Here is a 115343-nt window from a genome sequence, read left to right on the forward strand (position 1 = left end):
ACGCTATGTCGCAATTCTTCCAGATCCATCCGGAAAATCCCCAGTCACGACTCATCAAGCAGGCCGCCCAGATTATCGACAAGGGCGGTATTGTGGCGTTGCCGACCGATTCGAGCTACGCGATTGCGTGTCACATCGACGACAAGCTGGCCGTCGATCGTCTGCGCCGCATCCGCGGCCTCGACGAGAAGCAGATGCTGTCGCTGCTGGTGCGCGATTTGTCGGAACTGGCGGAGTTCGCCATCGTCGACAACCGGCAGTACCGGTTGATCAAAGCGACCACGCCGGGGCCATACGTATTCATTCTCGAAGCGACGAAGGAAGTGCCTCGCCGTCTCTCGCATCCCTCGCGAAAGACCATCGGCCTGCGGGTGCCGGAGCATGCCATCACGCTCGCGCTGCTCGAGGAGCTGGGCCAGCCGCTGCTCGCCACCACGCTGATTCTGCCGGGCGAAACCGAGCCGCTGAACGACCCTGAAGAGATTCGCGAGCGGCTGGAAAAGCAACTGGATCTGGTGATCGACGGCGGCGCTTGTCCGAAAGAGCCGTCGACGGTGATCGATCTGACGGTGACGCCGCCCGAGGTGTTGCGTCGCGGGCGCGGCTCGCTGACGCCGTTCGGGCTGTCGTGACGGGGCATGTCCCGCGAGCTTCGCCATGCACCGTAATACTGGCGCGCGGGTCTGCTTGTTACAATAGCCGGCTATGAATGCAGACCTGATCCAGACCGTTGCCGTCTACGCGCTCCCCGTCCTCTTTGCGATTACGTTGCACGAGGCCGCCCACGGCTACGTCGCGAAATATTTCGGCGACCCCACGGCCTATCTGATGGGGCGTGTGACGCTCAATCCTCTCAAGCACATCGACCCGATCGGTACGGTGCTCGTGCCGCTCGCGCTCTACTTCATGACGAACGGGGCATTCCTGTTCGGTTACGCGAAGCCGGTGCCGGTCGCGTTCGGCAGTCTGCGCAATCCGCGCGTCGATACGATCTGGGTGGCGCTGGCCGGTCCGCTCTGCAACTTCGTTCAGGCGATGCTTTGGGCAGTGTTCGGCCTGGGCCTGCAAGTGGCCGGCGTTCACGAGCCGTTCTTCATGATGATGGCGCAGGCCGGTCTGCTGGTGAATCTCGTGATGTGCATGTTCAACCTGTTTCCGGTGCCGCCGCTCGATGGCGGACGCGTGCTCGTGTCGCTGCTGCCGGCGCGCGCCGCCTACACGCTCTCGCGCTTGGAACCCTACGGCTTTTTCATCGTGATGGCCCTGGTGGTCAGCGGTGTGCTCGGCCGGGTGTGGTTATGGCCGCTCATCCAGTGGGGGCGCGACTTTATCGTCTGGATGCTCACGCCGCTGCTGTCGCTGATTTCCTGAAGTTTTTGCAGAGCAAAACAAGACCATGTACCCCGAACGCGTTTTTTCCGGCATGCGACCGACCGGTCGTCTGCACCTCGGCCACTATCACGGCGTGCTCAAGAACTGGATTCAGCTTCAGTCGGAGTACCCGTGCTATTTCTGCGTGGTCGACTGGCATGCGCTCACCACGCACTACGAAACGCCGGAAGTCATCGAACAGAACGTCTGGGACGTGCTGACCGATTGGCTGGCCGCAGGGATCGATCCGAATCAGGCCACGCTCTTCATTCAGAGCAAGGTGCCTGAGCACGCCGAACTGGCGCTGCTCATCGGCATGAGCACGCCGCTGGGCTGGCTCGAGCGCGTGCCGACGTACAAGGAGCAGATCGAGAAGCTCAAGGAAAAGGACCTCTCGACGTACGGCTTCCTGGGGTACCCGGTACTGATGGCGGCCGACATTCTGCTCTATCGTGCGCTGCACGTGCCGGTGGGTGAGGACCAGGTGCCGCACGTGGAAATGACGCGCGAGATTGCCCGCCGGTTCAACTATCTGTACGGTCGCGAGGCCGGCTTCGAGGAGAAGGCGCTGGCTGCCGCACGAAAGCTTGGCGGCAAGCGCTCGAAGTTGTATCTGGAGCTGCGTACGGCGTATCAGGAGCAGGGGGACGACGAGGCGCTGGAGCAGGCACGCGCGATGCTTTCCGAATCGCAGTCGCTGTCGCTGGGGGACCGCGAGCGGCTCTTCGGTTATCTCGAAGGCACACGCAAGCTGATTCTGGTCGAACCGCAGGCATTGCTCACGCCGGCGTCGCGCATGCCGGGACTCGACGGGCAGAAGATGTCGAAGTCCTATAACAACACCATCGGTCTGCGTGAAGACGCGGAATCGATCACCAAGAAGGTGCGCACCATGCCGACCGATCCGGCACGTGTGCGTCGCACCGATGCGGGCGATCCCGAGAAGTGCCCGGTATGGCAACTGCATCAGGTCTATAGCGACGACGATACCCGCGACTGGGTGCAGAAGGGCTGCCGCAGCGCCGGTATCGGCTGCCTCGAGTGCAAGCAGCCGGTCATTGAGGGCATTCTGCGTGAGCAGCAGCCGATGCTCGAGCGCGCGCAAAAGTACATGGACGATCCGTCGCTGCTGCGCGCCATCGCGGCGGACGGCTGTGAGAAGGCTCGAAAATCCGCGCAGGAGATCATGCGCGATGTGCGCGAAGCCATGGGGCTGCAATATTCATGACGGATGCTGCCGTTCCGGGCACGACGCACGGCGTCGGCGCTCCGTCGCCGTGGCTGGTGCGTTGGGCGCATCTGATTGCGCCGGGCGCGCGTGTGCTCGATCTGGCGTGCGGCCATGGGCGTCACACCCGCTGGCTGGCGGCTCGCGGCGCGCACGTCACCGCTGTCGATCGCGACGAGGCAGCGCTTGCCACGATGTCAATGCTGGAGAACGTCACGACACTGGCCGCCGATCTTGAAGGCGCGCCGTGGCCGTTGGCCGAAGGCGCGACGTTCGATGCGGTCATCGTCACGAACTATCTGCACCGGCCGCTGTTCCCGCACATCGCCGCCAGCGTTGCACCGGGCGGCGTGTTGATTTATGAAACCTTCGCGCGGGGAAACGAAAGGTACGGAAAGCCGTCCAATCCGCTGTTTCTGCTGGCACCCGGTGAATTGCTTGACGCGGCGCGCACGGCGGATCTGCGCGTGACGGCCTTCGAGGATGTCACGTTGCCAGCGCCGCGTGCGGCGTGCGTGCAGCGCTTGTGCGCTATGCGTGCTGCCCCCGGGGAAAACCCCGGCATTGCCGCGCTGTACGAGCCGGCCGCGTAATCCGCTACAATCCACCCTTATCGCTGAATTGTTCGATCAACCATGACTACCCAAACTCCGATTCAAGGCAGTATCGTCGCGATTGTCACGCCGATGGCAGAAGACGGCAGCCTTGACCGAGAAGCACTGCGTAACCTGATCAACTGGCATGTCGACGAAGGCACCGACGGTATCGTGATCGTCGGTACGTCGGGCGAATCGCCGACCGTCAACGTCGAAGAGCATTGCGAACTCATTGAGATCGCCGTGCAGCAAACGGCGGAAGCCGGCAAGTCGCGAGGTCGCAAGGTCCCGGTCATCGCCGGCACGGGCGGCAACTCGACGGCGGAAGCCATCGAACTGACAAAGCATGCGAAGCAGGTCGGCGCCGATGCGTCGCTGCAGGTCGTGCCGTACTACAACAAGCCCACGCAGGAGGGTCAGTACCAGCACTTCCGCGCCATTGCGGAAGCCGTTGAGCTGCCGGTCATCCTCTATAATGTGCCCGGCCGTACCGTGGCAGACGCGAGCAACGATACGCTGCTGCGTCTGGCGCAAGTGCCTGGCATCGTGGGCGTGAAAGACGCCACGGGCAATCTGGATCGCGGCATCGACCTGATCCGGCGTGCCCCGAAGAGCTTCGCCGTGTACAGCGGTGACGACCTGACGGCTGTTGCGCTTATGCTCATGGGCGGTCAGGGTAATATCTCGGTCACTGCCAACGTGGCACCGCGTGCGATGCACGAGCTGTGCGTCGCTGCGCTGGCCGGCAATGTGGCCAAGGCACGGGAACTGCAATTCCAGTTGTTTGAACTGCACCGTGCCATGTTCGTCGAAGCCAATCCGATCCCCGTGAAGTGGGCGCTGCAACAGATGGGCATGATCGCGTCGGGCATCCGCCTGCCGCTCACGCCGCTTGCGCAGGCGTATCAAGACACGGTGCTGGGTGCTCTCAAGTCGGCCAACATCGCCGTTGTCTAAGCTGTCGTTCAAGCACCCGGGTTCGATTGCCCACCCTTTTTTTGCGACTCATGAAACGAATCGTCAGTAATTCCGTAGCTCGTCCCGTGCTGGCATGGGCCGCTATTGCCTCGTTGGCCCTCGTCGCCGGATGCAGTTCCCTCTCGAGTGCCTTGTCCTCCGATAAGGTGGACTACAAAAGCTCGAAGACCGGCCCCTCGCTCGACGTTCCGCCGGATCTGACGAACGTTCAGGCCACCGATCGCAAGTACGTGTCGCCGGCCGGCACCGCAACGCTGTCGACCTACGAGACGCAGCAGAAGGTCGTTGCAGCAAATCCGACGGACACCGTTTTGCCGGCCGTGCCGGGCATGAAGGTCGTGCGCGACGGCAACGAGCGCTGGCTGGTGATTCAGAAGGCGCCGGGCGATCTGTGGCCGACGCTGCGTGAATTCTGGCAAGAGAACGGCTTCGTGCTGACGATCGATTCGCCTGACACGGGTGTGATGGAAACCGACTGGGCGGAGAATCGCGCCAAGCTGAATCAGGACATCATCCGCGATCTGCTTGGCAAGGTTATGGACGGTCTGTACTCGACCGGCGAACGCGACCGCTTCCGTACCCGTGTGGAACGCGACCCGAACGGCGGCACGGACGTGTACATTACGCACCGCCGCATGGTGGAAGTGTTCACGAACGCGCAGAAGGACACGACCAAGTGGGAGCCGGCACCGAACGATCCGGGTCTCGAGGCGATCTTCCTGACCAAGCTCATGCAACGCTTCGGCGCACAGACGGAGCAAGCTCAGGCGCAGGTCGAGGGTGCCAAGTCCGGCGTGCCGACGAGCCAGGTCGTGAAGACGGCGGATGCGGCCTATCTTGACATCAACGAGCCGTTCGATCGCGCATGGCGTCGTGTCGGTGTGGCGCTCGATCGCGGTAACTTCACTGTGGACGATCGCGACCGCGCCAAGGGGTTGTACTTCGTGAGCTACGTCGATCCGGCATCGCTCGCCAAGGACAATGGCTTCTTCTACAGCCTGTTCCATGCGAAGGAAGTGCAGGACGCCAAGAAGGCCAAGAAGTACAGCGTGAACGTACAGGGTCGCGGCGACAGCCAGACGCGTGTGCAAGTGCTCGACGACAAGGGTAACGTCGACAACTCGCAGATCGCACAGACGATCATCGGCGTGATCAGCAACCAGCTCCGTTAAGGCGGGGCGTGCGGTTCGCCAGTTTAGGCAGCGGCAGCGAAGGTAATGCCCTGCTGGTGGAGGCGTCGGAAGGCGTCTCCACGACACGCATTCTCCTCGATTGCGGTTTCTCGATGCGTGAGGTCGAGCGGCGTCTGACGGCGCGCTCGATCGACGTGGCGTCGCTCGACGCCATCGTCATCACGCATGAGCACGCCGACCACATTGGCAGTGCCCTTTCCCTCACGCGCAAGTACCGGATCCCGCTCATCATGAGTTGGGGAACGGGGCAGGCCGTCAAAGTCCACGCGACGCTCAAGCCGGGTGACGACGCGCTCGTGCGCTGGTGCCGCTCTGACGAGCGGCTGGCAGTGGGGGATATCGAGCTTCATCCGTACACCGTGCCTCACGACGCGCGCGAGCCGCTTCAGTTTGTGTTTTCCGACGGCGCACGCCGCTTGGGGGTGCTCACGGATGCCGGATGTCCGACCGCGCATTTGATCGCCACGCTCGGTGGCTGCGATGCCTTGGTGCTCGAATGCAATCACGACCGCGAGATGCTGGCCAACAGCAAGTATCCCCCGTCACTCAAAGCGCGGATTGGCGGCATCTATGGCCATCTGGCGAACGAGGCGGCCGCGGAGATTCTGGGGGCGATCGACAGGGCGAAGTTGCAGCGTGTGATTTGTGCGCATTTGAGCGAGCAAAACAACACGCCCGAGCTGGCCATGGCGGCGATGTCGGCTGTTATCGGTGCCGAGGCGACGGAGATCCTGGTGGCAACGCAGGCCGGCGGTTTTGATTGGCTGACGTGCTAGCTAGTGGCTTCGGCGCCGCATGACGGCGGTCTGAGGGCGGTCTGAGGGGGTAGGGTGCCCGAGGCGGGGAGGCGGGCGCGAAAGATGCGAAACCCAGGAACAACAAAAAAGCCGGTCGAAAGACCGGCTTTTTTTGCTCAACTGCCTTGCGGCAGCGAGAGCTTACTTGCTGGCAGCAGCGTCAGCAGCCGAAGCAACGGCGTCAGCAGCAGCACCAGCAGCCGAAGCGACCGTGTCAGCAGCAGCGCCGGCAGCCGAAGCAGCCGAATCAGCAGCAGCGCCAGCAGCCGAAGCAGCGTCCGAAGCAGCAGCAGCGGCCGAAGCAGCAACGTCAGCAGCCGGAGCAGCGGCTTCTTCCTTCTTGCCGCAGGCGGTCAGGGCGATAGCCAACAACGAAGCGACGAGGAGAGACTTCTTCATGATCACGTCCTTTTATGGTAGAAGACAAGCGAATGAATATTAGTTACGGTAATACGCTCTTGCCAGCGCAAAGCCGATTGCGAGCCTGTGGCAATTGAGGATTACCCTTGGTCATGCAAGCTGCTTGGCGAGAAATTATATTGGGTTTTCCCCAACGCGTCACGTCAATCTCGCGCATTTACCCCGCTTTTTTCCTTACAGCGCGCAACTTTCGCACGGTCTTCGAGTCGGGTTCGAGTTGCAGCCATCCCGAAGCATACCAATCGTACAGAATTTCAACGATTTCTTGGCCATTTTGCTCGAAATTCGCACATTCTTCCGCATTCAGCCTGCGCTGATCGGCAATGCGCCGTAACGTCGATCGCGCACTGACGGGGACTTCGAGCGGCTCGCCATTGACGTAGTATCGGTTGCGTCGATACAACAATTGCGTCTTGGGCGAGAGCGCAATACCCCGCAATGACGCCTCCCGAACGAAACGAGCTTGCGAAAGCGGGGCTTCCGGCGGGTCGAAAAACACATGCGACTTCGGTTCGCTCAACCAGCGCCCAAGGAAGTCTGCGACCTCTTTTTGCCCCCATCGCACTTTCTCGAGTTGCGACGCGAGGGTGTCGATCATGGCATCGGGCAACGCGGCAGGATGCTTGACGGCAGATTGCGACGGATCGGCGTATCGGCCAGCGAAATGGCGCGCGAAAGGCAATTCCGCGGCGTTCTCTGCAAGGTAGTACAGGAAGTTCTGAAGCATCTCCTGCTCGAGCGGCGCGCGAAAACCAATCGAGTACGTCATGCACTCGCCGTCGGCGACACCGTCATGCGCATAGCCCGGCGGCAGATACAGCATGTCGCCCGGTTCCAGCACCCATTCCTCTTCGGCTTCGAAGTGCTTCAGGATGCGCAATGGCACGCCCTCTAGCCAGGTGGTGTCGCGTTGCGGCCCGATGCGCCAGCGTCGCTTGCCATGCGCTTGCAGCAGAAAGACGTCGTAGGAGTCGAGGTGCGGGCCGACGCCGCCGCCGTCGGTGGCGTAGCTGATCATCACGTCGTCAAGACGAGCGTCGGGAATGAAGCGAAACTGTTGCATGAGCGCGTCAACCGCCGGCGCGTGCAGGTTCACGCCTTGCACGAGAAGTGTCCACTGCTTGCGCGTCAGCGGTGGCAGATCGTCGGCATCGAATGGGCCATGCTCGAGTTGCCACCGCTTGCGTGCATGGCTGATGAGTCGCGACTCGACGTCGTCCTGCGCGGCGAGCGCGAACAGCGCCTCGCGCGAGAGCGGCGCGGTGAAACCGGGAATCGCTTGCCGGATGAGTAGCGGGCGCTTGTGCCAGTAGCGCTTCATGAAGGCGTCGGGCGCGAGGCCGCCGAGCAGCGGTGATGTGGGGCGGAGTGTCGTCATGCGTTGATCGAAGCGTTAAAAGTGTCGGCAGCAAGTGACGGCAGCGAGTGATGGCGTCTCCGGTCATCCGATGGCCGCCTGCGCGCAGGCGCGAGGTGCGGGACCGGTGCGATGCCAACGCGCTGTGCGTTCATTGGCGTGCCTCGGTGAGGCCTCGGGTCGTTGCCGGATCGCTGTCATACGCCTGCGCGTATAATGCGGGCTGTTTTCCGGAGAGTTTGATGAAGATCGAAAAGAATACCGTCGTCTCGGTGACTTACAAGTTGTCGGACGCTCAGGGCAACCTGATCGAAGAAAGCGGCGCCGAGCCGATGGTCTATCTGCACGGCGGCTATGATGGCACGTTCCCCAAGATCGAGGAAGCGCTCGATGGCCAGGACGTCGGCTATGAGACCCAACTGCAACTGGAACCGGCTGACGCGTTCGGCGACTACGATTCCGAGCTGGTCAAGATCGAAGAGCGTAGCCGTTTCCCGGAGCCGCTCGAAGCTGGCATGCAGTTCGAAGGCACGCCGGAAGATGGCGACGAAGAGTCCGATACGCTGATCTACACGGTGACGGACGTTGCCGATGACAAGGTCGTGCTCGACGGCAATCATCCGCTTGCCGGCATGGCATTGCGTTTCGAGCTGAAGGTGACTGACGTGCGTCAGGCGACGGAAGAAGAAATCGAGCACCAGCACGCGCATGGCGCGTCGGGTCTCGAGGTCGTCGACGAAGACGAAGACGACGCGCCCACGCTGCACTAAGCTATCGGCAGTCGCACTGCCGCCTGACGGCAAGGCAGGCGGCGCACGACATGTGAGCGGTATGGTGACATTCGCCGGGTACGGCGCATTGCATAATGCGATGCGCCGTACCCGGCGTTTGCATTTGAGGGGCGTGCTTAGTGACTGTGTGCCGCAGGGTGTGCGGTTGCGCCTGGCTGGCGCGCGGGGCCGATGGGCGTGACCCCCTGATTGGGGTCCGGGCTCACCGAGCTGGCGCCGGAGGCAAGACCGGACGCCGGGTAGAGGGCGGAGTAGGGCGCAGCGTGAGGCATGGCACCCGGAGCGGGTGCGGTGGTGCCAGATGTTCGGCCCGGCTCAGGATTCGGCGGGACGACCGCCGCCGGCGTCACGCCGCCGCTGCGCTGAGTTCTTGGCGCCGCCGCGCTATTGGCAGGGAGCGCCACACTCTCGAAACGGAACAGTTGCGCAGTACGCGGATCGATGCGCACGCGTACCCAACGATTTGCTGTCGGGGAGCCGTAACTGCTCAACTGCGTGAACGACTTGACCGGCGTGCCGTGAGCGTCACGCAGCGGTTGCGTGTGACGCATCGTCTTGCCGCTGTCGATCAGCAGGATCGGCCCCTTGAAGCGGCTGGCGAGTCTCTGCAGTTGCGTGCGGAAATCCTTGTAGCCATCAACGCCGCGCCGTCCGGACCGTTCCGAGAAAATGCCGCTCAGACCGCCGCTGCGCACCGGTTCGAACTCCGGGTCGGCCTGCGCAACGATGACCATGCCGATCGCATCCTTCTGCTGTGCGTAGACGGCCGCATGCTGCAACCAGACACGCGTCGCAATGACCCGGTCTTCGTATTCGCCGTTGCGTCCCCCGGCTGTGCGGTAGTTATTGTTGTTGCCGGGAAGATTCAGGCCGACGAACACTACGCCGCGATAGAACCATCGCACGTTCTCGTGGTACTGGCGAAAGCGCGCCATTTCGCTTTGACGGGTCAGATCGAACTGCGCATAACCCACAGGCCCCGGGCCTAGCAGCGCATCGTCGTCGAACGCGTGATCTCGGAGAAAGTCGAGACGCTCCACGGGGTTGTAGCCCCCGTCGGTTGCGCGCTGGCAATCGGCCCAATCGTTCGCACCGGGTACGTAAATGAGCGGCTTGGGAGCGCTGGCGAGAAGGCTCAGGCGTTGCGTGATGAGTTCGTCGCGACACGACTCGGTGACGCCTTTGAGATTGCCCGCATGCACGATGAATGCGGCCTGCGTGTCGCCGATGTTGGCCAGCACGCTGCGCACCGCCGGCACCTCGGTATTGCCGAACGGGATATTGCCGAGCACGGCAAATTCGAACGGCGGCGGTTTCGGCGGGCTTTGTGCGGCTGCCTTCGCCGCGGGTTTCGCGTTACCTGGCGCCGCCGCCGTCGATGTCGAACCCGTCGCCAACGCAAGTGCCACGAGGCACGCGGCCAGCAAGCCGGTGCCGGTGTGGCGAGGCGCGCGCAAGCGGCGCAGCGTCGGCATGAGTGCTCAGCCGTTCGCGCGGCCTTGCATCAGGCCTCGCAGTTCATACAGCAGGTCGAGGGCTTCGCGAGGGCGAAGATCGTCCGGATCGATTTGCGCCAGACGCGCCAGCGCGGCCTCGGCCGCTGGATCGAGTGCGGCGGCGCCATGTGTCGCCTGAAGTGCAACTGCGCTATCTGACGCGTCATCGAGATCGTCCTCGAGGTCATCTTCGATCGGCGCTCGCGCCGCGAACAGGTCGAGCTGCGGTGCGGCCGGATCGAGCGCCTGCTGTTCGAGCAACGCAAGATGCTTGCGCGCCGCGCGTATGACCGGCATCGGCACCCCGGCGAGTTGGGCGACCTGCAAGCCGTAGCTCTGGCTCGCGGGGCCGTCCTGAACCGCGTGCAGGAACACGATGCCTTCGCCATGCTCCACGGCCGACAGGTGCACGTTCGCGCATTGCGGGAACTCTTCGGGAAGCTGGGTCAGCTCGAAATAGTGTGTCGCGAACAAGGTGTAGCAGCGGTTGTGACCGAGCAGATGCCGCGCAATCGCCCAGGCGAGCGCGAGGCCGTCGAACGTCGATGTGCCGCGTCCGATCTCGTCCATCAGCACGAGACTCTGGTCGGTCGCCGTATGCAGAATGGCCGCCGATTCGGTCATCTCGACCATGAACGTCGAACGCCCGCCCGCAAGGTCATCCGACGCGCCGATACGCGTGAAGATGGCGTCGAGCGGCCCGAGGCGCACGGCCTCGGCGGGCACGTAGCAGCCTACGTAAGCGAGCAGGGCGATCAGCGCGGTCTGACGCATGAACGTCGACTTACCGCCCATGTTCGGGCCGGTGATGAGCAGCAGGCGGCGGGCATCGCCCAGCGAACAATCGTTGGCGATGAAGCGCTCCACCTGTTGCTCGACGACCGGGTGGCGGCCCTGACGAATGTCGACCACGCGATCTTCCACCAACTCGGGCTTCACCCAGCCCAGCGTCTCGGCACGCTCGGCCAGTGCGGCGAGAACATCCAACTGCGCGAGCGCCTGCGCAATGCGCTTGAACTCGGTGATGTGCGGCAACAGTGTTTGCAGCAGCGCGTCGTAAAGTAGCTTTTCCCGAGCGAGCGAACGCTCCTGCGCGGACAGCGCCTTGTCTTCGAACGTTTTCAGCTCGGGCGTGATGTAGCGCTCGGCATTCTTGAGGGTCTGGCGGCGGCGATAGTCGTCGGGCACCTTGTCGGTCTGGCCGCGCGTGACTTCGATATAGAAGCCGTGAACCTTGTTGAACTCGACGCGCAAATTGTTGATGCCGGTGCGTGCCCGCTCACGTGTTTCCAGATCGACGAGGAACTGCCCGCAGTTCTCCGAGATGTCGCGCAATTCGTCGAGGTCGGCGTCGTACCCCCGTGCAATGACGCCACCGTCTCGCACCATTGCCGCCGGTTCTTCGGCAATGGCGCTCGTGAGCAGCGCGAGGGCGGCATCGGGAATCGCGAGGTCTTCGTGCAGGATCGCGAGCAGCGGCGAGCCCGCTTCGACGGCGCGCAGCGTCGTGTGCAGTTCAGGCAGGCGGCGCAGCGCATCGCGCAGGCTCGACAGATCGCGCGGACGCGCCGTGAGTAGTGCCAGACGTGCCGTAATCCGTTCGACATCCGCGACATGCCGCAATTCGCTGTTCAGCGCGCGCCATGCGCCGGGGCCTTCGAGCAGCGTAGCGATAGCCAGTTGGCGCGACTGCGGCACTTGCTGATCACGCATCGGGTGATGGAGCCAGTGGCGCATCAGGCGGCTGCCCATGGTGGTGCCGCAAGTGTCGAGCAGCGAGAGCAGCGTCGGCGATTCGGTGCCGCGCAGCGTTTCGGTGAGCTCGAGATTACGCCGGGTGGCGGCGTCCAGGCCAATATAGGCGGCTTCCCGCTCCACGTTCAGACTTTGCACATGACGCAGCGACTGGCCCTGCGTGGCGGCTGCGTACTGCAGCAGCGCGCCGGCCGCGCCTAGCGCCGGGTTCAGACCGTCGCAGCCGAAGGCCGTCAGGCTGGCAACACCCAGTTGATCGCGCAGACGCTGCGTGCCGGCGGCCGTGTCGAAATGCCAGTCGGGCACGCGGGTGGTGGTGCCGAGGGAAAAGCCCTCGAACGCTTCGAGTGCGCTGTCCGGCACGAGCGTCTCGGCCGGGCGGATGCGCTCCAGTTCGCGCGGCAGCTTGTCGGCGGCCACTTCCATGAGGCGCAGTTCGCCGCTGGCGAGCGACAGCCAGGCGAGGCCGGCCATGCGCTCACTCGCGCGCCTCGCCGGGGGCATCTGCACGGCAAGCAAATACTGATCGACCTTGTCGCTGAGGAGGGCGGCGTCGGTGAGTGTGCCGGGGGTGACGATGCGCACGACCTTGCGCTCGACCGGACCCTTGGACGTGGCCGGGTCGCCGATCTGCTCGCAGATGGCGACCGATTCGCCGAGCTTGACCAGTTTGCCGAGATATTGCTCCACGGCGTGATGCGGAACACCGGCCATGCGGATCGGCTGTCCGCCGGACTGGCCACGCGCGGTGAGCGTGAGGTCGAGCAGGCGTGCCGCCTTGGCCGCGTCGTCATGGAACAGCTCGTAGAAGTCGCCCATGCGATAGAAGACAAGCATGTTCGGATGCTCGGCCTTGATGCGCGTGTACTGCTGCATCATCGGCGTCATCGGTGCGGCGGAGACAGGGGCGGGAGTCGCTTGGGTGCTCGTCATGAATGAATTCGGGTCGGGCGAGTCGGGTCACGATGCCCCCGGCGGGCTAGGCCTGACGGGAGGATCTCACGGAGAGCCGGCATGCGGCATGCCGGTTTGCACCATCGTGGCGCGTTGGATGCGCAATTTTACGACGGGTTTGACACGCGCCGTCATGCGATGTGCTGCGATGTCGCCTTCGGGTGCCGGTGCGCATGTCACATGAAGGCAGCGAATTTTGCTCAAGTTTCCCGAAAATGTGCCGTTTCGGGTGGTAAGCTCTCGCAAAAATTACCAAAAAAGCAGCACAAGCTACTCTCGTACGGGCCAGCATGGTGAAGTCGTTGAAGGGACGAGTCGCGTTGGCGACAGCGCTCGTCTCGATGATATTGATCGTCGGTGTGGCCGTCGGTATCGAGTTTTTCGTCTATGGGGAATTGCGAAGCTCGATGCAGGCGCAGCTCGACACGCAGGTCAACCTCGTTGCCGATCAGCTCGACGACAAATTGCGTACGAAGTTTGTCGCATTGCATCGGATGTCCCGCAATATCGGCGATCCCTATGCCATGACGCCCGCGCAGTTCGATGCTTTTTCCAGCATGTCGGTGTCGATGCCGGAAACGTTCAACACGATTTTCGTGGCCGCGTCTGACGGCCGTATTCTCTACGACTCGACGTTCGCCGCCACGCCCTTCAATATTGCCGACCGCGATTACTTCCGGCAGTTGCTGGCAGGCGCCCCGCAGGCGGTTTCCAACGTGATCGCGGGCAAGATCACGAGTTCGCCGGGCATCGTACTCGCCGTGCCCATCACCGATGCAAAGGGCAAGGTGACGGCCGTGATCGGCGGGGCGGTCAATCTGCTTCGCCAGAATTTCATCGTCGATCTGGCGAGCAATACCGTTGGCGAGACCGGACGTTACTGCCTGATTACCAACGAGAACCCGGCACGCTATGTGATTCAGGCGGACGTGACCAAGATTCTCACGCCCGTGGGGCCGGTGCAGACGCTATGTGGCATACGCGACCCCGACTCGCACGACATCGTTCACATGCATCCGCTTGTCGCGCGCGCTCCCATGGCGACGACCGGTTGGTCGGTCGTGGCGGTCGTGCCCGGCGCCGAGGCCTTCGATCCGCTCGCCCGGGTGCGGCGCCGCATGATCATGCTCGCGATTGCCGCCATTGGCATTGCGGCATTTGCGATGTGGTGGATGGCGCGGCGCATGCTGCGTCCGCTCGACACCCTGCGAGACCTCGTGGAGCGCAGCGCCGGCGATATGCGTGCGGTGCAATCGTTGCCGGTGCAGCGTGCCGACGAGATCGGGGCGCTCGCGAACTCGTTTCGCGGCATGATGGAGCGCCTGGGCGATCGCACGGAAGCGCTGGAGATGTCGCGCGAAGCGGCACGCGCGAATGTGCGCCGCATGCAGGAGATCGCAGACCGTGTACCGTATCTGGTGGCGTTTCTCGACGGCGACCAGCGCTTTGCGTTCGTGAACCGGGCATGCGAATTGCGACTGCGCCACTCGCGTGATCGCATTCTCGGCGCGACGGCGCGCGAGTTGCTCGGCCCGTCGCTTTATCGTGAATTTTCCCCCTACCTGTCGCGGGCATTCGCGGGCGAGGCTGCCACCTTTGTCTGGGATTTTGGTGAAGACGCCGCGTATCGATGCTTCGAGGTGAATTATCAGCCGGAATGGGCAACGCCAAACGTGCTCGCTGGCGTTCATCTTTTCGTGCGCGATATCACGATCGAGCGCACGAACGAGCGGCGCCTGCGGCGTGAATCGCACACTGATCATCTGACCGGGTTGCTCAATCGCAAAGGTTTCGATCAGGCGCTGGCCGGCGCGGTGCGGCGTGCGCGCGAAGGGGCCGGCGCGCAGGCGCTGTTGTTCGTCGATCTGGATCGCTTCAAGGCGGTCAATGACACCTGGGGCCATGCGCTGGGTGACGAACTGTTGCGGCGACTGGCCAAACGGCTTGTGGCGAGCGTGCGCGAGAGCGATGCCATCGCCCGTTTCGGCGGCGACGAATTTGCCGTCATCATGGCGGACGTTCAGGATGTCGTCGATGTCGAGCGCACGGCGATGTCGATTCTCGATCTGGCGTCGCGGCCAATGGTGCTCTCTGCCGGCGAGGTCGTCGTGGGCGCTTGTGTCGGCGTGGCGATGGTCGCGCGCGGAGAGGACAAAACGCCAGGCATGTTGTTCGAAGCCGCCGACCGTGCGTTGTACAACGCGAAACACGGCGGGCGCGGGCGCTTCGTGCTCAGCGACGGCGACTCCGGCAGCTCAGGGTAAGCGGGCGCTCACCGTAGCAGCGCGATGCCCGGCGGATGTGGGGCGGATGTCGGGCGGATGTCGGGCGGCAGGTGTCGGCGTTTGTCATGAGCGCGGCACTTGTGTGGGGCGCTGCGCATTAGGCAACGGCAATCGGACGCGCCGTTGCGATGAGCTTCTGTGAAGTTACGAGCGTGAGTTGTCTGACGCACAATGAGCGACGCCGTTCGTCGGTGGCTCAGTGCGGTCGACGGATACGGCGCGGGGCAGTCTTCACACAGGAGGCGGGCATGAAACTTGAGGGCGGACGAAGCCGGACAACAGCGCGGGCGGCTTCCGACGCAGGGTGGCGCGAAGCAGGCGCGCGCCGTGAGCCACCGCGGGCATCGCATCGGGAGCCGCGTCTGCGGCAGGGTACCGGTGAGCGCGAAGACAGGCCGAGGCATCTGAGTTTGTCGGTTCGCGAAAACGAAGTGTTTCACATGCTGGTCGACGGCCTGGCCGTCAATGAAATCGCTCATGCCTTGCATTCGAGCGAGCGAACGATTGCAGCACACGTCACACACATTCTGCACAAACTCGCGCTTGACGATAGTGCAGAGCTGATCGGCTACGCGATTCGTCACGGGCTGATCGACGAAGGGGGGGAGGGCATCGCCTGACTGTTCTCCCGGGGCGGGCGTCGCAGGCTTGCCCCGAACAGCCGGCTCCCTCCTTTTGGGGCTAATCCGGCGCGTCGCGCAAGGTTGTCACGATTGCCCGCGACGCGCCTGTCAACTGGCCGGCGGGAAATTGAATCCTGTCGCGCGAACGACCTGCGGTCACTTTGCCAGCGCACCGCGAACGTCCCGAATAATCCTGATTGATCCCGAAAGCGGACCGGGGCCGCGTCGACGGCCAACACGATTGCGCTGGCGATGATAAGGTACCGGCTCGACACAATTTTCACTGAGGGTGCGTGTCCATTGCGCGTGTGCATCGGTGCGCGGCGCAGGCATCACTCTCGCGACCCTAACGAGACGGGCGGCCCGCACTGATGCGAAGGCGTCGCCCCGAGACCCGAGGACAGACACGATGAAGGCAATCGAGATCACCCAGTATGGCGCACCGGAAGTGCTCAAGCCCACCGAGCGGCCGCGCCCCGAGCTCAAGCCGGGCGAGGTGCTTATCAAGGTGACGGCGTCGGGCGTGAACCGCCCGGACGTGCTTCAGCGCATCGGGCAGTACCCCGTGCCGCCGGGTGCGTCCGATTTGCCCGGACTCGAAGTGGCCGGCGAAATCGTCGAGGGCGCGCTCGATGGTGCCGACAATCGCTGGGGGCTGAAGGTCGGCTCGCGGGTGTGCGCACTGGTGCAGGGCGGTGGCTATGCCGAGTACTGCGCCGCACCGCTCGGGCAGGTGCTTCCGGTGCCGCAAGGATTGTCGGACGTGGAGGCGGCATCGCTGCCGGAAACGTTCTTCACGGTGTGGAGCAACGTGTTCGATCGGGCGCGTCTTGGCGAGACCGAGGCGGGCGAGAAGGAGACGCTGCTGGTGCAAGGTGGTACGAGCGGCATCGGCGTGACGGCGATCCAGCTTGGCGTGGCGCTCGGCCATCGCGTGTTCGCGACCGCCGGCTCTGACGAGAAGGCCCGTGCGTGCGAAGCGCTCGGCGCGGAGCGGGGTATCAATTACAAGACGGAAGATTTCGTGGCGATCGCCAAGGAACTCACCAAGGATCGCGGCGTGGATGTCGTGCTCGATATGGTGGGCGGCGATTATCTGCCGCGTGAAGTGCAGGCGCTGGCCTTCGATGGCCGCATCGCCATCATCGCGCTGCTCGGCGGAAGCAAGGCAACGCTCGATATGGGGGCGCTCCTGCGCCGCCGTCTGACGGTGACTGGCTCGACGCTGCGCCCGCGCTCGGTTGCCTTCAAGGCGGCGATCGCCCAGAACCTGTACGAAAAGGTTTGGCCGTTGTTTGCAGCAGGCAAAATTCGTCCGGTGATTTATCAGACGTTCCCGGCCGAACAAGCGGACAAAGCCCATGCCTTGATGGAAACCAGCACGCACGTCGGCAAGATCGTGCTGACCTGGTAAGCACGCCTGCGTCGAATGGCGGTGTGAATCCGCGTGAAATGCGCATTTCATGCGGATTTGCACGTTAGAAGACCGTCGAAATTGACCCCCATGCCCCGGACGCACTAGAATGAGAGGTTTTTCGTCCATACGCATTGGGGGATAAGGCGTGACAACTGGTACCGCAGCTTCGGCTCGCACCATCAGCCGTAAGGCTGGCAAGCTCGTCGTGGGCAATTGGAAACTGCATGGCAGTCTGGCCGGCAACGAGGCGCTTCTGGGCGACCTGCTGGCATCGCCGGTGCTGAGTGCGCCGGGCGTGATCGCCGCCGTATGTGTGCCGTTCCCCTATCTCGCGCAATGCCAGAGCCGCCTCTCGGGGCAGGTGTTGGGCTTTGGTGCGCAGGATGTTTCCGCGCAGGTCGCGGGCGCCTTTACGGGCGAAGTCGCCGCACCGATGATCGCTGAGTTTGGCGCGCAGTTCGTGATCGTCGGGCACTCGGAGCGTCGCACGTACCATGCCGAGACCGATGCGAATGTCGCCGCCAAGACGTTGCGCGTGCTCGATGCGGGCATGACGCCGATCGTGTGCGTGGGCGAGACGCTTGCAGAGCGTGAAGCCGGTGAGACGAAGGCTGTGGTGACGCGTCAGCTCGAAGCGGTGCTCGCGGCGCTGACGGCGGAGCAGGCTGCGCAGATCGTCGTCGCTTACGAGCCGGTCTGGGCGATCGGCACGGGCAAGACGGCGACATCAGCCGAGGCGCAGGAAGTGCATGCCCATCTGCGTTCGCTGTTGCGGGCGAAGGGTGAGGCGGTAGCGGATGTGGCGGTGTTGTACGGCGGCAGTGTGAAGCCGGACAACGCGGCCGAGTTGTTCTCGATGACGGACGTCGATGGTGGTCTGATCGGCGGCGCGGCATTGAAGGCAGCCGATTTTCTGGCGATTTGCGAGGCAGGTTTGTCGCGCTGAAGCCAATGCCATTCTTTTTAATGGCATGAAATAGTCATGATGCGGTGCACCAAAATGCACTGCAAATCGGATTCTTCTATACGGGTGATGAGATGGGGTTGTTGAAAACGTTGTTGATCGTGGTGCAGGTGCTTTCCGCGCTGGGCATCATCGGTCTGGTGTTGCTTCAGCATGGCAAGGGCGCCGACATGGGCGCTGCATTCGGTAGTGGTTCGTCGGGCAGTCTCTTCGGTGCATCGGGTTCCGCGAACTTCCTGTCGCGTACCACGGCAGCCCTGGCGGCCGTATTCTTTGTGACCACGCTGGGTCTCACGTATCTCGGTTCGTATAAGCCGGCGGCAAACATCGGTGTCCTTGGTAATTTGCCTGCCGCGACTTCGCCGGTCACGGCGTCGGCGCCTGCTGCGGCAAGTGTTCCGGCAGCGGCTTCGGCGGCTAATCCGCAGGACGTGCCCAAGTAATTGGCAAGGCGTTTGTGACAAGTAATAAGCTGTAAAGAAAATCGAAAAAAAATCGATTTGTGCATTGAACAAAATGCTGAAGAGCGCTACTATAGCGGTCTTGAAGCGATTCGTAAGTGACAGCGGATTGCAGACTATGAATGCCGACGTGGTGAAATTGGTAGACACGCTATCTTGAGGGGGTAGTGGCGAAAGCTGTGCGAGTTCGAGTCTCGCCGTCGGCACCACAGTTCTACGATGCCAGCCTTGCGTTTATGCTTTGGCTGGCATTTTATTTTGTGCTCACCGTTCATCCGCTTTCCGGTCCCCACGCCATCGACGAGAGCGGTTCTTTGAACTAACCGAAAGAGGGTAGAGTTGAACCTCGGAACCTATTATCCCGTCCTGCTGTTTCTTCTGGTAGGTGGCGGTCTTGGGGCGGTACTGATTGGGGTTGGTAAATTCCTCGGCCCCAACAAACCCGACAGCGAAAAACTCTCTCCGTACGAGTGCGGCTTCGAGGCTTTCGAAGACGCGCGCATGAAGTTCGATGTGCGCTACTATCTCGTCGCCATCCTTTTCATCCTGTTCGATCTCGAAACGGCATTCCTGTTTCCGTGGGGCGTGGCCCTGCGCGATATCGGCTGGGTGGGCTTTATCTCCATGATGGGTTTCCTGCTTGAACTGCTCGTCGGTTTCGTGTTCCTGTGGAAGCGCGGTGCGCTTGACTGGGAATAAGACCGTCAACGTATTTGGCAGCATTGCAGAAGGATTCAGGGTAAGCATATGAGCATCGAAGGGGTTTTGCGCGAAGGGTTCGTCACCACCACGGCTGACAAACTCATCAACTGGACGCGCACGGGTTCGCTTTGGCCGATGACGTTCGGCCTCGCGTGCTGTGCCGTTGAAATGATGCACGCTGGCGCGGCGCGTTACGATCTGGACCGGTTTGGCGTGGTGTTCCGCCCGAGCCCGCGTCAGTCGGACGTGATGATCGTGGCCGGCACGCTGTGCAACAAGATGGCGCCCGCGCTGCGCAAGGTGTACGACCAGATGGCCGAGCCGCGTTGGGTGATCTCGATGGGGTCGTGTGCCAACGGCGGCGGCTACTATCACTATTCCTACTCGGTGGTGCGCGGTTGCGATCGCATCGTGCCAGTCGACGTCTACGTGCCGGGCTGTCCGCCGACGGCCGAGGCGCTCGTCTACGGCATCATCCAGTTGCAGTCGAAGATTAAGCGGACTGCGACGATCGCGCGTAAATAACCGCTACCGCCCATGTCTAAATTAGAACAACTCAAGACCACCCTGCAAAACGTGCTCGGCACCCGTGCCGAGCAGTTGGTGGAAGCCCTCGACGAGCTGACGTTGACCGTCAAGGCAAGTGACTATCTCGAAGTGGCGCGCACGCTGCGCGACCATCCCGAGCTGAAGTTCGAGCAACTGATGGATGTTGCCGGCCTGGACTATTCGGCATATGGCGATGGTGCCTACGACGGCCCGCGCTACGCCGCCGTCTCGCATCTGCTCTCGCTCACCCACAACTGGCGTCTGCGTGTGCGCGTGTTCGCACCGGACGACGATCTGCCGGTCGTGGCGTCGCTGATCGATCTGTGGAGTTCGGCCAACTGGTTCGAGCGTGAAGCCTTCGATCTGGTCGGTGTCGTGTTCGAAGGGCACCCGGATCTGCGCCGTATTCTGACGGACTACGGTTTCATCGGTCACCCGTTCCGCAAGGACTTCCCGACGTCCGGTTACGTCGAGATGCGTTACGACCCGGAACAGAAGCGAGTGATCTACCAACCGGTGACGATCGAGCCGCGCGAAATTACGCCGCGCATCATCCGCGAAGAGCATTACGCCGGTCTGAAACATTAAGGTGGCCTTGTGGCAGACATCAAGAACTACACCCTGAACTTCGGTCCGCAGCACCCGGCAGCGCACGGCGTGCTGCGCCTGGTGCTCGAGCTGGACGGCGAAGTGATCCAGCGCGCCGATCCGCACATCGGCCTGCTGCACCGTGCGACCGAAAAGCTCGCCGAATCGAAGACGTTCCTGCAATCCGTGCCGTACATGGATCGTCTCGATTATGTGTCGATGATGTGCAACGAGCACGCATACGTCATGGCGATCGAAAAGCTGCTCGGCGTTGACGTGCCGATTCGCGCACAATACATCCGCGTGATGTTCGACGAAATCACGCGGGTTTTGAATCACCTGATGTGGATCGGTTCCCACGCACTCGATGTGGGCGCGATGGCGGTGTTCCTGTACGCCTTCCGTGAGCGCGAAGACCTGTTCGACGTGTACGAAGCCGTTTCGGGTGCGCGTATGCACGCGGCTTACTACCGTCCGGGCGGTGTATATCGCGATCTGCCGGACTCGATGCCGAAGTATCGTGCGTCGAAGTTCCACAACGAGCGGGCGATCAAGAAGATGAACGAAGCGCGCGAAGGCTCGCTGCTGGACTTCATCGAAGATTTTGCGATCCGCTTCCCGAAGTGTGTCGACGAGTACGAAACGCTGCTCACCGACAACCGTATCTGGAAGCAGCGTCTGGTGGGTATCGGCGTGGTGTCGCCCGAGCGTGCGATGCAGCTGGGCTTTTCCGGCGCGATGCTGCGCGGCTCGGGTATCGCCTGGGATCTGCGCAAGAAGCAGCCGTACGAAGTGTACGACCGCCTCGAGTTCGATATTCCGGTGGGTAAGGAAGGCGACTGTTACGACCGTTATCTGGTGCGCGTGGAAGAAATGCGCCAGTCGGCCAGCCTGATCCGCCAGTGCGTGAAGTGGCTGCGTGCCAACGAAGGTCCGGTGATTACGGACAATCACAAGGTAGCGCCTCCTTCGCGTGTCGAAATGAAGTCGAACATGGAAGAGCTGATTCACCACTTCAAGCTCTTCACCGAAGGCTTCCACGTGCCCGCCGGCGAGACATATGCCGCCGTCGAGCACCCGAAGGGCGAGTTCGGCATCTATCTGGTGTCGGACGGTGCCAACAAGCCGTACCGCCTGAAGATTCGCGCGCCGGGCTTCGCCCACCTTTCTGCGCTCGACGAGATGGCTAAGGGTCACATGATTGCAGATGCGGTCGCAATCATCGGTACCCAGGACATCGTGTTCGGCGAGATCGATCGCTAAATGCGCAGCGGGCGCCTCAGGCGCCCGCAAGTTTTAATGCGGCAGGGTTTCGCAGGTCGATGCCATTGCCGTTCCAGTTGCCGTGCCTGTGAGTTGCGGGCAGTCGAGATGATCGACTCGCCCGCGCTGGCACGAGCGGGGATAACGTTTTAGAGAACCGTCGGATCGGAAATGCTTTCTCCCGAAGCCCTGAAGAAAATCGACCGTGCCGTTGCCAAATACCCTGCCGAGCAGAAGCAGTCGGCGGTAATGCACGCACTTGCCGTAGCGCAGGTCGAGAAAGGCTGGTTGTCGCCCGAAGTGATGCAATTCGTGGCGGACTACCTCGAGATGCCCGCAGTCGCGGTGCAAGAGGTCGCAACCTTCTACACCATGTTCAACACGAGCCCCGTGGGCAAGTTCAAGTTGACCGTGTGCACGAACCTGCCTTGCCAGCTCACGCGCGGCGAAGAGATGGCCAAGTACCTGAAGGAGAAGCTGGGTGTCGAGTACAACGACATCACGCCGGATGGTCTCTTCACGGTCAAGGAAGGTGAGTGCATGGGCGCTTGTGGCGATGCTCCCGTCATGCTGGTGAATAACCATCGCATGTGCGGCTTCATGAATGAAGAAAAGGTCGACGCGCTCATCGAAGAGCTCAAGGCCAAGGGCGCTGCGGGAGAGAAAGCATGACGTCGCTGCACAACCGTCACATCAAACCGCTGATTCTCGCCGACCTCAATGGCGAGAACTGGCATCTGGAAGATTACGTCAAGCGCGGTGGTTACCAGCAGCTCGCACGCATTCTGAAAGAAGGCCTCACACCGGAGCAGGTGATTGCCGACGTCAAGGCGTCTGGCTTGCGCGGTCGCGGAGGCGCAGGCTTCCCGACCGGTCTGAAGTGGAGCTTCATGCCGCGCGCGTTCCCGGGGCAGAAGTACCTCGTCTGCAATTCGGACGAAGGCGAGCCCGGTACGTTCAAGGATCGCGACATTCTGCGCTACAACCCACACGCGCTGATCGAAGGCATGGCCATCGGCGGTTTCGCCATGGGCATCACCGTCGGTTACAACTACATCCACGGCGAAATCTACGAAGTGTACGAACGCTTCGAAGAGGCCCTCGAGGAAGCACGCGCTGCCGGCTATCTGGGCGACAACATTCTCGGCACGGACTTCTCGTTCCAGCTGCACGCTCACCATGGCTATGGCGCGTACATCTGCGGCGAAGAAACCGCATTGCTCGAGTCGCTCGAAGGCAAGAAGGGCCAGCCGCGTTTCAAGCCGCCGTTCCCGGCGAGCTTTGGTCTGTACGGCAAGCCCACGACCATCAACAACACCGAGACGTTTGCTGCTGTCCCGTTCCTGCTGGCCACCGGCCCGCAGCAGTATCTGGAGATGGGCAAGCCGAACAACGGCGGCACCAAGATTTTCTCGGTGTCGGGCGACGTCGAGCTGCCGGGTAACTACGAAGTGCCGCTGGGCACGCCGTTCCCCGAGCTGCTCGAACTTGCCGGCGGCATGCGCGGTGGCAAGAAGCTCAAGGCCGTGATTCCGGGCGGCTCGTCGGCACCGGTCGTGCCGGCCGGGCTGATGATGGAAACCACGATGGACTACGACAGCATCGCCAAGGCGGGATCGATGTTGGGGTCGGGCGCTGTGATCGTGATGGACGAGACGCGCTGCATGGTGCGCTCGCTGCTGCGTCTGTCGTACTTCTACTACGAAGAATCGTGCGGTCAGTGCACGCCGTGCCGCGAAGGCACTGGCTGGCTGTGGCGCGTGGTCAATCGTATCGAGCATGGTGAAGGCCGCAAGGAAGATCTGGACCTGCTCAATTCGGTGGCCGAGAACATCATGGGCCGTACCATTTGCGCGCTGGGCGACGCCGCAGCGATGCCGGTGCGCGGCATGCTCAAACACTTCTGGGACGAGTTCGCCTACCACGTCGAGCACAAGCATTGCTTGGTCGGCGCTCACTAATCCCTTTTGACGCTTGGCATTGAACCGCTATGGTTGAAATCGAAATTGACGGCCAAAAGGTCGAGGTGCCCGAAGGCAGCATGGTGATCCAGGCTGCCAAGAAGAACGGCACCTATATTCCCCACTTCTGCTATCACAAGAAGCTGTCCATCGCTGCGAACTGCCGCATGTGCCTGGTCGAGGTCGAAAAGGCCCCGAAGGCCGTGCCGGCCTGTGCAACGCCGGTGGCTAACGGCATGATCGTGCGGACCAACTCCGAGAAGGCTGTGAAGGCGCAGCAATCGGTGATGGAATTCCTGCTGATCAATCACCCGCTCGATTGCCCGATCTGCGATCAGGGCGGCGAGTGCCAACTGCAAGACTTGGCAGTCGGTTACGGCAAGTCGGCGTCGCGCTATCAGGAAGAGAAGCGCGTCGTGTTCCACAAGAATGTGGGCCCGCTCATCTCGATGGAAGAGATGTCGCGCTGCATCCACTGCACCCGCTGCGTGCGTTTCGGTCAGGAAGTGGCCGGCGTCATGGAGTTCGGCATGCTGGGGCGTGGCGAGCACTCGGAAATCACGTCGTTCGTCGGCAAGACGGTGGACTCCGAACTCTCGGGCAACATGATCGACCTGTGCCCGGTCGGTGCGCTCACCTCGAAGCCGTTCCGTTACAGCGCCCGTACCTGGGAACTGTCGCGCCGCAAGTCGGTGAGCCCTCACGATGGCGTGGGTGCGAACCTCGTGGTGCAAGTGAAGAACAACAAGGTCATGCGCGTTGTGCCGCTCGAGAACGAAGCGGTCAACGAATGCTGGATCTCGGACAAGGACCGTTTCTCGTACGAAGGTCTGAACAGCGACGAGCGCCTCACCAAGCCGATGCTCAAGCAGGGCGGTGAGTGGCACGAAGTCGACTGGCAGACGGCGCTCGAGTACGTCGGTCATGGTCTGACGGACATCATCCGCGACTTCGGCGCCGACGCCGTTGCCGCACTGGCCTCGCCGCATGCCACGATCGAAGAGCTGCACCTGCTGCAGAAGTTCGTGCGCGCACTGGGTAGCGATAACGTCGACTTCCGTCTGCGTCAGACGGATGTGTCGGGCGGCACCCAGGGTGCACCGTGGCTCGGCCTGCCGATCGCTGAACTCGACAAGCTGCAAAGCACGCTGGTCGTCGGCTCGTTCCTGCGCAAGGATCACCCGCTGTTCGCCTCGCGCCTGCGCGCTGCGGTGAAGGCCGGTGGCCAACTCAACGTGCTGCACGGCTCGGACGACGACCTGCTGGTCAAGCTCGCGAACAAGATCATCGCCGCACCGGGTGCCTGGGTGAGCGAGCTGGCCGGTATCGCTGTGGCCGCTGCCGCTGCCAAGGGCGTTGCCGCCCCGGCAGAGCTGGCCGGAGTGAGCGCTAGTGATACCGCCAAGGCCATCGCCGCGTCTCTTGCGAACGGCGAGCGTCGCGCGATCCTGCTGGGCAACGCCGCTGTGCAACATCCGCAGTTCGCGCAACTGCATGCCATCGCGCAAGTGATCGCTGACATCACCGGTGCAACGCTGGGCTTCCTGACGGAAGGCGCCAACACGGTTGGCGGCTACGCAGTGAAGGCTACGAACGCGAAGGGCGCAGCCGCCCTGTTTGCACAACCGCGTCAGGCTTACCTGCTGCTCAACGCCGAGCCGGAGTACGACTCGGCCGATGCGAAGCAAGCACTCACGGCTTTGAATGCCGCGAAGATGGTTGTCTCGCTCTCGCCGTTCAAGCACGGTCTCGAGTACGCCGACGTGCTGCTGCCGATCGCCCCGTTCACGGAAACCGCCGGTACGTTCGTCAACGCCGAAGGTCTGCCGCAACACTTCAACGGTGTGGTGCGTGCGCTGGGCGAAACGCGTCCGGGCTGGAAGGTACTGCGCGTGCTGGGCAACCTCCTCAAGCTGCAAGGCTTCGAGCAGGACACGGCCGAACAGGTTCGCGACGAAGCCCTCGCCGGTTTCTCGGCGGCTGCGCTCGACAACCGTGCCAAGGCAGCACTGGCGGTGCCGAAGGCTGCGGGCCAGGGTCTGGAGCGTCTGGCGGATGTGCCGATCTACGCTGCCGACGCACTGGTGCGCCGTGCGCCGTCGCTGCAACTGACCAACGACGCCAAGGCTGCGCTGCGTGCCACGCTGCCGGCTGCGCTGTTCGACAGCCTGGGCCTCGCTGCCGGCGACGCCGTGCGCGTGCGCCAGGGCGATGCCGTGGTTACGCTGCCGGCCGCTCGCTCGGAAACGCTGCCTGCCAACGTGGTGCGCGTTCCGGCAGCCACGCCGGCGTCCGCCGCGCTTGGCGCGATGTTCGGTGAAATTTCGGTGGAGAAGGCGTAAATGAGCCTGAACGAAGTCATCAATCAATACGGCACGCAACTGCTGGGCGTGGCCTGGCCGACGGTGTGGGCGCTGGTCCGCATTCTCGTCGTGGCCGTGATCCTGCTGCTGTGCGTGGCGTACCTGATTCTGTGGGAGCGTAAGCTCATCGGCTGGATGCACGTGCGTCTCGGTCCGAACCGCGTGGGGCCCGCCGGTCTGCTGCAGCCGATCGCCGACGTGTTGAAACTCCTGCTCAAGGAAGTCATCACGCCGTCGCAAGTGAGCAAGGGCATTTACGCCATCGCTCCGGTCATGGCGGTGCTGCCGGCCTTCGCGATCTGGGCGGTCATCCCGTTCCAGCCGGGGGCGGTGCTGGCCGACGTGAACGCCGGTCTGCTCTACGCCATCGCGATCTCGTCGATCGGTGTGTACGGCGTGATTCTTGCCGGCTGGGCATCGAACTCGAAATACGCTTTCCTCGGCGCCATGCGCGCGTCGGCCCAGATGATTTCGTACGAAATCGCCATGGGCTTCGCGCTGGTGACGGTGCTGATGACGGCCGGCTCGCTCAATCTGTCGGACATCGTGCGCTCGCAGGAGCACGGCATGTTCGCCGGCATGGGCCTGAACCTGTTGTCGTGGAACTGGCTGCCGCTGCTGCCGATGTTCGTCGTCTACTTCATCTCGGGTATTGCGGAAACGAACCGCCACCCGTTCGACGTGGTGGAAGGCGAATCGGAAATCGTGGCCGGTCACATGATCGAGTACTCGGGCATGGGCTTCGCGCTCTTCTTCCTGGCCGAGTACATCAACATGATCATCATCTCGGCGCTGGCTGCGGTGCTGTTCCTGGGTGGCTGGAGTGCGCCGTTCGGCTTCCTGTCGTTCATCCCGGGTGTGTTCTGGCTGGCGTTCAAGGTGTTCCTGCTGCTGTCGGTGTTCATCTGGGTGCGTGCGACGTTCCCGCGCTACCGCTACGACCAGATCATGCGTCTGGGCTGGAAGGTTTTCCTGCCGTTGACGATCGTTTGGGTGATCGTGGTGGGTGGCTGGATCATGTCGCCCTGGAACATCTGGGGCTGAGGCGAACGGAGTAGAGGAATCCCATGGTAAGGGCAATCAAGGACTTTTTTGGCAGTTTCCTGTTGTTGGAGCTGCTCAAGGGCATGGCGCTCACGGGGCGCTACACGTTCGCTCGCAAGGTGACGGTGCAGTTTCCGGAAGAGAAGACGCCGCTGTCGCCGCGTTTTCGCGGTCTGCATGCGCTGCGCCGTTATCCGAACGGTGAAGAGCGCTGTATCGCGTGCAAGTTGTGCGAAGCGGTGTGCCCGGCAATGGCCATCACGATCGAGTCGGATGTGCGTGACGACGGCACCCGCCGTACCACGCGTTACGACATCGATCTGACCAAATGCATTTTCTGCGGCTTCTGCGAAGAAAGCTGCCCGGTGGACTCGATCGTCGAGACACACATTCTCGAGTATCACGGCGAGAAGCGTGGCGATCTGTACTTCACCAAGGAAATGTTGCTCGCGGTGGGCGATCGTTACGAAAACGAAATCGCGGCGGCCAAGGCGGCCGATGCGCCGTACCGTTAAGCAGGGCAGGGCGCGGCGGATCGATGGCGCGCCCGGTACGGCAATTGACGTTGGCTAATTCTCGCGACACCCGGTGATTATGGAATTCACAACCTTTCTTTTCTACGTGTTTGCGCTGATCCTCGTGGTCTCCGGCCTGAAGGTCGTGACCTCGCGCAACCCCGTACAGTCGGCACTGTTCCTGGTGCTGGCCTTCTTCAACGCCGCGGCGATCTGGATGCTGCTCGAGGCCGAGTTCCTGGCCATCATGCTGGTGCTCGTCTACGTCGGCGCAGTGATGGTGCTGTTCCTGTTCGTCGTGATGATGATCGACATCAATCTCGACGAACTGCGACGCGGCTTCGGCAAGTTCATTCCGCTGGCGAGTACCGTCGGCGCGATCATGATCGTCGAAGCATCGCTGGTGCTGATGCGCGGCTACGGCGCCACGCGCGCACCGGTCAAGGCCGTGTCGGCCCCGGACGTGCCGAACACCAAGGCGCTCGGCATCGCGCTGTACACCGACTATATCTTTGCCTTCGAAGTGGCAGGTTTGATCCTGCTGGTGGCCGTCGTGGCAGCCGTTGCGCTCACGATGCGTACCCGTAAGGACCACAAACAGACCGACCCGAGCAAGCAGGTGCGCGTGAAGGCGCGCGACCGCGTGCGTCTGGTGTCGATGCCCGCCGAAGCCCGGCAGCAATCCACCGGCACTGACACGCCGGCGGCGGAATAAGGAGACAGCATGATGTCGTTGTCGCTAGCGCATTACCTGGTGTTGGGCGCGATTCTCTTCGCGATCAGCATTACCGGTATCTTCCTCAACCGCAGAAATGTGATTGTGCTGCTGATGGCCATCGAGCTGATGTTGCTCGCGGTCAATCTGAACTTCGTCGCGTTCTCGCATTACCTGGGCGACATTGCCGGCCAGGTATTCGTGTTCTTCATTCTTACGGTGGCCGCCGCGGAAGCCGCGATCGGTCTGGCCATTCTGGTCACGCTGTTCCGTAAGCTCGAAACGGTCAACGTCGAAGATCTCGACCGCCTTAAGGGTTAACAAAAGCGAACGCTGTTATGGCATCCACATTGAATCCCAACCTGCTGCTCGCGATCCCGCTGGCGCCGCTCGCCGGCTCCCTGATTGCCGGTCTGTTCGGCAAGCAAGTCGGACGCGCGGGCGCCCACACGGTCACGATCCTCGGCGTGCTGGTCGCGTTTGTCCTGTCGGTCATGACCTTCATCGACGTCATGAACGGCGCGAGCTTCAACGCGACCGTCTATGAATGGGCTCGCATCGGCGAACTCAAACTCGAGATCGGCTTCCTCGTCGACACGCTCACCGTCACGATGATGTGCGTGGTCACTTCCGTCTCGCTGATGGTGCACATCTACACCATCGGCTACATGGCGGAAGATCCTGGCTACCAGCGCTTCTTCTCGTACATCTCGCTGTTCACGTTCTCGATGTTGATGCTCGTGATGAGCAACAACTTCCTGCAACTGTTCTTCGGCTGGGAAGCGGTGGGTCTGGTCTCTTACCTGCTGATCGGTTTCTGGTACACGCGTCCGACCGCGATCTACGCCAACATGAAGGCGTTCCTGGTCAACCGTGTCGGTGACTTCGGCTTCCTGCTCGGTATCGGCCTGCTGCTGGCCTTCACCGGCACGCTGAACTACGGCGAAGTGTTCGCCAAGGCCAACGATGTCGCCGCCCTGTCGTTCCCGGGCACCGACTGGCGTCTGATCACCGTGGCCTGTATCTGCCTGTTCATCGGCGCGATGGGCAAGTCGGCGCAGTTCCCGCTGCACGTCTGGCTGCCGGACTCGATGGAAGGCCCGACCCCGATCTCGGCGCTGATTCACGCGGCCACGATGGTGACCGCGGGTATCTTCATGGTGAGCCGCATGTCGCCGCTGTTCGAACTGTCGGACACCGCGCTGTCGTTCATCACGATCATCGGTGCGATCACGGCGCTGTTCATGGGCTTCCTGGGCATGATCCAGAACGACATCAAGCGTGTCGTGGCCTACTCGACGCTCTCGCAGCTCGGTTACATGACGGTCGCGCTCGGCGTGTCGGCCTACCCGGTCGCCATCTTCCACCTGATGACGCACGCGTTCTTCAAGGCGCTGCTGTTCCTCGGTGCGGGCTCGGTCATCATCGGCATGCATCACGATCAGGACATGCGCAACATGGGCGGCCTGTGGAAGTACATGCCGATCACGTGGATCACGTCGCTGCTCGGTTCGCTGGCACTGATCGGCACGCCGTTCTTCTCGGGCTTCTACTCGAAGGACTCGATCATCGAAGCGGTGGCCGCCTCGCACCTGCCGGGTTCGGGCTTCGCCTACTTCGCTGTGGTCGCCAGCGTGTTCGTCACGGCGTTCTACTCGTTCCGTATGTACTTCCTGGTCTTCCACGGCAAGGAGCGTTTCGGTCAGGCACACCATGACCATCACGACGCCCATCACGAGGAAGAAGAGGATTCGCACGGCGAGCACCACGGTCTTGCCCCGGGTCAGAAGCCGCACGAGTCGCCTGCTGTCGTGACGATCCCGCTGATCCTGCTGGCGATTCCGTCGGTCATCATCGGTGCCATTGCGATTGCCCCGATGCTCTTCGGTAATTTCTTCAAGCAAGGTGTGGCGTTCAAGGACGTGATCTTCATCGGCGAGAACCACCCGGCGATGGAAGAACTGGGCCATGAGTTCCACGGCTGGGTGGCGATGGCGCTGCATTCGTTCGGCACACTGCCGATCGCACTGTCGGCGCTGGGCATCGTGCTCGCGGCCTTCTTCTACCTGAAGCGCCCGGACATTCCGGAAGCACTGAAGAACAAGTTCTCGGGTATCTACAAGTTGCTCGACAACAAGTACTACATGGACAAGATCAACGAAGTGGTCTTCGCCAAGGGCGCGCTCAAGATTGGCCGCGGCCTGTGGAAGGCGGGCGATCAGGGTCTCATCGACGGCGCCGTCGTGAATGGCAGTGCGCGTCTGGTGGGCTGGTTCGCCGGTGTCATCCGCTTCGTGCAATCCGGTTACATCTACCACTACGCGTTCGCCATGATCATCGGCATGCTCGGGCTCCTGACGCTGTTTGTGACGTTGAACGGCAAGTAATAGGGGGAGCCAACAATAATGCAATCGCTACCGCTTCTGAGTCTGGCCATTTGGCTGCCCATCCTGTCGGGGATCGTTGTCCTCGCAGTGGGAAATGACCGTAACCCGACGGGCGCACGCGTGCTGGCGCTCATCGGTTCGCTGGTGAGCTTCCTGGTCACGCTGCCGCTGATCTCGAACTTCGACGCCAACACGTCGGCGTTCCAGTACGTCGAAAAGACGAGCTGGATCGATCGTTTCCACATCAACTACTTCCTGGGCATCGGCGGCATCTCGCTGTGGCTGGTCGTGCTGACGGCGCTCATCACGGTGATCGTGGTGATCGCAGGCTGGGAAGTGATCACGGAGCGTGTCTCGCAGTACATGGCCGCGTTCCTGATCCTCTCGGGCCTGATGATCGGCGTGTTCTCGGCGCAAGACGGCCTGCTGTTCTACGTGTTCTTCGAAGCCACGCTGATCCCGATGTACCTGATCATCGGTGTGTGGGGCGGTCCGAACCGTGTGTACGCAGCGTTCAAGTTCTTCCTGTACACGCTGCTCGGCTCGCTGCTGATGCTGGTCGCGCTGATCTATCTGTACAACGCGACGGGTTCGTTCACGCTGACCGACTGGTACGCGGCGAAGCTGCCGATGAACGTGCAGATACTGCTGTTCGTGGCGTTCTTCATGGCCTTCGCCGTGAAGGTGCCGATGTGGCCGGTGCATACCTGGCTGCCGGACGCCCACGTGGAAGCGCCGACGGGGGGCTCGGTTGTGCTGGCCGCCATCATGCTCAAGCTCGGCGCGTACGGTTTCCTGCGCTTCTCGCTGCCGATCGCACCGGACGCCAGCCACTACCTGTCGGGCTTCATGATCGCGCTCGCGCTGATCGCCGTCGTCTACATCGGCCTCGTGGCGCTGGTGCAGACCGACATGAAGAAACTGGTGGCGTACTCGTCGATCGCTCACATGGGCTTCGCGATTCTCGGCTTCTTCATGTTCAGCGAAATCGGCATGCAGGGTGCACTGGTTCAGATGATCTCGCACGGCTTCGTGTCGGGCGCCATGTTCCTGTGTATCGGTGTGCTGTATGACCGCATGCACTCGCGCAACATCGCCGATTACGGCGGTGTGGTGAACACGATGCCGAAGTTTGCCGCGTTCTTCATGTTGTTCACGATGGCCAATAGCGGTCTGCCGGCGACGTCGGGCTTCGTGGGTGAGTTCCTGGTGATTCTGGGCGCCGTGAAGCTGAACTTCTGGGTGGGTCTGCTCGCTGCCACCTCGCTGATCACCGGTGCGGCTTACTCGCTGTGGATGTACAAGCGCGTGATCTTCGGTGCTATCGCCAACGATCACGTGCGTGAGCTGATCGATATCAACAAGCGCGAGTTTTTCATGCTGGCGGTGCTGGCGGCACTCACGCTGTTCATGGGTATCTATCCGAAGCCTTTCACGGACCTGATGCACACCTCCGTGGTTAACCTCCTCGCCCACGTGGCGCAGACCAAGCTGCCGTAATCGGGGAGGACATCTAGATCATGCAAAACATTAATCTGCTGCCTGCGTTGCCGGAGGCCATCCTGCTGCTCATGATCCTCGTGATCATGATGTGCGACGCGTTCCTCGGCCAGACGCGCAAGCTGAACTACGTTCTGGCGCTCATCACGTCTGCGGCCGTGTCAGTGCTGTGGGCGTGCAATGCCGCCGATCCGGCATCGCACTACCTGTTCGGCAACGTGTTCGTCGCCGATCCGATGTCGAACCTGCTCAAGGCCTTCGGTGGTCTGGCAACGTTCGTGACGTTTATTTACGGCCAGAAGTACCTGGAAGCGCGCGGCCTCGCCCGTGGCGACTTCTATGTGCTCAGCCTGTTCTCGCTGCTGGGCCTGTCGGTGATGATCTCGGGCAACAGCTTCCTGACCTTGTATCTGGGTCTGGAACTGATGTCCCTGTCGCTGTACGCCCTCGCTGCCGTGTGGCGCGATTCGACGAACGCGACCGAATCGGCCATGAAGTACTACGTGCTGGGTGCGCTCGCTTCGGGCTTCCTGCTGTACGGCATGTCGATGATGTACGGCGCGACGGGTTCGCTGGAACTGGCGAAGGTCTTCGAAGTCATCGCTTCGGGTGCCGTGAACAAGATCGTGCTGGTGTTCGGCGTGGTGTTCGTGGTCGCCGGTCTGGCGTTCAAGCTGGGCGCCGCTCCGTTCCACATGTGGGTGCCGGACGTTTATCAAGGCGCACCGACCCCGGTCACGCTGCTCATCGGTGGCGCACCGAAGCTGGGTGCCTTTGCACTGCTGCTGCGTTTGCTCGTCGAAGGCATGTTGCCGCTGGCGATCGACTGGCAACAGATGCTGATCATTCTGGCGGTGCTCTCGCTGGTGATCGGTAACCTGACGGCCATCGTGCAGACCAACGTCAAGCGTCTGCTGGCGTACTCGACGATCTCGCACATGGGCTTCGTGCTGCTTGGCATGCTCTCGGGCGTGGTGGGCGGCAAGATCGACGGTATCGCCGACGCCTACGGTTCTTCGCTGTTCTACAGCGTGATCTACCTGCTGACGACGCTGGGCACGTTCGGTATCGTGCTGCTGCTCTCGCGCAAGGGCTTCGAAGCCGAGAACCTTTCGGATCTGAAGGGCCTGAACCAGCGTAGCCCGTGGTTCGCCTTCGTCATGCTGATGCTGATGTTCTCGCTGGCAGGCATTCCGCCGCTGGCAGGCTTCTACGCCAAGCTGGCCGTGCTGCAAGCCGTGATCAACGCCGGTATGGTGTGGCTCGCCATCGTGGCGGTAATCGCCTCGCTGATCGGCGCGTTCTACTACCTGCGTGTCGTCAAGCTGATGTACTTCGACAAGCCGGAAGACACCAACGCGCTGGAAGGCAGCAGTACGATGCGCTTCGTGCTGTCGCTCAACGGTCTGGCACTGCTGTATCTGGGCCTGATGCCGGGCTCGCTGATGGACTGGTGCCTGCGCACCATCAAACTGACGCTGGCCAGCTAAGCGGTCAGGCGTTCAGAAGGACGAGGTCGACGAAGGTCACGACGTCGACGGGAAAAGCGGGCAGGGCGGGCCGACATGGATGGCCGGCCCGGCTCTCGAAAGATGAACCGGCGGAGGCAAGAACGATGGGCATGTCAGCAGGCGGTACGCTTGTGATTTTGCTGGCCGTGCTGGGCGCGAACCTGCCGTTCGTGAACCAGCGCCTGTTCGGTCTCATCGCGCTCAAGCGGGCGGTCAAGCCGCTGTGGCTGCGTCTGGTCGAGCTGGTGGTGGCCTACTTCGTGGTGGGTGCGCTCGGTTACCTGATCGAGTCGGGCATCGGCAACGTGTTTTCGCAGGGCTGGGAGTTCTACGCCGTGACTGCGAGTCTGTTTGTCGTGTTCGCGTTTCCGGGCTTCGTCTACCGGTATTTGTGGCGTCATCGACCGGCGGCTGCCGCTTGAGATGTCTGCTTTGCAAGACGCCGCCTTTGGGCGGCGTTTTGTTTTGGGTTCGCCAATTTTCAGCCGTGGAGGGCTTATGACCCAACGTCAAACCGACGATCAACATCTGATTGAGACATGTGTTACGAGTGAGACGGTCTACGACGGCGCGTTCCTGACCATCAAACGCGATCGCGTTCGTCTGCCCGATGGCAAGACGGCCGTGCGGGAATACACCACCCATCCGGGGGCAGTGATGGTGATTCCGCTTTTCGAAGATGGTCAGGTGCTCATGGAGCGTCAGTATCGTTACCCCCTCGAGCGCGTGATGACGGAACTGCCGGCGGGCAAGCTCGATGAGGCCGAGGGCGGTCTGGCATGCGGTCAGCGCGAACTGCTGGAAGAGACCGGATACCACGCCAAGCGCTGGGACTACCTCACGCGCATTCATCCGGTAATTTCGTACTCGACGGAATTCATCGACATCTGGCTTGCCCGGGACCTCACGCTTGGCGAGCGTCGTCTCGACGAAGGCGAGTTTCTCGATGTGTTCAAGATGCCGGCGACCGAGCTGCTGCAATGGGTGCGCGACGGGCGTGTCACGGACGTGAAATCCATCATCGGCGCGTTCTGGCTGGAAAAGATATTATCGGGAGTGTGGCAGCCGAACGAGCGTTCGCCGCTGCGCTGATCCACCGTCATTTTTTGAACCCGAACCCTGCCGCGGGCGGGGCCGGGATACATCCATAGCGTCATGAAGGTTTTTGATTTGCGTTGTGCACACGAGCACACCTTCGAGGGCTGGTTCGGCTCGGAGGACGATTACCTTTCGCAGCAGGCTCGGGGGCTGGTGACATGCCCTGTCTGCGGCGACACGGCGGTCGTTCGCATGCCGTCAGCGCCGCGCCTGAATCTGTCGGGGGCGACGTCGCGTGCCGATGCTGCGCCGGCGGCCATTCAGGGGCCAGCCGCTGCCTCGAGCGGTGTCATTGAAGCGAAACGCGAATTGCAGACGCTCTGGATGAAGGCCGTGCGCCACGTCATGGCGAATACCGAAGATGTCGGCAGCAACTTTGCCGAGGAAGCTCGTAAGATCCACTATCAGGAAGCCCCGGAACGTAATATCCGCGGGACGGTGTCACGGGAAGAGTCCGAAGCGCTGGCGGAGGAGGGGATCGACGTGATGCCGCTACCCATTCCCGACGGCTTCAAGGATACGTTACAGTAAGCCCATCGCCGGCCCGATCCGGCGCAGGGCGCCGTCAGCATCCAGTGCCATACTGGCCGGTGCTGGCGATCGCTACGCCATTTCCACGCATGTCCATTCTCGCGCGCCTGGCACAGGCTGCCGGTGCGCCGCACGGAGGAGTTCGCGATGGCAACGTTCGAGTATTACTTCGAAGACTTCGCAGTAGGCGACACCTTCGATCTGGGCGAATACACGTTCACGGCAGACGAGATCGTGCATTTTGCCCGGCAGTTCGATCCTCAGCCGTTTCACGTTGATGAACTGGCTGGCCGTGAGTCCCATTTCGGTGGACTGGTGGCCAGCGGCTGGCACACGTGCAGCGTCATGATGCGTATGAACGTCGACAAGCTGCTCTCCCGCTCGGCGAGCATGGGCTCGCCAGGCGTCGAGCAGATCGAGTGGCTCAAGCCGGTGCGTCCTGGGGACACGATTACGGTGACGAGCAGCACGCTGGAAGTGCGCGCTTCGAAGAGCCGTCCGGATCGCGGAATCGTACGACAGCTCTGGACAGCCACGAACCAGCATGGCGAGGAAGTGTGCCGGTTCCGGGGGACGGGGCTTTATCTGAAGCGCGTCACCTGAAGCAAACGGTAGTCCGCCTGACCGGCGGGCGGCAGCGCCCGCCGCGTCGCACTCAATGCGACAAATCACTCACCGCCGCCGCCGGGGCGTCGCGTTTGACCTGAGTGATGCCGTCTTCCATCTGCTCGGCGGTCGAGAACATCTGGCTCTGGCCGATGATCTCGCCATTGCGCGCCTTCAGCACGAAATAAGGGCGGCCCGACGTCGACGTCTTGCGCTCGAATCGATGATCTTCAACCGAGTTCTTGCGAACGGATTCGATGCCATTCTGCGCAGAGGCGCGCGCCTTGTAAGTCTCGGAGGAGAGGATGATGTGCCCGCTGTCGGCCAGCAGATGAAAGTGGAATTCACCGTTAGGGCTACGCTTGAGTTCGAACTTGCCTGACATATGTGGATCTCCCGGATCTTCCAAAAGCCAGCGGCGAGGGACTGCGAACTGCAAGAGACGACGGCGGCCAGCCGCGTCGGAGAAACCTTGAAAACATCGCGAAATACGTGCTCGATACGGCTTCCGCAATGAGCGGACTGCGCTTAGATTAGCACCGCCCGCGTCCCGGCGATACCGCAGTTTGTTTCGAAGTGTAAACCACTTCCCGCCATGCCCTGCCGAACCGGGGGCGCAAGGCGCGGCAAGGCAGGGCCGGGAGACGGCGGGGGTGGCCGGCCTGGGGCGCCGGCGTTCAACCTGCGGCTCAGCGGCGTGCGTACTGCGTGGCGCCGAACAGCATTTCGCGGGCCTTGTCGTCCTGCAACGGCTTGCGTGCGTCGGCCAGCACCTTGATGCCACGCTGCACCGCCGGACGCGCCTCGATGGCCTCGAACCATTTCTGCACGTTGGGGAAGTCCGACAGCTCTATGCCCTGGTTCTTCCACGAGCGCAGCCACGGCCAGATCGCAATGTCCGCGATGGTGTACATATCGCCGGCGACATACGGATGGCTGCCCAGCCGTTTGTCGAGCACGCCGTACAGACGGCGTGCCTCGTTCGTGTAGCGCTTGATCGCGTAGTCGATCTTCTCGGGCGCGTAGATGCGGAAATGGTGCGCCTGACCCAGCATTGGCCCCACGCTGCCCATTTGGAACATCAGCCACTCGAGCGTTTCGTATTTGCCACGCACGTCCTCCGGCAGGAAGCGCCCGGTTTTCCCCGCCAGATACAACAAGATCGCGCCCGACTCGAACAGCGAAATCGGTTTGCCGTCCGGCCCGTCTTCATCGACGATGGCCGGGATCTTGTTATTCGGCGAGATGGCGAGAAAGGCTTCCTTGAACTGATCGCCCGCGCCGATATCGACGGCATGTGCGTGGTAGGGTAACCCGCACTCTTCGAGCATGATGTGGACTTTGTGGCCGTTAGGCGTAGCCCAGGAATAGACCTGAATCAATTGCGGCTCCTCATTGGGGCGTCGGTCGACGCCATTCCCCGTCAAGCGCGGCGACGATCGCGTCAGGCGCCCGGCACGGTGATGTCACAGATGACGAAACGGGCCGGGGGCGCGGGCATCGCCCCCCCGGGAAAAACTGCCCGGAAATTACACCACAGAACGTTTTTCCCTGCCGGGCGCGGGGTCAGCGCGTGGTCAGCGCGTGGTACCGGTGTCAGACTCTGCACCCAGGTAGCGCGCCAGTTCCAGCTTGGCGATGGCATTGCGATGGACCTCGTCGGGGCCGTCGGCGAAGCGCAAGGTGCGGGCGCTGGCATAGGCATAGGCCAGAGGGAAGTCACCGGATAGCCCTGCCGCGCCGTGCGCCTGCATCGCCCAGTCGAGCACCTGACACGCCATGTTCGGGGCGACGACCTTGATCATGGCGATCTCCGCCCGCGCCGCCTTATTGCCCACGGTATCCATCATGTAAGCCGCCTTGAGCGTGAGCAGCCGCGCCTGTTCGATCAGGCAGCGCGCTTCGGCGATGCGCTCGCGCGTCACACCCTGCGCGGCAATCGGTTTGCCGAACGCCACTCGCGAGAGTGTGCGCTGGCACATCAGCGAAAGCGCGCGCTCGGCCAGACCGATGAGCCGCATGCAGTGATGGATGCGGCCCGGTCCGAGACGCCCTTGCGCGATCTCGAAACCACGTCCCTCGCCAAGCAGGATGCTGCTCGCGGGCACGCGAACCTCGTCGAGTTCGATCTCCATGTGGCCGTGCGGGGCGTCGTCGTAACCAAATACGGTGAGCGGGCGCACACGCGAGATACCTTTGGCATCGGACGGCACGAGAATCATCGACTGCTGCGCGTGCTTGGGGGCCTCCGGATCGGTCTTGCCCATCACGATATACAGCGCACAGCGCGGGTCGCCTGCGCCCGTCGACCACCATTTACGGCCGCTGACGACATAGTCGTCACCGTCGCGGCGAATCCGGCACTGCACGTTGGTGGCGTCGGACGAGGCGACGTCAGGCTCCGTCATCAGAAACGCGGAACGGATTTCGCCGCGCAGCAGCGGCTCGAGCCATTGCGCCTTTTGCGCGTCGGTCGCGTAGCGCTCGAGCGTTTCCATGTTGCCGGTGTCGGGCGCGTTGCAATTGAAGACTTCGGGCGCCCACGGCACCTGTCCCATGATCTCGCACAGCGGCGCGTACTCGAGGTTGCTCAGACCCGCGCCGCGGCCGGAATCGGGCAGGAAGAGATTCCACAGCCCCGCCTGCTGGGCAAGCGGCTTGAGGCGTTCGATGACGTGCGAGGGCTGCCAGGCATCGCCATGACGGCGTGCGATCTCGATCTCTTCGAGGTAGCGGCGTTCGTTCGGGAAGATGTGTTCGTCGAAGAAGGCGGTGAGGCGCGCACGCAGGGCTTCGACTTTCGGGCTGTAGCTGAAATCCATGAGGTCTCCGTTCAGTGACTGCCAGCGTGGCCGGTGGCCGCGCTGCGCTGTGCGTATGCCCAGGCGAGTTCGGCCATCGGACGCGCGCGTTTGCCCGCGTCGAGGGCCTGCTGGCTGGCCGCAGTGCCGTCGGCGACGCGTTTCATGATTCCTTGCAGAATCGCGGCGATACGGAACATGTTGTACGCGAGATAGAAATGCCACTGCGCAGGCGGGGCGATGCCCGTGCGCTCGCCGTATCGGGTGACGTAGGCACCTTCATCGGGAATGCCGAGGGCTTGCCAGTCGAGCCCGCCAATGCCGCGAAACACGCCGGGGCTCACGTGCCATGCCATGCAGTGGTAACTGAAGTCGGCGAGCGGGTCGCCCAGCGTCGACAACTCCCAGTCGAGCACGGCGAGCACGCGGGGTTCGGTCGGATGGAAGATCAGGTTGTCGAGGCGAAAGTCGCCATGCACGATGGTCGTGCGCTCGGGGGTGTCCGTGGGGAGGTGCGCGGGCAGCCATTCGATGAGCCGGTCCATCGCATCGATGGTTTCCGTCTCGGAAGCGCGGTACTGTTTGCTCCACCGGGCAATCTGCCGCGCGATGTAGTCACCGGGCTTGCCGTAGGATTCGAGCCCGATGGCGCGATAGTCGACCCGGTGCAATGCCGAGATGACGCGGTTCATTTCGTCGTAGATGGCGCTGCGCTCGGCCACAGTCATGCCGGGCAGCGATGGGTCCCACAACACGCGTCCCGGCACAAAATCCATGACATAGAACGCCAGCCCGATCACGCTTTCGTCTTCGCACAACCCTCGCATGCGAGCGACGGGGACGTCGGTGCCTGCGAGGGCATCCATCACGCGGTATTCGCGCTCGATAGCGTGGGCCGACGGGAGGAGTTTGGCCGCCGGTGCGGGCTTGGTGCGCAGCACGTAGGCGGCGCCGGCAGTCGTGACGCGATAAGTGGGATTGGACTGACCGCCGTTGAATTGGGAGAGGGTCAGCGGCCCGGCGAAGCCGTCAACGTGAGCGGTGAGCCAGCGCTCGAGCGCTGCGGTATCGAAGGGCGCGCGCTCGCCCAGCGCGCGTTCGCCTGCAAATGCGGAAAAGTCCTGTGGAAGCTCCTCGGCCATGCTGTCTCCTGCATTTCCGGTGCTACGTTGATCGTGACGATTCGACGGCGTGATGCCCTTGCTGAGCGGCCGCGCGTATCGTGCGGCCGCTGAAAACCCTGATCCTGCAACGAAGTTATTCTCGCTTTCGGGTGCGCAGGAACGACGCGAAGATCTTCTCCATGACGGTCAGCCGATTATCGCGATGCAGCGGCTGCGGCGGCGCGAAGTTCATCAGGCGCACCACCCAGTCCTCGGGCTTGTCGCCCACGTCGAGCGCGTTGATGCATGCGGGCGTCTGGGCGAGTTGGCCCAGAAAAAGGCGTCCGAGCGGATGCATGGCATGCGAGAGAATCGCGCGATTCACGCCGCCATGCAACACCAGCAGCACGGTATCCCAAGACCTATCGGCCCGCAGTTCCGCCAGCGGCGGCACCACGCGGTCGAGCAGTTCACGGACCGACTCGCCGTTCATGAACCGTGTCTCTTCAGGCACAAGACCGTCGAACGCACTGAGAAACGCCTGCGCGATTTCGGCCGGCGGCACGTCGGAAAGGCTGCCCGCGCGAATCTCCTCCCAGCACGACCATGTCTCGATATCGATCTGTTGCCCGGTCTCGGCCAGCACGCGCTGGGCCGTCTCGCGGGTCCGTGGCAGGCCGCTCACGATCACGCGGTCGAAGCGGATATTCTCGGCCGCGAAGGCGCGTCCGGCGGCACTGGCTTGCGAGCGGCCAAGCTCGTTGAGCGGGACGGCGTTGGCGTCGATGGGCTTGCCGCTGTCGTCGAAGTACGTAACGTCGCCATGGCGCATCAGATAGATGCGGCGGCGCTGCGGCGGCGTGAATGTCAAAGGACCGGCATCGGGGCCCGGATGGCCGAGTGAACTCATGCGGAAATTCTCCTGAACGGACCGGCAGACGATTGGCGACTGCGGCAAAGCGTTGACAGACGGCACACGTCGAAGGTTCGCGTGCGCCGTGCGTCTGTCAAACGGTCAGGCGTATTTTGCCGGACGTTTCTCAAGGAAGGCGCTGATACCTTCCAGACCGTCGGCGTGGTGGAGCGAGGCGACGAAGCTGTCGCGCTCCGCTCCCAACTGCGATGACAGCGTCTGGCTGGCCCCGCTCTCGATGAGCGTCTTGATGCGGCCGACGGCGTTCGGCGAGAGCTGGGCGAGATCGGTCGCCCAGTTCAGCGCTTCGGCGCGGGCCTGGCCGGGCGCGACCACGCGGTTGACAAGTCCGGCGGCGGCCAGGCGCGTCGCCGCCACCGGCTTGCCCTCGAGCAGAATTTCGGTGGCGAGCGGGCGGGGCAACGCTTGCGAGAGAAACCACGAACCACCGCCGTCGGGCGTGAGGCCAACCTTGACGTAGGCCATCACGAACTTGGCGTTATCGGCCGCGACGAGCAGATCGCACGCTAGTGCGAGCGAGAAGCCTGCGCCGGCGGCAGCCCCTTCGACAGCCGCGATGATCGGCTTCGGACAAGCACGCAGCGCTTCAATCCATTCGGCCAGTGCATCGATACTGGCGGCCTGCACCGACGGATCTTTCTGCCGATTCTCCAGCAGCCGGTTAAGGTTGCCGCCTGCGCAGAAGAAGTTATCGGCGCCGGTGAGCACCACGGCCCGCACGGACGCATCGCGCTCGGCGGTGGCCAGCGCTTCGACGCCGGCAGCATACATATCCGGATGCAGCGCATTGCGCGCCCCGGGGTTGGACAGCGTCAGGACCAGCGTCTGGTCGACGCGTTCGGCAAGCAGTTCGGCGCTCATGGGGCGAGTCTCCGGATCACTGTTCTTCGGTGAGCAGCGACACGCCGAGCTGCGCGCGGCGCGAGAGCCACGGCGACGGGCGATAACGCGGGTCGCCGTAGAACGATTGCAGATTGCGCAGGACGGTGAGCAACTGGCGTGCGCCGACAGCGTCGCCCAGTGCGAGCGGACCCTTGGCGTAGCCCAGACCCAACGTGACGGCGCGATCGATGTCGCCCGGCGTAGCAATGCGTTGCTGCGCGATGTCGGCGCCGATATTCACGATGGTGGCGATCACGCGTTGCGCGACGAAACCCGCCGAGTCGCGGATCACCGTCACTGGCGTGCCGCCGTGGGCAAACAGCGCATGCGCGGCGCGGCGCGCGTCGGGCGTCGTGACTGGCGTGGTCATCAGCGTGTGGCGCTTCGCCCCGGCGAGCGGCAGCAGCGTGTCGACGGCCACGGTGCGCGTTGCGTCGAGACCTTGTTCGACGGCGCAGGTCGTGGCATCGAGCCCCAGCGGCGTGACAACGATCAGTGCCGTCTCCGACGGCTTGTCGCCGCTTTCGATGCTCACGCCGGTCGCACCCAGCAGTTCGACCACGGCGGCGAAGCCGCGCGCATCGGCCCGGCTGACCCAGACGCTGGCCGGCAGGGTGTCGGGGGCGGGGGCTTCGGCGGGGACTTGTTGCTTGCCGTCGACGTAGCGATAGAAGCCTTCGCCCACTTTGCGGCCGAGCAGCCCGCCGGCGAAACGTACGGCGGTGATCGGCGACGGACGGAAGCGCGCCTCTTCGTAGAACTGGTGGTAGATCGACTCCATCACCGGGTGCGAGACGTCGAGTGCGGTGAGGTCGAGCAACTCGAACGTGCCGAGACGGAAGCCGGCTTGCTCGCGCAGGATGCGGTCGATGTCGGCGAAGCTCGCCACACCTTCGCTTGCCACGCGCAGGCCTTCGGTGTTCATGCCGCGTCCCGCGTGATTGACGATGAAGCCCGGCATGTCCTTGCAGCGCACGGCGGTATGTCCCATGCGCTGGCCCAGCGCGAGCAGCGCGTCGCCGACTTCGGGGGCGGTGCGCAGGCCGTCGATGACTTCGACCACCTTCATGAGCGGCACCGGGTTGAAGAAGTGGTACCCGGCCACGCGCGCCGGACGCTCGCACGCTGCCGCAATCGCCGTGATCGACAGCGACGAGGTGTTCGACGCGAGGATCGCATCGGCCGCGACAATGCCTTCGAGCGAGCGGAACAGGTCGCGCTTGATCTCGAGCTTCTCGATGATGGCTTCGACGACAAGCTGGCAATCGGCCAGGTCCTCAAGCGCATGACATGCCTGCAGGCGCCCCATCGTCGCCTCGACGCTGGACGCCTCGATCTTGCCCTTCGCGGCGAGCTTGTCCAGCGTGTCACGCAGGGCTTGCAGCGCGGCTTGCACGGCCTGGGCGTTGGTGTCATACAGCTTCACGCGCAGACCGGCTTGCGCGGCGATCTGGGCGATGCCACGGCCCATGGCGCCGGCACCGACGATGCCCAGCACATCGATAGCCTTGGCCGGGGTGTTCTCAGGGGCCGGGGAGGAGGATGCAGTCATTCGGAGTGTCTCGAGGTTGGTGTCGATGGTCGTCGATCGGTGTTGTTCTGTTGGCTTGCATGGGGCAGCACGGCGTGACTCGATATTCTATCGTCCGACCGGTCGGTCGGGAAATGAATTTCCTGCCAAGTTGCGCAGTGATGCAAACCGATGCCCTATCGCGTTGCCGCTATTGTCGCCGATCTCGCTGCGGCTGCCAGCGCTTGTTCCGCTGGGCGGTCGGCGGTTGACTGGCGTCGGGCGGGCGCATGCCGTCGGGTTCGGTGGCGGATTTCGGGACGCCTTCCGGGGCGTGAGTCGTGCGAACGGTCGTGCGATGCCGTTACACTGCGGGTGGCCGCCAGTCGCAATGGTACTCGCCGCACCCATCGCCATCCGTGGCGACGGGCAACACTACGCCGTGATGGCGTAGTCCGGCGACGATACCGCAAGCGCGAGCCGCGACCGGCTGCTAACGAGACGCCGCCACCGCATTGGGGCGGCGCGCCAGGGACGCATCATGAAACTGCGCACGGACTACGGCGCCTCAACGACAACAGAGGTGCTGGTCATGCCGCATGGGAGACATCATGTTGAAGCTGTACGGCTTTCCAATCAGTAACTACTACAACAAGGTCAAGGTTGTGCTGTACGAGAAGGGCTTGCCCTTCGAAGCGTTAGAGTCGGTCCCCTGTCAGGAAGAGTGGATGCTGCAATGCTCGCCACTCGGTAAGGTGCCGTATCTGGAGACGGAGAACGGTTTTCTGACCGAATCGCAAGTGATTTGCGATTTCCTTGAGGCGGCGCATCCGTCTCCCGCGCTCTTCTCGAAAGATCCGTGGCAGCAGGCCAAGGAGCGCGAACTGCTGACGATGACGGAGTTGCATCTGGAACTGGTGGTGCGCGAGGTGTACACGCAGGCATTCTTCGGCGGCACGGTGTCGGAAGGCACGCGCAATCGCACGGAGAAGCTGCTGCGCCGGAACATCGTGGCGTTCAAGCGGCTGGCGAAGTTCGCGCCGTACGTGGCGGGCGACACGTTCTCGATGGCGGACGTCGCGGCCGGTATACATCTGCCGATCCTCGGTATGGCCACGCAAGCGGTCTATGGCGAAGACTTCCTGCAAGCGGCCGGCATCGACTGGAAGGCGTATAGCAAGCGACTCGCCGAGCGCGAGTCGTTTCAGCGTATGCGCGCCGATCAGAAGGCCTATCAACAGGCACAGCAGGCGAAGAAGGCGGGGTAAGTCAGCCGTCCGCCATCGGTCAGGCGAGAAGGGGAGTCCCCCGTGCCTCGCATGATTCGCCGTCGTAAAACGAAAGGGCCGCAATGCTTTAGATTGCGGCCCTTTTTACCGTGCGCTGACGGTTGTCAGCGCTCAGATCTTCGCCAGTCGCGACAGCGCTTCACGCAGCGTGTCGTCCTGCTTGGCGAAGCAGAAGCGCACGACACCCGATTCGTGCGGCTCATGATAGAACGCCGAGACCGGAATGGCGGCCACACCGATCTCACCGGTCAGCCACAGCGCGAAGTCGCCTTCGCTCATGTCGCTGATCGCACTGTAATCCACGCACTGGAAGTACGTGCCCTCGCACGGCAACAGCTTGAAGCGGGTGCCCGCCAGACCTTCACGGAACAGGTCACGCTTCTTCTGGTAGAAGCCCGAGAGTTCGAGATAAGGGGCGGGGTCGCGCATGTAGTCCGCCAGCCCGACTTGCATCGGCGTGTTGACCGTGAACACGTTGAACTGATGCACCTTGCGGAATTCCGCCGAGAGAGCGGCCGGTGCCGCCACGAAGCCGACCTTCCAGCCCGTCACGTGATACGTTTTGCCAAAGCTCGACACAATGAAGCTGCGGCGTGCGAGTTCCGGATGGCGCGCCACACTTTCGTGCCGCTTGCCGTCGTACACCATGTGTTCGTAGACCTCATCCGAGATCAACAGAATGTCGGTGCCCGCCACGATCTCGGCGAGCTTCGCCAGATCCTGCTCATGCCACACGGTGCCGCTCGGGTTGTGCGGCGTGTTGAACAGGATGAGACGCGTGCGCGGCGTGATCGCGGCTGCCAGCTTGTCGAACGGAATGCGGAACTCGGGCGCTTCGAGCGTGATGAACACCGGCTTGCCCCCGGCCAGCTCGATCGACGGGACATAGCTGTCATACGTCGGCTCGAACACGATCACTTCGTCGCCCGGATGCACGCTCGCGAGAATCGCCGTGAGCAGCGCCTGCGTGGCGCCGGCCGTGACCGTGATTTCCGTGTTCCAGTCGTATTGCTGACCGTAGAGGTTGCCGATCTTGTCCGCAATGGCCTGACGCAACGCCGGTACGCCAGCCATCGGCGGGTACTGGTTGTGGCCTTCGCGCATGGCGCGCGAGACGGCGTCGACGATCTTCGGATCGCAAGCGAAGTCGGGGAAGCCCTGCCCCAGGTTCACCGCCTGCTTCTCGGCAGCCAGCGCCGACATCACGGTGAAGATGGTGGTGCCGACGTTCGGCAAACGCGAGGCGAGCGGCGGGGCAGTCAGCGCCTGAGGGGTTGACTCGGCGGATGCGGCGGATGCGGCGGATGCGGCGGGTGCGGTGGAAGCGGTGTGAGGCGCGTTCATTTATACGATGGACGATGCAGTGATCAGGCCGTCATTCTAACGCTGCTGCGCTTGGCATGCGGCCGATGCGCGGTAGCCGGGCCTTCGATTTCGGACATTCCTTAACCCGTTCTGCGGCCATTCCGATCGGGCCATTGGCGCCTACGCGCTCGGCATCAGCAACGACGTGAACGCGCTCGCCGTCACGATACGAAAACCGAACTGCCGGGCCACGCGGCTGCGCAGCTTCAATACGGCCTTGTCCTTGCTGACGAGCCAGTGTGCGTGCCCGTCACGTGCGGCTTCGAGGAACTTCTGATCGTCGCGGTCGCGGCATAACGGTAGCTGGGCGGCGGGTGGGGCGTCTTCCGGTACCACAATGCGGTGTGTGTGGGCATCGACCCAGGCGAGGGCGGCGGCGTTGTCGATCGCGCGTGACGAGAATTGCGGGTAGGTGAGCACTACGGCGAGTTCGTCGCGGCAGCGCGGCGCCATGAGCGCGGTGAGGCGGCGCTCGACGAGGGCGTCGCGCACGGGCCGCGCAACGGGATCGTCGAAGACCAGCAGATCGATCCAGACATTGGTATCGAGCACTACGCGCGGCGGTGTGGCAAGCGTATCGATGTGCTCGGCGAAGGCCCGTTCGGCGGGCGTGGCAACAGCGTTTTGAAGCATTGGATAGAATGTCGGTTTCTCGTTTTCGCAGGAACGCTGCACCCGATATGATAATTGTTCTCTCGCCGGCCAAATCGCTCGACTACGAAACGCCGCCGCACGTGAGCACGCACACCGTGCCGCAGTTCGTCGACGACGCTGCCGAACTGATCGAAGGCCTGCGTGAACTGAGCCCCGCTCAGGTCGGCTCGCTGATGAGCATTTCCGATCAGCTGGCGGCGCTGAACGCCACCCGTTATGCCGACTGGACACCCCGTTTCGATACGAGCAACGCCAAGCAGGCCGTGCTCGCCTTCAATGGCGACGTGTACGAAGGGCTTGCCGCCCGCTCCCTGAGCGCCACCCAGCTCGATTTCGCGCAGAAGCACCTGCGAATCCTGTCCGGCCTGTATGGCGTGCTGCGTCCGCTCGATCTGCTGCAGCCGTATCGACTGGAGATGGGCACGCGCTTCGTCAACAAGCGCGGGCGCGATCTGTATGCGTTCTGGGGGGAGCGCGTGACGCATACGATCAACGCGTCGCTCGCGGAGCATGCCGAGACGCGTCGCGTGCTTGTGAATCTGGCGTCCGAAGAGTACTTCAAGGTCATCAAGCGCCGTCTGGTGGCCGCGCCGGTGATTACGCCGGTGTTCGAAGACTGGAAAGGCGGCAAGTACAAGATCATCAGCTTCTACGCCAAACGGGCACGCGGTCTGATGGCGCGTTATGCGATCGAGCGCGGCGTGACCGATGTGCAGCAGCTCAAGGCGTTCGATAGCGAGGGCTATGCATTCGACGACAGCGTGTCGAACGATTCGCTCTGGGTGTTCCGCCGTCGCGTGGCCTGACGCCAGCCGACCTCCGGCCCCGTGGGAAGGTCCCCGGGGCTTTCCATTTCCGCCAGCGAGACAAGTCATGACCGTCCACATCAGCAGCAAGTTCGATAGCGGCGCCATCCATGTGGTGAGTGCCGAGCGTGCCGACGACATTCACGTTCGTGTTCCGCAGGACGGCGCCGCCGAGTTTGCGCAGTGGTTCCATTTTCGCGTGCAGGGCGTGGGCGGCACGCTGTGCCGGATCGTGTTTGATAACGCGGGGCAGACGTCCTATCCGCGTGGCTGGGAGAATTACCGCGCAGTCGCCTCTTACGATCGCGTGACCTGGTTCCGTGTGCCGACTTCGTACGATGGTGAGGTCATGACGGTGTCGTTCACGCCAGCGCACGATAGCGTCTATCTGGCGTATTTCGAGCCGTATCCGGAGGAGCGTCATCTGGCGCTGCTCGGCACGGCGCAGAACTCGCCGCGAGTGAGTTCGCGCTCACTGGGGCAGACCGTCGACGGGCGAGACATGACGCTGCTTACCGTGGGCGAGCCGCGTGCGGGCAAGCGCAACATCTGGGTGATCGCGCGTCAGCATCCCGGCGAGACGATGGCCGAGTGGTTCGTGGAAGGGTTGCTGCGCCGCCTGCTCGGCGCGGGGGATTGGGCGGGCGATCCGCTGGCCACGGCCGTGCTCGACGAGGCGGTGCTGCATATCGTGCCGAACATGAATCCCGATGGTTCGGCGCGTGGCAATCTGCGCACGAACGCAACGGGCGCGAACCTCAATCGCGAGTGGCTCGAACCGGACCCGCTGCGCAGCCCCGAGGTGTATCACGTGCGTGCGGCCATCGAGTCAGTGGGCTGCGACATGTTCTTCGACATTCACGGCGACGAAGCGCTGCCTTACGTGTTTCTCGCCGGGAACGATGGCGTCGAGTGGGCAACTGATGCCGTCCTCGCGCGTGAGAAAGCGTTCGGTGAACGCCTGAAAGCCGCGAGTCTCGACTTCCAGGACAAGTTTGGCTATCCGCCGGGCAAGCATGGTCCTGAGTCGCTCAAACTCGCGTCGAAGTGGATTGCCCATCGCTTCGGCTGCCTGTCGCTCACGCTGGAAATGCCTTTCAAGGACAACGCGAACCGTCCCGACGCACAAGTCGGCTGGAGTGGTGCGCGAAGCGCGGCGCTGGGTGCGTCGATGCTTGCCGCGATCTGGTCGCAGATGCAGGCGGATAACGCTTAGTCAACGCTTAGACAACGCATGAGACAGCTTAGGGACGCAACAAAGCACGACGCGCCATGCGTCGTGCTTCATCCAGCTACCCGATCGCGTTGAGGCGATCAGTTCGACTTCTTTTTCGTCGTGCTCTTCTTGGCGCTGCTGCTGTTCGACTTCGCTGAGGACGTTTTCGCCGACGACTTCCCTCCCGACGACTTGGCCGTGGTGCCGCGCTTACCCGACTTTGCGCTCGCGTGAGACGCCTTGCCGCGCGTATTGCCGCGTGCGGCCCGCTTCACGGGTTGTTCGACCTGCGGCAGCGGCGACGTGTAGTCGAAGCCCATCATGCGGCCGTCGACGTAACCGCAGCGGATGTGGATGTTGTCCGTCTGACCGCTGGTGCGTTTGCCGACGCCGTCGAGTTCGACCATCTGCGTGACGTCGACACGTTGCTTGCGATCGTCGAACGGACCGGACCAGGGCGCGACCTTGGCGTGCTCCGGATCGAGTGCGTTCTCGCCATACTCGACACTCTCGTAGCCGGGCAGCGTGGCGACGACGAAACTGGCGTGCGCAGCGCAATCGGCCACGAGCGGATCGGCGTGACGCGTGTTGATCAACTGCTCGACCAGCGCGCGATGCTGTTCGAGCGTGAAGGCCTGTACGGGGGGCAGTAAAGGCCGATAGGCAGAGCGGCGCGGCAACGGCGGCGATGCCGGCGACCTGGCGCACGGCTCGCAACACGACGCCTGCGGCGCGTTGGAAAAATCGATTCGACATTCTGTGATGTATTCTCGGGGGCGTAAGGGGCTGCTCACGATAATCTCGGGCGGATACCCTTGGGGTGGCCCGGAATTAACGCGAACAGACCCTGAGCATTGCAGAGCAATGCGGGGGTGCGATGACTCATCGTGTAAGTCTTTCGCACGCGCCGCTCGCGAAGAGGCTTGGCCGCATTTTGAAAAGCGGCGGCAAAGCGACTCCCATCTTAACCGAAAAAAAGTCGCCGACGCCCGCGGGGTAAGCGCTCAGACGTAACACTGCGCGTTGCGAAAGTTACAGCACGCTACAATGCGTGCCTGACTGACGCGCCGAAGCGGCGGTGATCTCGCGCATTTCGCGCATTTCCCGGGAATGGCAACTGTCCGGCGATGGCAGGGGGCGCATTGTGTCACCTGCTGCGGCAGCGCCATTGCTCGAATAGCAGCGCATTTCGGGGTTTTTCAAGCCATTCGCACGAGTCGCATTGCGGTATCGCCTTCGGGCACCCCACGTTTTTCTCTTTTTCGCATGTTCGCAAATTCGCGCACTGTAGGCAGTGCTCAAACCGGCCCGCACGACAAACTGGCGGAACTCGTGAACCGTCATCGCGATGCAGTGTTTCGCAAGCCGCTGGCGGCCTACAGCGCGGCAGCGTTCGAGGCCGCCATCGCCGCGTGGCGCGACGCCGGCGCCGCACCGCTGATCATCGATGCCGGATGCGGCGTCGGTGAAAGCACGTTGCGGCTGGCGACCCAATTCCCCGATCACTTCGTCATCGGTATCGACCAATCGGAGAGCCGCATCGTGCGCGGCAAAGACTGGTGGGATGGTGTGTGGCCCGAAAATTTCGTGTGGGTGCGCGCCGATCTCGTCGACTTCTGGCGGCAACTGTTTGACGCCGGTATCCGCCCGGCGCGTCACTACATCCTCTATCCGAATCCGTGGCCGAAGATCGGTCAGCTCGCACGACGCTGGCACGCTCATGCCGTCTTTCCCACGGTGGTGGCGCTCGGCGGCGTGCTGGAATGCCGCAGCAACTGGGATATCTACATCGGTGAATTCGCACTGGCGGTCGAGTGGCTCAGTGGTGTGCGCCCCGCGGTGGAAGCATGGTCGCCCGAAGACGCGGGCGTTGCGCCCATCACGCCATTCGAGCGCAAGTATCTGGCGTCGGGGCACGGACTGCATCGGTGCGTCGTGACGTTGCCACCGGCTGCGCTGCCGTTGGCGTCATCGGGTTAGGCTGGCGGGGCCTGGCGCCACACACAAACAAAAATGGCCGGGCGTTGATAACGCACGGCCATTTTTTTACCGCCGGAACGCGTCAATGTGACGTCAATGCGACGTCAATGCGACGCGATGGCGATCAGTGGAAATGCGGACGATTCGGTTCGGCGTCTTCCGGCATTTCCGCGTGGACGACTTCGCCTATCGGGTCCGGATACAGCGGCACGCCGCAATCGTCGCAATACTCCGGATCGAAGCGGCCCGGATGCTTGCGGATCTCGGTTACACCACAGGCCTTGAGCAAGTCGGTGACTTCGTCGAGTGCGCCGCCTTCGACTTCGCCGTTCTCGCGGCCATACAGCGGCCACACGACACCATAGATAACGTCGTTGCTGCCACGCTGCGTGAAGCCGATGCGGTACTCGTCGATGTTCTGCTCGCCGAAGCCGGCCACGACGGCGCGCAACTCGGGCGGGGTCAAGGTCAGCACGTCTTCGAGATAGCGCAGCGCTGTGCGGATGGTGTGCGGACGAATGCGCTCGTCGGCTTCGCGGCAGCTCGCGTAATACGCGTCGGGCAGCAGGCACTCGATTTCACAGCCCGGCAGCAGTGCATTCAGATTCGGCCCGCCCTGAGCCGACCATGCCTCCTGGCATTGGCCACGCTCGGCATGACGTGCGCCGTCTTCCTGCCAGCGGAACATCGGCGCGCCCTTCGGGACCGTGACGGCAGCCAGCAAGAAGCGCGGGTCGGCAAGAATCGGCGCCGTCTCCGGCAGATCATTGCCGGGGTGCTTGACTTCGGCATTATCGACGGCGGCACGCACGAGCTGTTGCGTGACTTTCCAAGATTCGCAATGCGTGCGCGGTAGTTGATCGATGCTGTAGAGGTACGGCGAGATCGCCACACGAGCCGATTCGGCCAGCACGTGGGCGTGCAGATGCGCACGAACGGGCATGAGCGCGTCGGCCTTCACCGGCCCTGAGGGGATGGCGTACCGTGTCCAGGCAAGGATTGGAATGGCGACGAGCAGACCGTCCCACACCTGGGCTTCGGCCTCCGGCTCGGCGGATTCGCTTTGCGATTCGATCAGGTCTGCAAGCGCGCCATAAGCCTCGCTGTGGTTGGCCTGAAGATGATCGAGCGCCGCGTCGATCGCCGGCTGGTTGCCGGTGCGCAGCACGCGCGTGAGCAACGTGTCGAGCTGGGCTTCCCAGAAACGGTCTTCGATGCGGCTACCGGAGGCGGCGAGCGCAAGCGCGTGGCCGACCAGTTTTTCGGCGTCGGGAGTCAGTCGTTTGGCGGTGCGTGAGCGCATAGTCGTGCAAAGCAGGAATACATGAACTCACGATTGTACGGCATGCGTGAACGCGATTGATGGGACGCGCTCACCAATTGCGTCGACCCGGCGTCACGAGCCCGCCTTGCGCCACGACGCCGGCACGCGAAGCGCGTCAGAAATCGAACGCAAGATTGGCTGGCGCCGACAGTCTTGTGCGACGCGTCGCCCCGGAACCCGCGCCGGTGACCGGCGCCAGCGCTGCGCCCTCGAGCGAGAGCAGCGCGAGCTTGCGCTCGACACCGCTGGCGTAGCCGGTGAGGGTGCCATCGGCGCCGATCACGCGGTGGCACGGCACGATAATCGTTATCGGATTCCGCCCGTTGGCGGCACCCACCGCGCGCGACTTGTTCGCGTCGCCCAACGCGTGGGCAAGGTCGCCATAGCTGCGTGTCTCGCCGAATGGGATGCGGCGCAGTTCGGCCCAGACGCTTTGTTGAAACGGCGTGCCTTCGGGGGCCAATGCCAGCGCGAACGTGCGTCGTCCTTCGTGGAAATACTCGGCCAGTTGGCGCTTCGCGTCATTGAGGATGGCAATGTCGTCGCCATCGCGGCGCACGTCGCCTTCTTGCGGGAAGTACTTCTGATGCGAGAAATACACGCCGGTGAGCGCGTCGCCATTCGCGACGAGCAGCATTTCGCCAAGCGGGCTTTCGTAATACGTTTCGTAGCGGATCATGCACACACCTCCTGCAAAGTCTCGACCGGCTGACCTGCCGGAACTTGCGCGGCGGCCCGCCAGATATGTAGCGCTGCGTATGCGCGCCAGGGCGCCCATTGGACCGCTCGTGCGGCCACGGCACGTCCATCGGCCACGCCCAAGGCCTGACGCAGCACGAGATCGTCGACGGGTATCGCGTCGGGCGAGCCGAGCGCACGCATGGCGATGTACTGCGCTGTCCATGGTCCAATGCCCTTGATCGCGAGCAGAGCCTCCACGGTGGCCTCGAGCGGTGCCAGCGGGTCGAGCCGCAGGCCGCCGTCGACCATCGCCTGCGCGACCCCGTGAATGGCGGCGATTCGACGCCGGATGATACCGGCTTCGCCCAGTGATTCGGCGGGAACGGCGAGCCATTGCGCCGCGCTGGGAAATGTGTGCGTCAGGCCATGCGCTGGCACAGGCAGGGGAGTGCCGAAGCGTTGCGCGAGCCGTCCGAGCAGGCGCCGGGCGCCCTTGACCGTGATCTGCTGGCCGACGATGGCGCGCACGGCGATCTCGAAACCGTCGACCGCCCCTGGCACCCGCAGGCCGGGCGTGGTGGCGGCGAGCGGACCGAGATGCGCGTCGATCACGTCCGGACGCGCGCCAAGATCGAACAAATGACGCAGTTTGCCCAGCACCTGCGGCACGCTACCGGCCAGCGCGGGCGGCAACGTCACCTGCAACGCGTGGCGATCCGGCAGCGGCGTGATGCGGCACCATCCGGCGACCGTTTCCCCATCCTGCCGCTCGATGCTCAACGTGCGCGTGTAGACGTCTCCCTTACGTTCCTCCACGCCTTCAATCGCCCGGTCGCCGAGAAAGTCGAGGAGGGCGTGCCAGGCGAACGGCGGTCGGTAGGCGAGTTGGAACACGAGATCACCGTCGGGCAGGGCGGCATGGCGTGCATGCTGGCGAAGCCGGCCGGGTGCGAAACCGTAGCGTGTCTTGAACAGACCGTTGAAGCGTCGGACGCTGCCGAAGCCGGAGGCGAGGGCGATCTCCGTGACAGGCAACGCCGTGTCGGTGAGCAGGCGTTTGGCGAGCAGGAGCCGTTGCGTCTGCGCGTACTCGACGGGGGAGACACCGAATTCGTCGGCAAAGATGCGGCGCAGATGGCGTTCGGTGATGCCGATGCGAGCGGCCAGGGCGGGAAGCCCGGCACGGTTGAGGAAGCCCTCGTCGATCATGGTGGCGGCGGCATCGGCGAGTTCTCGGGTGGCGTCGAAACGTGCGCCGCCGGGTGCGAGTTCGGGGCGGCATTTCAGGCAAGGACGGAACCCGGCCTTCTCGGCGGCGGCGGCGCTGCCGTAGAACGAGCAGTTTTCGTAGCGAGGGGTACGGACGTTACAAACCGGGCGGCAGTAAATGCCGGTGGACGACACGCCGACGAAGAACCAGCCATCGAAACGCCGGTCGCGAGCGGAGACAGCCTTGTAACAGACTTCGGGATCGAGCGTCATGGGCGGGCAGCCGGCAGGCCGGGGGCAGAGGACATGGGCGTCACTCTACGCGCGAGGCGAGGGCGGTGCTAGTCATTTTCGGACATGACAGGCCCGCATGCGGCAGCAGGGTCCAAAACGACAAAACCCGGCGTGAGGCCGGGTTTTGCATGCTGCCGGACGACGCATCGTCACCCGGCAGCCTGAGTCACTACCGAACCGCCAATCAGGCAGCGGCGAGCAGTTGACGCAGCACGAACGGCAGGATGCCGCCGTGCTTGTAGTAATCCACTTCGATCGGCGTGTCGATACGCAGCAGGACTTGCACCTTTTGCGTTTCGCCGTTCTTGCGGTGGATCACCAGCGTGACATCCTGCTGCGGCTTGATGTCGGCCGTCAGACCTTCGATGTCGAACGTCTCTTCGCCCGTGATGCCCAGCGACTGTGCGCTATCCGAACCCTTGAACTGCAGGGGCAGCACGCCCATGCCGACCAGGTTCGAGCGGTGGATGCGCTCGAACGAACGAGCGATGACCGCCTTCACGCCGAGCAATTGCGTGCCCTTGGCGGCCCAGTCACGCGACGAACCCGTGCCGTACTCTTCACCGCCGAACACCACCGTGGGGGTGTTCTCGCCGACGTACTTCATGGCGGCGTCATAGATCGACAGTTGTTCGCCGCTCGGCTGGTGAATCGTCAGGCCGCCTTCGACGCGCGAACCGTCTTCCTTCGCCGGGATCATCAGGTTCTTGATACGCACGTTGGCGAACGTGCCGCGCATCATCACTTCGTGGTTGCCGCGACGCGAGCCGTAGCTGTTGAAGTCGGCTTTGAGCACGCCGTTTTCAAGCAGCCACTTGCCTGCCGGCGACGTTTCCTTGATCGAACCGGCCGGGCTGATGTGGTCGGTCGTGACCGAGTCACCAAACACGCCCAGGGCGCGTGCGCCGTGGATCGGCTCGATGTCGGTCTTCGGATCCATGGAGAAACCGTCGAAGAACGGCGGCTCGGCGATGTACGTCGACGTCGGCCAATCGTAGACCTGACCCTTCGAACCCTTGATCTTGGCCCACAGCGGGCTCGGTTCCTTGACCGAATCGTAGTTCGTCTTGAAGACCTTCGCGTTCATCGCGAACTTCATCAGCTTGTGAATTTCTTCGCTGGTCGGCCAAATGTCGCCCAGGAAGATTTCGCGCCCGCCCTTGCCCTTGCCAACCGGCTCGGTCATCAGGTCGCGCGTCACGTTGCCGGCAATGGCGTAGGCCACGACCAGCGGGGGCGATGCCAGGAAGTTGGCGCGGATGTTCGGGTGAATGCGGGCTTCGAAGTTGCGGTTGCCCGACAGCACAGCCGAGGCGACCAGATCGTTCTTCACGATCGTGTCGTTCAGTTCGGCCGTCAGGTCACCGGCGTTACCGATACAGGTCGTGCAGCCGTAGGCGGTCACGCCGAAGCCCAGCTTCTCGAGGTACGGCAGCAGGCCGGCGGCTTCAAGGTACTCGGTCACCACACGGCTTCCCGGGGCGAGCGACGTCTTGATGTGCGGCGCGACCTTCAGGCCGGCTTCCACGGCCTTCTTGGCCAGCAGGCCGGCGGCAAGCAGCACGCTCGGGTTCGACGTGTTCGTGCACGACGTGATCGCAGCAATCAGCACATCGCCGTTCTTCACGTCCAGGCCGCTGTCGGTCTTGTAGGTCGTCTCGAGCTGTTCTTCGGTCTTGTTGAAACCGTTCTCGGCCACCGGCTTCGTGAACAGATCCTTGAAGGTCGACTTCACATTGCCGATTTCGATGCGGTCTTGCGGACGCTTCGGGCCAGCCAGCGACGGGGCGACCGAGCCCAGATCCAGCTTGAGCGTCTTCGTATAGTCGATGTCGTTCGTCTTCGGAATGCCGAACAGCTTCTGGGCCTTGAAGTACGATTCGAAGGCGTCGATTTCGCTCTTCGTGCGGCCCGTGCCCTTGAAGTAGTCGATCGTCTTTTCGTCGACCGGGAAGAAGCCCATCGTCGCGCCGTATTCCGGAGCCATGTTCGCGATGGTTGCGCGGTCCGGCAGCGCCAGGCTGGCCGTGCCTTCGCCGAAGAATTCGACGAACTTGCCGACGACCTTCTCGCGACGCAGCATTTCCGTGATCGTCAGCACCAGATCGGTGGCGGTCACGCCTTCGCGCAGACGGCCCGTCAGTTCCACGCCGACGACGTCAGGCGTGAGGAAGTACACGGGCTGACCCAGCATGCCCGCTTCGGCTTCGATACCACCCACGCCCCAGCCCACCACGCCGATACCGTTGATCATGGTCGTGTGGCTGTCGGTACCCACGAGGGTATCCGGGTAGAAGACGTTGTCCTTCTTGTGCACGCCACGCGCCAGGTACTCCAGATTCACCTGGTGCACGATGCCGTAGCCCGGTTGCACGACGCCGAACGTGTCGAACGCCTGCATCCCCCACTTCATGAACTGGTAGCGCTCGTTGTTGCGCTGGAATTCCAGCTTCATGTTCAGGTCGAGCGCTTTCTTCTCGCGGAAATGGTCGATCTGGACCGAGTGGTCAACTACCAGATCCACCGGCACGAGCGGCTCGATGCGCTTCGGGTTCTTGCCCTGACGCTCGGCGACGTTTCGCATGGCGGCCAGGTCGGCCAGCAGCGGCACACCGGTGAAATCCTGCAGCACGACGCGCGCCACGACGAACGGGATTTCGTCGGTACGCTCGGCGTTCGGCTTCCAGTTAGCCAGTTGCTTGACGTGCTCTTCCGTCACTTTCTTGCCGTCGCAATTGCGCAGCACCGACTCGAGCACGATACGGATCGACACCGGCAGGCGTTCGACATTCACACCCAGGGCTTTACCCAATTGGGGCAGCGAGTAGAACTTGCCTTTCTTGTCGCCGCTGAGTTTGAACTCTTTAAGCGTTTTGTGGAGGTTGTGGGCCATGATCTTTCCTTGAGTGATACAGAAAAACGAAGCGGTGGTGATGCGATTCGCGGGGGCGGCATCGTGCGTGCACTCTCATGGGTGCCCGCTGCGACGCCAGTGCGCCGGGTGTCCGGCGTACCGGGTGCTGCTGGTAATGCAGAGCTTGCGGCAGGAAGGCGGCTGGCGCGTCATGCGATCGGCGTCCCAGTCCGCCCGGCAAGGCTCAGTTAGTCACTTTGATCAGTTCGACCGATTGGGTCGGGGCGAGCTTGTTTTGCTCCGACATCGCTTGCGTCATGCATTCGTCCGCCAGACGGCTGCCGCCATCGCGATGCGTAAAGAGCATGGCCTTGGCCGGGATCACAACCAGATCCATGCCGCTTGCGGCATCGTAAAAACGGTCAGCGCCAGTCGTCGTTTGTTGACGCGGCAGCTTGTAGTTACGGCCTTCCCAGAACATCGTGAGGACCTGGTCGCGCTTCATGTCGCCCTTGATGAACAGCTTCTGGTTTTCCTTGCAGCTCCATTGTTCCGAGCCTTCATCCGGATGGACCGGTGCAGCGGCAACCGTTGCTTTCTTCTTGGCCGGTGCTTTCTTCTTCGGTGCAGGCTTCTTGGCGGTCTGGGCAGCCGGTTCAGCAGCGAAGGCGACCGGCACAATGGCTGCAGAACACAGGGCGACCAACGCGGTCAGGCAAAGTTTTTTCATGGTGAGTCTCCAGGCAATAGGTGAGCGCTGACAAAAGCGCAGATTATCGTACGAAGTTTGCGTCGTTCGGCGTCACCATACAAATTTTTTCAATTCCTTTCAGCCAAGCGCAGCGGGCGGCGGCGGTACGAACCGGCGTCGCTGAAGGGGGTGTTGCTGTTCGGAATTCGGCATCACGCCGGAGGGGACTGCGCGGGCTCAAGTTGCCGTCGTCGCGGACGGTCATGACGCGCAGCGGGCGGAATGCTTGGCGAAGCAAACGCTGGGGTGTACGCGAAATGTTGCGCCGCACGGCCGCCGCAGGCATTACGCACACGCCGGTCATCCGGTCGGGTGCGCTCTGTGTGGCAGTGAGGCGTTGCATTCGCTTGGCCAAGGAGTCGCTCGGTGTTGCGTAGGGTGGTCCCAGGGTCATTGCGCGATGGACGGCGCGGTCTTCTGCGCAGCATGTCGTCACTTCGGTGATGGCTCTGGTCGACACGATGACTGCAGGAAACGTTCCCTTGATTGGGGTGGTTGCGCCGGCACTGGGGGTAAGCCGCCGGCGCAGTTCCGGCCCCTTACGACGCTTTTGGCGCCGCACGGGGCCGAGTCCCCGGGGGATTAGCCCAGCAGATGTGCCACGCCAGCGCGCTCTTCTTCGAGCTCGTTGAGCGTGATGTTCATCTTTTCACGCGAGTAGGCGTCGATCTCGAGGCCTTCCACGCGCTTGTACTTGCCGTTTTCGCAGGTCACCGGCACGCCGTAGATCACGTCTTCCGGAATGCCATACGAGCCGTCCGACGGGATACCCATCGTCACCCACTTGCCGTTCGTGCCCAGCACCCAGTCATGGATGTGGTCGATGGCAGCGTTGGCAGCCGAGGCGGCCGACGACAGACCGCGAGCTTCGATGATGGCGGCGCCGCGCTTGCCAACGGTCGGCAGGAACACGTCATTGTTCCACACGTCGTCGTTGATCAGCGACTTCACGTTCTGGCCGTCGATCGTCGCGAAGCGGTAGTCGGCGTACATCGTCGGCGAGTGGTTGCCCCACACGGCCAGCTTTTCGATGCTCGCGACCGGCTTGCCGGTCTTGGCGGCGATTTGCGACAGGGCACGGTTGTGATCCAGACGCAGCATCGCGGTGAAGTTTTCCTTCGGCAGATTCGGGGCCGACTTCATGGCGATGTAGGCATTCGTGTTGGCCGGGTTGCCGACCACCAGCACCTTGACGTCGCGCTTGGCGACTTCGTCGAGGGCCTTGCCTTGCACCGTGAAGATTGCGCCGTTGGCTTCGAGCAGATCCTTGCGCTCCATGCCCTTCGAGCGCGGACGGGCACCCACCAGCAGGGCCACGTCGGCATCCTTGAAGGCGACCTTCGGGTCGTCGGTCACGACCACGCCGGCGAGCAGCGGGAACGCGCAGTCTTCCAGCTCCATCACGACGCCCTTGACGGCGGCTTGAGCTTGCGGGAGGTCGAGCAGTTGCAGGATGACGGGCTGATCCTTGCCGAGCATGTCGCCATTGGCGATGCGGAACAGCAGGGAGTAGCCGATTTGGCCAGCGGCGCCGGTGACGGCGACACGCATTGCGGGTTTTGCCATGAGAATCTCTCCAGACGTGTACAAATTCCTGCGAAGCTCAAGGTAAGCTCGCCGTCCGGGTGGCTTTTTTTGCCAGGCTGACAGCGCCGCGTCACATGAAGCTTCTAAAATTCCTTGACCTACGGAAGCTTGCGGGCTGCGGGGTGTGCTGCCGTCGACAAGTGCGAAGCACCGGACTCTCTTATATGATAGCCGTGCTGCGGCTGCAGGCCCCTGTTAGCCCGCGCCAGTGTAGGAGCCGTCACAGCGAATGTCAACTCTATCTTATGTCTTATATAAGACATAGGATTATTGCTGTTATTCGATGGACGAAGGCCTTGATTTGTGGTCAAATCGCCGCCATGAATGCGAATGTTCGCGACACATCCAACACTACGCCGCCTGTCGATGCTCCGCAGCGACAGGACAGCACGCGCGACGCCGCACCGGCCTCTCTGGCCCCGCAGGGTGCGGCTGCCGCAGGAGCGTCGCCAACCTTCAGTCCGCTGTATCAGCAGATCAAGGGGCTCATTACTCAGAGCCTGCAAGCCGGCGAGTGGAAGCCCGGTGAAATCATTCCCAGCGAAGTCGATCTGGCCGCCCGCTACAAGGTGAGTCAGGGAACGGTGCGTAAAGCCATCGACGAGCTGGCCGCCGAAAATCTGCTCGTGCGCCGTCAGGGGCGTGGCACGTTCGTCGCGACCCATCATGAAGACCGGGTGCAATTCCGGTTTCTGCGTCTTGCGCCCGATTCGGGCGAACCCCATCACCCGCCCAGCCGCCTGATCGAGTGCCGCCGCATGCGTGCGCCGGCGGAAATCGCACGTCAGCTCGATCTGCGTGCGGGCGATGGCGTCATTCTCATTCGCCGGATGATGGATTTTTCGGACCGTCCGACGGTGCTCGACGAAATCTGGCTGCCGGGCGCGCTGTTCCGCGGGTTGACGGCGGAAAGGCTCAATGAATACAAGGGGCCGATGTACGGCCTGTTCGAGGACGAATTCGGTACCCGCATGATCCGCGCTGTGGAGAAAGTCCGCGCTGTGGCCGCTGACGACATGACGGCGGATCTGCTCAAGGTGCCGAAGGGGTTCCCGCTGCTGAGTGTGGAACGGGTTTCCTACACTTATGGGGACAAGCCGGTGGAAGTTCGCCGGGGCTGGTACGTCACCACGGAACATCATTACCAGAACGAATTGAGTTGAGAGGGTAGGGCGACTTCCCAGGGGCGAGCCGGTGTCGTGGCCGGCGCGTGCCTGAAAGTCTAGGCATGAGGGGCGGCGTGTCGTGCGCCGTTGGCAGGAATTTCCGGAGCATTGGAACCGGTATGGTGCAACGCACTAGAATCGGCGCTAAAATCCGGGGCTGATGTAACTACATGGGGTCTAGCATGGCTGAAGTGGTAAAAAAAGAGCGGCCAGTCTACAGGAATATCGGTATCGGACAGATTGTCACGTACCGTCTCCCGCCGGCTGGTATCGTTTCCATCCTGCACCGTATTAGCGGTGTGATCTTGTTCCTTCTGTTGCCGTTCGCGCTTTATTTGTTCGAACAGAGCCTCACGTCGGAACTCAGCTTCGACGTTCTGCGAAGCATCGCCTCCAACTGGTTTGTCAAACTTGTCATCCTGGCATTGTCGTGGGGCTTCCTGCACCACTTCTGCGCCGGCTTGCGCCATCTGCGCATGGACTTCAATCACGACGCAGTGAGCAAGGAAGGCGGTAAGAATTCGGCCGTCGTCGTACTGGCCGTGTCGCTGGTGCTGACGCTGGCTGTCGCCCTCAAGCTGTTCGGAGCGTTCTAAGATGGCACAGAACAATATTGGTTCGAAGCGCCTCGTCGTCGGCGCGCACTACGGCCTGCGCGACTGGATTGCGCAACGTATGACTGCGGTCATCATGGCCGTGTACACCGTGATCCTGCTGGTGTGGTTCTTCACCGCCAAGGATTTCTCCTACGAAGGCTGGGCCGGCATCTTCGCGCATCAGTGGATGAAGTTGGCCACGTTCGTCACGCTGCTCGCGTTGTTCTATCACGCGTGGGTCGGCATTCGCGACATCTGGATGGACTACGTCAAGCCCGTCGGTGTGCGACTGGCGCTGTACGCGCTGACGATCGTCTGGCTGCTGGCTTGTGCCGGCTATGCCGCACAGATTCTGTGGAGAGTGTAAAGAATGGCTGCAATTAAAAATTCGCTGCCGCGCCGCCGCTTTGACGTAGTCATCGTGGGCGCAGGTGGTTCGGGCATGCGCGCTTCGCTGCAACTGGCCAAGGCCGGTCTGTCGGTGGCCGTGCTGTCCAAGGTGTTCCCCACCCGTTCGCATACCGTCGCGGCTCAGGGCGGCATTGGTGCTTCGCTCGGCAACATGAGCGAAGACAACTGGCATTACCACTTCTACGACACGATCAAGGGCTCCGACTGGCTCGGCGACCAAGATGCGATCGAGTTCATGTGCCGTCAGGCGCCGAACGCTGTCTATGAACTGGAACACTTCGGTATGCCGTTCGACCGTAACCCGGACGGCACGATTTACCAGCGTCCGTTCGGCGGCCACACGGCCAACTACGGCGAGAAGCCTGTCCAGCGCGCTTGCGCGGCGGCTGACCGTACCGGTCACGCGCTGCTGCACACGCTGTACCAGCAGAACGTGGCCGCCAAGACTCACTTCTTCGTGGAGTGGATGGCGCTCGATCTGATCCGCAACGAAGAGGGCGATGTCCTCGGCGTGTCGGCGCTGGAGCTCGAAACCGGCGACGTCTACCTGCTCGAAGGCAAGTGCACGTTGTTCGCGACCGGCGGTGCCGGCCGTGTGTACGCTGCTTCGACCAACGCGTTCATCAACACCGGTGACGGTCTGGGCATGGCCGCGCGTGCGGGCATTCCGCTCGAAGACATGGAATTCTGGCAATTCCACCCGACCGGCGTGGCCGGCGCGGGCGTGCTGATCACCGAAGGTGTGCGTGGCGAAGGCGGTATTCTGCGTAACTCGAACGGCGAGCGCTTCATGGAGCGCTATGCCCCGACGCTGAAGGATCTGGCGCCGCGTGACTTCGTGTCGCGTTCGATGGACCAGGAAATCAAGGAAGGCCGTGGCTGCGGCCCGAACGGCGACTACGTGCTGCTCGACCTCTCGCACATCGGTGCCGAGACGATCATGAAGCGTCTGCCGTCGATTCGCGAAATCGCCCTGAAGTTCGCCAACGTCGACGCGATCAAGGAACCGATCCCCGTCGTGCCGACCATCCACTACCAGATGGGCGGTATTCCGACGAACTACAACGGTCAGGTCGTCCTGCAGAAGGATGGCTCGTCGGTCCCGGTCAACGGCTTCTATGCTGTGGGCGAATGCTCGTGCGTGTCGGTCCACGGTGCGAACCGTCTGGGCACGAACTCGCTGCTCGACCTGGTGGTGTTCGGCCGCGCGGCTGGTAACCACATCGTCGACTTCGTGAAGAATCACGGCGACCACAAGCCGCTGCCTGCCGACGCCGGCGAGAACGCACTGGCGCGTCTGGGCCGTCTGGAAGCCTCCAGCTCGGGCGAATACGCTCAGGACATCGCTAACGACATCCGTGCAACGATGCAGAAGCACGCCGGCGTGTTCCGCACCTCGGAGCTGCTCAAGGAAGGCGTGGACGAGATCAAGCAAGTGGCCGAGCGCGTGTCGCACGTGCACCTGAAAGACAAGTCGAAGGTGTTCAACACGGCGCGTATGGAAGCGCTGGAAGTCGACAACCTGATCGAAGTGGCCAAGGCCACCATGATCGCTGCGGAAGCCCGTAAGGAAAGCCGCGGGGCGCATGCGCACAGCGACTATCCGGAGCGTGACGACGCCAACTGGATGCGCCACTCGCTGTTCTTCAGCGAGGGCAACCGTCTGGATTACAAGCCGGTGCAGTTGAAGCCGCTGACCGTCGACTCGGTTCCGCCCAAGGCGCGGACGTTCTAAGGGATTCGCAAGATCATGAAACGCATTTTTGAAGTCTACCGCTACGATCCGGACAAGGACGCCGCACCGTACATGCAGACCTACGAGGTCGAACTCGACGGTCACGAGCGCATGCTGCTCGACGCCCTGGTCAAGCTCAAGAAGCTCGATGAAGGCATTGCCTTCCGCCGCTCGTGCCGCGAAGGTGTGTGCGGTTCGGACGCGATGAACATCAACGGCAAGAATGGTCTGGCCTGCCTGACCAACATGAACGATCTGCCGAACAAGATCGTTCTGAAGCCGCTGCCGGGTCTGCCCGTCATTCGCGATCTGATCGTCGACATGACGCACTTCTTCAACCAGTACCACTCGATCAAGCCGTACCTGATCAATCCCGAGCCGGCACCGGAGAAGGAGCGTCTGCAGTCGCCCGAGCAACGTGATGAGCTGGACGGTCTGTACGAGTGTATTCTGTGCGCATCGTGCTCCACGTCGTGCCCGAGCTTCTGGTGGAACCCGGACAAGTTCGTCGGGCCGGCCGGTCTTCTGCAGGCTTACCGCTTCATCGCGGACAGCCGCGATACGGCGACCAACGAACGTCTGGACAACCTGGAAGATCCGTACCGCCTGTTCCGTTGCCACACGATCATGAACTGCGTGGATGTGTGCCCGAAGGGTCTGAACCCGACGAAGGCCATCGGCAAGATCAAGGAGCTGATGGTGCGCCGCGCCGTCTGACCAAGCGATCATGCCGGATATCAATCACCAGTCCGATCCGGTCAAACGTGCCCGCCTGCGCTGGCGGGCACGTCGCGGTTTGCTGGAAAACGACCTCATCCTCGAACGATTCTTCGCCAAGTACGAAGCCTCGATGACCGACGAGGATGTGGGCGCCCTCACAAAGCTGCTCGATTTGAGCGACAACGATTTGATGGATCTGCTGCTAGCGCGTAAAGAGCCCGAGGCGGATCTGGACGGGCCGGACGTGCAGCGCCTGCTGGCGCTATTGCGTGCCGTGTAGGGGTTTAAGTATTTTTTTGAGGAAGCGATATGACTCCGTCTGATGTTAAAGCCACCCTATCTTTCTCTGACGGTTCGCCCAGCGTCGAACTGCCGATCTATCAGGGAACCATGGGCCCGGATGTAATCGACATCCGCAAGCTGTACGGCCAGACCGGCAAGTTTACGTACGACCCGGGCTTTATGTCGACGGCGTCGTGCAATTCCGCCATCACCTACATCGATGGCGACAAGGGCGAACTGCTGTACCGCGGTTACCCGATCGAGCAGTTGGCTACCCACTGCGACTTCCTCGAGACCTCGTATCTGCTGCTCAAGGGCGAACTGCCCAACGCGCAACAGAAGGAAGAGTTCGTCAAGACCGTGACCCGTCACACGATGGTTCACGAGCAGATGAACTTCTTCTTCCGTGGTTTCCGTCGTGATGCTCACCCGATGGCTGTGCTGACCGGTTCGGTCGGTGCCCTGTCGGCGTTCTACCACGACTCGCTGGACATCAACAATCCGACGCACCGCGAAGTCTCGGCCATCCGCCTGATCGCCAAGCTGCCGACGCTCGTCGCCATGGCGTACAAGTACAGCATTGGCCAGCCGTTCGTGTACCCGCGTAACGATTTGTCGTACAGCGCGAACTTCATGCGCATGATGTTCGCCAACCCGTGCGAAGAATACGAAGTCAACGACGTGCTGGTGCGCGCCCTCGACCGTATCCTGATCCTGCACGCCGATCACGAGCAGAACGCTTCGACGTCGACCGTCCGTCTGGCTGGTTCGTCGGGTGCGAATCCGTTCGCCTGTATCGCCGCCGGTATCGCGTGTCTGTGGGGCCCGGCGCACGGTGGTGCGAACGAAGCCGCGCTGAACATGCTCGAGCAGATCGGTTCGCCGGACAAGATCCCCGAATTCATCAAGCAGGTGAAGGACAAGAACTCGGGCGTGAAGCTCATGGGCTTCGGTCACCGCGTGTACAAGAACTACGACCCGCGCGCCAAGCTGATGCGCGAGACGTGCTACGAAGTGCTCAACGAACTCGGCCTGCACGACGACCCGCTGTTCAAGCTGGCCATGCAGCTCGAGAAGATCGCCCTGGAAGATGAATACTTCGTGTCGCGCAAGCTGTACCCGAACGTCGACTTCTACTCGGGCATCGTTCAGCGCGCGCTGGGCATCCCGACGTCGATGTTTACCTGCATCTTCGCGCTGGCACGTACCGTGGGCTGGATCGCGCAGTGGAATGAAATGATCGGCGAGCCGGATCAGAAGATCGGCCGTCCGCGTCAGCTGTTCATCGGCCACACGCCGCGCGAAGTCGCGTCGATCGACAAGCGCTAAGCCTGTCGAGGCGTCCGGCACGGCCCCCGCTTGCCGTGCCGGCACCGCAACCTTGCCGAAACGGCAAGGCGGTGCGGCCCGCAACGAGCCCTCGTTGCGCTATATTCGAAGCCACGGCACAAGCTGCCGTGATTCGCACAAATCCCCGGTTGATCGTGCGTTTACCGCCCGGTTTCCCGGGGATTTCGTATTCCGCCGGCGCGAAAGCGCTATGGCATAATCAAAAGTTCCCAGAACGATTGTTGTTCTCAGAACGATAATTTAGCCCCGCGTTTTTATCATGGCCAAGACGCTGTATGACAAATTGTGGGATGCACATGTCGTGCATACCGAGGACGATGGCACTACGTTGCTCTACATCGACCGTCATCTGTTGCACGAGGTGACCAGTCCGCAGGCGTTCGAGGGGCTAAAACTCGCGCAGCGTCCGGTCTGGCGTCTTTCCGCCAACCTCGCGGTGTCGGATCACAACGTGCCGACGACCGATCGTACGCAAGGCATTGCCGATCCGATTTCGCGCTTGCAGGTCGACACGCTCGACGCTAACTGCGACAACTTCGGCATCACCCAATTCAAGATGAACGACCTCCGTCAGGGCATCGTGCACGTGATCGGCCCGGAGCAGGGCGCCACGTTGCCCGGCATGACGGTGGTCTGCGGCGACTCGCATACCTCCACGCATGGCGCGTTCGGCGCGTTGGCGTTCGGCATCGGCACGTCGGAAGTCGAGCACACGCTCGCCACGCAGACGCTGCTCATGAAGAAGAGCAAGAACATGCTCGTGAAGGTCGAAGGCACGCTGCCGCGCGGTTGTTCCGCCAAGGACATCGTGCTGGCCGTCATCGGCCGGATCGGCACGGCGGGTGGCACGGGTTACACCATCGAATTCGCCGGCTCGGCGATCCGCTCGCTCACGATGGAAGGCCGCATGACCGTTTGCAACATGGCCATTGAGGCCGGAGCGCGCGCCGGTCTGGTGGCCGTGGACGACACCACGATCAACTATGTGAAGGGCCGTCCGTTCGCGCCGACGGGGGTGGAGTTCCAGCAAGCCGAAGCCTACTGGCGCACCTTCCATACGGATCCGGGTGCCCAGTTCGACCATGTGGTCGAGATCGATGCGAATACGCTGCGTCCGCAGGTGAGCTGGGGAACGTCGCCGGAGATGGTCGTGAGCATCGAAGACCGCGTGCCCGATCCCGAGAAGGAGAAGGACCCGGTCAAGCGCAGCGCCATGGAGCGCGCGCTCGAGTACATGGCGCTCACGCCGGACACGCCGATGGCGAGCATCAACGTCGACAAGGTGTTCATCGGCTCGTGCACCAACTCGCGTATCGAAGATATTCGTGCCGCGGCTTACGTCGTGAAGAAGCTCGGCCGTCGTGTGGCGTCGAACGTGCGTCTGGCGATGGTGGTGCCGGGCTCGGGCCTCGTGAAGCATCAGGCTGAACAAGAAGGCCTGGATCAGGTCTTCAAGGCCGCAGGCTTCGAATGGCGCGAGCCGGGCTGCTCGATGTGTCTGGCGATGAACGCGGACCGTCTGGAGCCGGGTGAGCGCTGTGCGTCGACCTCGAATCGCAACTTCGAAGGCCGTCAGGGCGCGGGCGGGCGTACGCACCTCGTGAGCCCGGCGATGGCGGCAGCGGCTGCCATCGAAGGCCATTTCGTCGACGTTCGGCGCCTCGTCTGAACGCTTTGGCATCGGTTTAACCGTCGTTTGACATCGTCTTTGACAGAGAAAAAATCATGAAGAAACTGTGGATGCTGATCGGTGCGGTGCTGGTGCTGGGTGTGGCGGGTTGCAACACGATGGCGGGCCTCGGCAAGGATACGCAAGCCGCTGGCTCGGCCCTCGAGAACGCCGCGAAGAAGTGATGCGACGGTGCGTGTCGTGAGGGCATTCGCCTCGCGCACGCACCCACGAAATTTCCGGCTTTGACGGCTCCGGGTTTGCGGGGCCGGCCGTAGCCGATCTGTTTTGATCAGGTGGTTCGTGATGGAAAAATTTACCGTCCATACGGGGTTGGTGGCACCGCTGGATCGCGAAAACGTCGATACCGACGCGATCATCCCCAAGCAGTTCCTGAAGTCGATCAAGCGCACGGGCTTCGGCCCGAACCTGTTCGACGAGTGGCGTTATCTCGATGTCGGCCAGCCGGGGCAGGATTGCAGCGCGCGTCCGCTTAACCCGAACTTCGTGCTGAACCAGCCGCGATATCAGGGAGCGACGATTCTGCTCGCCCGCAAGAACTTCGGCTGCGGCAGCTCGCGTGAGCACGCACCGTGGGCATTGCAGCAATACGGCTTCCGTGCCGTCATTGCGCCGAGTTTTGCCGACATCTTCTTCAACAACTGCTACAAGAACGGGCTGCTGCCGATCGCGCTGTCCGAGCTGCAGGTCGATCATCTGTTCAACGAGACGGCCGCGTTCAACGGCTATCAGTTGACCATCGATTTGGACAAGCAGGTGGTGGTGACGTCCGATGGCCGCGCATATGAATTCGATATCGCGCCGTTCCGCAAGTACTGCATGCTCAACGGTTTCGACGACATTGGCCTGACGCTGCGTCACGCCGACAAGATTCGCGCCTACGAGGCCGAGCGGCTTGCCAAGCAGCCGTGGCTCGCAACGCGTTTGCCGGGCTGAGCCCCGAGCACTCAAGGCACATCCAAGGAGATTGCATGAAAATTGCTGTGTTGCCGGGTGACGGCATTGGTCCGGAAATCGTGAAGGAAGCCGTCGATGTGCTGAACGCGCTCGGCGAAAAGTTCGAGCTGGAAGAGGCGCCGGTCGGCGGCGCCGGCTATGCGGCGTCGGGGCACCCGCTGCCGGAAGCCACGCTGAAGCTCGCTAAGGAAGCGGACGCCATTCTGTTCGGCGCCGTGGGTGACTGGAAGTACGATTCGCTCGAGCGCGCGCTGCGTCCCGAGCAGGCGATTCTGGGGCTGCGCAAGCACCTTCAACTGTTCGCCAACTTCCGTCCGGCTATCCTGTACAAGGAACTGGCCGACGCGTCGAGCCTGAAGCCGGAAATCGTGGCAGGGTTGGATATCCTGATCATTCGTGAGTTGAACGGCGACATCTACTTCGGTCAGCCGAAGGGTTTCCGCCAGTCGCCGGATGGCGCTTTCGAAGGCGCGCGCGAAGGTTTTGATACCATGCGCTATAGCGTGCCTGAAGTGGAGCGTATCGCGCACGTCGCATTTCAGGCGGCAGCCAAACGCGACAAGCGTTTGTGCTCGGTCGACAAGGCCAACGTGCTCGAGACTTCGCAGCTGTGGCGCGACACGATGATCGAGGTCGCCAAGCAGTATCCGGAGGTCGAGCTGTCGCATATGTACGTCGATAACGCGGCAATGCAATTGGTCAAGGCGCCGAAGAACTTCGACGTGGTGGTGACTGGCAACATGTTCGGCGATATTCTCTCGGATGAGGCCGCGATGCTGACGGGGTCGATCGGCATGCTGCCGTCGGCGTCGCTCGATGCCAATAACAAGGGGCTGTACGAACCGTCGCACGGTTCGGCTCCCGATATCGCCGGCAAGGGCGTGGCCAATCCGTTGGCAACGATCCTGTCGGCTGCCATGATGCTGCGTTACACGTTCGGCCTCGCAGAACAAGCCGACCGCGTGGAGAACGCAGTGAAGAAGGTGCTGGCGCAAGGCTTGCGCACGCCCGACATCTGGCAGGAAGGCGCGACCAAGGTCGGTACGCGCGAAATGGGCGCGGCAGTGGTTGCCGCGCTATAACGCTGACGGGGCGTCGGGAGACGCCCCTGCGCGCAATTGCAACGATAAGAGAGTGGATAAATGAAAACCGTAGGTCTGGTAGGTTGGCGGGGCATGGTCGGTTCTGTGCTGATGCAGCGCATGCAGCAGGAGAACGACTTTGCCTTGATCGAGCCGGTGTTTTTCAGCACCAGCAACGCGGGCGGCAAAGCCCCGTCGATGGCGAAGAACGAGACTTCGCTGAAAGACGCCAATGATGTCAATGAGCTGAAAAAATGCGACATCATCATTACCTGCCAGGGCGGTGACTACACAACCGAGATCTTCCCGAAGCTGCGCGCTGCGGGCTGGAACGGCTATTGGATCGACGCGGCCTCGACGCTGCGTATGGCGGACGATGCCATCATCGTCCTGGATCCGGTCAACCTCGACGTGATCAAGAATTCGCTGACGAAGGGCACCAAGAACTTCATCGGCGGCAATTGCACCGTGAGCTGCATGCTGATGGGCCTGGGCGGTCTGTTCCAGCACGGTCTGGTCGACTGGCTGACGTCGATGACGTATCAGGCGGCGTCGGGCGGTGGCGCACAGCACATGCGCGAGTTGCTCACGCAGTTCGGCAGTATCAATGCCGAAGTCAAGGCGCTGCTCGACGATCCGCACTCGGCCATTCTCGAGATCGACCGCAAGGTGCTCGCCAAGCAGCACGCGCTCACCGCCGACGAGACCAAGCAATTCGGCGTGCCGCTGGGCGGCAACCTGATTCCCTGGATCGACAAGGATCTGGGCAACGGTCAGTCGAAGGAAGAGTGGAAGGGCGGCGCCGAGACCAACAAGATTTTGGGTCTGGGCGACGGTTTCCCGGGCACGCGTGCTATTCCGGTGGACGGTCTGTGCGTGCGCATCGGTGCAATGCGCTGCCACAGCCAGGCGCTGACCATCAAGCTTACGAAGGATGTGCCGTTAGATGAACTGACCGACATCATCGGCCAGGCCAATGACTGGGTGAAGGTGGTGCCGAACACGCGTGAGGCGTCGATGACCGATTTGACGCCTGCGGCCGTGACCGGCACGATGACCATTCCGGTGGGGCGTCTGCGCAAGATGTCGATGGGTCCGGAGTACCTGTCGGCATTTACGGTGGGCGATCAACTGTTGTGGGGCGCAGCGGAACCGCTGCGTCGCATGCTGCGCATCCTGCTCGACGCTTGAGCGTCGAAGCGTATCGGTAAGGCGTGAAGAACGGCGGCCCGCGAGGCCGCCGTCCGCGCTTTGGGAGGCCCCCCATTTTGCTGGGGCGGCCAGTGACAAACGACTGACAGGCTTGACAAGACACAGTGCGGAAATACTCGATCGGCAAGCGCGCAAACACGTCCCGTAACTCGTTTCGCCTGAGCGCGGCGGCGGCCGTCTTGTGGAGCCTCGGGCTTCTCAATGCCGGTGCCGCAGAGTTCGGCCCGCAGCAGGTGCGCTCGGGTCCGGGCCAGCCGTTGCGTGCGGTGATCGTGCTGGGCAACGTGTCGCAAGCTGAGGCCGATGGCTTGTCGGTGAAGCTCGCGCCGCGCGAGGCCTTCAAGCAGGCCGGTCTGCGCTACGACCCCACGCTCGAGAAGCTCTCGGTTTCGGTGACGCCGACGGGAGGGCGCGAGCCGGGGTATAGCGGCACGTATCTCGTGCATGTCGATTCGGCCGAGCCGGTCAGCACCTCGTTCCTGGATCTGTTGCTGGTGCTCGAATGGCGCACCGGCCGGCAGTCCAATGCAGTCACGCTGTCCGCCATCCCCGAAGCCAGCGCTGCGCAACCGCAGGCCGTCGTGCCTGCGGCGAGCGCGAATGACGCGACTGCCGCTGCGTCCGCGCCCGCGGCACCGGCGGCATCTGCTCCGGCGCCCGCTGCGTCTGCTCAGCCGGGCAACGCATCGGCAGCGGCCGCAGAGGGGGCGCGAAAGGTGGGTCGTGGAGATTCGCTCTCGTCCATTGCCCGCGAATTCACGGGCGGCGAAGGCGGCACGACGCTGGCGCAGATGATGACCGCGCTGTTCGAAGCGAACCGCTCGGCATTCATCGGCGACGATCCGAACCGGCTGCGTCAGGGGGCGACGCTGACCCGCCCGGCCGATACGCAGGTGCAAGGTATTCCTCCCGCGCAGGCACGCAAGTTCGTGTCTTCCGCGCGGGAACAGTTTGACGCGTATCGCGCGCGGCTGGCCGAATCGACGGCGCAGCAGGCAGCACCGGCCGGTGGCCGCAGTGCACAGGGCGCGATCGAAGCGGGCAAGGCACCGGAAGCTGCCGCTCCCGCCACGCGCGATGAATTGAAGCTGTCGCGACCCGGTAAGGGGGCAGCGGGCGGCACAGCCGGTCGTTCCGGCGGCAGCGAGGAAGAGCAAATCGCCCAGGGCAAGGCGCAGGCCGAGGCTCAGGGCAGGGTGAATGAGTTGCAGAAGAACGTAGCAGATCTCCAGAAGCTGTTGGCGATGAAGAATCAGGCCGTCGCGAATCTGGAGCAGCAGGCCGCCACCGCTTCCGGGGCGACTGCACAGGACAAGACGGCGAAATCCGCCGACGCAAAGACAACCACGCAAGCCGTGGCTGCCGCCACAGCGCCGAACGACGCCAAGGGCGCGGTCGACACGAAGGACGCCAGCCCGGCAGCGAGCGCTGCCACGGCCGCCGTCGCGTCGGAGGCTGCTGCCAGCGATGCGGCATCCGCTGTTTCGGCAGGGACGGCGGCGTCCGAGGCCACGGCGGCAGCGGCCGCACCGGCAAGCGATGTCGCAGTGGCATCCGCGGCCAGCGCACCGGCGGCGGCATCGAAACCTGCGCCGAATACCGCCATGAATTGGCGTGCCGTGACCCAGAATCCTTACGTGTTGCCGGGCGCTGGCGCGCTGGTAGTGCTGTTCGGCCTGTGGTGGCTGATGCGCCGCCGTCGTGCCGCTGGTGCCAATACGCCAGTGGGGCAGCCCGGACCGTATGACGACGGGCAGGACACCCTCGCAGCAGGCCAGGATCTGCCGCATGATGGCCCGCAGGGCGCCGTTGCGCCGGCCGGTGCCGTCGGCGCCGCGGCGCTGTATGCGGCGAATCAGGCGGAAGCCGACGAACATCGGGGGCCGGCCGCTGACGACGCGTGGTCCGCGCCGGAAGATGGTGTGGCGGCTGCCGAAGTGGTCCAGCCGGACCCCGTGGTGGCAGAAGCCCGCGTCGCGGACGAATGGGAGGCCGAGTCGCCTTTGACCGATGTGCCGGCCGAGACCGCGCACGTCGAGGGGGCGGGCGAATCGCTGGTGGCCCCCACGCTGGCGGAAACGGCCGCGGAACCGCTCGTCGACGAGGCCGCGACCGAGGTGCCGGAAACGGTGTCTGAAGCCGCCAGCGAGCCGGAAATCGATTGGGACGCCGCGTTTGCCGAGCAGGCGGCGGAGGCTGGCGAAGTGCCCGCCGCTCACGACGATTCGGCGGCGGCCAGTTTGTCGGCGCTCGAAGCGCTGGGCGCCGCGTCAGCGATCGGCGGTGTTGCTGCCACGTTGGCGGCCCCCCTCGAGCCGACGCACGCCGCACCGGACGACGCCACTGTCGCGCCGACGGCCGACGCGACGCCTGACGGCGGCGTGGCAGGTATGTTGGGCGATCTGGATCTGGCGATCCCGGGGCAGCCGGCGCATGTGGGCACGATTTCGAGCGATGCGTTGCCGTCGTTGAGCAAGGGGTTGGGTTCGGTGCAGTTCAAAATGGCGCCGAAGGACGATCCGCTCCATGAGCAAACCGGTGCGGATGACGAGGGCGACGATCCCTATCCGGAACTGAGCGATGCCGACTTCGATGCGGCATTGGCGCAGGCGCACAACGCCCCTGAGGCGCCGCGTAGCTATACCGATGCCGCGCACGAAGCGCCGTCGCTCAAGCCGCTGTCGTTCGATCTGTCGGACTTCAGCCTCGATCTGAAGGGCGACGACGCGCAGGCCGCTCCGGCGTTTGTCAGCGCGCCGACGCTGCCGGCCGACACCGGCACGGAAGCGTTGATCGAGCACGAGACACTGGACTCGACACCGCCGCAAACGCCCTTCGCGGCCGCGCCCGCTGCTCCGCAGGCGCCGCAAGTGGCTGTGCCGACGCCGCAAGCGACCGTCGCTGCATCGTCTGCCGCGCCAGCCATGCCTGAGGTGCCGGACGAGTTCCATACGAAGCTCGAACTGGCTGCCGCGTACCAGACCATTGGCGACGACGACGGTGCGCGCGAACTGCTTGAAGAAGTGATCGCCGGAGGGGACACTGCACAGCAGTCCGTCGCCCGCACACGGCTGGCCGAGCTTGGCAAGTGACGCCGCGGCACGCCGAAGATCACACCACTGATTGACCGTAGTTTGGGGCGCTCGCAGGTTGGGCGCCCGTTTTTCTTTTTCATATGCGAATTGCACTGGGCATCCACTACGACGGCACGGCGTTCTCCGGCTGGCAATCGCAGCCGCACGGCAACACCGTGCAGCAGGCGCTCGAGACCGCCTTGCGGGCGTTCGGCGGCGTAGCCCTGCCGACGACGGTCGCGGGGCGTACCGACACCGGCGTGCATGGCATCGGTCAGGTGGTGCATTTCGACACCGAGCTCGATCGCGCGATGTTCTCGTGGGTGCGGGGCGTCAATGCCTTTCTGCCCAAGACGGTCGCCGTGCAATGGGCGCAGCCGATGCCCGACGACTTCCATGCGCGTTTCACCGCGTTCGAGCGCACATATTTCTACGTGCTCTACGTGCATCCCGTGCGTTCGCCATTGCTCGACGGCCGGTGTGGCTGGCTGCATACGCCGCTCGATCTCGGCGCGATGCGCGCCGCGAGTCTGGCGCTGGTGGGCGAGCATGACTTTTCGGCGTTCCGCTCGTCGGAGTGTCAGGCCAAGACGCCGGTGAAGCATCTGTACGCCATCGACATCGAGCAGCAGGGACATTTCTTCGTATTCCGTTTTCGGGCGAGCGCGTTCCTGCATCACATGGTGCGCAACATCATGGGGTGTCTGGTGGCCATTGGCCGGGGACGTCAGCCCGAGAGTTGGATGACGCAGGTGCTCGAGAGTCTGGATCGCCGTCAGGCCGCCCCGACGTTTATGCCGGATGGCCTGTATCTGGCGCGTGTGGGGTATCCTGAGCGTTTCTCTGTGCCCGAGCCCAACTGGGCCGCGTGGCCGTTCCCGATGCCGTGGGCAAGTTCATGAAATCGCGTACCAGAATCAAGATTTGCGGCCTGTCGCAGCCGGCCGATATCGATCACGCGGTGGCGCTGGGGGTCGACGCCATCGGCCTCGTTTTCTATCCGCCGAGCCCGCGCTACGTGGATCTGGCACGCGCGGCCGAGCTGGCCCGCCGGGTGCCGCCTTACGTGAGCCTGGTCGGCCTGTTCGTCAACGTGACGGCCGACGAGATCTCGCGTACCGTCGAGGCGGTGCCGCTCACGACGCTGCAGTTCCATGGAGACGAAACCCCCGAGCAATGCGCCATGCTGTCGGCGGCGGCGGGCAACCGTCCTTACATGCGCGCTATGCGTATCGGCCCGGAGACGAAAGATAGCGGCGATTTGCTACAATTCGCCAACGCATACACCGCCGCGCAAGGCATCTTGCTCGATGCACTGGTTGAGGGCTATGGCGGTGGAGGAAAGGTTTTCGATTGGTCACTTATTCCAAAAGACATCGCGCGTCGGGCCGTTTTGAGTGGTGGCTTGAACGCACACAACGTTGCTGAAGCCATCGGCCGGGTGACGCCTTACGCCGTCGACGTGTCGAGCGGTGTGGAGGCGTCGCGGGGCGTGAAAGATCACGCCCGCATGACGGCGTTCGTGCAGGCAGTGCGTGCTGCCGATGCCGAATGAGCAACCCGCCGGGGCCCGCCAGGGCCGCAATCCGGTAATGCGAAGAGTGACGACCATGTACGATTTTCCTGACGCCAGCGGCCATTTCGGCCCGTACGGCGGTGTCTTTGTGGCTGAGACGCTGATTCACGCGCTCGACGAATTGCGCGAGGCGTATGCCAAGTATCAGCACGATCCGGCTTTCCTCGAAGAATTCCATTACGAACTGAAGCACTACGTCGGCCGTCCGTCGCCGATTTATCACGCCAAACGCTGGAGCAGCGAACTGGGCGGTGCGCAGGTGTACCTCAAGCGCGAAGACCTTAACCATACGGGCGCGCATAAGGTGAACAACGTGATCGGGCAGGCACTCCTTGCGCGTCGCATGGGCAAGCGCCGTGTGATCGCAGAGACCGGTGCCGGTCAGCATGGTGTGGCCACGGCGACCATCGCCGCGCGCTTCGGCATGGAGTGCGTGGTCTACATGGGCTCGGAAGACGTCAAGCGTCAGGCGGCCAACGTCTATCGCATGCAACTGCTCGGCGCGACCGTGGTGCCTGTGGAGTCGGGCTCGAAAACACTCAAGGACGCGCTCAACGAAGCCATGCGCGACTGGGTGACGAATGTCGAAAGCACGTTCTACATCATCGGCACGGTGGCGGGCCCCCATCCGTACCCGATGCTCGTGCGCGATTTCCAGAGCGTGATCGGCGAAGAGTGCAAGGTGCAGATGCCCGAACTGGCCGGCCGTCAGCCGGACTACGTGCTCGCCTGCGTGGGCGGTGGCTCGAACGCCATGGGCATTTTCTATCCGTACATTGATGTGCCGGACGTAAAGCTCGTGGGCGTGGAAGCGGCCGGCGACGGCATCGAGACTGGCCGTCATGCGGCGTCGATCATTGGCGGCACGCCCGGCGTGCTCCACGGCAACCGTACCTATTTGCTGCAGGACGCCAACGGGCAGATCACCGAGACGCATTCGATCTCGGCGGGTCTGGACTATCCGGGGGTGGGGCCTGAACATGCGTGGCTGCACGATATCAAGCGCGCCGAGTACGTGGGCGTCACCGATACCGAGGCGCTTCGGGCGTTCCACGATTGCTGCCGGATCGAAGGCATCATCCCGGCGCTGGAGTCGAGCCATGCGCTCGCTTATGCGTGCAAGCTGGCGCCGACGTTGCCACGCGACCAGATCGTGCTGGTCAATCTCTCGGGGCGCGGGGACAAGGACATGCACACCGTGATGGCGCTGGCCAAACCGGCGCCTGAGGGCGCATAAGCGGCGCTGCGAGACGCCACGGATCCCTGGATCCAAGATTCCTAGTTCCCTAGATCCCTAGATCCGATAAGGAAACCAGAACCAGCATGACCGATCTGACTGATCGCAAGGCACAAAATGACATCCTCGGGGCCGAGCGTCCCGTGGACGCCACCGAAGCCGCCGCCGCGCGTCTCGAGGCCATGGAAGCGGCCGGGGAGCTGCGCGCGCGTTGGGCGCCGGGCGACATCACATTGCGTCATGCCGACTTCCTGCAGCACGTGAACGAATTGGAAGACGGCAGCGTCGACCTGATTCTTGCCGATCCGCCTTACGGGCTTGGCAAGGACTACGGCAACGACTCCGACAAGCGCTCCGGCGAGGACTTTCTCGGCTGGACATATGGCTGGCTCGAAGCGGCGATTCCGAAGCTCGCGCCGCGCGGCTCGCTCTACCTGTTCTGCACGTGGCAGTATGCCCCCGAGCTGTTCGTGTTTCTGAAGCAGCGCATGCTGATGATCAACGAGATCATCTGGGATCGCCGCGTGCCCAGCATGGGCGGCAGCACCCGGCGGTTCTCGTCGGTCCACGACAACATCGGCTTTTTCGCGGTCTCGAAGGATTACTACTTCGACCTCGATGCCGTGCGCGTGCCGTATGACGCGGCGACGAAGAAGGCGCGATCGCGCCGTATCTTCGAGGGCAGCAAGTGGCTGGAACTGGGTTACAACCCCAAGGATCTTTGGTCGATCTCGCGATTGCACCGGCAAGACCCCGAACGCGTCGATCATCCGACGCAGAAACCGCTGCATATCATCGAGCGCATGGTGCTGGCCAGTTGCCCGCCCGGCGGTCTCGTGCTCGACCCGTTCATGGGCAGCGGCACGACTGCCGTGGCTTGCGCGCTGCATGGCCGGCGTTTCGTCGGCTACGAGCTCAACGCGCATTACCACGCGCTCGCCAATCAAAGACTTCAGAGACTTTCCGATCATGTCCCGCATTCAAGCGACGTTCCAAGCCTTGCAAGCGCAGGGTAAAAAAGGCCTCATTCCGTTCATCACCGCCGGCGATCCCGAGCCGGGCTGGACGGTCAAGCTGATGCACGCGTTGGCCGACAATGGTGCCGACGTCATCGAACTCGGTGTGCCGTTCTCCGACCCGATGGCCGATGGCCCGGTGATCCAGCGTGCCTCCGAGCGCGCGCTGGCGCGTGGCGTGAGCCTGGCCGAAGTGCTCGGCTATGTGGCCGTCTTCCGTCAGACCAACGACCGCACGCCCGTCGTGCTCATGGGCTACGCGAATCCGATCGAGGCCATGGGGCTCGACACCTTCGCCGAGCGTGCGGCGAAGGCCGGTGTGGACGGCGTGCTGGTCGTCGACTACCCGCCCGAGGAGGCCGAGGCCTACGCGGGCGCGGTGCGTGCCCATGGCATCGATCCGATCTTCCTGCTCGCGCCGACCTCGACCGATGCGCGTATCGCTGCCGTGGCACGTCAGGCAAGCGGCTATCTGTACTACGTCTCCCTCAAGGGCGTGACGGGGGCGGCCAGCCTGGATATGGACAGCGTTGCGGCGAAAATCCCCCAGATCAAGGCCGCTGCGGCCCTGCCGGTGGGGGTGGGCTTCGGTATTCGAGACGCCGAGACGGCCCGCGCCGTGGCCAGTGTGGCGGACGCCGTGGTCATTGGCAGCGCCATCGTCCAGCGACTGGAAAACACGCCGCGTGATCTGGAGGGCCAGAACGCGGTAAAATCGCTCGCTGAATTCATCGGCGGCATTCGCCAGGCGCTCGACGAGGGCGCCAAATCGGCGTAAATTCGCGGCGTTATTTCGTCGAACCGCCCGGTGAAACGCTGAATTGAAACGACCGTGTCATGCGGTCGCCCGAAACGCCCGCCCCTGATGGTGCGGGCGTTTGCCAAGGAGAAACTATGAGCTGGCTCGATAAGCTGCTGCCCCCGAAGATCAAGCAAACCGATCCGACGCAGCGCAACAAGAGCATCCCGGAAGGGCTGTGGATCAAGTGCCCGTCGTGCGAGGCGGTGCTGTATCGCAACGACGTGGAAGCGAATCTGCACGTTTGCCCGAAGTGTGACCATCACATGCGCATTGGCGCGCGGGCGCGTCTCGATGCGCTGCTCGATCCGGAAGGCCGTTACGAACTCGGCCAGGAAATCGTGCCGGTCGACGCGCTGAAGTTCAAGGACAGCCGCAAGTATCCGGACCGCATCAAGGAAGCGATGGACGACACCGGCGAGACCGATGCGATGGTCGTGATGGGCGGTGCCATCCACACGCTGCCGGTCGTGGTTGCCTGTTTCGAGTTCTCGTTCATGGGCGGCTCGATGGGCTCGGTGGTCGGCGAGCGCTTCGTGCGCGGCGCGCAGAATGCGCTGGAGCAGGGCGTGCCGTTCATCTGCGTGACCGCTTCGGGCGGTGCGCGTATGCAGGAAAGCCTGCTCTCGCTCATGCAGATGGCCAAGACCACGGCCATGCTCACCAAGCTGGCCAACGCCAAGCTGCCGTTCATCTCGGTGCTGACCGATCCGACGATGGGCGGTGTGTCTGCCAGCTTCGCCTTCCTCGGCGACGTGGTGATGGCCGAGCCCAAGGCGCTGATCGGCTTCGCCGGCCCGCGCGTGATCGAACAGACCGTGCGCGAGAAGTTGCCGGAAGGTTTCCAGCGCTCGGAGTTCCTGTTGCAGAAGGGCGCGATCGACATGATCGTCGACCGTCGCAAGATGCGCGAAGAGATCGCTCGCCTGATCGCGCTGATGCAGTGCCAGCCGGCCGACGCCGTCGCCTGAGCACGGATAAATCACGCGTGCGATGGTGCGGCGCTCGCCGTTGCAGTGCCCCAAAGGGGAGTGCAACGGCGTAGAATTACGCAACGCCACGCAGTGCCGCGCAAGCGGCGCCTGAACGCATCACTTAGCAGGATGGGAAGCGCGGACGTGAGTGACGTCCGCGTTTTTGTTTTTCTGCCCGCACATTCATGCCGACATACTCCACTCTCGACGCCTGGCTCGCCCATCTCGAAACCGCTCACCCTGTGGGCATTGATATGGGCCTCACGCGCATTGGCCGCGTGAAAGCCGCTCTCGGACTGCAATTTCCCTGTCCCGTCTTCACGGTGGGCGGCACCAACGGCAAGGGATCGACCTGCGCGATCATCGAGGCCATTCTGCTCTCGGCAGGCTACCGGGTTGGCTGCCATACGTCGCCGCATCTGCTCTCTTTCAATGAGCGCGCACGCCTGAACGGCGAGATCGTTGACGATGCGACGCTGCTGCCGCATTTCGAGGCGGTCGAAGCCGCACGCACGAGCTTCGACGAGCCGGTTTCGCTGACGTACTTCGAGTTCACGACGCTCGCGATCATGCACATGTTCGCTACCGCCGGACTTGATGCCGTGATTCTCGAGGTGGGTCTGGGCGGGCGGCTCGACGCCGTGAACATCGTCGATGCCGACTGCGCTGTCATCACCAGCATTGACATCGATCACGCGCAATATCTGGGCAACACGCGTGACGCGATTGCCATCGAGAAGGCGGGTATTTTCCGAGAAGGGAAGCCGGCGATCTGCGGTGACCCCATGCCGCCGGCCACGCTGCTTGCCGAGGCCGAGCGCATCGGTGCAGACCTGTGGCTGTTCGGGCGCGATTTCAACTATCAGGGCGACAAGCAGCAGTGGAGCTACGGTGGGCGTCAGATGCGCCGCCCGGCGCTGGCGTATCCGGCCCTGCGCGGCGCGAACCAGTTGCTCAACGCGTCGGCGGCGCTCGCTGCGCTCGAGTCGATGCGTGACCGGTTGCCGGTCTCGGCACAGGACATTCGTCTGGGCCTGGCGTCAGTCGAGTTGCCGGGGCGGTTCCAGGTGCTGCCGGGGCGTCCGGCCGTGGTGCTCGACGTCGCACACAACCCGCACGCCGCTGCCGCACTCGGTCACAATCTCGACGGCATGGGTTTCTTTCCGTACACGTATGCGGTGTTCGGTGCGATGGCGGACAAGGACATCGAAGGCGTACTGCGGCATCTTGTCGACAAGGTCGATCACTGGCGCCTGTGTGCACTGCCGACCGAGCGTGCCGCGAGTGCGCAGGTGCTCGAGGAGAAGTTGCGGGCGGTGGGGTTCGTGGAAGATGCCGATCATTCGGTCGAAACCTTCGAATCCCCGGAGAAAGCCTATGCCGCTGCGCTCGAGCAGTGCGGCGAGAATGATAGAATTGTGGTTTTTGGATCGTTCTTTACGGTGGCGGGCGTGATGTCGCACCGCAAATTGCAGCGCCACTGACGTGTGAAGGTGTGTTTGTCGTGACATTTGCTTACGAGAAATGTCATGGGCGTGACGCACCACATGCGCGATGATCAGTCCAACGACGCGAGTTACGACCTGAGCCAAGGCCCTATGGGATTGTTTTCCTTCCGCAAGAAAGACGCCGAAGCCGTTCCCCCGAAGCGCGGTAGCCGCAGGAGCGGCCGAACCGGCACCCGTACTGCGGGAGGGGGCGAGTACAGCGAGCACGAGCAACTCGATCCGCTGCTGCCGGAAAAGCAACGCGCGCGCCGCCGACTGGTGGGAGCGCTGGCGTTGGTGCTCGCGGCCGTCATCATTTTGCCGATGGTGCTCGCGCCCGAACCGAAACCGGCCGCCGACGACATCGCCATTCAGATCCCCGGGAAAGATGCCAACTCGCCGCCCGTGCGTGTGAAGCCGCAGGCGGCCCAGGCAACGGCTGTGCCGCCGTCCGATGCTTCGCTCGACAAGGGCGAAGAGGCGCTTGACAGCAGCACGCTGGCGGGGACAAACGCGGCCAAGCCCGCGCCGACGCCGGCCCCTGCACCGACCGCGGTGCCCCCGGCAGCGGCCATAGCGCCTGCCCCTGCGCCGAGCGCCGTACCGGAGCCGCAGGTGGCGCAAGCAAAACCGGAACACAAGCCGGACGCGAAACCTGACGTCAAGAAGCCCGAGCAGCATGCCGAGACGAAGCCTGCTGCGAAGCCGGACGCTCACGACACGGCCAAGGCCCAGGCCAAGCCACAGCCGAACAACAACGTGGCCGATCCGATTGCACAGTTCGCGCAGAACAACATGACGGCCAAGCCCGCCAAACCGGCCGATAGCCACGACAATGCGCAGAAACCGGCAGCGTCGGGCGGCAAGTATCTGGTGCGCATTGGCGCGTTCTCGACGCAGGATCGTGCGCAGGCGTGGCTTGTCAAACTGAAGCTCGTGAATGTGCCGAGCTACATGGTCAAGAGCACGGTGGACGGCCGTGAGCTTTATCTGCTGCGCGCGGGGCCATTCTCCGATCGCAGCAGTGCCGAAGCGGCCGGCAAGAAGATTCGTGACGCCGGACTGACGGCGCAGGTCGCCGAGGCGGGCTGAGTTGGGCGATACGGTGCATAGTGGTCTGTTGACCGTCGTGGATTACGCGGCCATCGCGATTCTAATCGGGTCGATGTTGCTGGGCATGCTGCGCGGATTGGTGCGCGAGCTGTTCAATCTGGTGGGCTGGGTGGTCGCGTTTTTCGTGGCGCGGGCGTTTGGCCCGGCGGTGGCGCACTGGCTGCCTGCCGATCTGCCCGGCGGCGAGATGACGCAGGGCGCACTTGGCTTCCTGCTGGTGCTGGTGGCAGTGGTGTTCGGCGCAGGTATCGTGAGCGCTCTCGTGGGACGTATGACCGACATGATCGGTCTGCGACCGGCCGATCGCGGTCTGGGGATGGTGTTCGGTATCGTTCGTGGCGTTCTGCTCTTGATGTTGCTGATGGTCGCCGCCAAGTTAACGGCATTGCCGCAACAACCGGTCTGGCAGCATTCGCTGGTGCGCCCGTGGGTGGAAGCTGGGCTTGAGCGGCTCATGCCTTACCTGCCGGAGCCTGTGCAGCACTATCTGCACAAGCCCGAGGCGGCGATGCCGAGCGTCAGTCCGCTGGGGACGCCGATTCCCTTGCCGCAATTGGAACCCTATCGGGGAGCACCGGATACCGGCGGGCAGGGCGGCAACGGTTCGCCGGGCCATTCGGGGGGCCAGAGCGGCAGTGCGATGCCCGGCGTGTCGAGCCTGACGGGTGGCGGTACGCTTCATGGTGGGAACACCGGCAATGGCCTGTCGGGCGATGGTCTGGGCGGCACGCAAGGCGCTGGCGCTCAACAGCAGGGGTGGGGCATGCGCAGCGGCGGATCGGCCGCGCCGTCGACCGGCCTGCACAAGGTTTCCGAATGACGGATAATACTGTCCGTTTGACGCAGATTTCGATGTTTTTTGAAGGATTCATGCCATGTGTGGCATCGTCGGTGTAGTCTCCAAATCCCCTGTCAACCAGTTCATCTACGATAGCCTGCTGCTGCTGCAGCATCGCGGGCAGGACGCCGCCGGCATCGCCACGACGGACGGCCAGTCGTTCTACATGCACAAGGGCAACGGCATGGTGCGTGACGTGTTCCGCACGCGCAACATGCGCGACTTGCCGGGCACGGTCGGTATCGGTCAGGTGCGTTACCCGACGGCAGGGTCGTCGAGCGCGGCACAGGCCCAGCCGTTCTACGTGAATGCGCCGTACGGCATCGTGCTCGCTCACAACGGTAACCTGACGAACTGGGAGCAGCTCAAGGATGAGATGTTCCGCGTCGACCGTCGCCACATCAACACGACGTCCGATTCCGAAGTGCTGCTCAACGTGCTTGCGCACGAATTGCAGCAAAGCGCGCGCGACGGTCTGAGCGTCGCGTCGCTGTTCGAAGCCGTGGGCAAGGTGCACGGCCGTCTGCGCGGTTCCTACGCCATCGTCTCGATCATCTCCGGCTTCGGCCTGCTGGCGTTCCGTGACCCGAACGGTATCCGTCCGCTGTGCATCGGCCGCTTCGACGGCCCGAACGGCACGGAGTGGATGGTGGCGTCGGAATCGGTGGCGCTCGAAGGCATGGGCTTCGCGTTCGAGCGCGACGTCAAGCCCGGCGAGGCGATCTTCATCAGTAACGATGGCGAACTGACGTCGCAGCAGTGCTCGGCGTCGGTGTCGATGCATCCGTGCATTTTCGAACTTGTGTATCTGGCGCGTCCGGATTCGGTGCTCGACGGTGTGGCGGTCTACGACGCCCGTCTGCGCATGGGCGATTACCTTGCAGAGAAGATCCGTCGCGAGATCGACTATCAGGACATCGACGTCGTGATGCCGATTCCGGACTCGAGCCGTCCGGCGGCCATGCAGGTCGCCAAGCGCCTGGGCCTGAACTATCGCGAAGGCTTCTTCAAGAACCGCTACGTCGGCCGTACGTTCATCATGCCTGGTCAGGCGATGCGCAAGAAGTCGGTGCGTCAGAAGCTCAACGCCATGCGCGTCGAGTTCAAGGACAAGAACGTGCTGATCGTCGACGACTCGATCGTGCGCGGCACCACCAGTCAGGAAATCGTGCAGATGGCGCGTGACGCCGGTGCGCGCAAGGTGATCTTCGCGTCGGCCGCGCCGCCGGTGAAGTTCCCGAACGTGTACGGTATCGACATGCCCACGCGAAGCGAACTGGTCGCCCATGATCGCAGCGACGAGGAAGTGGCGCGCATCATCGGTGCCGACGAACTGATCTATCAGGACGTCGAGGACATGAAGGCTGCCGTGCGCGACATCAACCCGGCGTTGACCGATTTCGATGCATCGTGTTTCGACGGCAAGTACATCACGGGCGATGTGACGATGGAGTACCTCAACCGTCTGGAGCAGCAACGCAAGGCGCCGAAGGCACCGGTTCTGGAATCCGGCGAAGGTGACGAGAATGAGCCGCGCGGGGCTCAGCTTGGCCTCTGAGCGGCGCCTGAAGCCTGACATGGCCGAACGCCCCGGAACCCCGGGGCGGCCCGGCGGGGCGAGCGTCCGGCGAGGGGGGATTTTCCTTCCCCGCCGGCAACGTGCTACACTGCTTTACACGTCGATTTGATTTCAGCTTGCGGACGTGGGGGAACATCCCCGAAACAGCTAAAGCGAGGCCTAGACAGATGGATTTCGAGCCCGTTTTGCTGAACAGCGAAACGGGCTTTTCTTTTTTTGGCCGGCGGCCGGGCCAACCCAATGACGAGATACATGATGGACTCCTTCGACTTCGATACCCTGGCGGTGCGCGCGGGCACGCAGCGCTCCGAGTTTGGTGAGCATTCCGAGGCGCTTTACCTGACCTCGAGCTTCGTATTCAAGAGCGCGGCTGAGGCCGCCGAACGCTTCGCACATTCGGAGGAGGGCTTCACCTACTCGCGCTTCACCAACCCGACCGTGTCGATGTTTCAGGATCGTCTGGCCGCGCTCGAAGGCGGCGAGGCCTGCATGGCGACGGCCTCGGGCATGAGCGCCATTGTCTCGGTCGTGATGTCGGCGCTCTCGGCCGGTGATCATCTCGTCAGCTCGCAGAGCATTTTCGGCTCCACGCTCAACGTCTTCTCCACGATCTTCAGCCGTTTCGGTGTCGAGACGACCTTCGTCGACCCGACCGACCTCGACGCCTGGCGCGCCGCGATTCGTCCGAACACGAAGATGTTTTTCCTCGAAACGCCGTCCAACCCGCTCACGGACATTGCCGACATCGCCGCCATCGGCAAGATCGCGAAGGAGGCGGGCGCACTGTTCGTCGTCGACAACTGCTTCTGTACGCCGGCATTGCAGCGTCCCATCGAATACGGAGCGGATGTCGTTGTGCACTCGGCAACCAAGTTTCTCGACGGTCAGGGCCGTGTGCTGGGCGGCGCCATCGTCGGCAAGAAAGACTTCATCATGGGCAAGGTCTTCACGTACGTGCGCAGCGCGGGCCCGACCCTCTCGGCGTTCAACGCCTGGGTGTTGCTCAAGGGTATGGAAACGCTGTCACTGCGTGTCGAGCGGCAATCGGCTAACGCCCTTGCCATTGCGCAATGGCTGGAACAGCAGCCGCAAGTCGCTCGCGTGTTCTACCCGGGCCTGCCGTCGCATCCGCAGTACGAACTCGCACAGCGCCAGCAGAAAGCGGGCGGGGCGATTGTCGCGTTCGAACTCAAGGGCGCGACGCCCGCCGAGCAGCGCGAGAACGCCTGGCGCGTGATCGACAACACGCGCGTGTGCTCGATCACTGGCAATCTGGGCGATACGCGCACGACGATCACGCATCCGGCGAGCACCACGCACGGTCGAATCACGCCGGAAGCGCGTGCCGCAGCGGGTATCACGGAAGGTCTGATTCGTCTGGCGGTGGGGTTGGAGTCGCCGGCCGACATTCAGGCCGACCTGGCCCGCGGTTTCGCGAACTGAGCGGAGCCATCTTCATGAGTCGATTCTGGAGTGCGGGCGTTGCCGATCTGACGCCCTACGTGCCGGGTGAACAGCCGCAGATGCAGCGGCTCATCAAGCTCAATACCAACGAGAACCCATACGGTCCGTCGCCGCGGGTGCTGGCGGCGATTCGCGAGGCGCTCGGTAGCGACGCCGATGCGCTCAAGCGGTACCCCGATCCCGACGCGCGCCGCTTCAAGCAGACCATCGCCAGACGCTTCGGTCTCGAAGAGGCCAACGTGCATGTGGGCAATGGGTCGGACGAAGTGCTGGCGAACGTGTTTCAAGGATTGCTCAAGCACGACAAGCCGATTCTGTTCCCGGACATTACCTACAGCTTTTACCCGGTGTATTGCGGGCTGTACGGCGTGGCGTTCGAGCACGTGCCGTTGACCGACTCGTTCGAGATTCGCGTCGACGATTACCTCAAGCCGAACGGCGGCATCATCTTCCCGAATCCGAACGCGCCGACGGGCCGCGTGCTGGCATCCGGCGAGATCGAGCGTCTGCTCGCGGGGAATCCCGATTCCGTCGTGGTGATCGACGAGGCCTACATCGACTTCGGCGGCGAAAGTGCAGCGGGGTTGATCGCGAAGTCTCCGAACCTGCTCGTGGTGCAGACGCTGTCGAAGTCGCGCTCGCTGGCCGGGTTGCGTCTGGGCTTTGCCATCGGGCATCCGGCGTTGATCGAAGCACTCGAGCGCGTGAAGAACAGCTTCAACTCGTACCCGCTCGATCGGCTCGCTCAGGCGGCTGGCGTTGCAGCCATGGAGGACGAAGCGTATTTCGACCAGACGCGTCAGGCCGTGATCGCGAGCCGCGAGGGGCTGATAGCGCGTCTGGCGGTGCTTGGCTTTGACGTTCTGCCTTCGACGGCGAACTTCGTGTTCGCCCGTCACCCGTCGCACGATGCGGCGCAACTGGCCGCCGCGCTGCGTGAGCGCTCGATCATCGTGCGTCACTTCAAGCACGCGCGCGTGGCGCAGTTCCTGCGCATTACGGTGGGCACGGAAGCCGAGTGCCAGACCTTCACAGAGGCGTTGAAGGAAATTCTGGCGGGATGAAAAGCGTTGTCGGGACGTTTGGGCGGTTGAGCGTCCGAGCGTCGCGGTGCGCAAGGCAAGGCAGGATCGTCCGATCCCATGAGGGCCGGCAGCGTTGGGACGTGAAATGTTCCCAGGGCTGTCGGCCCTTTCGATTGGATGTGATGAAATATCTGTCGATGCCGAGTCGGCCAGCCATTTTGGCGAGGCAACAGGAATCCGCTGCCTGCGTTATGCTGTTGGGCGTGTTGCCAAACGGAGACTTCAGCATGTCGCACAACGTAGAACTTTTCATCAATGGGCAGTGGAAGGCTGGCGTAGAAGGCCTCACGCTGCCGATCGAGAACCCGGCCACGGGCGAGACCATCGGTACGGTGGCGCGCGCCACCCAGCCGGATCTGGACGCTGCGCTGGCCGCCGCCGAAGCCGGCTTTGCCAAGTGGCGCGAAATTGCTCCGTTCGAGCGCGCGAAGCTCATGCGCAAGGCTGCCGCGCTGCTGCGCGAGCGCGTCGGTGATATCGCACGTCAGATGACGATGGAGCAGGGCAAGCCTGTCGGCGAAGCCAAGGGCGAAGTGCTCTCGGCGGCCGACATCATTGAGTTCTTCGCGGAAGAGGGAAAGCGCGCCTACGGCCGTCTGGTCCCGGCGCGTGTGCCGAACGTCTACCAGATGGTGATCCAGTCGCCGGTCGGCGCGGTGGCGGCATTCACGCCGTGGAATTTCCCGGTCAATCAGGTCGTGCGCAAGGTGTCGGCTGCACTGGCTGCCGGTTGCTCGGTGATCGTGAAGGCCCCGGAAGAGACGCCCGCGTCGCCGGCCGCTCTGATTCGCGCCTTCGCGGACGCCGGTCTGCCCGATGGTGTGCTTAACCTCGTGTACGGCGTGCCGGCCGAGATTTCGTCGTACCTGATTCCGCATCCGACCATCCGCAAGGTGTCGTTCACGGGCTCCACGCCGGTGGGCAAGCAACTGGCCGCGATGGCCGGTCTGCACATGAAGCGCGTGACGATGGAACTCGGCGGCCATGCCCCGGCGCTGATTTTCAACGACGCCGATATCGCGGCCGCCGTGCGAAATCTCGCCGGCGGCAAGTTCCGCAACGCCGGCCAGGTCTGTATTGCGCCGACGCGTTTTCTCGTGCAGCGCGGCGTGTACGATCAATTCGTCGACGCCTTCGTGAAGGCCGCCGAATCGGTGCGTGTGGGCAACGGTCTGGACCCGGAAACGACGATGGGCCCGCTGGTCAACGGCAAGCGTTTCGAGGCGATCAGCGCCATTGTGGACGACGCCGTCGCCAACGGTGCGCAGCTCAAGACCGGCGGCAAGCGCGCGGCGGAAGGCGGCTATTTCTACGCGCCGACGGTCCTGTGCAACGTGCCGATGAGCGCGAAGATCATGCATGAAGAGCCGTTCGGTCCGGTGGCCATCATCAACCCGTTCGACACGGAAGAGGAAGCCATTGCCGAGGCGAACCGTCTGCCTTATGGTCTGGCGGCGTATGCGTACACGACGTCGCAAGGCACCGCGCACCGTCTGGCGGCGCGCGTCGAGAGCGGCATGCTGACGATCAACCATTCGGGTCTGGCGTTGCCGGAAGTGCCATTTGGCGGCGTGAAGGACAGCGGCTACGGTTCGGAAGGTGGCCCGGAAGCCCTCGAAGCGTACCTGCAGCCGAAGTTCGTGACACGTCTGGAAGTCTGACGCGCGCCTACGACGGGGCAGCAAGCCGATGCGAGCGATCGCATCGGCTTTTTTATGGCTGCTTTCCGGGGATGGGCGGCTAACCGGCCGGCGCGGCGTCGAGTCCGGTGAGGGCACGCAAACGATCCGCTTCCTGCGCGCGAGCGCGTGTTCGCCTCAGTATGCCCGCCCGTTGATGCTGCGCGGTTGTGGCCGGAATGTGTCGCTCAGCAGGTCGTGCGAAGCATCGTAGTAAGCCGAGTCGATATTGAGCATGCCGAGCATGGTGTGCTCGATCCGGTCGGTCTGATACGGCCGGGATTCGAGCGCCGCATGTGTCTGCGAATCGGTCTTGCCACGTGTCCACACCAACATCGGAATCTCATAGCCCGACGCATCGGCGACCGATTGACCGGTGTGATTGCGCGTATGACCGACTTCCTGCGCGTGATCGGAACTGAAGAGCAGGCTGGCGTCGGATGACGCCGTCGCCGTCATCGTCTTGCGGATCAGACTCGCGACGACGTAATCGTTATAGGCGATGGCGTTGTCGTATTCGTTGCGCAGACGGCGCACCCACAGCGAGCGTCCTTGTGCTTCGAGTCCGGCCATGACGGCATCGTCGGTATTGTCGAAGCGCGCGAACTCCTCCGGATAGCGCATATCGTAGGTCGGGTGCGCGCCCAGCAGATGCACGATGATGAGCTTGCGAGGCGCGTCGCTCGCGAGCGCGGCCTCGAAGTCCGGCAGCAGATTGCCGTCGAAATTGTTCTCGCCGCGCCCGAACCCCTTATTGATGAAGACGCGCTCGTCAGCGCGATTGGCGACCAGGCCGAGCCAGCCATCGTTGGGCACCTGATTCGAGATCCAGTAGGTGCGATACCCCGCTTCCTTGGCGAGCATGACGAGATCGGGCTGGCGCATCCAGGCCTCGGGATCGTTAAGGCTCGCCGGCGTCAGCATCTTCATGAGCGAGGCCATCGTTGCCGGCTCGGACGACACCACGTCGCGGAACACGGTAAGGTCGTTGCGCAGCGAGTTGAGCATCGGCGTGGTGTTGCGCGCGTAGCCGTAGAGCGACATGTTGTTGCGGTTCAGACTCTCGCCAATCACCCACACGACGGTCTTGCGCTCGGGGCCGTAATACCGCACGCGCCAGTCGCCACGCTGCGCCATGTGGCGCTCGAGCTCGCGCTGCAGCTTGTCGGCGTGGGCGAGTTGTCCCTGATAGTCGAGATAGCGAATCGGCCAGTAGAGCAACGGGTTCTCCTTGGCGATCGTCGGATTCAGATGCAGCGCAAGAAAGCCCACGAGCAGGCTGGCGACGGCGATTTTGCTGCCGAGGCGCAGCGAAGGCGGGGCGCTGCGGGCCTCAGCCCGCGACAGGCGGCGCTCCAGTACGGCGACGGCCGACATCAGGATCGCGAAGACGGTGCCCGCCTCGGCGATGTCGCGCCAGTTATGCCGGAAGAACTCGCCAGCCTCGGACGAGTTGGTGTTGAACACCGCCTGCAACACCAGCAGATGATTCGGACGCAGACCGAAGTAGTCGCGCAGGAACCCTTTGGTCGCGGCGTCGAAAAAGAAGACGGCGATGACGCCGAGCGTGGTGGCACTCAGCCATGCCGGGCGTGCGCGCAGCAACAGGCACAGGCCCACGAGACCGGGCACGGCTGTCGTCATGAGCGCCGCGCTCTTGCCGTATTCGCTGGCACTTAGCATGCCGAAAGCCCAGAACAGGGCGAGTCCGCCCAACCCGAGGCAGAGGCGGTAAAGCAGTGATTTCAAAATGGTATCCCCCCATGACTTCGCGCACGTCGTTGCGTGCCTGTCGATTGTCCGCCGGACCGGTGCCGGCCGACGTCGCAATTCGACCGAAGATTGGGGGATTGGTGTCGCACGTCCGAAAAATTTCGGACGAATGCCATACGGTACTCGTACGCTTACAACCGACTCGCCCGGCGGCCTGCGATGCGCCGGGCGGGCCCGAGTCAGTGCAGACGTGCGCCGTTCGGCACGGCCCGCTCCACACCCGCGAGGACAATGGCGCCGCCGGTGTCGGCAAAGCCGGTCACCAGGACTTCCGAGACGACCCCGGCGATGCGCTTGGGCGCGAAATTGCACACGCACAGCACTTGCTTGCCAACGAGCGATGCCGGCGTGTAGTGAACGGTGATCTGGGCGCTTGACGTTTTCACGCCCAATTCCCCCAGATCGACTTCCAGCACATAGGCGGGCTTCTTTGCTTTCTCATTGACGCGGGCGGCCACAATCGTGCCCACGCGCAAATCGATCTTTTCGAAGTCCTGCCACTCGATGGTCTCGGCCATGTCCCGCCCCCTTTTTTCCGTGTCTACCTATGACGAAGCGGCGAGCGTAACGCCTCGCCGCCGGGCATGGCTTGTAAATTTCGGCAGACGGAGGTCGGTTCAGCCCCTGGTGCCGCAGGCACTGTGCTCGCGCCGCCACGCGGCAGGCGTCTGACCGTAGTGCTGACGGAAGGCGTGGGTGAGGGCGCTCTGGTCATTGAAGCCGACGTCGAGAGCGATGTCGGCGAGCGTGGCGTCGTTTGCGGCCAGCAGCGACGCCGCGCGCGCGAGCCGAAGGCGCATCAGATGCCGGTGTGGCGTCTCGCCGGTCATCGCGACAAAGCAGTCGTGAAAATGCCGCACGCTCATGCCGGCTTCCTGTGCCAGCGTGGCGGTATCGGGCGGCGTCGTCAGATCGGCTTGCAGCCGGGCATCGATGCGTGCCAGATCCAGCCGGACGGTGCGCAGCGCGGGCCGTGCCGGCGCCAGCCTTGCCGTGAGGGCCGCGAGCCAGTCGCGCACGACGGGATCGTCCTCGCTCAGAGGGCGTCCGCTATCCACGCTGGCGCTCACCCACTGGACCAGCGCCAGCAACTTCGTGTCCAGCGCGAAAAATGCCTCGTGTGCGAACGCGCGCTCAGTGCCTGTCGCCGCGGCAAGGTGCGAAGGTACATCCAGCACGACCTGCCGGTTGGGTCCGTCGCCCCGGTAGTCGTGCCGCACACCCGCCGGGATCACGACGCCATTGCGCGCCCCTACGCGACCGAACTGGGTAGTGTCGCCGTCGAGCGAAATCGACATGCGTCCCGACAGCCCGATGACGACCTGATGGAAGTCGTGCGTGTCGGTGCTGTCGGTCGGGCGGTACTCGCGCAGTTCGAGGATCGGGGCGGACATGAGGGGCGTGACGTGAAAATCGGCGAATGCGGTGGGATCAGCCGTTAGCACCGTCCTGGGAAATAAAGCGCGGAAGGGGCATGACTTCAGGTTATGAAAAAACGCGCAAAGCAATCCCGGATTGATTGGTTCGGACGCATGACGCGGGTCGCTACACTGGTTCTCCAGTGGCCGGGACGATCCGGTCAGCACCGCGTGAACTGACGGCAAAGCCGTTCGCGCATCCGGTGCGCTTCGATTCCTCAGGGCCAGCGTGCCTGCACGCGTACGGCCCGTCTTTGGCAGGGAAGTATGACATACGCCGTCACGATTTCGGGCAGCCCGTCGGCCGCCTCGCGCAGCGCCCGCTTGCTGCGCTTCGTTGAATCCGAGCTGGCCGCGGCCGGCATCGCGGTGCGCCGCATAGACGTTCGTGCGCTCTCGCCGGCGGCGCTGCTGGCCGCCGATACGTCGCACGACGACCTTCGCCATGCGCTCGCGCAAGTCGCCGGTGCCCAGGCCGTCGTTGTCGCAACCCCTGTCTACAAGGCTGCCTACAGTGGCCTGCTCAAAGCCTTCCTCGATGTGCTGCCGCAAGACGGTCTTGCCGACAAACTGGTGGCGCCGTTCGCCACGGGGGGCAGTCCCGCGCATCTGCTCGCGCTTGACTACGCACTCAAGCCAGTGCTTTCGGCGCTGGGTGCGCAACACATTCTGCGTGGCGTATTTGCCGTCGATCAGCAGGTGCCGAGGGAAGAGGGCGCCACGCTCGACGCCACGATTGCGGAGCGTCTGGGTACCACGGTCGATCAGCTCTCGCAGTGGCTGCATGAGCGTGAAGTGATTCGTCAGTGGCCGGCCACCGCTGCCGCTGCTGCGCGTTCGGCCGCCGTCCGGGCAACGTTGGCTGCCTGAGTGCCGGAGGTCGCATGCAAGTCTTCTGGTTCATTCCGACGCACGGTGATACGCGTTATCTGGGAACGTCCGACGGCGGACGGGTGTTCGATTTCGATTACGCGCGGCAGATCGCCAGCGCGGTAGATTCGCTGGGGTACGAAGGGGTGTTGCTGCCCACCGGGCGCTCCTGCGAAGACGCCTGGGTGACGGCGTCGAGCCTCATCGGCGCCACGCGCAATCTGAAGTTTCTCGTCGCAGTGCGCCCGGGGATTGCGTCGCCTGCGCTGACGGCACGCATGGCTTCGACGTTCGATCGCCTGTCGGGGGGCAGGCTGTTGATCAACGTCGTCACAGGCGGCGACGCGGGCGAACTCGAAGGCGACGGCTTCTTCGCCGACCATGCCGAGCGCTACGCCGTCACCGACGAGTTCCTGCGCATCTGGCGTTCGGTGTTCGAAAAATCGCACACCGGTGAGAGCGTCGATTTCGAAGGCAAGCATTTGCGCGCCAAGGGGGCGAAGCTGTTTTTCCCGCCGGTGCAAACACCGCATCCGCCGCTGTATTTCGGTGGCTCGTCGGAGGTGGCGCGTCAGATTGCCGCCGAGCAACTCGACGTCTATCTGACGTGGGGCGAGCCGCTCGCCGATGTGGCGCAGAAGATTGCCGACGTGCGTGCGCGCGCCGCCAAACTCGGACGAACCTTGCGCTTCGGTCTGCGTCTGCATGTGATCGTTCGCGAGACGGAAGACGACGCCTGGCGCGCGGCCGACGCCCTCATCAGCAAGCTCGACGACGAGACCATTGCGCGTGTGCAGACGCAGTTCGCGAAGATGGATTCGGAAGGCCAGCGACGCATGGCGGCGCTGCATGGCGGACGTCGCGACAAGCTCGTGATTGCCCCCAATCTGTGGGCCGGTGTGGGGCTCGTGCGGGGCGGTGCGGGCACCGCACTCGTGGGCGACGGCCCGACCGTGGCGCAGCGGCTTCGTGAGTACGCCGATCTGGGCATCGACACCTTCATTCTGTCGGGATACCCGCACCTCGAAGAGGCCTACCGCTTCGCCGAGCTGGTGTTCCCGCATCTGCCGCGCGACTTGCGCGAACGGCTGGGCAACGTCTCGCTGGCCGGTCCGGTCGGCGAGGTCATGGCCAACAATATCGTGCCGAAGGCGTCGCAAAGCTGAGCGGGCTGCACGACATCGAACCCGCCTCACCATGAACTGAAGAGAAACGGGGCCGCAATGCCTCGGGGAGAAATTCGCATGACGCAAACCACCTTGACCGATGCGCAGGCAACGGTCCCCGCCGCCAGCGGCGCCACGCTGCAACGCTTGCAGCGCACGGCGGCCAGACGGCTCGCGCCGTGGGCGGTGCCCATCGTACTGGTCGCGCTCTGGCAACTGGCCGCGCAAGAAGGCTGGCTGTCGACACGGGTATTGCCCGCGCCGTCGGCCGTGGTCGACGCCGCCTGGCAACTCGCCCTGAGCGGTCAGATCTGGCGCGATATCGGCGTATCGACTGGCCGTGCCGTAATCGGCTTTCTGATCGGCGGCGGCCTCGGGCTGCTGCTGGGCATGCTGACCGGCTTGTCGCGTGTGGCGGAAACGGCGCTCGATTCGTCGTTTCAGATGCTGCGCAACATTCCGCACCTGGCACTCATTCCGCTCGTGATTCTGTGGTTCGGCATCGACGAAAAGGCCAAGCTGTTCCTGGTGTCCATCGGTGTGTTCTTCCCGATGTACCTGAATACTTACGCGGGCATTCGTGCGGTTGATCCGGCACTTGTCGAGATGGCGCGCAGCTATGGTTTGCGCGGCTGGGCACTGTATCGCGACGTGATTCTGCCGGGCGCGCTGCCGTCGATCCTGGTGGGCGTGCGCTTCTCGCTGGGCCTGATGTGGGTGACGCTGATCGTCGCGGAAACCATCTCGGCGCAATCGGGTATCGGCTATCTGACGATGAACGCTCGCGAGTTTCTGCAGACTGACATCGTGCTCGTCGGGATTCTGCTGTACGCGTTGCTCGGCAAGCTGGCCGATGTGCTGGCCAAGGAACTGGAATTTCGCTGGTTGCGCTGGCATCCGGCCTTTCAACGAGGAGCCGCTGCATGAGCGCACAACAATTGGCCCCGGTCGCAGGCGCCGACATCGAAGCCGAATGGACAGCCGAGCAGCGCGCAGCAGGGCGCGTACCGCTCGATCCGCAAACCGATCCGTTCGGCACGCAATGGCCGCTCGGGACGAACGTTGCCGCACACGCTGCGCCGCGTACGGCGTCAGGGACGAATCTTAAAGTGGTGCGACCGGCAAGTGACGTGGACGCCCCGGCATCGACGGCTGGTCTGCAAATTGATGCCGTCGGCAAGCTCTATGGCGTTCGCCCGGTGCTGTCGGACTTCTCGCTGACGATTCCGCGCGGCGGATTTGCCGCCATCGTGGGCCGTAGCGGCTGCGGCAAGTCGACGCTGCTGCGGCTGATCGCCGGCCTCGAGACACCCGACACAGGCCGCATCACGCTCGACGGGCATGCGCTGAGCGGCGCGTCGGGCGCGGTGTCCACACGCATCATGTTCCAGGACGCTCGTCTGCTGCCGTGGCGCACCGTGCTGGAAAACGTCGCCCTCGGGCTGCCGAAATCGTCGCACGCCAAGGCACTCGACGTGCTCGGTGAGGTCGGTCTGGCCGAGCGTGCCAACGATTGGCCGAGCCAGTTGTCCGGCGGTCAGCGTCAACGTGTGGCGCTGGCCCGCGCACTGGTGCATCAACCCGATTTGCTGCTGCTCGACGAGCCGCTCGGTGCGCTTGATGCGCTCACGCGTATCGAAATGCATGCCCTGATCGAACGCCTCTGGCGCGCTCACGGCTTCACGGCGCTGCTCGTCACGCACGATGTGCAGGAGGCGGTGGCGCTGGCCGATCGCGTGGTGCTCATCGAACAAGGGCAGTTGGGCCTCGATCAATCGGTGTCGCTGGCGCGCCCGCGTGCGCGCGGCAGCGTCGAGTTTGCCGGACTCGAGGCTCAGGTACTCGCGCGCGTGCTCCAGACCGAACCGTCTGCCGGCACCGACATTCCCGCCCCCGAGCCGCTATGGCCGGCGGCGACCGTGCGCTGGGCCGTCTGACGGCACTCGTTCATTCGTTTCTTCGATTTTTTTCCCGAACACAGGAGTTCATCATGGGTATCACCGCCATCAACGTTCGTAACCAGTTCAAGGGCCGTATTCGCGAAATTCTGCGCGGCCCGGTGCTCTCCGAAGTGGATGTCGAAACGCCGAGCGGTATCGTGACGTCGGTCATCACGACGCGCTCGATCGACGAGCTGCGTCTGGATATCGGCTCCGAAGTCGTGGCCCTCGTCAAGGCCACCGAGGTCTCGCTCGCCAAGCTCTGACGCCGGGGTAGGGTACGTCGCTGCGTAATGCAACGTCAGGTGACATAAGGTGCCGCAAGGTGACGTAAGCGACGTTTGCCGGGCGATTTTCCGAGGTGACGGGGCCGCATCGGACGCACGCGGGGGGCGGCGTCCGATGCGGGCAATGGCGAATTCCGATCCCGCTCTCGGACGGTGCCGCGAATGCACGCACTCGGCTGATATAATGCTGGCTTCCGAATGTTGGCGACCCGCCTGCGCGAGACCCTCCGCCGCGGGCGTTTTTGTTTGTTGCCAACGCGATGCACCGAAGCCAAACCATGACCACTGTCCGCACCCGCTTTGCGCCTAGCCCGACCGGTTTCATCCATCTGGGCAACATCCGTTCCGCTCTCTATCCGTGGGCCTTCGCGCGTCACAACAAAGGCACGTTCGTGCTGCGCATCGAAGACACCGATCTCGAGCGCTCGACCCCGGAAGCCGTGCAGGTCATTCTCGAAGGCATGGAATGGCTCGGCCTCGATTACGACGAGGGCCCGTTCTATCAGATGCAGCGCATGGATCGCTACCGCGAAGTGCTGGAGCACCTGAAGACCGCCGGTCACGTTTATCCGTGCTACATGAGCGTGGAAGAACTCGACGAGTTGCGCGAGCAGCAGCGTGCGCGTGGCGAGAAGCCGCGCTACGACGGCCGCTGGCGTCCGGAGCCGGGCAAGGTGTTGCCCGAGCCGCCCGCGGGCGTGCAACCGGTGCTGCGCTTCAAGAACCCGCTCAGCGGCAGCGTGGTGTGGGAAGACGCCGTCAAGGGCCGCATCGAAATCTCGAACGAAGAACTCGACGATCTCGTGATCGCGCGTCCGGACGGCACGCCCACGTATAACTTCTGCGTCGTGGTCGACGACCTCGACATGGACATCACGCATGTGATTCGCGGCGACGACCACGTGAACAACACGCCGCGTCAGATCAACATCTTCGAAGCGCTCGGCAAGCAGCCGCCGGTCTACGCGCATTTGCCCACGGTGCTCAACGATCAGGGCGAGAAGATGTCCAAGCGCAACGGCGCCATGAGCGTGGTGCAGTATCGCGAGGAGGGCTTCCTGCCCGAAGCCGTGGTGAACTACCTGGCGCGTCTGGGCTGGGCACATGGCGATGCTGAAGTCTTCACGCGCGAGCAGTTCGTCGCGTGGTTCGATCTCGAGCATCTGGGCAAGTCGCCGGCACAGCACAACCCCGAAAAGCTGCTGTGGCTGAACAACCAGTATCTGAAGCAAGCCGACAATGAGCGTCTGGCCGGGCTGACCGAGCCGTTCCTGCAAAAGGCGGGCGTGTCGATCGAAGGCGGTCCGTCGCTCGCCGGTGTGGTTGCGCTGTTCAAGGACCGTGCCAACACGATCAAGGATGTCGCGGACAGTGCCGCAATGTTCTATCGCAAGCCGGTGCCGTCGGAAGCCGATATGACCCAGCACATGACGGATGCGGCACGCGCGGCGGTGAAGGATCTCGCTGCGGCGCTCGCGGCACTGCCCGAGTGGAAGAAGGAAGCGATTTCGCCCGCGTTCAAGGCCACGCTCGCGCAGCATGGCATGAAGATGCCGCAACTCGCGATGCCGGTGCGTCTGCTCGTGGTTGGCACCACGCACACGCCGGCTATCGACGCCGTGCTCGAACTGCTCGGCCGCGACGCGGTGCTGGCGCGTCTGGGTGCCTGACGCCTGACGCGTGAGTCATTCCGGGGCGGCTCGTGGCCGCGCCGGAAATCAAAAAACCCCGGGATGCGCGAGCATCGCCGGGGTTCTTTTCGAGGACGCCACGTCCCCGTATGCGCTTACGACTGTGCGCTGTCTTGCGCGGCAACGGTGCTGGCGCGTGCCGGCGTTGCCGGGCGCTTGGCGCGCGAGTAGCCTTCGAGCAGCTTGACCATTTGCGCGTAGATCTTCGGGTTGCCGGCGAGGATTTCGCCTTCGAACAGGAAGTCCGACTCACCGGTGTAGTTGCCCACCAGACCGCCGGCTTCGGTAATCAGCAGGCTGCCTGCCGCCATGTCCCACGGATTGAGGCCTTGCTCGAAGAAACCGTCCATGCGGCCGGCGGCGACGTTGGCCAGATCGAGTGCGGCCGCGCCCGGACGGCGGATGCCAGCGCAATGCTCGGTCATCGTGCCGAACATCTTCAGGTAGTTTTCAACGCCTTGCAGGTCGCGGAACGGGAAGCCGGTGCCGATCAGGCCATCCGCCAGACGATCGCGGCGCGACACACGGATACGCTTGCCGTCGAGGAACGCGCCACGGCCACGCGAGGCGGTGAAGAGTTCGTTGCGGGTCGGATCGTAGATCACGGCCTGCGAGACGATACCCTTGTGCGCGAGGGCGATCGAGGTGCAGTAGTAGGGCAGGCCGTGAATGAAGTTGGTGGTGCCGTCGAGCGGATCGATGATCCACTGGTATTCCGAGCCCGACTTGCCATGCTCTTCGCCCGATTCTTCGGCGAGGATGGCGTGGTCCGGATAGGCTTGCAGAAGGGTATCGATGATCGCTTGCTCAGCCGCTTTGTCCACTTCCGTCACGAAGTCGTTGTGCTGCTTCTTGCTGACCTTGACGGTGTCGATGTCGAGAGAGGCGCGGCTGATGATGTTGCCGGCGCGGCGCGCGGCCTTCACCGCGATATTGAGCATGGGATGCTGCATGACAGATTCCTGTTAAGGCCATCGCCGACGGTACGCGCGACCCCTTCTGGGCCGGCCGGCAGGCGTGGCAGACAAAGCGAACAAATTGAGCAAGAGCGATTCCCCGCAAGCGCCGCGCACTGGGTGGCGGCTCGTTTGCGAGGACGAAAACGCGTATTTTAGCAAAAACACAGCCCTTGCGCTGCGTCGTCTTATGCTTCTGACCCTTTTTGTGGCCGGGCGCCCTCGGGCATGCGGGTCGGCACGACGACACGCAGCGCTCTCGATTCAGGGCAAAATAGCGACGTTTGGCGCTTTGCCGCCACACCGCTGTGCTGCTGTGCCGACCTCCGTCCGGTGTTTCTCTCGATGCCGTTCCCGTTTATTGCCTCTCGTCTCATCACCGCTGTCTCATGTCCCAAACTGCTGCTGCCTCGCCTTCGTCACCTCTATTCGATCAAGTGCGTTTCGTGCTTAACGAGACAAGCCACCCGGGCAATGTCGGTTCAGCGGCGCGCGCGATCAAGACGATGGGCTTTGGCCAGTTGGTGCTGGCCGCGCCGCGTGCGGGTGCCGACGTCCTGCGTGATCCGGAGGCCGTGGCGCTCGCGAGCGGTGCCGACGATGTGCTGGCAAACGCGCGGGTCGTAGCCGATCTGGATACGGCGTTGCAAGGCGTGAGCTGGGCCGTTGCCCTCTCGGCACGTTCGCGTGAATACGGTCCGCCCAATGCCGAACCGCGCGAGAGTGCGGCGATGGCCGTGCAGCACGCGGGGCAGGGCGAGGCGGTGGCGTTCGTCTTCGGCAGCGAGCGTACCGGCCTGTCGAATGCGGATGTAGAGCGTTGCAACGCGCTCGTGCATATTCCGGCCAACCCCGTGTACAGCTCGCTCAATCTGTCGCAGGCAGTGCAGGTGATTGCCTACGAAGTGCGTATGGCCTGTCTCGCACGTGAGCGCGGCGAGGTGTTCCATGTGACGTCGGCGGCGTCGCTGCCGTCGGGGCCGCAGAGCGAGCGCCTCGAGGCCCTCGAGGCGCTCGCGACCCGTGACGATGTCGAAGGCATGCTTTCGCATCTGGAGCGCGCGCTCGTCGATCTCGACTTCCTCGACCCCGATAATCCGAAGAAGCTGATGACCCGGCTGCGCCGGCTTTTCGCCAAGAGTCACCTGGAGCGCGAGGAAGTCAATATTCTGCGCGGCATTGCGAAACACATTCTCGAACGCAAAATCCGGCGTTGATGCGACACGCTGACACCTCGCCCGCCAGCCACTGACGGCTCGCTTTCCGGTAATTACGCAACGATCCGCCCCAAGACGGCCGGACGCACACGACAGGATCGAATCAGGCTCATGTTTACCCATCTTCGCGAAGACATCGCTGCCATTCGGCAGAAGGACCCCGCAGCTCGCAGCAACTGGGAAGTTTTCACGTGCTATCCCGGCCTGCATGCGGTGATGCTGCATCGGGTGGCGCACGGCTGCTGGAAGTCCGGCTTCAAGTGGCTCGGCCGCTTTGTGTCGCAGTACGCGCGCTTTCTCACGGGCATCGAAATTCATCCCGGCGCAACCCTCGGCCGCCGGGTCTTTATCGATCATGGCATGGGGGTGGTGATCGGCGAGACGGCCGTGATCGGCGACGACTGCACGATCTATCAGGGCGTCACGCTTGGCGGCACGTCGCTGGCACGGGGGGCGAAGCGTCACCCGACGCTGGAGCCGGGGGTGATCGTCGGCGCGGGGGCCAAGGTGCTCGGCGGCTTCACGGTGGGTGAGGGGGCGAAGATCGGCTCGAACGCGGTGGTGGTGAAGGCCGTGCCTGCCGGTGGCACGGCGGTGGGCAACCCCGCGCGCATCATTCGTCCCGATACGCCGCGCGAGGGGGCTGAAGCCAAGTCGCCCAGCAGTGGACGTAAGCCCGAGTTCTCCGCGTATGGCATCACGCCGAACGCCGACGATCCCGTCTCGCTCGCGATCCACGGTCTGATCGAAAACGCCACGGATCAGTCGCACAAGATCGATGTGATGGTGGCAGCACTCAATCAACTCGGTGCTCATCTCGAAGCGCTCGGTGCGAGCAAGATCGATACCGCCGAACTGCGCAAGCTCGGCAAGGAAATTCAGGATATGTGACGCCTGACAGCGCGGCATTCGCCATCAGCACGCGGCCCGTCGTCAATACGGGCCGTTTTGGCATCGAGGCGATGCGGGCTGTTGTGCGGGCCTAAGCGCTTTGCGTCGTGGAAGGCGCAAGGTCAATGGCGCGCAGGCCGTGGGCGTCCCATTGCAGATAGCCGCCGCGCGGCGGCGCGATGTCGAACTCCCAGTCGGGTAGTACCCAGCGTGCGCGCCGGCCATCGGCGTGCCGTGCCGGGCGATGCGTGTGTCCGTGCACGAGAGTGCGCTCACCGGCGGCGTCGAGCAGCGCGGCGATCGCATTGGCGTTGGCATCCGCATAGGCCATGCGATGGGCACCCTTGGCGGCACTGCGACGGCGAATGCGGTTCGCGATGGCCATACGCAGCCGCAGCGGAAGCGTCAGGAAGAACGCCTTGCCGAGCGGTGAATGCGCGACGCGGCGAAAGCGCTGATAGCCCACATCGTCGGTACACAACTGGTCGCCGTGACTGAGCACCAGCGCCTGCCCGAGAAACGAGAAAACGCACGGGTCGTCGAGCATGACGGCACCGGCCGCCCGCGCGAAACGCTCCCCGAGCAGGAAATCTCGATTGCCTCGCATCACGGCGATGGGCACACCGCTCGCAGACAGTTCGGCCATGGCCGCCGTCATGCGACGGGCGAACGCGCCGAGGGGCTCTGTGGCGGGAGAGGCGGCAGAGGCGGGAGGGGCGGGATCGACGTTCGTACGGTTAGCACGGCTCGCAGGGTTGGTGCGGGCGGGCGTGTCGACGTCGAGCATGTCGTCGCCGATCCAGTATTCGAACAGATCGCCGAGGATGAAAAGGATGGACGCTTCGCGCGCGGGGCCGCGCAGGAAGTCCTCGAAGACTTGCACCGTGCGCGGCAATGCCGGCGAAAGGTGAAGATCGGAAATGAAAAGCGCGGGCCCGTCGCCCCGTGGTGTCACGGGGCATTGCGGGCACCGCGCAGTCGATACTGGCATCGAATGTCGCAGTTGGCGGTGACGGCGCTTACGCGACGATCACGGCCTTCTCGATGACGACGTCGTCAACCGGCACGTCCTGGTGGAAGCCCTTGGAGCCGGTCTTCACGCCCTTGATCTGGTCGACGATGTCCTGACCTTCGACGACCTTGCCGAACACGGCGTAGCCCCAGCCTTGCGGCGTCGGTGCGCTGTGGTTCAGGAAGTCGTTGTCGCTGACGTTGATGAAGAACTGTGCCGTGGCCGAGTGCGGATCGTTCGTGCGAGCCATGGCCAGGGTGTACTTGTTGTTCTTCAGGCCGTTGTTGGCCTCGTTCTCGATCGGTGCTTCGGTCGGCTTTTGCTTCATGCCGGGCTCGAAGCCGCCGCCCTGGATCATGAAGCCGTTGATCACGCGGTGGAAAACGGTGTTGTCGTAGAAGCCGTTCTTGACGTAGTTCAGGAAGTTCTCGACCGTCTTCGGTGCCTTGTCTGCGTCGAGTTCGATGCGAATGACGCCGTGATTGGTGTGCAGTTCAACCATGATGCTTTCCTTCTGATGAAATGGTCCCGATGGGCCGGAGGATTTCAGCGCTTGACGACGCTGGCCGATTCGATCACGACCGGCGTGGCCGGCACGTCTTGGTACATGCCCTTGCGGGTCGTGGCAACACGCTTGATCTTCTCGACGGTATCCATGCCGGACACCACCTTACCGAATACCGTATAGCCGTAGCCATCCGGGCTGGGGTAATCCAGTGACGCATTATCCTTCACATTGATGAAGAATTGCGCGGTCGCGGAATTCGGGTTCGACGTCCGGGCCATGGCGATGGCGCCGGTCACGTTCTTCAAGCCGTTCTGCGATTCGCTCGGGATTGGCGCGCGCGTTGACTTTTCATTCATCTCGGGCGTGAAACCGCCGCCCTGAATCATGAAGTTGCCGATGACGCGGTGGAAGATCGTGCCGTTATAGAAGCCACTGTTGACGTATTGAAGGAAGTTCTCGACCGTCTTCGGGGCCGCCTTCGGATTGAGTTCGACCACAAAGTTGCCGGCCGACGTCTTGAACTGCACCTGCGGCTGGGCGGTTTGTGCGACCGCGCACAGGCTCGTGCCGGTCAGGGCGGCCGCAGCCATCACGCTGCCGAGCAGCGTGCGACGCAGGCGATTCGGAAGGGACATGCGTGTCTCCGTATGCAATGAGAGTTCGGTTCAAGGCAAGACGCGGGCGTCTCAGTTGCCCGATTTGCCGACGCCCTTGAGCGCGGCATCGTCGCTGGCCTTGGCCGGTGCCGGCGCCTGGCTCACGGGGGCGGCGCGCTGCGGGGCCAGCATGCCCGAGAGGATTTTCTCGCGGTTCGACACGCGCGCGGTCGGCGAGAGCTTCAGCGCTTTCTGATAGGCCTGCTGGGCCAGCTTGGCGTAGATGTCGCCGAGGTTGGAATAGGCGACGGCGAAACCCGGATTGTTGCGAATCGCACTCTCGAGGGCCGCGCGCGCCTTGTCGTACTCACCGGCCTGCGCGTAGAGCGCCGCGAGGTTGTTGAACGGTTCGGGCAGTTCCGGGAAGTCCTGCGTGAGGGCGGTGAAGTCGTCGATGGCTTCGGCGTTACGTCCCATCTCCATGAGCACGCGGCCGCGCGTGAAGCGCACCTGCGCATCACGCGGATACTGCTTGAGATGTTCGTCGATCTTCGCGAGCGCATCTTTGAACTTGCCGGCGTCGACCATTTTGTTGATGGCCGATTCGCTGGCTTGCTGCGGCGTTTGCAGCGGCGCGGGCGGCGGCGGATCGATGATGGCCTGCGCACCGGCGGGCAGTGCGAACAACGTGCCCGCGAGGCCGAGGGTGGCGCCTGCCAGCGTCAACGCGCGGGCGCTGCGTGCGGCAGCGGTGACCGGACGGAGTCGGGAGAGAAGGCGCGTTGCGGGGTGCAAAAGTGACCGGCTTCGTTGCGTCATAGTGGGTGCTTGGGATACCTGAGAGGTGCGCAAGAGATGCTATACTCGGCCGCATTCTAACAAAACACCTGCGCCTGGCCCGCGCCATTTCTCGGAGTGGCGGTGGATGTCGTTCGCAGGTTCGTTTTTTCTACCGCACGGCGCGCAGCCCGCCTCGCGATGTCGCTCTCGTCACGAACGTCGTGACGGCCCTGAGAACATCGTCGCAGCGTCCGGCGCTGTTGCCGCCCGGTCAAGCGCTTATCTATGGATTCACTCCGTGTCTACAACTCGCTCGCGCGAGACAAACAGCCGTTCGTACCCCTCGTTTCCGGCGAAGTCCGCATGTATGTCTGCGGGATGACAGTGTATGACTACTGTCACATCGGTCATGCGCGCGTGATGGTGGTGTTCGACATGGTGCAGCGCTGGCTGCGTACGCTGGGGTACCAGGTGACCTACGTGCGCAACATCACCGACATCGACGACAAGATCATCAAGCGTGCTGTCGAGAACGGCGAGACGATGCGTGAGCTGACGACGCGCTTCATCGCGGCAATGCATGAAGATGCCGATGCGCTCGGCGTCCAGCGCCCCGATCACGAGCCGCGCGCGACCGACTTCATTGCCCAGATGGTCGACATGATCGGCACGCTGCAACGCAACGGTTATGCCTATCAGGCCGCAGACGGCGACGTGAACTATGCCGTTCGCAAGTTCGCCAGCTACGGTCAGCTCTCGGGCAAGTCCATCGAGGATCTGCGCGCCGGCGAGCGGGTTGCCGCCAATACCGCGAAGCAGGACCCGCTCGACTTCGTGCTGTGGAAGCGTGCGAAAGACACCGAGCCCGATGAGTCGAAGTGGGCTTCGCCGTGGGGCGCAGGCCGGCCGGGATGGCATATCGAATGCTCCGCGATGAGCTGCCAGCTGCTGGGCAATCATTTCGACATTCATGGCGGCGGGGCCGATCTGCAGTTCCCGCATCATGAGAACGAGATCGCGCAGAGCGAAGGCGCCACGGGCGAGACGTTCGTGAATTACTGGATGCACAACGGCTTCGTGCGCGTGGACAACGAGAAGATGTCCAAGTCGCTCGGCAATTTCTTCACGATTCGCGAGGTGCTCGCGAAGTTCGACGCAGAAGTCGTGCGCTTTTTCATTCTGCGCGCGCAGTACCGCAGCCCGCTCAATTACAGCGATGCGCATCTGGACGACGCGCGTGGCGGTCTGACACGCCTGTACACGGCGCTCAAGGACGCGACGGGGGACGGCGCGGCGCTTGACTGGAACGAGCCGTATGCGCAGCGCTTCGCCGCGGCGATGAACGACGATTTCAATACGCCGGTGGCAATCTCCGTGCTGTTCGAGCTTGCCGGAGAAATCAACAAGCAGCCCGATCCTGTGCGAGTGCGTCAGTTGCAGGGGCTCGCCGGTACGTTGGGTCTGCTCGGCCGTGACCCGCAATCGTTCCTGCAAGGGGCGAGCGGCGGCGAGGCGGCGGGCGATGGCGACGCGTTGCGTGTTTCCGTCGAAGCGCGCATCGAAGCGCGCGCCCAGGCCAAACGCGAACGCAACTTCGCCGAGGCCGACCGCATTCGCGCGGAACTGCTGGCCGAAGGCATCGTGCTGGAAGACCGTCCCGGAGGCGCCACCGAATGGCGTCGTGCCTGAGCGCGGCGCATCGAGGCAAATCTTATGGTGACTCGTAAATCCGCGGCCGCTAAGGTTGTGACCAAGACCGCTGCGGCCAAGCAGGCGAAGGCCGTCAAGCCGTCGGCGCCGTCCGGCGACAGCGCGCGCCGCGCGCCGGTCAAGACCGCTGCGGCCAAAACAGCGGCCAAGACGGCTGCCAAGACGGCTGCCGTTAAGTCCGGCAGCAAGACAGCGGCTGGCAAGACGGCCGAAAAGACGGCCGAAAAGACGGCAAAAGCCGGTGCTGCCCGCAAGGCTGCCCAGCCGGCGGCATCGAAGGTTGCGCAAAAGGCGGTGCCGAAGGCCGGAGCGAAGGTTGCGCGCAAGACGCCTGCGAAGTCCGCGCCGCCCGCGCCGTCGACTGCCGCGACCTCGCGTCGTGTCATCGCCAAGCGCGATGGCGAGACGCGCATCGTGACGCCCGAAATCGAGCGCATCGATCACGAGATCGTCGAGCAGGCCGTGACCGGTGTCGTGCCGCTGCCGGTGGCGCCGGGGGCGACACGTCCCGGCTTCTGGGATCAGGCCTGCGCCGATCTGATGAAGCGCGATCGCATTCTCAAGAAGCTGATTCCGCAGTTCGGCCCGGCACATCTGACCGGACGCGGCGAACCATTCGTCACGCTTGCGCGCTCGATCGTCGGCCAGCAGATCTCCGTGAAAGCGGCGCAGGCCGTGTGGGACCGGGTCGTGGCGATCTGTCCCAAGCTCACGCCGGCGCAGTTCATCAAGGCCGGGCATGAGGCGCTCGCCGGTTGCGGACTGTCGCGCCGCAAGGCCGAGTACATCCTCGATCTGGCCACGCACTTCAAATCGGGAGCGCTGCATGTCGACGCCTGGGCGAGCATGGACGACGAGGCCGTCATCGCCGAGTTGACCGGCATTCGCGGCATCGGCCGCTGGACTGCCGAAATGTTCCTGATGTTCAACCTCATGCGCCCCGATGTGCTGCCGCTCGACGATGTCGGGCTCATCAACGCGATCAGCGTCAACTATTTCAGCGGGGAGCCGGTCACGCGCAGCGAAGCGCGGGAAGTGGCCGCCAATTGGGAGCCGTGGTGCTCCGTCGCCACCTGGTACATGTGGCGGAGTCTCGAACCGGTGCCGGTAGAATACTGATTGTTCCGCCGAGGACGTATAATCCGCGTCCATTCCGTCTCATCCAGTAATTATTGACGTCTATTGCGGGTCGAATGGCAATGAAAGTTGTCTATCTCGACCGGGTAGACGTTGCCGGCGGTACAATACGCTGCCGCATTTCCGGGGAAACCTGATGAAGAACACCTTTTTGGATTTTGAACAGCCGATCGCCGAACTCGAAGCGAAGATTGAAGAGCTGCGCTTCGTGCAAGACGATTCAGCCGTCGACATTTCCGAAGAGATCGAGCGCCTCTCGAAAAAGAGCCAGCAGCTCACCAAGGACATCTATACGAACCTGTCCCCGTGGCAGGTTTCGCAAATCTCGCGTCATCCGCAGCGTCCGTATACGCTCGACTATGTCCGCGACATCTTTACCGACTTCCACGAATTGCATGGCGATCGCACCTTCTCGGACGATCACGCCATCGTGGGCGGCATGGCGCGTTTCAATGGCCAGGCCTGCATGGTCATCGGTCACCAGAAGGGCCGCGACACGAAGGAGCGTGCCATGCGCAACTTCGGGATGCCGCGCCCGGAGGGCTACCGCAAGGCCATGCGCCTGATGAAGCTCGCTGAGAAATTCGGCCTGCCCATCTTCACGTTTGTCGACACGCCGGGCGCTTATCCGGGGATCGATGCCGAAGAGCGCGGTCAGTCGGAAGCGATTGGTCGCAACCTGTTTGTGATGGCCGAACTCAAGACGCCGATTATCACCACCATCATCGGTGAGGGCGGCTCGGGGGGCGCGCTGGCCGTGGCCGTGGCCGATACGGTCATGATGCTGCAGTTCTCGACGTACTCGGTGATCTCGCCGGAAGGTTGTGCGTCGATTCTGTGGAAGAGCGCGGCCAAGGCGCCCGAGGCTGCCGAGGCGCTGGGCCTGACGGCTCACCGCCTGAAGGCGCTGGGTCTGATCGACAAGATCATCAACGAACCGCTGGGTGGTGCGCATCGCGATCCGCTCGGCATGGCCGGCATGCTCAAGCGTGCGCTGGCCGACTCGCTGCGCCAGTTCCAGGGCATCAGCCACAAGGAACTGCTCGAGCGCCGCTTCGAGCGCCTGATGAGTTATGGCAAATTCAAGGAAGCCGGCGCAAAGTAAAGCGTCCGTCATCGCGTCGTCGCCCGTCGTGGCGATGACGCCGAATCCGATGCCTCATCACGATTCTTCTGCTGCCGCGTTCGCATCCGTCCGATGCGATGCGGCAGTTGCACATGTGGACGTCGCTTTGCGCCTGGCGCTGGCGGCGCATGTCATTCCTCACGATGCCTCCGCACCCCGTCCCGCGCTGGCGCTCGCATTGAGTGGCGGGCTCGACTCGATGGTGCTGCTCGATGCGCTGGCGCATTGGGTTCAGACGCGTCGCGAGGCGGGTGAGGCGGTCGCACAGCCGCTGGCCATTCACATTCATCACGGACTCTCCGAACACGCCGACGACTGGCTCGTCGTGTGCGAGCGCGAGGCGCGTCTGCGCGGCTTTGCGTTCGAGGCGAAGCGCGTGAATGTGCCGCGCGATGCCCGGCAGGGTATCGAGGGGGCGGCACGTGCGGCACGCTATGCGGCCCTCGCGGCGTCCTGCAACGCGCATGGCGTGGCGTGGCTTCTGAGCGCCCATCACGCCAACGATCAGGCCGAGACGGTGCTGCTGCAAATGTTGCGCGGCGCAGGCCTGCCCGGCGTAGCGGCGATGGCGGTGGAGGGCGCGTTGCCCGTTGCTGCCGGTGAGCCGTGTCGCGCGCGCTTGCTGCGCCCGCTGCTCGATATCTCGCGCGAGACGATGCATGCGTATGCGAAGGCGCGTTCGCTGTCGTGGGTCGACGATCCCTCCAATGACGATCGCCACTACCTGCGCAATGCGCTGCGTCACGATGTCATGCCTGCGATCGCGGCCCACGTGCCTGCGTATCGGGAGACGCTGGCGCGGTTTGCGCGCCATGCCGCACAAGCGCAGTCGCTGCTCGATCAACTCGCTCAAGCCGATTTCGAGATGGCGCGTTCGGCATCGAACGATGGCGATGAGCGTTTGCAGCGCAGCCGTTTGCAGGTGCTCGACGCGTCGCGGCTGGCGAACCTTCTACGCTACTGGACGGCGCGTCGCGGATTGGCCATGCCGCCGGAAGCGCGGCTGGAGGAGTGGGGGCGGCAGATTCGCGATGCGCAGGCGGACGCTTCGCTGGAATTGCCGCATGGCGATGCCGTCTTGCGGTTGTATCGCGACGAGCTGCAATGGACGGCAGTCTACGACTCGGCCGACCCGGACGATGTGGCGTGCGACGTGGTGTTGCAATGGTCGGGCGAGCGGGAATGGCCGTTGCCGCAATGGCAGGGGAGCATCGTGTTCGCACCGGTCGCCGAGGGCGAGCCGGTCGGCGACACGATCGACGAGCGCGTGCTGCGCGCCCATCCCCTGGTGGCAAGGTCGCGTGCGGGCGGTGAGCGGTGGCGCGAGCGTGCGGGCGGTCATTCGCGTTCGCTGAAACACTGGTATCAGAGTCGCGGGGTCGCCGCGTGGCTGCGACATGTGCCTATCGTCTGGCAGAGGGGCGAGATCGTCTTCGTCCCGCGTCTGGGAATTGATGGCGCGGCACAAAGTGGCGAGAGCGCCGTTGCACGCTGGCGAATGATGTGGCGCGACGAGGCGTAAGCGCCGGGAAACAGCATAATCTGCTGCCGAATGCGGTGTGTCGTGGCAACGGCAGCGCAATCTGCGCCAAACTGGCTCAGGCGCGATACATTCGTGCGATAATCAAAAGTTCCGCGAATCGAAACGTCACTGATACCCATCGGCGGGTATCTGCGCAGGATTCATAAACGGTTTCAAATCAATGTGTTAGCAATGTTATGGCTCTGATCGTACACAAATACGGCGGCACGTCGATGGGCTCGGTGGAGCGCATCAAGAATGTCGCCAAGCGCGTGGCCAAGTGGCATAAGGCCGGTCACAAGATGGTGGTGGTGCCGTCGGCGATGTCCGGCGAGACCAATCGTCTGCTGGGGCTGGCCAAAGAGATTTCGGCCCACCCTGATCCGCGCGAACTCGACGCCATTGCCGCCACGGGCGAGCAAGTGAGCGTCGGCCTGCTGGCGATGGCGCTCAAGGAAGCGGGCGTCGATGCCGTGAGCTACGCCGGCTGGCAAGTACCGATCAAGACCGATAGCGCTTTCACCAAAGCGCGTATTTCGGAAATCGACGATACGCGCGTGATGGCCGATCTCAATGCTGGGCGTGTGGTCGTCATCACCGGCTTTCAGGGGATCGATCCGAACGGCAACGTGACGACGCTGGGTCGTGGAGGCTCGGACACGTCGGCGGTGGCGGTGGCTGCCGCGCTCAAGGCCGATGAGTGCCTCATCTATACCGACGTCGACGGTGTGTACACAACCGACCCGCGCGTGGTCGACGAAGCGCGCCGCCTCGACAAGGTCACTTTCGAAGAGATGCTGGAAATGGCCAGCCTCGGCTCGAAGGTGTTGCAGATCCGTTCGGTGGAGTTCGCCGGCAAGTACCAGGTCAAGACACGTGTGCTCTCGAGCCTGACCGATCCGATGATTGCGCTCGACGAAGAAGCGCGCTCGGGCACGCTGATTACTTTTGAGGAAGACGAACAAATGGAAAAGGCCATCATTTCGGGTATCGCATTCCAGCGCGACGAGGCCAAGATCACCGTGCGCGGCGTGCCGGATCGTCCGGGCATCGCTTATCAGATCCTCGGCCCGATCGCCGACGCGAACATCGATGTCGACATGATCATCCAGAACCTGAGCGTCGAAGGTAAGACCGACTTCACGTTCACCGTGCCGCGCGGCGACTACCAGCGCGCCATGACGCTGCTGCAAAGCGATGTGCAAGGTCACATCGGCGCGGCCGAAGTCGTGGGCGACCCGAAGGTCTCGAAGGTGTCGATCGTCGGCGTGGGCATGCGCTCGCACGTCGGTATCGCCAGCAAGGCCTTCCGCACGCTGTCGGAAGAGGGCATCAACATTCAGCTCATCTCGACCTCGGAGATCAAGATCTCCGTGCTGATCGACGAGAAGTACATGGAGCTGGCCGTGCGTGCGCTGCATAAGGCGTTTGAACTCGACCAGGCGTAAGGCGCCATTGGCCGTGTAAAACGACGCGTCGTATGCATGCGTAGTGCATGCGGCGCGCAGCGCGAATTTCGCGCTGCGATGCGGGGAAAATTCCCCGAACGTGTCGAGGGCATGACACCTGCGCAAAAAAAGTTGGATTGTGATGCGCATAATGTTTGACGGCATCGAGAACAGTAGGTAATATCACGCCTTCGTTACATCACCTCCCTGATGTGACGACAAGTTTGGGAGACGTGGCCGAGAGGTCGAAGGCACTCCCCTGCTAAGGGAGCATCTGGGCCAAAACCTGGATCGAGGGTTCGAATCCCTCCGTCTCCGCCAAGTCGCCTTGGCGGAACACCCCCGGCTCTTCGCGGAGAGCCGGGGGTTTTTTCTTTCACGAGTTCGCGCGTTGGCGATACCTCGCGCGTCGAGACCATCTCTGCTTCGAGCGAGGACAATCATGTCGACCATCACTACCGATTCCGGCCTGCAATACGACGATCTGCAAGTGGGCGATGGCGCCGAAGCCACCCCGGGCAAGACCGTCACCGTTCACTACACGGGTTGGCTGACCGACGGCAAGAAATTCGATTCCAGCAAAGACCGCAACGATCCGTTCGCCTTCGTGCTCGGCGGCGGCATGGTCATTCGGGGTTGGGATGAAGGCGTTGCCGGCATGAAGGTCGGCGGCAAGCGCAAGCTGATTATTCCGGCCGAGCTGGGTTACGGCGTACGCGGCGCCGGCGGCGTGATTCCGCCCAACGCGACGCTGGTCTTCGAGGTCGAACTGTTGGACGTCTGAACGATCGAATGCCGTAACGAAACGGCATCGTCGATACCACAGACACCCCCGGTGCCTCGCAGGCACCGGGGGTGTTGTCTTTTCCGTGGGCCATCCGTTATCACGATCGCTGGCCGCACAAAGGAGCCTTTACGAGGTGTCTCACTCAGCCACATCGGTTTCCAGATTCTGGTTTCCCTTCTCGCTCGTGCTCTTCGAGTTTGCCGTCTACATCTCGAACGACATGATCATGCCCGGCATGCCGCTGGTGACGCGTGAGTTCGGCGCGTCGGCGGACATGACCACGCTGGCGCTCACTGCCGCCATGCTCGGCAACGCCAGTCTGCAATGGCTGCTCGGACCGCTGGCCGATCGTTTCGGACGCCGTCGGGTGCTGCTCTCCGGTCTCGCGATGTTCGTGGTGGCCTGTCTGGCGATGCACTACGTGCAGACGATGCCGCAATTCATTCTGCTGCGCTTCCTGCAGGGCATGGGCTGCTGTTTTGTGCTGACGGTGGGGTACCCGACCGTGCATGAAGCGTTCGAAGAAAAGACGGCGGTACGCGTCATGGCGCTCATGGCGAACGTCTCGCTGCTCTCGCCGTTGTTCGGGCCGCTGGCGGGGGCGGCGGTGGTGTCGTATTGGCCTTGGCGAAGCATCTTCTGGCTGATCGCCATCGTGGCCGTGGTCTCGTTCATCGGGCTGTATCGCACCATGCCCGAACTGTCGCGCCATGATCGGACGGCACTGAACGCGAAGCAACTCTGGGCGGGCTACAAGCTGCCGCTGTCGAGCGCGCGCTTCTGGCGCGGTGCTCTGCTGACGGGGCTCGCCATCACGCCGCTCCTCACCTGGATCGCACTCGGCCCGGTGTTCCTGATCGAGCGCGCGGGTTTGTCGCAGATGCAGTACGCGGTGCTGCAAGTGCCGGTGTTCGCCGCGTTGATTCTTGGCAACGTGCTGCTCGCGCGTCAGGTCGGCCGCTGGTCCAATGGCCGGTTGCTGGCGACGGGCGTGGCCGCCATGTTGATCGGTGCGGCAGTGTCGCTGGCCGGTACCGCGATTCTTGCCCCGGGCTATCCGGCGTTGCTCGCCGGCACGTCGCTGCACGCGTTCGGCATGGGCATGTGCTATGGCGTTGTGTATCGCCAATCGTTGTTCGCCGTCGACAGCCCCAATCGCGCGACGGTGGCGGGCATGCTCAGCATGATCACCATCGTTGTCGCGGTCGCTGTGATCGAGGCGATGAAGGTGGCGTATCTGCACTTCGGGGATGCGGCGCTCGGCATCGGCGCCATGATCGCCGCGGCGCTCGTCGCGGTGCTTGCGGCGAACTTCGTGCCGCCGCCTGCGCAGGATGTCCTCGCACAGCCGGGCCGGTAGTCTTCAGCCGGGTCTGAAATGAAAAACGCCAGCGGAGTTTCGCTGGCGTTTTTTTACGCGTGAAGCCTTAGCCGTGCGCGCGTTCGTCGGTCACGGCTTCCCCGCGATGCGGGTCTGCGTGCCTGGCGTGGGCCGCCGTGCTGGCCTCAGGCGCGTTGGCCGCGGGCGTGTCATTGGGGTGCTGCGTCGACGCTTGCGGCGCGGCGTAGTAGTCGCGCTCCCACTTCTCGTGATTGGCCTTGGCCTGCTGCAACTCCGGGGTGAGCGGAGCGAAGGCGAGCAGCAACTTGTTAAGCCACGACACGGGCGCCTTGCACGGACGCTCGAAGTCGACGAACAACACTACACGGGTCTCGTCGGTATCGTTATGCACCTGATGCGGATACGCGTCGTCGAAGATCACGGCGCGATTCGCCTGCCAGACGTATCGCTGGCCGTTGACTTCGATCCAGCAATGCTCGCGCTGGCGCGGCACCTTCAATGCGAGGTGCAGACGCAGCACGCCGTTGTAAGGTCCGCGATGCATCGGGATCTGCTTGCCGGGCGAGAGGATGGAGAAGAACGCTGTGCGCAGCCCCGGAATGCCTTCAAGGGCTGCGGCCGTTGCCGGACAGCGCGCGAGATTGCGCTCGGCGCGCATGCCGTAGCCGAGAAAGACGAAGGTCTGCCACTGATGATCCTGCGTGATGGTGGCGACGTCGGGCGAGATCTCGTGAAACGCGGGAAGACGTCCGGGGTTGGCGAGAACGGCTTCGAGTTCCTTGGCAATGGCCGGTGCTTGCGCTTCGATCGCTTCGACCCAGGGGAACAGGGCGTTATCGAAGATGGGCTTGTCGCCGACCAGCGAGCCGCGAGCAATGCGACGTTGCGCGGCTTCGACACACTGAAAGAAAAATTTGGCAAGCCAGCGGGGAAGAGTACGGTTGGGGTTCTGCACGGGCGATCGTGTAGCACTCAACGTCGGCCTCCAGGGCGGAAATGAGGGAACCGGGCCGGCGGGCATGTGTCTTTCAGTGCGGTGAACGCCGGGCTTTTGGGTACAATTGTCGCGCGGTCCGGGCATGCCGCCAAGCCTCATGCGGGAAACGTGCGTGACGGTGCGGTTACGAGACGTTACCAGATGTCGCGGCACAGCGAAGGGGGAGGGGGCCGGATGCGTCTGGCCCAGGCAGGGCTGGCGCTCGCGCCGACCAATACAGGAGACGCATGAAAGCGCGCACAACACGGCATCCATACACAACCCGGGGCTCGCTCCGTGGCTTCGTGTCTTCTCTGGCATCCCTGATGTCGCGCGCTGGTTCCACTGCGTCATCGTTCGCTGATTCGTTGGCGCGTGCCGGCCGTGCGGGTGAATTTCGCCGGTCTCTGTTCCGGGGGCTGACGGTCGTACCCATGCTCGCGGCTGGCCTGTGGCTGGTGCCGCCGGCGCATGCCAAGTACGCCATCGCGCAATACGGTGAGCCGAAATACCCGCAGGGGTTTACGCACTTCGACTACGTCAATCCCAATGCGCCCCGCGGCGGCACGCTGACGCTGGCGAACCCGGACCGTCGTACCAGCTTCGACAAGTTCAATCCGTTCACGCTGCGCGGCACGTCGCCGCCGGGGGTGCTCGGTCTCATGTTCGAGACGCTGGGCATTGGCAGTGCCGACGAGCCGGCGACCGTCTACGGCCTGCTCGCCGACGACATCGCTGTGGCTGCCGATGGCGCCTCGGTGACATTCCACCTCAATCCGGCGGCACGCTTCAACAACGGCGATCCGGTGACGGCGCAGGACGTCAAGTATTCGTTCGACACGTTGATGAGTCCGCAGGCAGCACCCGGCTTCAAGGTAATGCTCGCCGACGTGAAGGGCGTGACCGTGCTCGACAACCGTCGTGTGCGCTTCGATTTTCGTCGCGTGAGCCCAGACTTGCCGCTGCTCGTGGCCACGGTGCCGGTGTTCTCGCCCAAGTGGGGGGCAGGCGCAGACGGCAAGCGCAAGGCGTTCGATGCGCTGACGTTCGAGACACCCGTGGCCAGCGGTCCGTACCTGATCGAGTCGTACGACGGCGGCCGGCGTATTACCTTCCGGCGCGATCCGAAATACTGGGGGCGCGATCTGCCGGTGCGGCGCGGGACGTATAACTTCGAGCGCATCGTCTACAAGCTGTACTCCGACGACATCGTGCGGCTCGAAGGCTTCAAGGCGGGCGAGTTCGACGCGATCACCGAGTATCGCGCGCGAAGCTGGGTGCGCAGTTACGTGGGCAAGCGCTTTCGCGACGGCGATCTGATCAAGCGCGAATTCGCGCACCACAACGCAGCAGGCATGCAGGGCTTCATTCTGAATACACGGCGCGACATGTTCCGCGATGTGCGGGTGCGCCGTGCTCTGGATCTGGCGCTCGACTACCAGTGGCTCAATCGGCAACTGTTCTATAACCAGTACCAGCGCATCTACAGCTACTTCACCAACAGCGACCTCGAGGCACGTGACATGCCGAGCGAGGCGGAGTTGAAGCTGCTCGAGCCGTTGCGCAAGAAGCTCGATCCGGCCGTGTTCGGGCCGATGGTCGTGCAGCCGACGACGACCCCGCCCGCGAGTCTGCGCGAGAACCTGCGCGAGGCGCGCGCGCTGCTGGCGCAGGCAGGCTGGACCTATCGCGATGGCGCGTTGCGTAACGCGAAGGGGGAGCCGTTCGTGTTCGAATTCCTCGACGATGGCGGCTCGATGGGGCCGGTCGCCTCGGCTTACGCGCGCAACCTCGCAAAGCTCGGTATCA

106 protein-coding genes and 2 tRNA genes (1 of these 108 only partly in view) are annotated in these 115343 nt (G+C 63.2%); 79 read left to right on the forward strand and 29 right to left on the reverse strand.

Features of this window, described 5'->3' with window-relative positions; genetic code table 11:
• Positions 1 to 5 precede the first annotated feature (5 nt).
• From PBR20603_RS08880 to PBR20603_RS08910, 7 genes are all read left to right on the forward strand, one after another.
• Positions 6 to 632 carry an L-threonylcarbamoyladenylate synthase gene (locus tag PBR20603_RS08880; RefSeq protein WP_150559178.1) on the forward strand — a complete coding sequence of 209 codons (627 nt, stop codon included), beginning with the start codon at positions 6 to 8 and terminating at the stop codon, positions 630 to 632.
• 73 nt (positions 633 to 705) lie between these two features.
• Complete coding sequence (locus PBR20603_RS08885; protein WP_150559179.1) at positions 706 to 1371, forward strand: site-2 protease family protein; 666 nt, start codon at positions 706 to 708, stop codon at positions 1369 to 1371.
• A 25-nt stretch (positions 1372 to 1396) separates the two neighbouring features.
• On the forward strand, positions 1397 to 2599 hold the full coding sequence (locus tag PBR20603_RS08890; RefSeq protein ID WP_150559180.1) for a tryptophan--tRNA ligase: 1203 nt from the start codon (positions 1397 to 1399) through the stop codon (positions 2597 to 2599).
• Positions 2596 to 3192, forward strand: coding sequence for a class I SAM-dependent methyltransferase (locus tag PBR20603_RS08895; protein ID WP_150559181.1), 597 nt, complete (start codon positions 2596 to 2598; stop codon positions 3190 to 3192). Before PBR20603_RS08890 ends, PBR20603_RS08895 begins: the two co-directional genes overlap by 4 nt.
• A 42-nt stretch (positions 3193 to 3234) precedes the next feature.
• A complete protein-coding gene (gene dapA / locus PBR20603_RS08900) occupies positions 3235 to 4152 on the forward strand; it encodes a 4-hydroxy-tetrahydrodipicolinate synthase (RefSeq protein ID WP_039373642.1) in 918 nt (305 codons plus the stop codon).
• 50 nt (positions 4153 to 4202) lie between these two features.
• Complete coding sequence (bamC, locus tag PBR20603_RS08905; RefSeq protein WP_150559182.1) at positions 4203 to 5345, forward strand: outer membrane protein assembly factor BamC; 1143 nt, start codon at positions 4203 to 4205, stop codon at positions 5343 to 5345.
• An 8-nt stretch (positions 5346 to 5353) separates the two neighbouring features.
• The gene (locus PBR20603_RS08910; RefSeq protein WP_150559183.1) at positions 5354 to 6142 is read left to right on the forward strand and encodes an MBL fold metallo-hydrolase; all 789 of its coding nucleotides are present in this window, start codon (positions 5354 to 5356) and stop codon (positions 6140 to 6142) included.
• A gap of 162 nt (positions 6143 to 6304) precedes the next feature.
• On the opposite strand, the gene PBR20603_RS24105 is transcribed toward PBR20603_RS08910, so the two are convergent.
• Positions 6305 to 6562 carry a hypothetical protein gene (locus tag PBR20603_RS24105; RefSeq protein WP_174977852.1) on the reverse strand — a complete coding sequence of 86 codons (258 nt, stop codon included), beginning with the start codon at positions 6560 to 6562 and terminating at the stop codon, positions 6305 to 6307.
• 178 nt (positions 6563 to 6740) lie between these two features.
• Positions 6741 to 7961, reverse strand: coding sequence for a ribosomal protein uL16 3-hydroxylase (locus tag PBR20603_RS08920; protein ID WP_150559185.1), 1221 nt, complete (start codon positions 7959 to 7961; stop codon positions 6741 to 6743).
• A gap of 221 nt (positions 7962 to 8182) precedes the next feature.
• Here PBR20603_RS08920 and PBR20603_RS08925 point away from each other — a divergent pair, with 221 nt between their 5' ends.
• On the forward strand, positions 8183 to 8710 hold the full coding sequence (locus PBR20603_RS08925; protein ID WP_150559186.1) for an FKBP-type peptidyl-prolyl cis-trans isomerase: 528 nt from the start codon (positions 8183 to 8185) through the stop codon (positions 8708 to 8710).
• A 137-nt stretch (positions 8711 to 8847) separates the two neighbouring features.
• Here the strand turns inward: PBR20603_RS08925 and PBR20603_RS08930 are convergent, their stop codons facing one another.
• The gene (locus PBR20603_RS08930; protein WP_150559187.1) at positions 8848 to 10206 is read right to left on the reverse strand and encodes a hypothetical protein; all 1359 of its coding nucleotides are present in this window, start codon (positions 10204 to 10206) and stop codon (positions 8848 to 8850) included.
• 6 nt (positions 10207 to 10212) lie between these two features.
• Positions 10213 to 12915 carry a DNA mismatch repair protein MutS gene (gene mutS, locus PBR20603_RS08935; protein WP_150559188.1) on the reverse strand — a complete coding sequence of 901 codons (2703 nt, stop codon included), beginning with the start codon at positions 12913 to 12915 and terminating at the stop codon, positions 10213 to 10215.
• 311 nt (positions 12916 to 13226) lie between these two features.
• On the opposite strand from mutS, the gene PBR20603_RS08940 reads away from it, so the two are divergent.
• The 24 genes from PBR20603_RS08940 to PBR20603_RS09055 all read left to right on the forward strand — a co-directional run bounded on the left by PBR20603_RS08940 (position 13227) and on the right by PBR20603_RS09055 (position 36016).
• Entirely contained in the window at positions 13227 to 15200 is a 1974-nt protein-coding gene (locus tag PBR20603_RS08940) for a sensor domain-containing diguanylate cyclase (RefSeq protein ID WP_150559189.1), read from the forward strand.
• 431 nt (positions 15201 to 15631) lie between these two features.
• Positions 15632 to 15841: a response regulator transcription factor gene (locus tag PBR20603_RS24110; protein ID WP_174977853.1), complete on the forward strand. Its 210-nt coding sequence runs from the start codon at positions 15632 to 15634 to the stop codon at positions 15839 to 15841.
• A 412-nt stretch (positions 15842 to 16253) separates the two neighbouring features.
• Positions 16254 to 17258 (forward strand): NAD(P)H-quinone oxidoreductase, encoded by a 1005-nt coding sequence (locus PBR20603_RS08950; protein WP_150559191.1) that lies wholly within the window; start codon positions 16254 to 16256, stop codon positions 17256 to 17258.
• A 181-nt stretch (positions 17259 to 17439) separates the two neighbouring features.
• Positions 17440 to 18207 carry a triose-phosphate isomerase gene (tpiA, locus tag PBR20603_RS08955; RefSeq protein WP_150559385.1) on the forward strand — a complete coding sequence of 256 codons (768 nt, stop codon included), beginning with the start codon at positions 17440 to 17442 and terminating at the stop codon, positions 18205 to 18207.
• Positions 18208 to 18299: 92 nt separating this feature from the next.
• On the forward strand, positions 18300 to 18668 hold the full coding sequence (gene secG, locus PBR20603_RS08960) for a preprotein translocase subunit SecG (protein WP_150559192.1): 369 nt from the start codon (positions 18300 to 18302) through the stop codon (positions 18666 to 18668).
• A gap of 142 nt (positions 18669 to 18810) precedes the next feature.
• Positions 18811 to 18895 (forward strand) — tRNA-Leu (locus PBR20603_RS08965).
• A 130-nt stretch (positions 18896 to 19025) separates the two neighbouring features.
• The gene (locus tag PBR20603_RS08970) at positions 19026 to 19385 is read left to right on the forward strand and encodes an NADH-quinone oxidoreductase subunit A (protein WP_010807414.1); all 360 of its coding nucleotides are present in this window, start codon (positions 19026 to 19028) and stop codon (positions 19383 to 19385) included.
• Positions 19386 to 19433: 48 nt separating this feature from the next.
• Positions 19434 to 19913 carry a NuoB/complex I 20 kDa subunit family protein gene (locus tag PBR20603_RS08975; RefSeq protein ID WP_010807413.1) on the forward strand — a complete coding sequence of 160 codons (480 nt, stop codon included), beginning with the start codon at positions 19434 to 19436 and terminating at the stop codon, positions 19911 to 19913.
• A 12-nt stretch (positions 19914 to 19925) separates the two neighbouring features.
• Positions 19926 to 20525, forward strand: a complete 600-nt coding sequence (locus PBR20603_RS08980) for an NADH-quinone oxidoreductase subunit C (RefSeq protein ID WP_150559193.1) — start codon at positions 19926 to 19928, stop codon at positions 20523 to 20525.
• A 9-nt stretch (positions 20526 to 20534) separates the two neighbouring features.
• Positions 20535 to 21788: an NADH-quinone oxidoreductase subunit D gene (locus PBR20603_RS08985; RefSeq protein WP_150559194.1), complete on the forward strand. Its 1254-nt coding sequence runs from the start codon at positions 20535 to 20537 to the stop codon at positions 21786 to 21788.
• Between the two features lie 171 nt (positions 21789 to 21959).
• On the forward strand, positions 21960 to 22460 hold the full coding sequence (gene nuoE / locus PBR20603_RS08990; RefSeq protein ID WP_150559195.1) for an NADH-quinone oxidoreductase subunit NuoE: 501 nt from the start codon (positions 21960 to 21962) through the stop codon (positions 22458 to 22460).
• A complete protein-coding gene (nuoF, locus tag PBR20603_RS08995) occupies positions 22457 to 23749 on the forward strand; it encodes an NADH-quinone oxidoreductase subunit NuoF (RefSeq protein WP_150559196.1) in 1293 nt (430 codons plus the stop codon). The genes nuoE and nuoF overlap by 4 nt, the downstream gene beginning before the upstream one ends.
• Positions 23750 to 23778: 29 nt before the next feature.
• On the forward strand, positions 23779 to 26091 hold the full coding sequence (nuoG, locus tag PBR20603_RS09000; RefSeq protein ID WP_150559197.1) for an NADH-quinone oxidoreductase subunit NuoG: 2313 nt from the start codon (positions 23779 to 23781) through the stop codon (positions 26089 to 26091).
• Positions 26092 to 27156 carry an NADH-quinone oxidoreductase subunit NuoH gene (gene nuoH, locus PBR20603_RS09005; protein ID WP_039368596.1) on the forward strand — a complete coding sequence of 355 codons (1065 nt, stop codon included), beginning with the start codon at positions 26092 to 26094 and terminating at the stop codon, positions 27154 to 27156.
• A 23-nt stretch (positions 27157 to 27179) separates the two neighbouring features.
• Positions 27180 to 27671 (forward strand): NADH-quinone oxidoreductase subunit NuoI, encoded by a 492-nt coding sequence (gene nuoI / locus PBR20603_RS09010; protein WP_010807406.1) that lies wholly within the window; start codon positions 27180 to 27182, stop codon positions 27669 to 27671.
• A 79-nt stretch (positions 27672 to 27750) separates the two neighbouring features.
• Positions 27751 to 28386: an NADH-quinone oxidoreductase subunit J gene (locus tag PBR20603_RS09015; RefSeq protein WP_150559198.1), complete on the forward strand. Its 636-nt coding sequence runs from the start codon at positions 27751 to 27753 to the stop codon at positions 28384 to 28386.
• 9 nt (positions 28387 to 28395) lie between these two features.
• Entirely contained in the window at positions 28396 to 28707 is a 312-nt protein-coding gene (gene nuoK, locus PBR20603_RS09020) for an NADH-quinone oxidoreductase subunit NuoK (protein WP_023596640.1), read from the forward strand.
• Between the two features lie 17 nt (positions 28708 to 28724).
• Positions 28725 to 30773 carry an NADH-quinone oxidoreductase subunit L gene (gene nuoL, locus PBR20603_RS09025; RefSeq protein WP_150559199.1) on the forward strand — a complete coding sequence of 683 codons (2049 nt, stop codon included), beginning with the start codon at positions 28725 to 28727 and terminating at the stop codon, positions 30771 to 30773.
• A gap of 18 nt (positions 30774 to 30791) precedes the next feature.
• Positions 30792 to 32273 carry an NADH-quinone oxidoreductase subunit M gene (locus PBR20603_RS09030; RefSeq protein ID WP_150559200.1) on the forward strand — a complete coding sequence of 494 codons (1482 nt, stop codon included), beginning with the start codon at positions 30792 to 30794 and terminating at the stop codon, positions 32271 to 32273.
• 20 nt (positions 32274 to 32293) lie between these two features.
• Entirely contained in the window at positions 32294 to 33763 is a 1470-nt protein-coding gene (gene nuoN / locus PBR20603_RS09035) for an NADH-quinone oxidoreductase subunit NuoN (RefSeq protein WP_150559201.1), read from the forward strand.
• Positions 33764 to 33894: 131 nt separating this feature from the next.
• Positions 33895 to 34206 carry a DUF2818 family protein gene (locus PBR20603_RS09040; protein ID WP_150559386.1) on the forward strand — a complete coding sequence of 104 codons (312 nt, stop codon included), beginning with the start codon at positions 33895 to 33897 and terminating at the stop codon, positions 34204 to 34206.
• A gap of 76 nt (positions 34207 to 34282) precedes the next feature.
• Positions 34283 to 34876: an NUDIX domain-containing protein gene (locus tag PBR20603_RS09045; RefSeq protein WP_150559202.1), complete on the forward strand. Its 594-nt coding sequence runs from the start codon at positions 34283 to 34285 to the stop codon at positions 34874 to 34876.
• 63 nt (positions 34877 to 34939) lie between these two features.
• A complete protein-coding gene (locus tag PBR20603_RS09050; protein WP_150559203.1) occupies positions 34940 to 35413 on the forward strand; it encodes a DUF1178 family protein in 474 nt (157 codons plus the stop codon).
• Between the two features lie 147 nt (positions 35414 to 35560).
• Positions 35561 to 36016, forward strand: coding sequence for a MaoC family dehydratase (locus PBR20603_RS09055; protein WP_150559204.1), 456 nt, complete (start codon positions 35561 to 35563; stop codon positions 36014 to 36016).
• A 52-nt stretch (positions 36017 to 36068) separates the two neighbouring features.
• On the opposite strand, the gene PBR20603_RS09060 is transcribed toward PBR20603_RS09055, so the two are convergent.
• The 7 genes from PBR20603_RS09060 to PBR20603_RS09090 form a co-directional block, all read right to left on the reverse strand.
• Positions 36069 to 36404: a YegP family protein gene (locus tag PBR20603_RS09060; RefSeq protein WP_150559205.1), complete on the reverse strand. Its 336-nt coding sequence runs from the start codon at positions 36402 to 36404 to the stop codon at positions 36069 to 36071.
• Positions 36405 to 36708: 304 nt separating this feature from the next.
• On the reverse strand, positions 36709 to 37401 hold the full coding sequence (locus PBR20603_RS09065) for a glutathione binding-like protein (protein WP_150559206.1): 693 nt from the start codon (positions 37399 to 37401) through the stop codon (positions 36709 to 36711).
• Between the two features lie 195 nt (positions 37402 to 37596).
• On the reverse strand, positions 37597 to 38841 hold the full coding sequence (locus PBR20603_RS09070) for an acyl-CoA dehydrogenase family protein (RefSeq protein WP_150559207.1): 1245 nt from the start codon (positions 38839 to 38841) through the stop codon (positions 37597 to 37599).
• A gap of 11 nt (positions 38842 to 38852) precedes the next feature.
• Positions 38853 to 39962 carry a phosphotransferase gene (locus tag PBR20603_RS09075; RefSeq protein ID WP_150559208.1) on the reverse strand — a complete coding sequence of 370 codons (1110 nt, stop codon included), beginning with the start codon at positions 39960 to 39962 and terminating at the stop codon, positions 38853 to 38855.
• A gap of 115 nt (positions 39963 to 40077) precedes the next feature.
• Positions 40078 to 40794, reverse strand: a complete 717-nt coding sequence (locus PBR20603_RS09080) for a histidine phosphatase family protein (protein WP_174977866.1) — start codon at positions 40792 to 40794, stop codon at positions 40078 to 40080.
• Between the two features lie 144 nt (positions 40795 to 40938).
• Complete coding sequence (locus PBR20603_RS09085; RefSeq protein WP_150559210.1) at positions 40939 to 41718, reverse strand: oxepin-CoA hydrolase, alternative type; 780 nt, start codon at positions 41716 to 41718, stop codon at positions 40939 to 40941.
• 16 nt (positions 41719 to 41734) lie between these two features.
• A complete protein-coding gene (locus PBR20603_RS09090; RefSeq protein ID WP_174977854.1) occupies positions 41735 to 43291 on the reverse strand; it encodes a 3-hydroxyacyl-CoA dehydrogenase in 1557 nt (518 codons plus the stop codon).
• A 569-nt stretch (positions 43292 to 43860) separates the two neighbouring features.
• Here PBR20603_RS09090 and PBR20603_RS09095 point away from each other — a divergent pair.
• Positions 43861 to 44517: a glutathione S-transferase gene (locus PBR20603_RS09095; RefSeq protein WP_150559211.1), complete on the forward strand. Its 657-nt coding sequence runs from the start codon at positions 43861 to 43863 to the stop codon at positions 44515 to 44517.
• 132 nt (positions 44518 to 44649) lie between these two features.
• Here the strand turns inward: PBR20603_RS09095 and PBR20603_RS09100 are convergent, their stop codons facing one another.
• Together PBR20603_RS09100 and PBR20603_RS09105 are read right to left on the reverse strand one after the other, a co-directional pair.
• On the reverse strand, positions 44650 to 45882 hold the full coding sequence (locus tag PBR20603_RS09100; RefSeq protein WP_246174490.1) for a pyridoxal phosphate-dependent aminotransferase: 1233 nt from the start codon (positions 45880 to 45882) through the stop codon (positions 44650 to 44652).
• 141 nt (positions 45883 to 46023) lie between these two features.
• Positions 46024 to 46536, reverse strand: coding sequence for a putative toxin-antitoxin system toxin component, PIN family (locus tag PBR20603_RS09105; RefSeq protein WP_150559212.1), 513 nt, complete (start codon positions 46534 to 46536; stop codon positions 46024 to 46026).
• A 47-nt stretch (positions 46537 to 46583) separates the two neighbouring features.
• On the opposite strand from PBR20603_RS09105, the gene yaaA reads away from it, so the two are divergent.
• Positions 46584 to 47363, forward strand: coding sequence for a peroxide stress protein YaaA (gene yaaA, locus PBR20603_RS09110; protein ID WP_150559213.1), 780 nt, complete (start codon positions 46584 to 46586; stop codon positions 47361 to 47363).
• A gap of 67 nt (positions 47364 to 47430) precedes the next feature.
• Positions 47431 to 48579 (forward strand): M14 family metallopeptidase, encoded by a 1149-nt coding sequence (locus PBR20603_RS09115; RefSeq protein WP_150559214.1) that lies wholly within the window; start codon positions 47431 to 47433, stop codon positions 48577 to 48579.
• A 98-nt stretch (positions 48580 to 48677) separates the two neighbouring features.
• Here the strand turns inward: PBR20603_RS09115 and PBR20603_RS09120 are convergent, their stop codons facing one another.
• On the reverse strand, positions 48678 to 49259 hold the full coding sequence (locus PBR20603_RS09120; protein WP_150559215.1) for a BspC domain-containing protein: 582 nt from the start codon (positions 49257 to 49259) through the stop codon (positions 48678 to 48680).
• Between the two features lie 586 nt (positions 49260 to 49845).
• Here PBR20603_RS09120 and trmB point away from each other — a divergent pair.
• Positions 49846 to 50559, forward strand: coding sequence for a tRNA (guanine(46)-N(7))-methyltransferase TrmB (gene trmB / locus PBR20603_RS09125; RefSeq protein ID WP_150559216.1), 714 nt, complete (start codon positions 49846 to 49848; stop codon positions 50557 to 50559).
• 124 nt (positions 50560 to 50683) lie between these two features.
• Here the strand turns inward: trmB and PBR20603_RS09130 are convergent, their stop codons facing one another.
• From PBR20603_RS09130 to PBR20603_RS09155, 6 genes are all read right to left on the reverse strand, one after another.
• Entirely contained in the window at positions 50684 to 51862 is a 1179-nt protein-coding gene (locus tag PBR20603_RS09130) for a DUF2863 family protein (protein ID WP_150559217.1), read from the reverse strand.
• 136 nt (positions 51863 to 51998) lie between these two features.
• Positions 51999 to 52562, reverse strand: coding sequence for a methylated-DNA--[protein]-cysteine S-methyltransferase (locus tag PBR20603_RS09135; RefSeq protein WP_150559218.1), 564 nt, complete (start codon positions 52560 to 52562; stop codon positions 51999 to 52001).
• Positions 52559 to 54046, reverse strand: a complete 1488-nt coding sequence (locus tag PBR20603_RS09140; protein ID WP_150559219.1) for a DNA-3-methyladenine glycosylase 2 family protein — start codon at positions 54044 to 54046, stop codon at positions 52559 to 52561. The genes PBR20603_RS09135 and PBR20603_RS09140 overlap by 4 nt, the downstream gene beginning before the upstream one ends.
• A 205-nt stretch (positions 54047 to 54251) precedes the next feature.
• Positions 54252 to 56960, reverse strand: a complete 2709-nt coding sequence (gene acnA, locus PBR20603_RS09145) for an aconitate hydratase AcnA (protein WP_150559220.1) — start codon at positions 56958 to 56960, stop codon at positions 54252 to 54254.
• 205 nt (positions 56961 to 57165) lie between these two features.
• On the reverse strand, positions 57166 to 57651 hold the full coding sequence (locus PBR20603_RS09150; RefSeq protein WP_150559221.1) for a hypothetical protein: 486 nt from the start codon (positions 57649 to 57651) through the stop codon (positions 57166 to 57168).
• Positions 57652 to 58254: 603 nt separating this feature from the next.
• Positions 58255 to 59238: a malate dehydrogenase gene (locus PBR20603_RS09155; protein ID WP_039368527.1), complete on the reverse strand. Its 984-nt coding sequence runs from the start codon at positions 59236 to 59238 to the stop codon at positions 58255 to 58257.
• A 341-nt stretch (positions 59239 to 59579) separates the two neighbouring features.
• On the opposite strand from PBR20603_RS09155, the gene PBR20603_RS09160 reads away from it, so the two are divergent.
• From PBR20603_RS09160 to PBR20603_RS09285, 26 genes are all read left to right on the forward strand, one after another.
• A complete protein-coding gene (locus PBR20603_RS09160) occupies positions 59580 to 60422 on the forward strand; it encodes a GntR family transcriptional regulator (protein WP_425495797.1) in 843 nt (280 codons plus the stop codon).
• A gap of 185 nt (positions 60423 to 60607) precedes the next feature.
• Positions 60608 to 61021, forward strand: a complete 414-nt coding sequence (sdhC, locus tag PBR20603_RS09165; protein ID WP_150559222.1) for a succinate dehydrogenase, cytochrome b556 subunit — start codon at positions 60608 to 60610, stop codon at positions 61019 to 61021.
• A 1-nt stretch (position 61022) separates the two neighbouring features.
• Complete coding sequence (gene sdhD / locus PBR20603_RS09170; protein WP_039368519.1) at positions 61023 to 61388, forward strand: succinate dehydrogenase, hydrophobic membrane anchor protein; 366 nt, start codon at positions 61023 to 61025, stop codon at positions 61386 to 61388.
• Positions 61389 to 61391: 3 nt separating this feature from the next.
• Entirely contained in the window at positions 61392 to 63167 is a 1776-nt protein-coding gene (gene sdhA / locus PBR20603_RS09175; protein WP_150559223.1) for a succinate dehydrogenase flavoprotein subunit, read from the forward strand.
• Between the two features lie 12 nt (positions 63168 to 63179).
• Positions 63180 to 63884: a succinate dehydrogenase iron-sulfur subunit gene (locus PBR20603_RS09180; protein ID WP_150559224.1), complete on the forward strand. Its 705-nt coding sequence runs from the start codon at positions 63180 to 63182 to the stop codon at positions 63882 to 63884.
• A 10-nt stretch (positions 63885 to 63894) separates the two neighbouring features.
• Positions 63895 to 64167 carry an FAD assembly factor SdhE gene (locus PBR20603_RS09185; protein ID WP_042115491.1) on the forward strand — a complete coding sequence of 91 codons (273 nt, stop codon included), beginning with the start codon at positions 63895 to 63897 and terminating at the stop codon, positions 64165 to 64167.
• Between the two features lie 29 nt (positions 64168 to 64196).
• The gene (gene gltA / locus PBR20603_RS09190) at positions 64197 to 65498 is read left to right on the forward strand and encodes a citrate synthase (RefSeq protein WP_150559225.1); all 1302 of its coding nucleotides are present in this window, start codon (positions 64197 to 64199) and stop codon (positions 65496 to 65498) included.
• A gap of 280 nt (positions 65499 to 65778) precedes the next feature.
• Positions 65779 to 67188, forward strand: coding sequence for a 3-isopropylmalate dehydratase large subunit (gene leuC, locus PBR20603_RS09195; RefSeq protein ID WP_150559226.1), 1410 nt, complete (start codon positions 65779 to 65781; stop codon positions 67186 to 67188).
• A 56-nt stretch (positions 67189 to 67244) separates the two neighbouring features.
• A complete protein-coding gene (locus PBR20603_RS09200; protein ID WP_010807368.1) occupies positions 67245 to 67373 on the forward strand; it encodes an entericidin A/B family lipoprotein in 129 nt (42 codons plus the stop codon).
• A 121-nt stretch (positions 67374 to 67494) separates the two neighbouring features.
• Entirely contained in the window at positions 67495 to 68145 is a 651-nt protein-coding gene (gene leuD / locus PBR20603_RS09205; RefSeq protein ID WP_150559227.1) for a 3-isopropylmalate dehydratase small subunit, read from the forward strand.
• Positions 68146 to 68180: 35 nt separating this feature from the next.
• On the forward strand, positions 68181 to 69248 hold the full coding sequence (leuB, locus tag PBR20603_RS09210) for a 3-isopropylmalate dehydrogenase (RefSeq protein WP_150559228.1): 1068 nt from the start codon (positions 68181 to 68183) through the stop codon (positions 69246 to 69248).
• 60 nt (positions 69249 to 69308) lie between these two features.
• Positions 69309 to 70439 carry an aspartate-semialdehyde dehydrogenase gene (gene asd, locus PBR20603_RS09215; RefSeq protein ID WP_150559229.1) on the forward strand — a complete coding sequence of 377 codons (1131 nt, stop codon included), beginning with the start codon at positions 69309 to 69311 and terminating at the stop codon, positions 70437 to 70439.
• A 125-nt stretch (positions 70440 to 70564) separates the two neighbouring features.
• Positions 70565 to 73552 carry a motility hub landmark protein FimV gene (locus PBR20603_RS09220; protein WP_150559230.1) on the forward strand — a complete coding sequence of 996 codons (2988 nt, stop codon included), beginning with the start codon at positions 70565 to 70567 and terminating at the stop codon, positions 73550 to 73552.
• Between the two features lie 83 nt (positions 73553 to 73635).
• Positions 73636 to 74436: a tRNA pseudouridine(38-40) synthase TruA gene (gene truA / locus PBR20603_RS09225; RefSeq protein WP_150559231.1), complete on the forward strand. Its 801-nt coding sequence runs from the start codon at positions 73636 to 73638 to the stop codon at positions 74434 to 74436.
• The gene (locus PBR20603_RS09230; protein WP_150559232.1) at positions 74433 to 75089 is read left to right on the forward strand and encodes a phosphoribosylanthranilate isomerase; all 657 of its coding nucleotides are present in this window, start codon (positions 74433 to 74435) and stop codon (positions 75087 to 75089) included. The genes truA and PBR20603_RS09230 overlap by 4 nt, the downstream gene beginning before the upstream one ends.
• A gap of 55 nt (positions 75090 to 75144) precedes the next feature.
• Entirely contained in the window at positions 75145 to 76347 is a 1203-nt protein-coding gene (trpB, locus tag PBR20603_RS09235) for a tryptophan synthase subunit beta (RefSeq protein ID WP_150559233.1), read from the forward strand.
• Positions 76348 to 76529: 182 nt separating this feature from the next.
• Entirely contained in the window at positions 76530 to 77363 is an 834-nt protein-coding gene (locus PBR20603_RS09240) for a DNA-methyltransferase (RefSeq protein WP_150559390.1), read from the forward strand.
• On the forward strand, positions 77317 to 78141 hold the full coding sequence (gene trpA, locus PBR20603_RS09245) for a tryptophan synthase subunit alpha (protein ID WP_150559234.1): 825 nt from the start codon (positions 77317 to 77319) through the stop codon (positions 78139 to 78141). The genes PBR20603_RS09240 and trpA overlap by 47 nt, the downstream gene beginning before the upstream one ends.
• A gap of 116 nt (positions 78142 to 78257) precedes the next feature.
• A complete protein-coding gene (gene accD, locus PBR20603_RS09250; protein ID WP_150559235.1) occupies positions 78258 to 79133 on the forward strand; it encodes an acetyl-CoA carboxylase, carboxyltransferase subunit beta in 876 nt (291 codons plus the stop codon).
• Between the two features lie 188 nt (positions 79134 to 79321).
• Positions 79322 to 80620: a bifunctional tetrahydrofolate synthase/dihydrofolate synthase gene (folC, locus tag PBR20603_RS09255; protein ID WP_150559236.1), complete on the forward strand. Its 1299-nt coding sequence runs from the start codon at positions 79322 to 79324 to the stop codon at positions 80618 to 80620.
• A 45-nt stretch (positions 80621 to 80665) separates the two neighbouring features.
• A complete protein-coding gene (locus PBR20603_RS09260; RefSeq protein ID WP_246174491.1) occupies positions 80666 to 81715 on the forward strand; it encodes an SPOR domain-containing protein in 1050 nt (349 codons plus the stop codon).
• Positions 81716 to 81728: 13 nt separating this feature from the next.
• On the forward strand, positions 81729 to 82556 hold the full coding sequence (locus tag PBR20603_RS09265; protein WP_246174492.1) for a CvpA family protein: 828 nt from the start codon (positions 81729 to 81731) through the stop codon (positions 82554 to 82556).
• Between the two features lie 55 nt (positions 82557 to 82611).
• A complete protein-coding gene (purF, locus tag PBR20603_RS09270; RefSeq protein ID WP_150559237.1) occupies positions 82612 to 84132 on the forward strand; it encodes an amidophosphoribosyltransferase in 1521 nt (506 codons plus the stop codon).
• Between the two features lie 273 nt (positions 84133 to 84405).
• Positions 84406 to 85596 carry an O-succinylhomoserine sulfhydrylase gene (locus PBR20603_RS09275; RefSeq protein WP_150559238.1) on the forward strand — a complete coding sequence of 397 codons (1191 nt, stop codon included), beginning with the start codon at positions 84406 to 84408 and terminating at the stop codon, positions 85594 to 85596.
• A gap of 14 nt (positions 85597 to 85610) precedes the next feature.
• Positions 85611 to 86681: a histidinol-phosphate transaminase gene (gene hisC / locus PBR20603_RS09280; protein ID WP_150559239.1), complete on the forward strand. Its 1071-nt coding sequence runs from the start codon at positions 85611 to 85613 to the stop codon at positions 86679 to 86681.
• A gap of 248 nt (positions 86682 to 86929) precedes the next feature.
• Positions 86930 to 88363 (forward strand): NAD-dependent succinate-semialdehyde dehydrogenase, encoded by a 1434-nt coding sequence (locus PBR20603_RS09285; protein ID WP_150559240.1) that lies wholly within the window; start codon positions 86930 to 86932, stop codon positions 88361 to 88363.
• 156 nt (positions 88364 to 88519) lie between these two features.
• Here PBR20603_RS09285 and PBR20603_RS09290 read toward each other — a convergent pair whose 3' ends face one another.
• The 3 genes from PBR20603_RS09290 to PBR20603_RS09300 form a co-directional block, all read right to left on the reverse strand.
• On the reverse strand, positions 88520 to 90130 hold the full coding sequence (locus PBR20603_RS09290) for a phosphoethanolamine transferase (protein ID WP_150559241.1): 1611 nt from the start codon (positions 90128 to 90130) through the stop codon (positions 88520 to 88522).
• A gap of 203 nt (positions 90131 to 90333) precedes the next feature.
• Positions 90334 to 90672 (reverse strand): tRNA-binding protein, encoded by a 339-nt coding sequence (locus tag PBR20603_RS09295; protein WP_150559242.1) that lies wholly within the window; start codon positions 90670 to 90672, stop codon positions 90334 to 90336.
• Between the two features lie 99 nt (positions 90673 to 90771).
• Positions 90772 to 91548: a helix-turn-helix domain-containing protein gene (locus tag PBR20603_RS09300; RefSeq protein WP_150559243.1), complete on the reverse strand. Its 777-nt coding sequence runs from the start codon at positions 91546 to 91548 to the stop codon at positions 90772 to 90774.
• A gap of 291 nt (positions 91549 to 91839) precedes the next feature.
• Here PBR20603_RS09300 and ssuE point away from each other — a divergent pair, with 291 nt between their 5' ends.
• The 6 genes from ssuE (at position 91840) to gltX (ending at position 97505) form a co-directional block, all read left to right on the forward strand.
• On the forward strand, positions 91840 to 92442 hold the full coding sequence (ssuE, locus tag PBR20603_RS09305) for an NADPH-dependent FMN reductase (RefSeq protein ID WP_150559244.1): 603 nt from the start codon (positions 91840 to 91842) through the stop codon (positions 92440 to 92442).
• 14 nt (positions 92443 to 92456) lie between these two features.
• Positions 92457 to 93608 carry an FMNH2-dependent alkanesulfonate monooxygenase gene (ssuD, locus tag PBR20603_RS09310; protein ID WP_150559245.1) on the forward strand — a complete coding sequence of 384 codons (1152 nt, stop codon included), beginning with the start codon at positions 92457 to 92459 and terminating at the stop codon, positions 93606 to 93608.
• 78 nt (positions 93609 to 93686) lie between these two features.
• A complete protein-coding gene (ssuC, locus tag PBR20603_RS09315; RefSeq protein WP_150559246.1) occupies positions 93687 to 94535 on the forward strand; it encodes an aliphatic sulfonate ABC transporter permease SsuC in 849 nt (282 codons plus the stop codon).
• The gene (locus PBR20603_RS09320; protein WP_150559247.1) at positions 94532 to 95545 is read left to right on the forward strand and encodes an ATP-binding cassette domain-containing protein; all 1014 of its coding nucleotides are present in this window, start codon (positions 94532 to 94534) and stop codon (positions 95543 to 95545) included. The genes ssuC and PBR20603_RS09320 overlap by 4 nt, the downstream gene beginning before the upstream one ends.
• A gap of 53 nt (positions 95546 to 95598) precedes the next feature.
• Positions 95599 to 95814 (forward strand): TOBE domain-containing protein, encoded by a 216-nt coding sequence (locus PBR20603_RS09325; protein ID WP_039399140.1) that lies wholly within the window; start codon positions 95599 to 95601, stop codon positions 95812 to 95814.
• Between the two features lie 299 nt (positions 95815 to 96113).
• Positions 96114 to 97505, forward strand: coding sequence for a glutamate--tRNA ligase (gltX, locus tag PBR20603_RS09330; RefSeq protein ID WP_150559248.1), 1392 nt, complete (start codon positions 96114 to 96116; stop codon positions 97503 to 97505).
• A 116-nt stretch (positions 97506 to 97621) separates the two neighbouring features.
• Here the strand turns inward: gltX and PBR20603_RS09335 are convergent, their stop codons facing one another.
• Entirely contained in the window at positions 97622 to 98479 is an 858-nt protein-coding gene (locus tag PBR20603_RS09335; protein WP_150559249.1) for an inositol monophosphatase family protein, read from the reverse strand.
• A 392-nt stretch (positions 98480 to 98871) separates the two neighbouring features.
• Here PBR20603_RS09335 and PBR20603_RS09340 point away from each other — a divergent pair, with 392 nt between their 5' ends.
• Positions 98872 to 99699 carry an RNA methyltransferase gene (locus PBR20603_RS09340; RefSeq protein WP_150559250.1) on the forward strand — a complete coding sequence of 276 codons (828 nt, stop codon included), beginning with the start codon at positions 98872 to 98874 and terminating at the stop codon, positions 99697 to 99699.
• Positions 99700 to 99810: 111 nt separating this feature from the next.
• The gene (cysE, locus tag PBR20603_RS09345) at positions 99811 to 100590 is read left to right on the forward strand and encodes a serine O-acetyltransferase (RefSeq protein ID WP_150559251.1); all 780 of its coding nucleotides are present in this window, start codon (positions 99811 to 99813) and stop codon (positions 100588 to 100590) included.
• Positions 100591 to 100681: 91 nt separating this feature from the next.
• Here cysE and PBR20603_RS09350 read toward each other — a convergent pair whose 3' ends face one another.
• From PBR20603_RS09350 to PBR20603_RS09365, 4 genes are all read right to left on the reverse strand, one after another.
• The gene (locus PBR20603_RS09350) at positions 100682 to 101545 is read right to left on the reverse strand and encodes a UDP-2,3-diacylglucosamine diphosphatase (RefSeq protein WP_150559252.1); all 864 of its coding nucleotides are present in this window, start codon (positions 101543 to 101545) and stop codon (positions 100682 to 100684) included.
• A 64-nt stretch (positions 101546 to 101609) separates the two neighbouring features.
• Complete coding sequence (locus tag PBR20603_RS09355; RefSeq protein ID WP_150559253.1) at positions 101610 to 102104, reverse strand: peptidylprolyl isomerase; 495 nt, start codon at positions 102102 to 102104, stop codon at positions 101610 to 101612.
• A 44-nt stretch (positions 102105 to 102148) separates the two neighbouring features.
• Positions 102149 to 102745: a peptidylprolyl isomerase gene (locus PBR20603_RS09360; protein ID WP_150559254.1), complete on the reverse strand. Its 597-nt coding sequence runs from the start codon at positions 102743 to 102745 to the stop codon at positions 102149 to 102151.
• Positions 102746 to 102796: 51 nt separating this feature from the next.
• Positions 102797 to 103432, reverse strand: a complete 636-nt coding sequence (locus tag PBR20603_RS09365; RefSeq protein WP_246174493.1) for a tetratricopeptide repeat protein — start codon at positions 103430 to 103432, stop codon at positions 102797 to 102799.
• Between the two features lie 339 nt (positions 103433 to 103771).
• On the opposite strand from PBR20603_RS09365, the gene cysS reads away from it, so the two are divergent.
• The 8 genes from cysS (at position 103772) to PBR20603_RS09405 (ending at position 112576) form a co-directional block, all read left to right on the forward strand.
• On the forward strand, positions 103772 to 105175 hold the full coding sequence (cysS, locus tag PBR20603_RS09370) for a cysteine--tRNA ligase (RefSeq protein WP_150559256.1): 1404 nt from the start codon (positions 103772 to 103774) through the stop codon (positions 105173 to 105175).
• Between the two features lie 24 nt (positions 105176 to 105199).
• On the forward strand, positions 105200 to 106315 hold the full coding sequence (locus PBR20603_RS09375) for a DNA-3-methyladenine glycosylase family protein (protein WP_150559257.1): 1116 nt from the start codon (positions 105200 to 105202) through the stop codon (positions 106313 to 106315).
• 154 nt (positions 106316 to 106469) lie between these two features.
• On the forward strand, positions 106470 to 107438 hold the full coding sequence (locus tag PBR20603_RS09380) for an acetyl-CoA carboxylase carboxyltransferase subunit alpha (protein WP_150559258.1): 969 nt from the start codon (positions 106470 to 106472) through the stop codon (positions 107436 to 107438).
• A 115-nt stretch (positions 107439 to 107553) separates the two neighbouring features.
• The gene (gene tilS, locus PBR20603_RS09385) at positions 107554 to 108981 is read left to right on the forward strand and encodes a tRNA lysidine(34) synthetase TilS (protein ID WP_246174494.1); all 1428 of its coding nucleotides are present in this window, start codon (positions 107554 to 107556) and stop codon (positions 108979 to 108981) included.
• Between the two features lie 197 nt (positions 108982 to 109178).
• Entirely contained in the window at positions 109179 to 110429 is a 1251-nt protein-coding gene (locus PBR20603_RS09390) for an aspartate kinase (RefSeq protein WP_039368437.1), read from the forward strand.
• 227 nt (positions 110430 to 110656) lie between these two features.
• A tRNA-Ser gene (locus tag PBR20603_RS09395) sits at positions 110657 to 110750 on the forward strand.
• Positions 110751 to 110871: 121 nt separating this feature from the next.
• Positions 110872 to 111213 carry an FKBP-type peptidyl-prolyl cis-trans isomerase gene (locus tag PBR20603_RS09400; protein WP_150559260.1) on the forward strand — a complete coding sequence of 114 codons (342 nt, stop codon included), beginning with the start codon at positions 110872 to 110874 and terminating at the stop codon, positions 111211 to 111213.
• 136 nt (positions 111214 to 111349) lie between these two features.
• Positions 111350 to 112576, forward strand: coding sequence for an MFS transporter (locus PBR20603_RS09405; RefSeq protein ID WP_150559261.1), 1227 nt, complete (start codon positions 111350 to 111352; stop codon positions 112574 to 112576).
• Between the two features lie 67 nt (positions 112577 to 112643).
• Here PBR20603_RS09405 and PBR20603_RS09410 read toward each other — a convergent pair whose 3' ends face one another.
• Positions 112644 to 113534 (reverse strand): aspartyl/asparaginyl beta-hydroxylase domain-containing protein, encoded by an 891-nt coding sequence (locus tag PBR20603_RS09410; protein WP_246174495.1) that lies wholly within the window; start codon positions 113532 to 113534, stop codon positions 112644 to 112646.
• Between the two features lie 434 nt (positions 113535 to 113968).
• Here PBR20603_RS09410 and PBR20603_RS09415 point away from each other — a divergent pair, with 434 nt between their 5' ends.
• Positions 113969 to 115343, forward strand: partial view of an extracellular solute-binding protein gene (locus PBR20603_RS09415; protein WP_217425951.1) — the 5' portion only. Its footprint extends 485 nt past the window's final position; the window shows 1375 of its 1860 coding nt (coding positions 1-1375); its start codon is at positions 113969 to 113971; its stop codon lies beyond the right edge, outside the window.

Source organism: Pandoraea bronchicola, assembly GCF_902459805.1.
Lineage (GTDB): Bacteria > Pseudomonadota > Gammaproteobacteria > Burkholderiales > Burkholderiaceae > Pandoraea > Pandoraea bronchicola.

Bases quoted from the DNA above. Each gene is read 5' to 3' on its own strand.
- PBR20603_RS08880 (WP_150559178.1), top strand. From the start codon at position 6: ATGTCGCAATTCTTCCAGATCCATCCGGAAAATCCCCAGTCACGACTC.
- PBR20603_RS08885 (WP_150559179.1), top strand. From the start codon at position 706: ATGAATGCAGACCTGATCCAGACCGTTGCCGTCTACGCGCTCCCCGTC.
- PBR20603_RS08890 (WP_150559180.1), top strand. From the start codon at position 1,397: ATGTACCCCGAACGCGTTTTTTCCGGCATGCGACCGACCGGTCGTCTG.
- PBR20603_RS08895 (WP_150559181.1), top strand. From the start codon at position 2,596: ATGACGGATGCTGCCGTTCCGGGCACGACGCACGGCGTCGGCGCTCCG.
- dapA (WP_039373642.1), top strand. From the start codon at position 3,235: ATGACTACCCAAACTCCGATTCAAGGCAGTATCGTCGCGATTGTCACG.
- bamC (WP_150559182.1), top strand. From the start codon at position 4,203: ATGAAACGAATCGTCAGTAATTCCGTAGCTCGTCCCGTGCTGGCATGG.
- PBR20603_RS24105 (WP_174977852.1), bottom strand. From the start codon at position 6,562: ATGAAGAAGTCTCTCCTCGTCGCTTCGTTGTTGGCTATCGCCCTGACC.
- PBR20603_RS08920 (WP_150559185.1), bottom strand. From the start codon at position 7,961: ATGACGACACTCCGCCCCACATCACCGCTGCTCGGCGGCCTCGCGCCC.
- PBR20603_RS08925 (WP_150559186.1), top strand. From the start codon at position 8,183: ATGAAGATCGAAAAGAATACCGTCGTCTCGGTGACTTACAAGTTGTCG.
- PBR20603_RS08930 (WP_150559187.1), bottom strand. From the start codon at position 10,206: ATGCCGACGCTGCGCCGCTTGCGCGCGCCTCGCCACACCGGCACCGGC.
- mutS (WP_150559188.1), bottom strand. From the start codon at position 12,915: ATGACGAGCACCCAAGCGACTCCCGCCCCTGTCTCCGCCGCACCGATG.
- PBR20603_RS08940 (WP_150559189.1), top strand. From the start codon at position 13,227: ATGGTGAAGTCGTTGAAGGGACGAGTCGCGTTGGCGACAGCGCTCGTC.
- PBR20603_RS08950 (WP_150559191.1), top strand. From the start codon at position 16,254: ATGAAGGCAATCGAGATCACCCAGTATGGCGCACCGGAAGTGCTCAAG.
- secG (WP_150559192.1), top strand. From the start codon at position 18,300: ATGGGGTTGTTGAAAACGTTGTTGATCGTGGTGCAGGTGCTTTCCGCG.
- PBR20603_RS08975 (WP_010807413.1), top strand. From the start codon at position 19,434: ATGAGCATCGAAGGGGTTTTGCGCGAAGGGTTCGTCACCACCACGGCT.
- PBR20603_RS08980 (WP_150559193.1), top strand. From the start codon at position 19,926: ATGTCTAAATTAGAACAACTCAAGACCACCCTGCAAAACGTGCTCGGC.
- nuoE (WP_150559195.1), top strand. From the start codon at position 21,960: ATGCTTTCTCCCGAAGCCCTGAAGAAAATCGACCGTGCCGTTGCCAAA.
- nuoF (WP_150559196.1), top strand. From the start codon at position 22,457: ATGACGTCGCTGCACAACCGTCACATCAAACCGCTGATTCTCGCCGAC.
- nuoG (WP_150559197.1), top strand. From the start codon at position 23,779: ATGGTTGAAATCGAAATTGACGGCCAAAAGGTCGAGGTGCCCGAAGGC.
- nuoH (WP_039368596.1), top strand. From the start codon at position 26,092: ATGAGCCTGAACGAAGTCATCAATCAATACGGCACGCAACTGCTGGGC.
- nuoI (WP_010807406.1), top strand. From the start codon at position 27,180: ATGGTAAGGGCAATCAAGGACTTTTTTGGCAGTTTCCTGTTGTTGGAG.
- PBR20603_RS09015 (WP_150559198.1), top strand. From the start codon at position 27,751: ATGGAATTCACAACCTTTCTTTTCTACGTGTTTGCGCTGATCCTCGTG.
- nuoK (WP_023596640.1), top strand. From the start codon at position 28,396: ATGATGTCGTTGTCGCTAGCGCATTACCTGGTGTTGGGCGCGATTCTC.
- nuoL (WP_150559199.1), top strand. From the start codon at position 28,725: ATGGCATCCACATTGAATCCCAACCTGCTGCTCGCGATCCCGCTGGCG.
- PBR20603_RS09030 (WP_150559200.1), top strand. From the start codon at position 30,792: ATGCAATCGCTACCGCTTCTGAGTCTGGCCATTTGGCTGCCCATCCTG.
- nuoN (WP_150559201.1), top strand. From the start codon at position 32,294: ATGCAAAACATTAATCTGCTGCCTGCGTTGCCGGAGGCCATCCTGCTG.
- PBR20603_RS09040 (WP_150559386.1), top strand. From the start codon at position 33,895: ATGTCAGCAGGCGGTACGCTTGTGATTTTGCTGGCCGTGCTGGGCGCG.
- PBR20603_RS09045 (WP_150559202.1), top strand. From the start codon at position 34,283: ATGACCCAACGTCAAACCGACGATCAACATCTGATTGAGACATGTGTT.
- PBR20603_RS09050 (WP_150559203.1), top strand. From the start codon at position 34,940: ATGAAGGTTTTTGATTTGCGTTGTGCACACGAGCACACCTTCGAGGGC.
- PBR20603_RS09055 (WP_150559204.1), top strand. From the start codon at position 35,561: ATGGCAACGTTCGAGTATTACTTCGAAGACTTCGCAGTAGGCGACACC.
- PBR20603_RS09060 (WP_150559205.1), bottom strand. From the start codon at position 36,404: ATGTCAGGCAAGTTCGAACTCAAGCGTAGCCCTAACGGTGAATTCCAC.
- PBR20603_RS09070 (WP_150559207.1), bottom strand. From the start codon at position 38,841: ATGGATTTCAGCTACAGCCCGAAAGTCGAAGCCCTGCGTGCGCGCCTC.
- PBR20603_RS09075 (WP_150559208.1), bottom strand. From the start codon at position 39,962: ATGGCCGAGGAGCTTCCACAGGACTTTTCCGCATTTGCAGGCGAACGC.
- PBR20603_RS09085 (WP_150559210.1), bottom strand. From the start codon at position 41,718: ATGAGCGCCGAACTGCTTGCCGAACGCGTCGACCAGACGCTGGTCCTG.
- PBR20603_RS09090 (WP_174977854.1), bottom strand. From the start codon at position 43,291: ATGACTGCATCCTCCTCCCCGGCCCCTGAGAACACCCCGGCCAAGGCT.
- PBR20603_RS09095 (WP_150559211.1), top strand. From the start codon at position 43,861: ATGTTGAAGCTGTACGGCTTTCCAATCAGTAACTACTACAACAAGGTC.
- PBR20603_RS09100 (WP_246174490.1), bottom strand. From the start codon at position 45,882: ATGAACGCGCCTCACACCGCTTCCACCGCACCCGCCGCATCCGCCGCA.
- PBR20603_RS09105 (WP_150559212.1), bottom strand. From the start codon at position 46,536: ATGCTTCAAAACGCTGTTGCCACGCCCGCCGAACGGGCCTTCGCCGAG.
- yaaA (WP_150559213.1), top strand. From the start codon at position 46,584: ATGATAATTGTTCTCTCGCCGGCCAAATCGCTCGACTACGAAACGCCG.
- PBR20603_RS09115 (WP_150559214.1), top strand. From the start codon at position 47,431: ATGACCGTCCACATCAGCAGCAAGTTCGATAGCGGCGCCATCCATGTG.
- trmB (WP_150559216.1), top strand. From the start codon at position 49,846: ATGTTCGCAAATTCGCGCACTGTAGGCAGTGCTCAAACCGGCCCGCAC.
- PBR20603_RS09130 (WP_150559217.1), bottom strand. From the start codon at position 51,862: ATGCGCTCACGCACCGCCAAACGACTGACTCCCGACGCCGAAAAACTG.
- PBR20603_RS09135 (WP_150559218.1), bottom strand. From the start codon at position 52,562: ATGATCCGCTACGAAACGTATTACGAAAGCCCGCTTGGCGAAATGCTG.
- PBR20603_RS09140 (WP_150559219.1), bottom strand. From the start codon at position 54,046: ATGACGCTCGATCCCGAAGTCTGTTACAAGGCTGTCTCCGCTCGCGAC.
- acnA (WP_150559220.1), bottom strand. From the start codon at position 56,960: ATGGCCCACAACCTCCACAAAACGCTTAAAGAGTTCAAACTCAGCGGC.
- PBR20603_RS09150 (WP_150559221.1), bottom strand. From the start codon at position 57,651: ATGAAAAAACTTTGCCTGACCGCGTTGGTCGCCCTGTGTTCTGCAGCC.
- PBR20603_RS09155 (WP_039368527.1), bottom strand. From the start codon at position 59,238: ATGGCAAAACCCGCAATGCGTGTCGCCGTCACCGGCGCCGCTGGCCAA.
- PBR20603_RS09160 (WP_425495797.1), top strand. From the start codon at position 59,580: ATGAATGCGAATGTTCGCGACACATCCAACACTACGCCGCCTGTCGAT.
- sdhC (WP_150559222.1), top strand. From the start codon at position 60,608: ATGGCTGAAGTGGTAAAAAAAGAGCGGCCAGTCTACAGGAATATCGGT.
- sdhD (WP_039368519.1), top strand. From the start codon at position 61,023: ATGGCACAGAACAATATTGGTTCGAAGCGCCTCGTCGTCGGCGCGCAC.
- sdhA (WP_150559223.1), top strand. From the start codon at position 61,392: ATGGCTGCAATTAAAAATTCGCTGCCGCGCCGCCGCTTTGACGTAGTC.
- PBR20603_RS09185 (WP_042115491.1), top strand. From the start codon at position 63,895: ATGCCGGATATCAATCACCAGTCCGATCCGGTCAAACGTGCCCGCCTG.
- gltA (WP_150559225.1), top strand. From the start codon at position 64,197: ATGACTCCGTCTGATGTTAAAGCCACCCTATCTTTCTCTGACGGTTCG.
- leuC (WP_150559226.1), top strand. From the start codon at position 65,779: ATGGCCAAGACGCTGTATGACAAATTGTGGGATGCACATGTCGTGCAT.
- PBR20603_RS09200 (WP_010807368.1), top strand. From the start codon at position 67,245: ATGAAGAAACTGTGGATGCTGATCGGTGCGGTGCTGGTGCTGGGTGTG.
- leuD (WP_150559227.1), top strand. From the start codon at position 67,495: ATGGAAAAATTTACCGTCCATACGGGGTTGGTGGCACCGCTGGATCGC.
- leuB (WP_150559228.1), top strand. From the start codon at position 68,181: ATGAAAATTGCTGTGTTGCCGGGTGACGGCATTGGTCCGGAAATCGTG.
- asd (WP_150559229.1), top strand. From the start codon at position 69,309: ATGAAAACCGTAGGTCTGGTAGGTTGGCGGGGCATGGTCGGTTCTGTG.
- truA (WP_150559231.1), top strand. From the start codon at position 73,636: ATGCGAATTGCACTGGGCATCCACTACGACGGCACGGCGTTCTCCGGC.
- PBR20603_RS09230 (WP_150559232.1), top strand. From the start codon at position 74,433: ATGAAATCGCGTACCAGAATCAAGATTTGCGGCCTGTCGCAGCCGGCC.
- trpB (WP_150559233.1), top strand. From the start codon at position 75,145: ATGTACGATTTTCCTGACGCCAGCGGCCATTTCGGCCCGTACGGCGGT.
- PBR20603_RS09240 (WP_150559390.1), top strand. From the start codon at position 76,530: ATGGAAGCGGCCGGGGAGCTGCGCGCGCGTTGGGCGCCGGGCGACATC.
- trpA (WP_150559234.1), top strand. From the start codon at position 77,317: ATGTCCCGCATTCAAGCGACGTTCCAAGCCTTGCAAGCGCAGGGTAAA.
- accD (WP_150559235.1), top strand. From the start codon at position 78,258: ATGAGCTGGCTCGATAAGCTGCTGCCCCCGAAGATCAAGCAAACCGAT.
- folC (WP_150559236.1), top strand. From the start codon at position 79,322: ATGCCGACATACTCCACTCTCGACGCCTGGCTCGCCCATCTCGAAACC.
- PBR20603_RS09260 (WP_246174491.1), top strand. From the start codon at position 80,666: ATGGGCGTGACGCACCACATGCGCGATGATCAGTCCAACGACGCGAGT.
- purF (WP_150559237.1), top strand. From the start codon at position 82,612: ATGTGTGGCATCGTCGGTGTAGTCTCCAAATCCCCTGTCAACCAGTTC.
- PBR20603_RS09275 (WP_150559238.1), top strand. From the start codon at position 84,406: ATGATGGACTCCTTCGACTTCGATACCCTGGCGGTGCGCGCGGGCACG.
- hisC (WP_150559239.1), top strand. From the start codon at position 85,611: ATGAGTCGATTCTGGAGTGCGGGCGTTGCCGATCTGACGCCCTACGTG.
- PBR20603_RS09285 (WP_150559240.1), top strand. From the start codon at position 86,930: ATGTCGCACAACGTAGAACTTTTCATCAATGGGCAGTGGAAGGCTGGC.
- PBR20603_RS09295 (WP_150559242.1), bottom strand. From the start codon at position 90,672: ATGGCCGAGACCATCGAGTGGCAGGACTTCGAAAAGATCGATTTGCGC.
- PBR20603_RS09300 (WP_150559243.1), bottom strand. From the start codon at position 91,548: ATGTCCGCCCCGATCCTCGAACTGCGCGAGTACCGCCCGACCGACAGC.
- ssuE (WP_150559244.1), top strand. From the start codon at position 91,840: ATGACATACGCCGTCACGATTTCGGGCAGCCCGTCGGCCGCCTCGCGC.
- ssuD (WP_150559245.1), top strand. From the start codon at position 92,457: ATGCAAGTCTTCTGGTTCATTCCGACGCACGGTGATACGCGTTATCTG.
- ssuC (WP_150559246.1), top strand. From the start codon at position 93,687: ATGACGCAAACCACCTTGACCGATGCGCAGGCAACGGTCCCCGCCGCC.
- PBR20603_RS09320 (WP_150559247.1), top strand. From the start codon at position 94,532: ATGAGCGCACAACAATTGGCCCCGGTCGCAGGCGCCGACATCGAAGCC.
- PBR20603_RS09325 (WP_039399140.1), top strand. From the start codon at position 95,599: ATGGGTATCACCGCCATCAACGTTCGTAACCAGTTCAAGGGCCGTATT.
- gltX (WP_150559248.1), top strand. From the start codon at position 96,114: ATGACCACTGTCCGCACCCGCTTTGCGCCTAGCCCGACCGGTTTCATC.
- PBR20603_RS09335 (WP_150559249.1), bottom strand. From the start codon at position 98,479: ATGCAGCATCCCATGCTCAATATCGCGGTGAAGGCCGCGCGCCGCGCC.
- PBR20603_RS09340 (WP_150559250.1), top strand. From the start codon at position 98,872: ATGTCCCAAACTGCTGCTGCCTCGCCTTCGTCACCTCTATTCGATCAA.
- cysE (WP_150559251.1), top strand. From the start codon at position 99,811: ATGTTTACCCATCTTCGCGAAGACATCGCTGCCATTCGGCAGAAGGAC.
- PBR20603_RS09355 (WP_150559253.1), bottom strand. From the start codon at position 102,104: ATGGTTGAACTGCACACCAATCACGGCGTCATTCGCATCGAACTCGAC.
- PBR20603_RS09360 (WP_150559254.1), bottom strand. From the start codon at position 102,745: ATGTCCCTTCCGAATCGCCTGCGTCGCACGCTGCTCGGCAGCGTGATG.
- cysS (WP_150559256.1), top strand. From the start codon at position 103,772: ATGGATTCACTCCGTGTCTACAACTCGCTCGCGCGAGACAAACAGCCG.
- PBR20603_RS09375 (WP_150559257.1), top strand. From the start codon at position 105,200: ATGGTGACTCGTAAATCCGCGGCCGCTAAGGTTGTGACCAAGACCGCT.
- PBR20603_RS09380 (WP_150559258.1), top strand. From the start codon at position 106,470: ATGAAGAACACCTTTTTGGATTTTGAACAGCCGATCGCCGAACTCGAA.
- PBR20603_RS09390 (WP_039368437.1), top strand. From the start codon at position 109,179: ATGGCTCTGATCGTACACAAATACGGCGGCACGTCGATGGGCTCGGTG.
- PBR20603_RS09400 (WP_150559260.1), top strand. From the start codon at position 110,872: ATGTCGACCATCACTACCGATTCCGGCCTGCAATACGACGATCTGCAA.